The 115343-nt window shown below is 60.7% G+C and carries 87 protein-coding genes, 2 tRNA genes, 1 other RNA gene and 2 pseudogenes (1 of these 92 running past the window's edge); 58 read left to right on the plus strand and 34 right to left on the minus strand.

Annotation, left to right across the window (positions count from 1 at the left end; all coding sequences use genetic code 11):
• The first annotated feature begins 246 nt into the window (after positions 1-246).
• From recC to recD, 3 genes are read left to right on the plus strand one after another with little or no spacing between them, the layout of a single operon-like run.
• The gene (gene recC, locus IFT80_RS19810) at positions 247-3726 is read left to right on the plus strand and encodes an exodeoxyribonuclease V subunit gamma (protein ID WP_192138151.1); all 3480 of its coding nucleotides are present in this window, start codon (positions 247-249) and stop codon (positions 3724-3726) included.
• Positions 3723-7418 carry an exodeoxyribonuclease V subunit beta gene (gene recB, locus IFT80_RS19815; RefSeq protein WP_192138152.1) on the plus strand — a complete coding sequence of 1232 codons (3696 nt, stop codon included), beginning with the start codon at positions 3723-3725 and terminating at the stop codon, positions 7416-7418. Before recC ends, recB begins: the two co-directional genes overlap by 4 nt.
• Positions 7415-9496, plus strand: a complete 2082-nt coding sequence (gene recD / locus IFT80_RS19820; RefSeq protein WP_192138153.1) for an exodeoxyribonuclease V subunit alpha — start codon at positions 7415-7417, stop codon at positions 9494-9496. Before recB ends, recD begins: the two co-directional genes overlap by 4 nt.
• Positions 9497-9524: 28 nt before the next feature.
• Here recD and IFT80_RS19825 read toward each other — a convergent pair whose 3' ends face one another.
• Positions 9525-10460 carry a LysR family transcriptional regulator gene (locus IFT80_RS19825; RefSeq protein ID WP_122480251.1) on the minus strand — a complete coding sequence of 312 codons (936 nt, stop codon included), beginning with the start codon at positions 10458-10460 and terminating at the stop codon, positions 9525-9527.
• A 100-nt stretch (positions 10461-10560) separates the two neighbouring features.
• Here IFT80_RS19825 and IFT80_RS19830 point away from each other — a divergent pair, with 100 nt between their 5' ends.
• The 6 genes from IFT80_RS19830 (at position 10561) to IFT80_RS19855 (ending at position 17605) form a co-directional block, all read left to right on the plus strand.
• Complete coding sequence (locus tag IFT80_RS19830; protein WP_122480250.1) at positions 10561-12087, plus strand: CoA-acylating methylmalonate-semialdehyde dehydrogenase; 1527 nt, start codon at positions 10561-10563, stop codon at positions 12085-12087.
• Between the two features lie 9 nt (positions 12088-12096).
• A complete protein-coding gene (mmsB, locus tag IFT80_RS19835) occupies positions 12097-12987 on the plus strand; it encodes a 3-hydroxyisobutyrate dehydrogenase (protein WP_192104366.1) in 891 nt (296 codons plus the stop codon).
• Positions 12988-13145: 158 nt separating this feature from the next.
• The gene (locus IFT80_RS19840; RefSeq protein ID WP_192138154.1) at positions 13146-14360 is read left to right on the plus strand and encodes an aldose 1-epimerase family protein; all 1215 of its coding nucleotides are present in this window, start codon (positions 13146-13148) and stop codon (positions 14358-14360) included.
• Positions 14361-14562: 202 nt separating this feature from the next.
• Positions 14563-15144, plus strand: a complete 582-nt coding sequence (locus tag IFT80_RS19845; RefSeq protein ID WP_122480247.1) for an NAD(P)H-dependent oxidoreductase — start codon at positions 14563-14565, stop codon at positions 15142-15144.
• Between the two features lie 69 nt (positions 15145-15213).
• Entirely contained in the window at positions 15214-16110 is an 897-nt protein-coding gene (locus IFT80_RS19850; RefSeq protein ID WP_192138155.1) for a LysR family transcriptional regulator, read from the plus strand.
• A 76-nt stretch (positions 16111-16186) separates the two neighbouring features.
• Positions 16187-17605 carry a hypothetical protein gene (locus tag IFT80_RS19855; protein WP_192138156.1) on the plus strand — a complete coding sequence of 473 codons (1419 nt, stop codon included), beginning with the start codon at positions 16187-16189 and terminating at the stop codon, positions 17603-17605.
• Positions 17606-17709: 104 nt separating this feature from the next.
• Here IFT80_RS19855 and IFT80_RS21935 read toward each other — a convergent pair whose 3' ends face one another.
• The 3 genes and pseudogenes from IFT80_RS21935 to IFT80_RS19865 form a co-directional block, all read right to left on the minus strand.
• Complete coding sequence (locus IFT80_RS21935) at positions 17710-18573, minus strand: methyl-accepting chemotaxis protein (protein ID WP_446731006.1); 864 nt, start codon at positions 18571-18573, stop codon at positions 17710-17712.
• A pseudogene (locus tag IFT80_RS21940) lies at positions 18565-19626 on the minus strand (methyl-accepting chemotaxis protein); the annotation flags it as partial. The pseudogene IFT80_RS21940 and the gene IFT80_RS21935, both read right to left, overlap by 9 nt.
• A 193-nt stretch (positions 19627-19819) precedes the next feature.
• Complete coding sequence (locus IFT80_RS19865; protein WP_192056342.1) at positions 19820-21406, minus strand: aldehyde dehydrogenase (NADP(+)); 1587 nt, start codon at positions 21404-21406, stop codon at positions 19820-19822.
• 606 nt (positions 21407-22012) lie between these two features.
• On the opposite strand from IFT80_RS19865, the gene IFT80_RS19870 reads away from it, so the two are divergent.
• Together IFT80_RS19870 and IFT80_RS19875 are read left to right on the plus strand one after the other, a co-directional pair.
• Entirely contained in the window at positions 22013-23011 is a 999-nt protein-coding gene (locus IFT80_RS19870) for a response regulator (RefSeq protein WP_192056344.1), read from the plus strand.
• A 3-nt stretch (positions 23012-23014) separates the two neighbouring features.
• The gene (locus tag IFT80_RS19875; protein WP_192104372.1) at positions 23015-23974 is read left to right on the plus strand and encodes a sensor domain-containing diguanylate cyclase; all 960 of its coding nucleotides are present in this window, start codon (positions 23015-23017) and stop codon (positions 23972-23974) included.
• A 9-nt stretch (positions 23975-23983) separates the two neighbouring features.
• Here IFT80_RS19875 and IFT80_RS19880 read toward each other — a convergent pair whose 3' ends face one another.
• A complete protein-coding gene (locus IFT80_RS19880) occupies positions 23984-25327 on the minus strand; it encodes an MFS transporter (RefSeq protein ID WP_213014977.1) in 1344 nt (447 codons plus the stop codon).
• Between the two features lie 466 nt (positions 25328-25793).
• Between IFT80_RS19880 and IFT80_RS19885 the strand changes: the two genes are divergently transcribed.
• On the plus strand, positions 25794-27095 hold the full coding sequence (locus IFT80_RS19885; RefSeq protein ID WP_192104375.1) for an NAD(P)/FAD-dependent oxidoreductase: 1302 nt from the start codon (positions 25794-25796) through the stop codon (positions 27093-27095).
• An 11-nt stretch (positions 27096-27106) separates the two neighbouring features.
• Here the strand turns inward: IFT80_RS19885 and IFT80_RS19890 are convergent, their stop codons facing one another.
• The gene (locus IFT80_RS19890; RefSeq protein WP_192056350.1) at positions 27107-27910 is read right to left on the minus strand and encodes an IclR family transcriptional regulator; all 804 of its coding nucleotides are present in this window, start codon (positions 27908-27910) and stop codon (positions 27107-27109) included.
• Between the two features lie 138 nt (positions 27911-28048).
• Between IFT80_RS19890 and IFT80_RS19895 the strand changes: the two genes are divergently transcribed.
• The 6 genes from IFT80_RS19895 to IFT80_RS19920 all read left to right on the plus strand — a co-directional run bounded on the left by IFT80_RS19895 (position 28049) and on the right by IFT80_RS19920 (position 35212).
• Positions 28049-29383 carry an NAD(P)/FAD-dependent oxidoreductase gene (locus tag IFT80_RS19895; protein WP_192138157.1) on the plus strand — a complete coding sequence of 445 codons (1335 nt, stop codon included), beginning with the start codon at positions 28049-28051 and terminating at the stop codon, positions 29381-29383.
• Positions 29384-29504: 121 nt separating this feature from the next.
• The gene (locus IFT80_RS19900; RefSeq protein ID WP_192138158.1) at positions 29505-31181 is read left to right on the plus strand and encodes a peptide ABC transporter substrate-binding protein; all 1677 of its coding nucleotides are present in this window, start codon (positions 29505-29507) and stop codon (positions 31179-31181) included.
• 60 nt (positions 31182-31241) lie between these two features.
• Entirely contained in the window at positions 31242-32192 is a 951-nt protein-coding gene (locus IFT80_RS19905) for an ABC transporter permease (protein WP_192138159.1), read from the plus strand.
• 13 nt (positions 32193-32205) lie between these two features.
• The gene (locus IFT80_RS19910; protein WP_192059973.1) at positions 32206-33093 is read left to right on the plus strand and encodes an ABC transporter permease; all 888 of its coding nucleotides are present in this window, start codon (positions 32206-32208) and stop codon (positions 33091-33093) included.
• Positions 33090-34115, plus strand: a complete 1026-nt coding sequence (locus IFT80_RS19915) for an ABC transporter ATP-binding protein (protein WP_192104383.1) — start codon at positions 33090-33092, stop codon at positions 34113-34115. Before IFT80_RS19910 ends, IFT80_RS19915 begins: the two co-directional genes overlap by 4 nt.
• Positions 34115-35212 (plus strand): ABC transporter ATP-binding protein, encoded by a 1098-nt coding sequence (locus tag IFT80_RS19920; protein WP_197975956.1) that lies wholly within the window; start codon positions 34115-34117, stop codon positions 35210-35212. Before IFT80_RS19915 ends, IFT80_RS19920 begins: the two co-directional genes overlap by 1 nt.
• Here IFT80_RS19920 and IFT80_RS19925 read toward each other — a convergent pair.
• The gene (locus tag IFT80_RS19925) at positions 35125-35694 is read right to left on the minus strand and encodes an isochorismatase family protein (protein ID WP_192104388.1); all 570 of its coding nucleotides are present in this window, start codon (positions 35692-35694) and stop codon (positions 35125-35127) included. The two genes, IFT80_RS19920 and IFT80_RS19925, sit on opposite strands and share 88 nt — an antisense overlap.
• 196 nt (positions 35695-35890) lie before the next feature.
• Here IFT80_RS19925 and IFT80_RS19930 point away from each other — a divergent pair, with 196 nt between their 5' ends.
• Entirely contained in the window at positions 35891-36172 is a 282-nt protein-coding gene (locus IFT80_RS19930) for a BrnA antitoxin family protein (protein ID WP_192056360.1), read from the plus strand.
• 42 nt (positions 36173-36214) lie between these two features.
• On the opposite strand, the gene IFT80_RS19935 is transcribed toward IFT80_RS19930, so the two are convergent.
• Complete coding sequence (locus IFT80_RS19935) at positions 36215-37141, minus strand: hypothetical protein (protein WP_192138160.1); 927 nt, start codon at positions 37139-37141, stop codon at positions 36215-36217.
• 248 nt (positions 37142-37389) lie between these two features.
• Between IFT80_RS19935 and IFT80_RS19940 the strand changes: the two genes are divergently transcribed.
• Complete coding sequence (locus IFT80_RS19940; protein ID WP_192138161.1) at positions 37390-38997, plus strand: ATP-binding cassette domain-containing protein; 1608 nt, start codon at positions 37390-37392, stop codon at positions 38995-38997.
• On the opposite strand, the gene IFT80_RS19945 is transcribed toward IFT80_RS19940, so the two are convergent.
• A complete protein-coding gene (locus IFT80_RS19945) occupies positions 38994-41189 on the minus strand; it encodes a TonB-dependent receptor (RefSeq protein ID WP_192104394.1) in 2196 nt (731 codons plus the stop codon). The two genes, IFT80_RS19940 and IFT80_RS19945, sit on opposite strands and share 4 nt — an antisense overlap.
• Positions 41190-42210: 1021 nt before the next feature.
• Complete coding sequence (locus tag IFT80_RS19950) at positions 42211-42414, minus strand: hypothetical protein (RefSeq protein ID WP_192104396.1); 204 nt, start codon at positions 42412-42414, stop codon at positions 42211-42213.
• 450 nt (positions 42415-42864) lie between these two features.
• Here IFT80_RS19950 and IFT80_RS19955 point away from each other — a divergent pair, with 450 nt between their 5' ends.
• The gene (locus tag IFT80_RS19955) at positions 42865-43215 is read left to right on the plus strand and encodes a hypothetical protein (protein ID WP_192138162.1); all 351 of its coding nucleotides are present in this window, start codon (positions 42865-42867) and stop codon (positions 43213-43215) included.
• A gap of 41 nt (positions 43216-43256) precedes the next feature.
• Positions 43257-43916 carry an ATP-binding protein gene (locus IFT80_RS19960; RefSeq protein WP_192138163.1) on the plus strand — a complete coding sequence of 220 codons (660 nt, stop codon included), beginning with the start codon at positions 43257-43259 and terminating at the stop codon, positions 43914-43916.
• Positions 43917-43920: 4 nt separating this feature from the next.
• Here the strand turns inward: IFT80_RS19960 and IFT80_RS19965 are convergent, their stop codons facing one another.
• Positions 43921-44442: a GAF domain-containing protein gene (locus tag IFT80_RS19965; protein ID WP_192138164.1), complete on the minus strand. Its 522-nt coding sequence runs from the start codon at positions 44440-44442 to the stop codon at positions 43921-43923.
• A 692-nt stretch (positions 44443-45134) separates the two neighbouring features.
• On the opposite strand from IFT80_RS19965, the gene IFT80_RS19970 reads away from it, so the two are divergent.
• From IFT80_RS19970 to IFT80_RS20000, 7 genes are all read left to right on the plus strand, one after another.
• On the plus strand, positions 45135-48425 hold the full coding sequence (locus IFT80_RS19970) for a helicase-related protein (RefSeq protein WP_192138165.1): 3291 nt from the start codon (positions 45135-45137) through the stop codon (positions 48423-48425).
• Entirely contained in the window at positions 48422-49114 is a 693-nt protein-coding gene (locus IFT80_RS19975; protein WP_192138166.1) for a DUF4391 domain-containing protein, read from the plus strand. Before IFT80_RS19970 ends, IFT80_RS19975 begins: the two co-directional genes overlap by 4 nt.
• A 42-nt stretch (positions 49115-49156) precedes the next feature.
• On the plus strand, positions 49157-51031 hold the full coding sequence (locus tag IFT80_RS19980; protein ID WP_192138167.1) for a site-specific DNA-methyltransferase: 1875 nt from the start codon (positions 49157-49159) through the stop codon (positions 51029-51031).
• Between the two features lie 9 nt (positions 51032-51040).
• Positions 51041-52699, plus strand: coding sequence for an RNA-binding domain-containing protein (locus tag IFT80_RS19985; RefSeq protein WP_192138168.1), 1659 nt, complete (start codon positions 51041-51043; stop codon positions 52697-52699).
• A gap of 115 nt (positions 52700-52814) precedes the next feature.
• The gene (locus IFT80_RS19990; protein ID WP_192138169.1) at positions 52815-55868 is read left to right on the plus strand and encodes a type III restriction-modification system endonuclease; all 3054 of its coding nucleotides are present in this window, start codon (positions 52815-52817) and stop codon (positions 55866-55868) included.
• Positions 55869-55971: 103 nt separating this feature from the next.
• Positions 55972-56976, plus strand: a complete 1005-nt coding sequence (locus IFT80_RS19995; protein ID WP_197975957.1) for a nucleoid-associated protein — start codon at positions 55972-55974, stop codon at positions 56974-56976.
• The gene (locus IFT80_RS20000; protein ID WP_192138170.1) at positions 56973-58178 is read left to right on the plus strand and encodes a hypothetical protein; all 1206 of its coding nucleotides are present in this window, start codon (positions 56973-56975) and stop codon (positions 58176-58178) included. Before IFT80_RS19995 ends, IFT80_RS20000 begins: the two co-directional genes overlap by 4 nt.
• A 553-nt stretch (positions 58179-58731) precedes the next feature.
• On the opposite strand, the pseudogene IFT80_RS20005 reads toward IFT80_RS20000, so the two are convergent.
• The 4 genes and pseudogenes from IFT80_RS20005 to IFT80_RS20020 form a co-directional block, all read right to left on the minus strand.
• A pseudogene (locus tag IFT80_RS20005) lies at positions 58732-59399 on the minus strand (phage integrase central domain-containing protein); the annotation flags it as partial.
• Positions 59400-59581: 182 nt separating this feature from the next.
• Positions 59582-59974, minus strand: a transfer-messenger RNA (tmRNA) gene (gene ssrA, locus IFT80_RS20010).
• A gap of 78 nt (positions 59975-60052) precedes the next feature.
• The gene (locus IFT80_RS20015; RefSeq protein WP_122480206.1) at positions 60053-60325 is read right to left on the minus strand and encodes a hypothetical protein; all 273 of its coding nucleotides are present in this window, start codon (positions 60323-60325) and stop codon (positions 60053-60055) included.
• A 216-nt stretch (positions 60326-60541) separates the two neighbouring features.
• A complete protein-coding gene (locus IFT80_RS20020; RefSeq protein ID WP_192138171.1) occupies positions 60542-62242 on the minus strand; it encodes a lactate permease LctP family transporter in 1701 nt (566 codons plus the stop codon).
• 179 nt (positions 62243-62421) lie between these two features.
• Here IFT80_RS20020 and IFT80_RS20025 point away from each other — a divergent pair, with 179 nt between their 5' ends.
• Positions 62422-63192, plus strand: a complete 771-nt coding sequence (locus tag IFT80_RS20025) for a GntR family transcriptional regulator (RefSeq protein ID WP_192138172.1) — start codon at positions 62422-62424, stop codon at positions 63190-63192.
• Between the two features lie 45 nt (positions 63193-63237).
• On the opposite strand, the gene smpB is transcribed toward IFT80_RS20025, so the two are convergent.
• Positions 63238-63720 (minus strand): SsrA-binding protein SmpB, encoded by a 483-nt coding sequence (gene smpB / locus IFT80_RS20030; RefSeq protein ID WP_043190812.1) that lies wholly within the window; start codon positions 63718-63720, stop codon positions 63238-63240.
• 258 nt (positions 63721-63978) lie between these two features.
• Here smpB and IFT80_RS20035 point away from each other — a divergent pair, with 258 nt between their 5' ends.
• Complete coding sequence (locus tag IFT80_RS20035; protein WP_122480203.1) at positions 63979-64413, plus strand: type II toxin-antitoxin system RatA family toxin; 435 nt, start codon at positions 63979-63981, stop codon at positions 64411-64413.
• Positions 64406-64717 carry an RnfH family protein gene (locus tag IFT80_RS20040; RefSeq protein WP_192138173.1) on the plus strand — a complete coding sequence of 104 codons (312 nt, stop codon included), beginning with the start codon at positions 64406-64408 and terminating at the stop codon, positions 64715-64717. The genes IFT80_RS20035 and IFT80_RS20040 overlap by 8 nt, the downstream gene beginning before the upstream one ends.
• A 61-nt stretch (positions 64718-64778) precedes the next feature.
• On the opposite strand, the gene IFT80_RS20045 is transcribed toward IFT80_RS20040, so the two are convergent.
• Complete coding sequence (locus tag IFT80_RS20045; RefSeq protein WP_122480201.1) at positions 64779-65300, minus strand: outer membrane protein assembly factor BamE; 522 nt, start codon at positions 65298-65300, stop codon at positions 64779-64781.
• Between the two features lie 98 nt (positions 65301-65398).
• Between IFT80_RS20045 and fur the strand changes: the two genes are divergently transcribed.
• On the plus strand, positions 65399-65803 hold the full coding sequence (gene fur / locus IFT80_RS20050; RefSeq protein ID WP_122480200.1) for a ferric iron uptake transcriptional regulator: 405 nt from the start codon (positions 65399-65401) through the stop codon (positions 65801-65803).
• Positions 65804-65959: 156 nt separating this feature from the next.
• Here the strand turns inward: fur and recN are convergent, their stop codons facing one another.
• On the minus strand, positions 65960-67633 hold the full coding sequence (gene recN, locus IFT80_RS20055) for a DNA repair protein RecN (RefSeq protein WP_122480199.1): 1674 nt from the start codon (positions 67631-67633) through the stop codon (positions 65960-65962).
• A 228-nt stretch (positions 67634-67861) separates the two neighbouring features.
• Between recN and grpE the strand changes: the two genes are divergently transcribed.
• The 7 genes from grpE (at position 67862) to greA (ending at position 77882) form a co-directional block, all read left to right on the plus strand.
• A complete protein-coding gene (gene grpE / locus IFT80_RS20060; protein ID WP_122480198.1) occupies positions 67862-68428 on the plus strand; it encodes a nucleotide exchange factor GrpE in 567 nt (188 codons plus the stop codon).
• Between the two features lie 116 nt (positions 68429-68544).
• Positions 68545-70464, plus strand: a complete 1920-nt coding sequence (dnaK, locus tag IFT80_RS20065) for a molecular chaperone DnaK (RefSeq protein WP_192138174.1) — start codon at positions 68545-68547, stop codon at positions 70462-70464.
• Between the two features lie 187 nt (positions 70465-70651).
• Positions 70652-71779, plus strand: a complete 1128-nt coding sequence (dnaJ, locus tag IFT80_RS20070; RefSeq protein ID WP_122480196.1) for a molecular chaperone DnaJ — start codon at positions 70652-70654, stop codon at positions 71777-71779.
• A gap of 17 nt (positions 71780-71796) precedes the next feature.
• Positions 71797-72600 carry a 4-hydroxy-tetrahydrodipicolinate reductase gene (gene dapB / locus IFT80_RS20075; RefSeq protein WP_122480195.1) on the plus strand — a complete coding sequence of 268 codons (804 nt, stop codon included), beginning with the start codon at positions 71797-71799 and terminating at the stop codon, positions 72598-72600.
• Between the two features lie 325 nt (positions 72601-72925).
• Positions 72926-74062: a glutamine-hydrolyzing carbamoyl-phosphate synthase small subunit gene (gene carA / locus IFT80_RS20080; RefSeq protein ID WP_192138175.1), complete on the plus strand. Its 1137-nt coding sequence runs from the start codon at positions 72926-72928 to the stop codon at positions 74060-74062.
• A 125-nt stretch (positions 74063-74187) separates the two neighbouring features.
• Positions 74188-77409, plus strand: coding sequence for a carbamoyl-phosphate synthase large subunit (gene carB / locus IFT80_RS20085; RefSeq protein WP_192138176.1), 3222 nt, complete (start codon positions 74188-74190; stop codon positions 77407-77409).
• Positions 77406-77882 carry a transcription elongation factor GreA gene (greA, locus tag IFT80_RS20090; RefSeq protein ID WP_192138177.1) on the plus strand — a complete coding sequence of 159 codons (477 nt, stop codon included), beginning with the start codon at positions 77406-77408 and terminating at the stop codon, positions 77880-77882. The genes carB and greA overlap by 4 nt, the downstream gene beginning before the upstream one ends.
• Positions 77883-78021: 139 nt before the next feature.
• Here greA and IFT80_RS20095 read toward each other — a convergent pair whose 3' ends face one another.
• Positions 78022-78330, minus strand: coding sequence for a YhbY family RNA-binding protein (locus IFT80_RS20095; protein ID WP_049858703.1), 309 nt, complete (start codon positions 78328-78330; stop codon positions 78022-78024).
• Positions 78331-78430: 100 nt separating this feature from the next.
• On the opposite strand from IFT80_RS20095, the gene rlmE reads away from it, so the two are divergent.
• The 16 genes from rlmE to IFT80_RS20175 all read left to right on the plus strand — a co-directional run bounded on the left by rlmE (position 78431) and on the right by IFT80_RS20175 (position 94507).
• The gene (gene rlmE, locus IFT80_RS20100; RefSeq protein ID WP_122480191.1) at positions 78431-79075 is read left to right on the plus strand and encodes a 23S rRNA (uridine(2552)-2'-O)-methyltransferase RlmE; all 645 of its coding nucleotides are present in this window, start codon (positions 78431-78433) and stop codon (positions 79073-79075) included.
• Positions 79076-79272: 197 nt separating this feature from the next.
• Entirely contained in the window at positions 79273-81183 is a 1911-nt protein-coding gene (ftsH, locus tag IFT80_RS20105; protein WP_185795388.1) for an ATP-dependent zinc metalloprotease FtsH, read from the plus strand.
• 36 nt (positions 81184-81219) lie between these two features.
• The gene (gene folP, locus IFT80_RS20110) at positions 81220-82071 is read left to right on the plus strand and encodes a dihydropteroate synthase (protein ID WP_192138178.1); all 852 of its coding nucleotides are present in this window, start codon (positions 81220-81222) and stop codon (positions 82069-82071) included.
• A gap of 16 nt (positions 82072-82087) precedes the next feature.
• Positions 82088-83428, plus strand: a complete 1341-nt coding sequence (gene glmM, locus IFT80_RS20115; protein WP_122480188.1) for a phosphoglucosamine mutase — start codon at positions 82088-82090, stop codon at positions 83426-83428.
• A gap of 66 nt (positions 83429-83494) precedes the next feature.
• Positions 83495-84250 carry a triose-phosphate isomerase gene (gene tpiA, locus IFT80_RS20120; RefSeq protein ID WP_122480187.1) on the plus strand — a complete coding sequence of 252 codons (756 nt, stop codon included), beginning with the start codon at positions 83495-83497 and terminating at the stop codon, positions 84248-84250.
• A gap of 4 nt (positions 84251-84254) precedes the next feature.
• The gene (secG, locus tag IFT80_RS20125) at positions 84255-84641 is read left to right on the plus strand and encodes a preprotein translocase subunit SecG (protein ID WP_122480186.1); all 387 of its coding nucleotides are present in this window, start codon (positions 84255-84257) and stop codon (positions 84639-84641) included.
• A gap of 54 nt (positions 84642-84695) precedes the next feature.
• Positions 84696-84781, plus strand: a tRNA-Leu gene (locus IFT80_RS20130).
• 96 nt (positions 84782-84877) lie between these two features.
• A tRNA-Met gene (locus IFT80_RS20135) sits at positions 84878-84954 on the plus strand.
• A gap of 131 nt (positions 84955-85085) precedes the next feature.
• The gene (rimP, locus tag IFT80_RS20140; RefSeq protein ID WP_163007671.1) at positions 85086-85544 is read left to right on the plus strand and encodes a ribosome maturation factor RimP; all 459 of its coding nucleotides are present in this window, start codon (positions 85086-85088) and stop codon (positions 85542-85544) included.
• Positions 85545-85603: 59 nt separating this feature from the next.
• On the plus strand, positions 85604-87085 hold the full coding sequence (gene nusA, locus IFT80_RS20145; RefSeq protein WP_122480184.1) for a transcription termination factor NusA: 1482 nt from the start codon (positions 85604-85606) through the stop codon (positions 87083-87085).
• 26 nt (positions 87086-87111) lie between these two features.
• Entirely contained in the window at positions 87112-89631 is a 2520-nt protein-coding gene (gene infB / locus IFT80_RS20150; protein WP_122480183.1) for a translation initiation factor IF-2, read from the plus strand.
• Between the two features lie 111 nt (positions 89632-89742).
• Entirely contained in the window at positions 89743-90144 is a 402-nt protein-coding gene (gene rbfA, locus IFT80_RS20155; protein WP_122480182.1) for a 30S ribosome-binding factor RbfA, read from the plus strand.
• Between the two features lie 5 nt (positions 90145-90149).
• Complete coding sequence (truB, locus tag IFT80_RS20160; protein ID WP_122480181.1) at positions 90150-91067, plus strand: tRNA pseudouridine(55) synthase TruB; 918 nt, start codon at positions 90150-90152, stop codon at positions 91065-91067.
• Positions 91068-91210: 143 nt separating this feature from the next.
• A complete protein-coding gene (rpsO, locus tag IFT80_RS20165) occupies positions 91211-91480 on the plus strand; it encodes a 30S ribosomal protein S15 (protein ID WP_043190760.1) in 270 nt (89 codons plus the stop codon).
• A gap of 251 nt (positions 91481-91731) precedes the next feature.
• Entirely contained in the window at positions 91732-93837 is a 2106-nt protein-coding gene (gene pnp / locus IFT80_RS20170; protein WP_122714828.1) for a polyribonucleotide nucleotidyltransferase, read from the plus strand.
• A gap of 319 nt (positions 93838-94156) precedes the next feature.
• The gene (locus IFT80_RS20175) at positions 94157-94507 is read left to right on the plus strand and encodes a BON domain-containing protein (protein WP_192104420.1); all 351 of its coding nucleotides are present in this window, start codon (positions 94157-94159) and stop codon (positions 94505-94507) included.
• Positions 94508-94605: 98 nt separating this feature from the next.
• On the opposite strand, the gene IFT80_RS20180 is transcribed toward IFT80_RS20175, so the two are convergent.
• The 13 genes from IFT80_RS20180 to dksA form a co-directional block, all read right to left on the minus strand.
• The gene (locus tag IFT80_RS20180; protein WP_122480178.1) at positions 94606-94911 is read right to left on the minus strand and encodes a DUF2845 domain-containing protein; all 306 of its coding nucleotides are present in this window, start codon (positions 94909-94911) and stop codon (positions 94606-94608) included.
• Positions 94908-97817 carry a DUF748 domain-containing protein gene (locus IFT80_RS20185; protein ID WP_192138179.1) on the minus strand — a complete coding sequence of 970 codons (2910 nt, stop codon included), beginning with the start codon at positions 97815-97817 and terminating at the stop codon, positions 94908-94910. Before IFT80_RS20185 ends, IFT80_RS20180 begins: the two co-directional genes overlap by 4 nt.
• Before the next feature lie 113 nt (positions 97818-97930).
• Positions 97931-98947 (minus strand): class I SAM-dependent rRNA methyltransferase, encoded by a 1017-nt coding sequence (locus IFT80_RS20190; RefSeq protein WP_192138180.1) that lies wholly within the window; start codon positions 98945-98947, stop codon positions 97931-97933.
• 110 nt (positions 98948-99057) lie between these two features.
• Positions 99058-100722, minus strand: coding sequence for a glucose-6-phosphate isomerase (pgi, locus tag IFT80_RS20195; protein ID WP_122480175.1), 1665 nt, complete (start codon positions 100720-100722; stop codon positions 99058-99060).
• A 219-nt stretch (positions 100723-100941) separates the two neighbouring features.
• A complete protein-coding gene (gene panC / locus IFT80_RS20200) occupies positions 100942-101811 on the minus strand; it encodes a pantoate--beta-alanine ligase (RefSeq protein ID WP_122480174.1) in 870 nt (289 codons plus the stop codon).
• Positions 101808-102608: a 3-methyl-2-oxobutanoate hydroxymethyltransferase gene (panB, locus tag IFT80_RS20205; RefSeq protein ID WP_192104424.1), complete on the minus strand. Its 801-nt coding sequence runs from the start codon at positions 102606-102608 to the stop codon at positions 101808-101810. Before panB ends, panC begins: the two co-directional genes overlap by 4 nt.
• Before the next feature lie 200 nt (positions 102609-102808).
• A complete protein-coding gene (gene folK, locus IFT80_RS20210; RefSeq protein ID WP_192138181.1) occupies positions 102809-103285 on the minus strand; it encodes a 2-amino-4-hydroxy-6-hydroxymethyldihydropteridine diphosphokinase in 477 nt (158 codons plus the stop codon).
• 2 nt (positions 103286-103287) lie between these two features.
• The gene (locus IFT80_RS20215; protein WP_192138182.1) at positions 103288-104667 is read right to left on the minus strand and encodes a polynucleotide adenylyltransferase PcnB; all 1380 of its coding nucleotides are present in this window, start codon (positions 104665-104667) and stop codon (positions 103288-103290) included.
• A gap of 707 nt (positions 104668-105374) precedes the next feature.
• Positions 105375-106808, minus strand: a complete 1434-nt coding sequence (locus tag IFT80_RS20220; protein ID WP_192056408.1) for a sigma-54-dependent transcriptional regulator — start codon at positions 106806-106808, stop codon at positions 105375-105377.
• 22 nt (positions 106809-106830) lie between these two features.
• Positions 106831-109785, minus strand: a complete 2955-nt coding sequence (locus IFT80_RS20225; protein ID WP_163007662.1) for a sensor histidine kinase — start codon at positions 109783-109785, stop codon at positions 106831-106833.
• On the minus strand, positions 109769-109945 hold the full coding sequence (locus IFT80_RS20230; RefSeq protein ID WP_003250005.1) for a hypothetical protein: 177 nt from the start codon (positions 109943-109945) through the stop codon (positions 109769-109771). Before IFT80_RS20230 ends, IFT80_RS20225 begins: the two co-directional genes overlap by 17 nt.
• Before the next feature lie 92 nt (positions 109946-110037).
• Positions 110038-110925 carry a tRNA glutamyl-Q(34) synthetase GluQRS gene (gene gluQRS, locus IFT80_RS20235; RefSeq protein ID WP_192138183.1) on the minus strand — a complete coding sequence of 296 codons (888 nt, stop codon included), beginning with the start codon at positions 110923-110925 and terminating at the stop codon, positions 110038-110040.
• Between the two features lie 64 nt (positions 110926-110989).
• Positions 110990-111433 (minus strand): RNA polymerase-binding protein DksA, encoded by a 444-nt coding sequence (gene dksA / locus IFT80_RS20240; protein WP_122480168.1) that lies wholly within the window; start codon positions 111431-111433, stop codon positions 110990-110992.
• 244 nt (positions 111434-111677) lie between these two features.
• Here dksA and IFT80_RS20245 point away from each other — a divergent pair, with 244 nt between their 5' ends.
• Both IFT80_RS20245 and sfsA read left to right on the plus strand, forming a co-directional pair.
• Positions 111678-112853, plus strand: a complete 1176-nt coding sequence (locus IFT80_RS20245) for a pyridoxal phosphate-dependent aminotransferase (RefSeq protein ID WP_192138184.1) — start codon at positions 111678-111680, stop codon at positions 112851-112853.
• Positions 112850-113563, plus strand: coding sequence for a DNA/RNA nuclease SfsA (gene sfsA, locus IFT80_RS20250; protein ID WP_122480166.1), 714 nt, complete (start codon positions 112850-112852; stop codon positions 113561-113563). Before IFT80_RS20245 ends, sfsA begins: the two co-directional genes overlap by 4 nt.
• A gap of 214 nt (positions 113564-113777) precedes the next feature.
• Here sfsA and IFT80_RS20255 read toward each other — a convergent pair whose 3' ends face one another.
• Positions 113778-114050, minus strand: a complete 273-nt coding sequence (locus tag IFT80_RS20255; RefSeq protein WP_192138185.1) for a TfoX/Sxy family protein — start codon at positions 114048-114050, stop codon at positions 113778-113780.
• Between the two features lie 123 nt (positions 114051-114173).
• Positions 114174-115343: the 3' portion of an AAA family ATPase gene (locus IFT80_RS20260; protein ID WP_192138186.1), read on the minus strand. 375 nt of this gene lie beyond the right edge of the window; 1170 of the gene's 1545 nt are visible here — the last part of the coding sequence; the start codon falls outside the window, past its right edge; the stop codon is at positions 114174-114176.

Raw genomic sequence — 115343 nt, forward strand, 5'->3', positions numbered from 1 at the left:
CGATGGTAGTGTGGGGTTTCCCCATGTGAGAGTAGGTCATCGTCAAGATTCAATTCCGAAACCCCTATCTGCGTAAGCAGGTAGGGGTTTTGTCTTTTGCGCGGCTTTTTTTGTAAGACCCCTCCTACTTATCAATTCAACATTCAGCTGTCTCTTACAGGCGGGGCAGATCCGGCTGGCTCAACTCGCAAAGCCACATCTGATAAGGTTGAACCTTGATTCACGCTCACCTCAAGGACTTCGCCCATGTCGGCTGTGTCACCCCTTACCCCCGGTTTCATGGTCGTACACGGCAATCGTCTGGACGAACTGCGCAGCCTTGTCGTGAGCTGGATGCGCCTGTACCCACTGCGTCCTCTGGAAAATGAAATCATCCTGGTGCAGAGCAACGGTATCGCCCAGTGGCTCAAACTCGCGCTTGCTGCGGACGAAGGCCCGGATGACGAGGGCGGCGTAGGCATTTCTGCGGCGGTAGACGTGCAGTTACCGGGTAGTTTCATGTGGCAGTTGTATCGAAGCGTACTGGGGCAGGACCAGATCCCGTCGTCCTCGCTGCTCGACAAGGCGCCGCTCACCTGGCGCTTGATGCGTCTTCTGCCGCAACTGATTGACCAGCCCCATTTCGAACCCCTGCAGCGCTTCCTGCTCGACGACAACGACCTGCGCAAGCGCTACCAGCTGTCCGAGCGTCTGGCGGACCTGTTCGACCAATACCAGGTCTACCGCGCGGATTGGCTGCAGGACTGGGCGGAAGGCAAGCATCAGCTGCGCAATGGCAGGGGGCTGAGCAAGCCTCTGCCGACGGGCAATTGTTGGCAGGCGGAGTTATGGCGGGCACTGCTGCAGGATGTAGGCTCCGAAGGCATGGCGCAAAGCCGTGCAGGGGTGCATCAACGTTTCATGGAAGCTGCGGCGGCGCTCGACAAGCCGCCGGCAGCGCTACCCTCGCGGGTCATCGTGTTCGGTATCTCTTCGTTGCCTGCACAGGGTCTGGAGGCACTGGCGGCGCTGGGCAGATTCAGCCAGGTGTTGTTGTGCGTGCACAACCCCTGCAGGCACCACTGGGCAGATATCGTGGCGGACAAAGACCTTCTGCGTCATCAATACAAACGTCAGGCTCGCAAGCAGGGCATGCCAGCGGTGCTGGACACCGACAGCCTTCATCAGCATGCACACCCATTGCTAGCTGCCTGGGGCAAGCAGGGCCGTGACTACATCAACCTGCTCGACAGCTATGATGATCCCGCCAGCTATCAGTCGGCGTTTCGGGATGGTCGCATCGACCTCTTCAGCGACAGCGAGCCACAGCATTTACTGGGTCAGTTGCAAGACGACATTCTGGAGCTGCGCCCTTTGGGTGAAACTCAGTCCACCTGGCCAAGCGTGGATATCAAGACCGACAAGAGCATCCGCTTCCACATCGCTCATGGTGCACAGCGCGAAGTGGAAATCCTTCACGACCAGTTGTTGGCACGGTTCAGTGCCGATGCGGGACTGCGTCCACGCGACGTGATCGTGATGGTGCCCGACATCGACAGCTATGCGCCGCACATTCGCGCAGTGTTTGGCCAACTGGACCGGGAAGACCGCCGATTCATTCCCTTTACGCTGACCGACCAGGGGCAGCGCGGGCGAGATCCTCTGCTCATAGCGGTCGAGCACCTGCTCAAGCTGCCGGACAGCCGCTTCCCCGTGAGCGAGATCCTCGACCTTCTGGACGTACCTGCCCTGCGGCGTCGGTTCGCGATTCAGGAGCGTGATCTGCCGACCTTGCGTCGCTGGATCGAAGGCGCAGGCATTCGCTGGGGCCTTCACGCGGCGCACCGCCAGCACCTGGGCTTACCGATCGAGCTGGAACAGAACACCTGGCGCTTTGGGCTGCGGCGAATGTTGCTCGGCTATGCCGTCGGAACCGGTGTGGGCTGTAGCGATATCGAGCCCTACGACGAGATCGGCGGCTTGGACGCAGCGCTCATTGGCCCGCTGGCAGCGCTGCTGGATGCTCTGGAAGTAGCCTGTCAGCAACTTGATCGCGCGGTCAGCCCGGCCGAGTGGGGTGTGCGTCTGCATCAGATGCTGCAGTTGTTCTTCACTGCCGACACCGAGCATGACGAGTACCTGCTCAACCAGCTCGAAGAGCTGCGTGAAGAGTGGCTGCAAACCTGCGAAGCCGTGGGACTGGTCGAAGCATTGCCGCTGACGGTGGTGCGTGAAGCCTGGCTTGCGGGCCTGGATCAGGGACGCTTGAGCCAGCGTTTTCTGGCTGGCTCCGTCAACTTCTGCACCTTGATGCCGATGCGTGCAATTCCATTCAAGATCGTGTGCCTGTTGGGCATGAATGATGGCGATTACCCTCGGGCGCAACCACCGCTCGATTTCGACCTGATGGGCAGCGATTATCGCCCCGGTGACCGTTCGCGGCGCGAGGATGATCGCTATCTGTTACTGGAAGCGCTGCTCTCGGCGCGCGAACAGCTATATATCAGTTGGGTTGGGCGCAGTATCAGAGACAACAGCGAACGACCTCCCTCGGTACTGGTCGGGCAACTGCGAGATCATCTGGCCAGTGGCTGGAGGCTGTCGGGCGATGAGGCGCTGGACAATTCGGCCAGCGGGGAGAAGCTGTTGCAGGCGCTCACGCTGGAGCATCCTCTCCAACCTTTCAGCGCTCGGTATTTTCATCAAGGCAACCCGGCTCTTTTCAGCTTTGCCAGGGAGTGGCAGCACTTGCATGCGCAAGTAGTGGCACCCCATGCGCAGTCGCCTCTGCAGGCTCATCGTCAGGACGAGCCGCTGAGCGTGGCTCAGTTGCAGGACTTTCTGCGCAATCCTGTCAGGCATTTCTTCAGCCAGCGGCTGAAAGTCTTCTTCGAGTCGGCGGAAAAGCCTGTGGCCGACATCGAGCCCTTTGTGCTCGATGCGCTGGAGCGTTACACGCTCAGTGACAGCCTGCTCGGTGCCGGCATGGCCAGTGCCGACGCCATTGCCGAGACGCTGGAAAGCCATGCGCGCAAGTTGCAGGGCAGCGGCCTGTTGCCCATGGCCGAATTCGGCACTCGGTTGCGCGAGGAGTTGATCGAGCCACTGCCCGATCTGCTCGAGCGCTACCGTCAGTTGCTCGTCATGTGGCCGTCGCGACTGGACAGTGCCCTGCCGATCACTTTCCAGGCCCAGGGCGTCGTACTGGAGGGATGGCTGGCGGGTGTCTACCAGCGTGAAGACGGCAGCTACCTCAGCGTCTCGACGATTGCCAACGCCATTGGCGGCGTGCGCTCGCGCAAATGGCATCGGTTGGTACGCCCTTGGGTCTTGCACCTGGCATCCTGCGCCGTTGGATTGCCGCTGACCACCGCGGTAGTTGCCAGTGACGATACCCTGCTGCTCGAGCCACTGCCCCTGGACCAGGCTCGGAACGCCCTGAGCGATCTGCTGCTGGCCTGGCAAGCGGGCATGACCCGGCCCCTGCCGGTAGCCGTGAAAACGGCCGTGGCCTGGCTTTCGCACACCGATGAGGAAAAGGCTTTGTTGGCAGCACGCAAAGCGTACGAGGGCGATGGTGTGACGAGTAATGGCGAGCGTCGGGAGGCGATGGCACTGATGCGCCAGTTCGCTGATTTCGATGCCTTGATGGACGGGGAAGAATTCGAAGGCTGGGCGCAAGCCTTGTACCAGCCCATGCTGGAGGCGCCCTGGAGATCGGTCGATGACAAGGAGGCTCGCTCATGACATCGCTCGAACGTCCACTGGCATTGGCTTTTCCACTGCGTGGCAGCCAATTGATTGAAGCCAGTGCCGGCACCGGCAAGACATTCACCATTTCCGCACTCTATCTGCGTTTGATACTTGGGCATGGTGGAGACATCAACGGCTTCGGACGCGAACTGCTGCCCCCGCAGATCCTGGTAGTGACCTTCACCGATGCCGCAACCAAGGAGCTGCGCGAGCGCATTCGGATCCGTCTGGCCGAAGCCGCGCGGTTTTTCCGAAACGAGATAACGGCACCGGATGCGCTCGTCGAGCAGTTGCGCGACGAATTCGAACTTGGCCAGTGGCCGGCCTGTGCCAGCCGACTGGATATCGCTGCCCAGTGGATGGACGAGGCTGCCGTTTCCACGATTCACAGTTGGTGCCAGCGCATGCTGCGCGAACACGCGTTCGACAGCGGCAGCCTGTTCACCCAGAGCCTGGAAACCGATCACAGCGAACTGCTGGGCGAGGTTGTGCGTGACTATTGGCGGCGGTTCTATTACCCGATGCATGGCGCTGCGCTGGATTGGGTACGCGCTCATCTTGGCGGGCCTGCGGCATTGCTTGGCCGGGTGCGGGGGTTGTTCGCACACGTGCAGGGAGATGTCTCGGGCGATGAGCCCGGCGAGCTGATCGAACGCTGCCTGGCCGAGCGTGAGCGAGCCTTGGTCGAACTCAAGGAACCTTGGCCGCAGTGGGCCACCCAGTTGCGTGAAATTTGCCTGCAGGCGGTGGCGGCCAAGGCAGTCGATGGCCGCAAGATGCAGGCACGCTACTTCGAACCCTGGTTTGAAAAGATCACCGCCTGGGCTACGGATCCAAACCAACACGACCTGGATATCGGTACCGGTTTTACCCGCTTGACCCCCGACGGCATGGCCGAAGCCTGGAAAGGCGATGCGCCGGAGCACGCCGGCTTGCACGCGATGGTCGAGCTGCCTGCGGCACTGGCGGCTTTGCCGACGCCTGAGAGCGCGGTTCTGAGGCATGCAGCGCAGTGGATCGGCGCGCGCTTCGAGGAAGAAAAGCGCCGGCGTGCCGAGATGGGCTTCGACGACATGCTGGTGCGGCTGGACCGGGCCTTGCAGAGCGCTGGTGGTGAACAGTTGGCCGAGCTGGTTCGTGAACAGTTTCCCGTGGCCCTGATCGATGAGTTTCAGGATACCGATCCGGTTCAGTACCGCATCTTCGAACGCATCTACCACATCGAACGAAACGAGCAGGAGACCGGCCTGTTCCTGATCGGTGACCCCAAGCAGGCGATCTACGCCTTTCGGGGTGCCGATATCCATACCTATCTGCAGGCGCGTCGGGCGACCGAGGGCAGGCTGCATACGTTGGGTACCAACTTCCGCTCTACCCAGGCCATGGTCGGCGCGGTCAACCATATGTTCATGCAGGCCGAGCAGCGTGCGCAGGGGCGAGGTGCATTCCTGTTCCGCCAAGGCGATGACAACCCTGTGCCATTTCTGGATGTGCGGGCCCAGGGGCGCAAGGAGTCCTTGATCGTGGACGGTCAGGCCGTACCGGCCTTGACGCTCTGGCATCTGCCCAGCGACCAGCCCATTTCCGGCGTCGCCTACCGCAAGGCGCTGGCCAGTGCCTGCGCGGCGGAAATCGTGCGTCTGTTGAATGCGGGGCAGGCTGGGCACGCCGGTTTTAAGGTGCGGGAAGGCAGCGCCAGCGGTGTTCGGCCGGCGGATATCGCCATTCTTGTGCGTGATGGCAAAGAGGCCCAGGCCGTGCGTGCAGAGTTGACCGACCGGGGGGTCCGCAGTGTGTACCTGTCGGACAAGGACTCGGTATTTGCCGCTCAGGAGGCCCATGACTTGCTCGCCTGGCTGAAGGCGTGCGCCGAGCCTGACTCGGAGCGGCAATTGCGCGCCGCCTTGGCGAGCGTCACATTGAACCGCTCTTTGCACGAGTTGGAGCAATTGAACCTGAGTGAGCTGGAATGGGAAGCGCGGGTCATGCAGTTCCGTGGCTATCGAAACATCTGGCGCACCCAGGGCGTGCTGCCGATGCTGCGCCGCCTGCTGCACGATTTCGACCTGCCACTGGCGCTGATCGGCCGTGACGATGGCGAGCGTATCCTGACCAACCTGCTGCACCTGTGCGAACTGTTGCAGCAGGCGTCCAGCGAACTGGACGGCGAGCAGGCGCTGATCCGTCATCTGAGCGAACAGCTGGCACTTTCCGGCAGCGCAGCGGAGGAGCATATCCTGCGTCTGGAAAGCGACGAGCAGTTGGTCAAGGTGGTGACTATCCACAAGTCCAAGGGGCTCGAGTACGCACTGGTCTTCCTGCCTTTCATCTGCAGTTGCAAACCGGTCGACGGCAAGCGATTGCCGTTGGTTTACCACGACGCGGCTCACCGCGTGCAATTGACGCTCAACCCTACATCCGAACAGGTGGCCTTGGCCGACGACGAACGTTTGGCCGAGGACCTGCGCTTGCTTTACGTGGCCCTGACCCGGGCTCAGCACGGCTGCTGGCTCGGCATCGCCGACCTCAAGCGCGGTACGACCAAGGAGTCGGTGTTCCATCGCTCGGCCATCGGGTACCTGCTTGGCGGCGGGCAGCCGCTTGCCGATGCAGGCCAGCTTGCGAGTTGGCTGCAGGCGTCGAGTGCGGGGTGCGCAGACATCGTGAGTGTGCCAGTGCCAGAGGTGGACGATAGCCGTTACGTACCCTTGCGCAGCGACGCCGCGCTGCTCAAGGTGCGCCTGCCAAAGCGCAGTGCGCGGGAGAACTGGTGGATAGCGTCCTACAGCGCGTTGCGCATCAGCGACACCCTGGGCGCGGATGATGACCAGGCGCCCGACAGCGCTCTCGAGCAGAAACTGATGGACGACGAGCGTCTGGACGCGCAGGTGCCGCGCGAGGTGCCGGCCACCAGTGGCGACATTCACCGTTTTCCCCGTGGCCCCGGGCCGGGCACTTTTCTGCACGGCTTGCTGGAATGGGCAGGGCGCGAAGGTTTTGCCAGCGTTGCCGCGGCCCCGGAGCGACTGGCCGACAACGTCGCGCGGCGTTGCAGTCGGCGCGGCTGGAGCGGCTGGATCCCTACCCTGGACGACTGGTTGCGGCGCTTCATCGACGAGCCATTGCAGCTTGGGTCCGAACGAGCCCCGGTACGCATGGCCGATCTCGACCAATACCAGATCGAGATGGAGTTCTGGTTCGCCAGCCACAAGGTCGACGTAAGCCGTCTCGATACCCTGGTGCGCCAGTACACGCATCCCGGCGTGCTTCGAATGCCAGCCGAAGGCGCCATGCTCAACGGCATGTTCAAGGGCTTCATCGACTTGTGTTTCGAGCATCAGGGGCAGTATTACGTTGCCGACTACAAATCCAATTGGCTGGGTCCGGATGATGCCGCCTATACCCACGCTGCGATGACCGAATGCATCCTGGCCAACCGCTACGACCTGCAATACGTGCTGTACCTGCTCGCCCTGCACCGCCAGTTGAAGGCGCGGCTGCCAGGGTACGACTACGACGAACACGTGGGCGGTGCGGCGTTCGTGTTTCTGCGCGGCATTGGGGCGCCCAGCCAGGGCGTGTACTTCACCCGGCCACCCCGTGAGCTCATCGAGGAACTCGATGCGCTGTTCAAAGGCGGACGCCGTGATGTCCAGGCCGACCTGTTCGAGGAAAGTGCGCCATGACCCGCTCGTTTGCCGACCTGCTGCCCACCCCGCTGGATGCACACAGCCTTGCTCAGCTGCAGCCCCGAACACGCACGGCTGACCTGTTGGCGTTGCTCGAGCGCTGGGTGGAGCGCGGTTGGCTGCGTGCGCTGGACAAAGCCTTCGTAGCGTTTCTTGCCGACCTCGACCCGCAGGGCGACCCTCTGGTACTGCTCGCTGCCGCCCTCGCCAGCCACCAGCTGGGGCATGGGCATGTCTGCCTGGATCTGGCGGCGACGCTGCAGGCACCGGATTTTGCCTTGTCCCTGCCACCCGAGGGCGACTTGCAAGGGGGCGTGGCCCTGCTGCCATCGCAGTTGCTTCAGGGCCTGGGTGCCGAGGCCTGGCTGGCCAGCCTGGCGAACAGCTCCTTGGTGGGGAGCGCAGATGACCCTACAGGCAGCTCGCCTCTGGTGCTTTCGAGCCAGCGCCTGTACCTGCGTCGTTACTGGGCGTACGAGCGGCGTATCGGTGATGCGCTGCGTCAGCGGCTGGACGCGCGGGAGCCGGTACCGGAGGACCTGGCACAACGGCTGACGCAATTGTTCGGGGCCACCGACGGGGCTCGGATCGACTGGCAGAAACTGGCTTGCGCGCTTGCCGTGCGGGGTGCTTTCAGTATCGTTACGGGCGGCCCGGGAACGGGCAAGACCACCACGGTGGTGCGCCTGCTGGCACTCCTGCAAGGGCCCGCGGTGGCGCAGGACAAACCGCTGCGTATTCGGCTGGCAGCACCGACCGGCAAGGCGGCGGCGCGACTGACCGAGTCGATCAGCTTGCAGGTGCAGAGCCTGCAGGTGGACGCCGCAATCAAGGCGCGTATTCCGACCGAGGTGACCACGGTTCATCGCCTGTTGGGTAGCCGTCCGGGCACGCGGCATTTTCGTCATGATGCAGCCAACCCTTTGCCCTTGGACGTACTGGTGGTGGACGAAGCCTCGATGATCGATCTCGAGATGATGGCCAACCTGCTCGATGCGCTGCCGGCCCATGCCCGGCTGGTGCTGCTGGGCGACAAGGACCAGTTGGCCTCGGTCGAGGCGGGTGCGGTGCTGGGCGACCTGTGCAGCCAGGCCGAGTCCGGCTACTACAGCCCGGCGACGCGCGCCTGGTTGGAGCAGGTCAGCGGCGAGGACCTCGCACGCAGCGGGCTGCTCGAAGGCAACGAACGTGATCACGCCCTCGCGCAGCAGGTGGTCATGCTGCGGCACTCGCGCCGATTCGGCGAGGACAGCGGCATTGGCCAGCTGGCAGCCAGGGTCAATTTGCAGGACGCCGACGGCGCGCGTGCCTTGCTGCAGGAAGGCCAGTATCCCGATGTTCATTGGCTGCCGCTCAAGGGCGAGCACGATGTGGCGTTGCTGCGCCTGCTGCTGGACGGACACGGTCGCGACGCCGACGGACCACAAGGTTATCGACGTTATCTGGAGCAGATCGGTACCTCTCGGCCGCCGGCCGACACGCGTCTGGAAGATCAAGCCTGGGCCACCTGGGCCCGTGGGTTGCTGAACGCGTTCGATGAGTTCCAGTTGCTGTGCGCCGTGCGCAAGGGGCCTTGGGGTGTGGAAAGCCTGAACGCTCGCGCGACCCAGGCCTTGACCCATGCGCGCCTCATTGAGGGTGGCCAACCCTGGTATGAGGGCAGGCCCGTATTGATGACACGCAACGACTATGGCCTGGGCTTGATGAACGGCGACATCGGCATTGCCCTGATGCTGCCCGAGGGTGGCGAGCGCGATCGAATGGTGCTGCGCGTGGCCTTTCCGCGCAACGACGGGCAGGGCGGCATCCGCTTCGTGCTGCCAAGTCGCTTGAATGACGTCGAGACGGTCTATGCGATGACGGTGCACAAATCCCAAGGGTCGGAGTTCGCGCACACGGCGCTGATCCTGCCTGATGCCTTGAATCCGGTATTGACCAAGGAGCTGATCTACACCGGTATCACGCGGGCCAAGCATTGGTTCACCTTGATCGAAACCCGCAGGGGTGTGTTCGAAGAGGCTGTGCGGCGCAGGGTCAAGAGACTCAGTGGGCTGATGCTCGAGTGGAAGTCGTGAGACGTGCGTGACGCGGCTTGCGCCGCTGCTACAGGGGCTCGGTGGTGCGCGAGTGTCCCATCAGCAGTGCAGCGTTGCGGTCGGTGACGTCGCGGATGTAATCCCACAGCAGGATGATCCGCTTGAGCTTGCGCAGGTCCTCCCGGCAGTACATCCAGAACTGCCGAGTGATATCGACTTCTTCGGGCAGGACTTCCACCAGGCGTTCGTCCTGGGCGGCGAGGAAGCACGGCAATATGACCAGCCCATGCCCCTGGAGCGCTGCGGTGTACTGGGCAATCACGCTGGTGCTGCGCAGCCCGGCGTTGACGTTGGGCAGCAGTTTGTTCAGGTACAGCAGCTCGGAGCTGAAGGCCAGGTCGTCGACGTAGCTGATGAACCGGTGCTCGCTGAGTTGGGCGCTGCTTTCGATGGGGGGATGACGATCCAGATAGGTCCGCGTGGCATACAGCTTGAGCCGATAGTCGCAGAGTTTGCAGCAGACGTAGGGCCCATGTTCGGGACGCTCCAAGGCGATGACGATATCGGCTTCGCGTTTGGACAGGCTGATGAAGTGCGGCAGCGGCAGGATATCGACCGAGATGGCCGGGTATGTGTCGACGAAGTGGCTGAGCTGCGGGGTGATGAAGAAGCTGCCGAAGCCTTCGGTGCAGCCCATGCGGATATGTCCTGACAGCGCCACGCCGGACCCGGAAACCTGCTCGCAGGCCATGTGCAGGGTGCTTTCAATCGACTCGGCCGAAGCGAGCAGGCGCTGCCCTTCGGCAGTGAGGACGAAGCCTGTGGTCCGCGACTTCTCGAACAGCAGGGTACCCAAGGCATTTTCCAGCGAGCCGATGCGCCGCGATACGGTGGTGTAGTCCACGCCCAGGCGCTTGGCCGCGATGCTGGCCTTGCGCGTACGAGCCACTTCGAGAAAAAACTTGAGATCGTCCCAGTTCAGGCTGCTAAGGTCTTTTTGCATGTTGGACCGGCTTTATTGTGAGTTCTTGTTAGATGTTTGCAGCATCTATACTCCATCGCAGAACCGTCTCGCCACAACAATAAATACGCGGAGGTCATCCATGAACGTGTCCGTTCAACCGAATGCCAGCAAGATCGACGATGTAAAACTGCTGATCGATGGGCAGTGGGTCGCCTCGACCACCCAGGAATGGCGCGACATCGTCAACCCGGCCACCCAGCAAGTGCTGGCGCGGGTGCCCTTCGCCACGACCGACGAGGTCGATGCCGCAGTAGCCGCAGCGCAGCGTGCATTCAAGACCTGGCGCCTGACGCCACTGGGTGCGCGCATGCGCATCATGCTCAAGCTGCAGGCATTGATCCGGGAACATTCCAAGCGCATTGCGCAGACCTTGAGTGCCGAGCAGGGCAAGACCATTGCCGATGCCGAGGGCGATATCTTCCGCGGCCTGGAAGTGGTCGAGCATGCCTGCTCCATCGGCAGCCTGCAGATGGGCGAGTTCGCCGAGAACGTCGCCGGTGGCGTCGATACCTACACGTTGCGTCAGCCCATCGGTGTGTGCGCGGGAATCACGCCGTTCAACTTCCCGGCGATGATTCCGCTGTGGATGTTCCCCATGGCGATCGTCTGCGGCAACACCTTCGTGCTCAAGCCTTCGGAGCAGGATCCGCTGTCCACGGTCCAGCTGGTGGAGCTGGCATTGGAGGCGGGCGTGCCGCCGGGTGTATTGAACGTGGTGCACGGTGGCAAGGACGTCGTCGATGCGCTGTGCACCCATGCCGACATCAAGGCGGTGTCGTTCGTCGGTTCGACCGCTGTCGGCACCCATGTGTATGACCTGGCCGGCCGGCATGGGAAGCGCGTGCAGTCGATGATGGGCGCGAAGAATCACGCCGTGATATTGCCGGACGCCAACCGCGAGCAAACGCTCAACGCCTTGGTCGGCGCCGCCTTCGGTGCAGCCGGGCAACGTTGCATGGCCACCTCGGTCGCCGTGCTGGTGGGCAAGTCGCGCGAGTGGATTCCCGATATGAAGGCGCTGGCGCAGAAGCTCAAGGTCAACGCTGGCAATGAACCGGGCACCGACGTCGGCCCGGTGATTTCCCGCCGTGCGCTCGAGCGTGTGACGGCCTTGATCGACAGTGGCGTCGAGGAAGGCGCGACGTTGGAACTCGACGGTCGCGGTGTGCAGGTGCCTGGCTACGAGCAGGGCAACTTCGTTGGCCCGACCTTGTTCAGCGGGGTCACCACGGACATGCAGATCTACACCCAGGAGATTTTCGGGCCGGTGCTGATCACCCTGGAGGTGGATACCCTCGACGAAGCCATCGCTTTGGTCAATGCCAACCCGTTCGGCAACGGCGTGGGTTTGTTCACCCAGAGCGGCGCTGCGGCGCGCAAGTTCCAGAGCGAGATCGACGTAGGCCAGGTAGGTATCAACATCCCGATTCCCGTGCCGGTGCCGTCGTTCAGCTTCACCGGGTCGCGCGGTTCCAAACTTGGCGACCTGGGGCCCTACGGCAAGCAGGTGGTGCAGTTCTACACGCAGACCAAGACGGTCACGGCGCGCTGGTTCGACGATGACAGCGTGAACGACGGCGTCAACACCACCATCAACTTGAAATAGGGCATTGCCATGAACATTGCTTTCATAGGCCTGGGCAACATGGGCGCGCCCATGGCGCGCAACCTGCTCAAGGCAGGCCACACGCTGCATGTGTTCGATCTGAACCAGGACGTACTGGCGGAATTGGCTCAGTTGGGCGGCCACGTCAGTGCTTCGCCCAAGAACGCCGCTGCCCAGGGCGAACTGGTGATCACCATGTTGCCGGCAGCGGCGCACGTGCGCAGCGTCTACCTGGGTGAGGAAGGCGTGCTTGCTGGCATTCGCGCGGGTACGCCAGCAGTGGATTGCAGCACCATCGATCCGCAGACTGCGCGCGATATCGCTGCCGCAGCCTCCAGGCAGGGCGTTGATCTGGCCGATGCGCCTGTGTCGGGCGGCACCGGTGGCGCTCAGGCGGGTACCTTGACCTTCATGGTCGGTGCGTCGGCGCAATTGTTCGGCCAGCTGCAGCCGGTGCTGGCGCAGATGGGCCGCAACATCGTCCACTGTGGCGAGGTCGGCACCGGACAGATCGCCAAGATCTGCAACAATCTGCTGCTGGGCATCTCCATGGTCGGCGTGTCGGAAGCCATGGCATTGGGCAATGCCCTGGGCATCGACACACAGGTACTGGCGGGCATCATCAACAGCTCGACCGGGCGTTGCTGGAGTTCGGACACCTACAACCCCTGGCCGGGGGTCATTGAAACAGCGCCCGCGGGCCGCGGGTACAGTGGGGGGTTCGGCGCCGAGCTGATGTTGAAGGACCTGGGGCTGGCTACCGAAGCGGCGAAGCAGGCACGCCAGCCGGTGATTCTGGGTGCCGTAGCCCAACAGCTGTATCAGGCAATGAGCTTGCGGGGAGAGGGGCAGCTGGATTTTTCTGCGATCGTGAAGGCGTATCAGCGTCCTGCCGAGTAACACGGTCGCATAGCAAACGGGGGAGGGTGCGCGGTGCAGCGGACGCGGCTTGCGCCGCTGCTACACGCGGATTTCCAAATGGGCGGAAGGGGACTAGACTCGGCTGATAGCTGAATCGATTCACCGCATGATCCATAACTCCAAGAAAGGGCCCCCCCATGAAACTGCTTCCCCTCACCTGTGCCATCTCCGCACTCACCCTCAGCGCCCACGCTCTGGCCTGGGACTTCATGTTGCTGGACAGCGACAAGCCTGCGCAGAACCAGCGCATCACCAGCGAACAGTTGGGCGTCAAGGTCGACAAGCCGTTCTCCATCACGATGCGCACCCTGCACGGGGGTCGCCAGGAAGGTGTCAGCCTGATCGACATTGATAACGGCACCATGAAGCTGACGCTGGTGCCCACACGGGGCATGAACGTGCTCCACGCCCAGGTGGGCGACGCGCGCATGGGCTGGGATTCGCCCGTGAAAGAAGTGGTCAATCCGGCCTTCATCGAGCTCAACGGCCGGGGAGGCCTGGGCTGGCTGGAGGGCTTCAACGAACTGGTGACACGCTGCGGCTACGAATGGGTCGGCCATCCGGGCATGGACAACGGTGAGCTGCTGACCCTACACGGTCGCGCCGCGAACATTCCGGCCAGCAAGGTCACGGTGCACATCGACGAGGCGCCGCCGTATGCGATTCATGTGCGTGGCGAGCTGCAGGAGCAGGCTTTCAAGAAGGTCGATTTCACCGCGCAGACCGAGCTGGTGACCGAGCCGGGGACGGCCCGTTTCGTGCTCAACGACACCTTGACCAACAACGGCGACTACCCCAAGGAATACCAGGCGCTGTACCACAGCAACTTCAGCACACCGTTCCTGGAAGAGGGCGCGCGGTTTGCGGCGGCGGTGAAGCAGGTGTCGCCTTTCAACGACAAGGCCAAGGCTGATCTGGGCGATTGGCAGACCTATCGCGCACCCACCAGGGACTATGACGAAACCGTGTACAACGTGGTGCCCTATGCCGATGCCAAGGGCGACACCCTGACCGTGCTGCACAACAAGGCCGGCAGCCTGGGCGTGGCGGTGGGTTTCAACGTCCAGCAGTTGCCGGTGTTTTCATTGTGGAAGAACACCGATACGCAAGGCCAGGGCTATGTGACCGGGCTGGAGCCGGGCACCAGTTTTTCCTATAACCGCCGTTACCAGCGGCCTTTGAATCTGGTCCCGACCATCGAGCCCAAACAGCAGAAGCACTTCAGCATCAGCTACAGCCTGCTGGCGGACAAACCGGCCGTGGACAAGGCGCTGAAAACCATCCAGACGATTCAGGGCGAGCGCCAGACCGAAGTGCGGCAGACGCCGCTGGTGGACCTGACCAAGGAGTAGCAACAGCGTTGGCGGCAACCGAAAAACCATGTTCCGCGACGGCGGGACCAGAACCTGGTCCCGCCAACAACCACGCAACAATGGCCACTCATTCGTGACTCTCAAGCAAGAGAGATTTGCGCACTGCCCGCTTACTCCTCGCGGGCAAGGCCTCTAGACTGCGCCCATCGATATTTCTCGCACAGTCAACGAGGCCACATTCATGAAAAAGATTCTTCTGCTCAACGGCGGCAAGCAGTTCGCCCACTCCGACGGTCGCTACAACCAGACCCTGCATGACGCCGCCGTGGCCTACCTGGACCGCGCCGGCTTCGACGTGAAGCAGACCTTCATCGACGGTGGCTACGACATTGCCGAAGAAGTGCAGAAATACCTTTGGGCCGACGTGGTCATCTACCAGATGCCGGGCTGGTGGATGGGGGCGCCGTGGACCGTGAAAAAATACATCGACGAGGTGTTCACCGAAGGTCATGGCAGCTTGTATGCCAATGACGGCAGGACGCGTTCCGATGCCTCGCAGCGATATGGCAGCGGTGGCTTGCTCAAGGGCAAGCAGTACATGATTTCGGCCACCTGGAACGCGCCGCAGCAGGCGTTCGACGATCCGGCCGACTTCTTCGAGGGCAAAGGCGTGGACGCGGTGTATTTCCCGTTCCACAAGGCCAACGAATTTCTCGACATGACCGCTTTGCCGACCTTCCTCAGCGTCGACGTGATGAAGATGCCGAACATCGACAACGATGTCGCGCGGTATCAGGCACACCTGGCCAAGGTGCTGGGCTGACGGCACGCTCGCCAGGGGCGAGGATTGGTGTATGTTTCGCAGGTCCTGGTAGATCCGATGAGGCCTGCGTTGAAATCTCGATCCGATGAGCTGCAAGTCTTCGTCGCCGTCATTCAGAGCGGCTCCATTTCTGCCGCCGCCGAGCAGTTCGGTCAGACCCCTTCGGCGGTCAGCCGCACCTTGTCCAAGCTCGAGGCCAAGCTGGACACTACCTTGATCAACCGCACCACGCGGCGCATGGACCTGACCGAAGAGGGGCGGTTTTTCTTCGAGCAGGCCAAGGAGATCCTGGCGCGCATGGATGAGTTGGAAGAGCGCTTGGCGCTGCGTCACCAGACGCCGGCCGGGCGCTTGCGCATCAATGCCGCGTCACCGTTCATGCTGCACGCGATCGTGCCGTACGTGGCGGAGTTTCGTCAGCGCTACCCGGACATTCTGCTGGAGCTCAACAGCAATGATCTGATCATCGATCTGATCGAGCACAGCACCGATGTCGCCATCCGTATCGGGGTATTGGCCGACTCTACCCTGCACGCCCGGTCGCTGGGTTGCAGCCCGCTGAACATCCTCGCCAGCCCCGCCTACCTCGAGCGCCACGGCGTGCCGGAAACGGTCGAGGCCTTGAGTCAGCACGTGCTGCTGGGCTTCACCCAGACCGAAACGCTCAACCACTGGCCGTTGCGCCATGCCGAGGGCGATCGACTGCAGATCCAGCCACGCATGGCGGCGTCCAGTGGCGAAACGTTACGGCAACTGGCGCTGGAAGGGCAGGGGATCGTCTGCCTGTCGCACTTCATGACCCACGAAGACATTCGCCAGGGGCGCTTGCAGGTGGTGCTGGCCGATGCCAACAGCGGTTACCGCCAGCCGATCAATGCGGTGTACTACCGCAACTCACAGCTGGCGTTGCGGATTCAGTGCTTTCTGGACTTCATTCAGGACAAGTTGGCGGCCTACGCCTGCTGAAGCGGCGGCGGGTGGATTGCGCCGCTTTCGATACGCCGCTTACCATGACGCCTGATCGCCATTCCCGGGACTCATCATGAAGCGCATCGCATTGCTCGCCGCCCTCGTCACTCTGGCCAGTTGTTCCAGCAAGGGGCCTGACGACGGCAGCCTTGGCAACGAACAGGCGCAGGACATGTTCAAGGAGGCGATGTCGCAGCCGCCCGTGCCGCAGAGTGTGCTGCGCAACGGTGATCGCCTGAGCTTCATGTTGCTGCAGCCCAAGACCGACACGTCGCCGTTCGGCTTTCTGCTGCAAGTCGAGGCGGCGTGTTCCAGCCCCAGCGCCAGCCTGATCTATCTGGACGGGGTAAAACGCATCTATTTCGCCAGCCCCGATGGCAAGTATGCGCCGGCCCGTCCGATCCCGGCTGCGCAGGTAGCGGCGTTGAATGCCAATCCCGCTTTCCAGCGCGCCTGCGCCGCCACTCCCCAGCCCGATTGGCGGGTGCTGTTGGGCAAGGGCGATGAACAATGGGTGCTGATCGACCGTAATAGTTTGGCTACCGTCGAGGGGCAGTTGCAGTTCTGGGCGGCCTACGACTCGCCGACCATCGGCCACGATCAGCCACACAACGCGCCCTATGCACAGAAACGCGAGCGCTATGCCCTGGACTGCGCCAAGCAGACGTTCAGCCTGCTGGCCGGGTATGACCTGGATGAGCACAACACGGTGACCGATGGTGGGGTGTTTTTCGAGCCCAAGACTTACAACGTGAAGGACAGCGACCCGGATTATCGACGGGTGTTCGACGCTGCCTGCGGCAAGCCCGAAGGCCTGGCCGGATTGCCGGCGTTCAAGCCGCGGAGCAAGGCTCCGTTGGTGCTGGCCACCCCGCGCGTGCAGGCGCCGGCGCTGTCGGCGGTCAAGCAGTTGAACCTGCCGAAACCGGCAAAGGTGCTGAAACGGGTAGTGGAAACCGGTACGGCCCATCTCAAAGGGCAGAGCGCACCGTTCACCGAGGAAAAATCGTTCAGCCAGGACAAGGCGTCGGGGTTGCTCTCGGTGCGCACCAAAGGCAGCAATTTCGAGGGGCAGGCGGTGAGCTTTCGCGGCTTGGTCGCGTTGGCCCAGCAAACCGTGTACAGCGGCGAAGCGGCGATGGTGGACAACGTCGGTTTGAATGCCATTGCGTTCAGCGGGGACTGGAAGAACATGCCGGTGGGTGCGCAGCTGGGCTATGTGACCGATGGCAAGATGAGCAACAGCGTGGTCGGCGAGTACGGCAAGCCGCGTCAGGCGTTCGACTGCCGTGTCGAGCAGCAGTTGCCCGCGACCCAGGTCAATGGCCGCTTGAGCGGTCAGGCGAAGAAGCTGCGCTGTGCGCACCTGGAAGACAACCTCAAGCGGGTCGAGACGCTGTATTACCTGGAGGATTACGGGTACTTTTTCCGCGCGGGTGTGGACCCGAACGCGTTCTTTCATGAAGAGCGGGTGTTGAAGGAAGTGGAGTGAGCGGGTTGGGTCGTGTTGCGGCCGGACGCGGCTTGCGCCGCTGCTACAGGGGATCGGTTTCTGTAGCAGCGGCGTGAGCCGCGTCAGGATGTGAGCGTGCTTTCTTAGACGCGGAAATGGCTGACCATCATCTGCAACTGGTTGCCCAGGCGTGCCAACTCGACGCTTGAGGCGGCCGTTTCTTCACTGGCGGCGGCCGTCTGCTCCGATACATCGCGCACGTTGATAATGCTGCGGCTGATTTCCTCGGCAACCGAGCTTTGCTGTTCGGCCGCAGCTGCAATCTGCTGGTTCATCGCCTGGATGCTGGACACCGTGCGGGTAATGTTCGCAAGCGAAGTGCCTGCGCGGCGTGTCAGCTCGACACTGCTGTCAGTCAGGCCACGGCTGCTCAACATCACACTGGCGACCTGTTGCGTACCCATCTGCAGACCGGCCACCAGACCTTCGATTTCCTCGGTGGATTTCTGCGTGCGCTGGGCCAGGCCGCGAACCTCATCGGCCACCACGGCAAAGCCACGTCCGGCCTCGCCTGCGCGGGCCGCCTCGATGGCTGCGTTGAGGGCCAGCAGGTTGGTCTGCTCGGCGACTGCCTTGATCACGTCCATGACGCTGCCGATCTTGTCGCTTTCCTTCTGCAGGGCGTTCATCGCTTCGGTGGAACGGCGGACTTCGTCGGCCAGTTTCTCGATCTGCGCGATGGCTTCGCCCACCACCTTGTCACCTTCACGCGCTTCATCGTCAGCGGTGGTGGCGGCCACCGAGGCCTGTTCGGCGTTGCGCGCCACTTCCTGAACGGTCGCGGTCATCTCGTGCATGGCGGTAGCGACCTGATCGGTCTCGACCTTTTGGTTGTTGACCCCGGCACTGGTCTGTTCGGTGACGGCGGATAATTCCTCGGCAGCGCTGGCGATCTGGGTGACGCTGTCGCGGATGCCGCCGATCAGCTCGCGCAAGGTTGCGCCCATGCGCTGGATGCCTTGTTGCAGCACGCCCAGCTCGTCCTTGCGGGTGACTTGCAGGTTCTGACTCAGGTCGCCGCCGGCAATGCGCTCGACAACTTCCAGGGTCTGCTGCAGCGGGCGGGTGATCTGGCGGGTAATGATCCACGCGGCAAGGATCCCGAAGATCAGGGCCAGCAGCGCGGCGCCGATTTGATAGCTGCGCGCTTCGGCGCTTTCGGCATCGCGTCGCTGAATCTGGATCTTGTACAGCTCGTCGCTCAGGCGGACGATTTCAGCGCCTTCCACGGTCATCTCGGCACGCGCCGTAGCGATGTTGGCGATTGCCGCCTTGAAGCCGGCGACTGCAGTGCGGTAGTTGCCCAGCGCGGCGTTGAGTTGCTGGAAGCGGGACTGCTCGGTGGGCAGGCGGGCGGACAGCTGCTGCAGCTCGGCCACGGCGCGGTCCATCTGGGCGAAGGCGGCCTGTTCGGATTTTTCATTGACGTTGCTGGTATAGGCGAGCACGTCGTAGCGCGTCTGCTGGATCAGTTCACGGACGCGGGTAATGGCCTGGAATTCGTCGAAGCGCAGGTCGCCGTCGGGCACTGCAAGCACCGCCTGATTGATCTGGTTGACCAGCTCGGTGGCAGCCGTCGCCGTGGCGGTCATGTTCTGCCGCGCGACATTGCTGGCCTTGTAGCCGTCGCGCATCTGGTTCAACGACTTCTGATACGCGTCGATCTGCTCGGACTGGGCCTTGAGGCGCTGCAGGTTCTCGGGGCTCTTGAAGCCGTCGATCAGTTTCTTCTGCTGGGTCTCGAAAGCGTCCAGTTGGGTCTGCACGGTTTGCGCAGATGCATCATCGCCGTTGGCGAGCATGTACTGCAGGCGCACGATGCGCAGCTTGGTCAGGCTGTTGTTCAGTTCGGAAATGTCGCTCATCCAGTTGCTGCGCTGGATCAGGCTGCTCAAGCTGGTCCAGCCGGTCAGCGCCAGCAGCGCGGTCAATACCAGCACCAGGCCAAAGCCCAGTGCAAGTTTTCGGGTAACGCTGATATTGCCGAACCAGCCGTTCATAAATGTGCTCCTGACAGTAAAGGATCAGACCTGGACGACCGTCGTTGTGGTTATGGGTGGTCGCCATGAAAAGGTCTTCTTGATCCCCCCATATCGGCACCTCGTCGCAGAGCTGAAACAAAAAGTCGGATCACCGAGGCAAAAAAAAACGGCGCGATCGAGATCGCGCCGTCTGGCTGTTGCGGCCGTTGCATCAAGCGATCGGCTGCGAACTCCACTCACCGTTCACCAGGCGTTGCAGGCCCAGCGGGTTGGCGTTGCGCAGCGCTTCGGGCAGCAGCGCGTCCGGGTAGTTCTGGTAGCAGACCGGACGCAGGAAGCGGTCGATCGCCAGGGTGCCGACAGAGGTGCCGCGCGCATCCGAGGTGGCTGGGTAAGGGCCGCCGTGGACCATGGCGTCGGACACTTCCACACCGGTCGGGTAGCCGTTGACCAGAATGCGGCCGACTTTCTGTTCCAGCACCGGCACCAGCCATTGGTACTTGACCAGGTCGGTGGCCGGTTCGCCGATCAGGGTGGCGGTCAGCTGTCCGCGCAGCGATTGCAGGGCGGTTTTGAGCTCGGCATCGTCGGCGACTTCGATCACCACGGTGGCCGGGCCGAAGACTTCTTCCTGCAGCAGTTCGTCGCCATTGAGCAGCAGGCTTACATCAGCCTTGAACAGTTGCGCCTGAGCCTGTTGGCCTTCCTGCGGGTTACCGGCCAGATGCGTGATGCCTTCATGGGCCAGAAGGTGTTCGACACCTTTGCTGTAGCTGCGCAGACCACCGGCATTGAGCATGGTTTGCGGCGCCTGGGCAGCCATCTGCGTTTGCAGCTGCTCGAGGAAAGCGCTGAAGGCCGGCGAGCGAACGCCGATCACCAAGCCCGGGTTGGTGCAGAACTGACCACCGCCCATCACCACGGACGCCGCCAGTTCCTTGGCCACGGTTTCGCCGCGGGTGGCCAAGGCGTCCGGCAGCAGGACGACCGGGTTGATACTGGACATTTCAGCGAACACCGGGATCGGCTGGGCACGCTCGGCGGCCATTTTGCACAGCGCATTGCCGCCGTTCAGCGAGCCGGTGAAGCCGACCGCTTGAATGGCCGGATGCTTGACCAGCGGCTCGCCGACGCCGGCACCGAAGATCATGTTGAACACGCCCTTGGGCATGCCGGTCTTTTCTGCAGCACGGATGATGGCGGTGCCGACCAGATCGGCTGTCGCCATGTGCCCGCTGTGGGCCTTGAATACAACCGGGCAACCCGAGGCCAGCGCGGCGGCGGTGTCGCCACCGGCCGTGGAGAACGCCAGGGGGAAGTTGCTGGCGCCGAACACGGCAACCGGGCCGACGCCGATGCGGTACTGGCGCAGGTCGACGCGCGGCAGCGGCTTGCGGTCGGGCAGGGCGAGGTCGATCCGGGCACCGAGGAAGTCGCCACGGCGCAGTACTTTGGCGAACAGACGCATCTGGCCGCTGGTGCGACCGCGTTCGCCTTGGATGCGGCCGGCAGGCAGGGCGGTTTCCTGGCAGACGACTGCTACGAAATCATCACCCAGCGCATCGAGTTCGTCAGCGATGGCATCGAGGAATTCAGCGCGGCGAGCAGGGCTCAGCTGGCGATATTCCAGGAACGCGTCGTCGGCGGCCTGGCAGGCGGCGTCGACTTCGGCATCGGTGGCTTGGTAGAAGCTATAAGGAAGCGCCTCGCCAGTGGTGGCGTCGACACTCTTGAGTTTGGGCTCGCCACTGGCGCTGCGGTTGCCGCCGATAAAGTTGTGACCGAGGATGTTAGGCATTGTTGTCTCCGTGTCCTGTGGGCGGGTTGTTAACAGACATCATACAACTTGAGCATATACCGGGCAAGTTGCCCCCCGAACCCCCTACTGTAGCAGCGGCGCGAGCCGCGTCGGTGGTTGATGGGGTGAATCAGGTACAACGCAGCAGGGCCGGACGCGGCTTGCGCCGCTGCTACAGAGGCTGCGCAAGCCGCGTCGGCGGTCGATGCGGTGAATCAGGCAGACCGCGGTGAGCCCGGACGCGGCTTGCACCGCTGCTACAGAGGCCTGTCGTGATCGATTCGCAACCCCTGTAGCAGCGGCGCGAGCCGCGTCGGCGGTCGATGCGGTGAATCAGGCAGACCGCGGTGAGCCCGGACGCGGCTTGCACCGCTGCTACAGAGGCCTGTCGTGATCGATTCGCAACCCCTGTAGCAGCGGCGCAAGCCGCGTCGGCGGTCTATGCGGTGAATCAGGCAGACCGCGGTAAGCCACCTCGGCATTCGCGCCGAAAGAAAGCAAATAGCCAGCACGCAAGGTAGCGGTGAAGAGGGCCTTAGAGGTAAGGTGAGCAATGGTGCATCAATGGCGATCATGCGCGTCGCCCCATGAAGAGAACGAGAGGCCATGCCGCCCATTCCCCTGCTGATCTGCGATGACTCGAACATGGCCCGCAAGCAGCTGCTGCGCGCCCTGCCAGCGGATTGGGACACCACCATCACCCAAGCGGTGAACGGCCGCCAGGCGCTCGAGGCCATTCGCGAGGGCAAGGGCGATGTCATGTTGCTCGACCTGACCATGCCCGACATGGACGGTTATCAAGTCCTGGCAGCACTGCGTGAGCACGGTTTGCGCTGCAAGGTCATCGTCGTCTCCGGCGACGTGCAGGATCAGGCCCTGCGCCGGGTACGCGAACTCGGTGCGCTGGCCTTCATCAAGAAGCCGGCCGAGCCCGACGAGTTGCGCCGAGTCCTGCTCCAGGCCGGCCTGCTGGAAAAGACCAGCGGCGGCCCCTTGCGCGGCGGCAGCGACAGCACCATCCACATCGGCTTCATCGACGCTCTGCGCGAGGCCATCAACGTTGCCATGGGCCAGGCTGCTGCCATGCTGGCCAAGGTGCTCGGCGTGTTCATCCACTTGCCCGTACCCAACGTCAACCTGCTCGAAGCCAGCGAGTTGCACATGGTCCTGGCCGACGTGCAGAGTACACAGCCGATCACGGCAATCTGCCAAGGCTTCATCGGCGGCGGCATCGCCGGTGAAGCGATGCTGATCTTCCACGACTGCGACATCGCCGACCTGGCTCGACTGATGAACCGCAGTGCGCTGGACTACTCCGACCAGGAAATGCTTCTGGACCTCTCGTCGGTCATCATCGGCGCCTGCCTCAGCGGCCTGGCCCAGCAGTTGGACGTGATGTTCTCACAGAGCCATCCGCACCTTCTCGGCGACCACGGCGCGATCGACGACCTGATCGAAGTCGGCAGGCACCGCTGGAAAAAGACCCTGACTGTCGAAATCAGCTACGCGCTGGAAGGCCACTGCATTCATTTCGACTTGCTGTTGCTGTTCACCGAAGACTCGGTGCAGTTGCTGCGCGACAAGCTCGACTACCTGATGAACTGAGCCATGAACAGACCTATCGAACTGGACGAATTTCACTGGCTGCTGGCGATCACGCAGAGCATCGACGTTGGCGTGGTGGTGCTCGACAGCGACTACCAGGTGCAGGTCTGGAACACCTTCATGGAAAACCGCTCCGGCGTGCAACCCAGGGACGCCATCGGCCAGGCCTTCTTCAGCCTGTTCCCGGAGATCGACCGCGAGTGGTTCCGCAAGAAGGTCAGCAGCGTGGTCACCCTCGGCACGCCGGCCTTCACCATCTGGGAACAACGCCCGTACCTGGTGCGCTTCAAGAACTATCAGCCGATCACCGGGCACGAAGCGTTCATGTACCAGAACACCACCATCCTGCCGTTGCGCTCCACCAACAGCGAGATCAAGCACATCTGCGTGGTCATCTACGATGTGACCGACGTGGCCACCAACCGCCGTCAGTTGCAGGCGTCGAACCTGCAACTGCAGAAGCTTTCCAGCACCGATCGCCTGACCGGGTTGTACAACCGTGGTCACTGGGAGGAAGCACTCAAGGTCGAGTACGCACGACACGGGCGCTATGGCCACGCGACCTCGTTGATCATGTTCGACATCGACCACTTCAAACGGGTCAACGACACCTATGGCCACCAGGTGGGCGACCAGGTCATCCAGCGCGTGGCGCAGGTGCTGCGCGCGATGGTCCGTGATTCGGACATCGCCGGACGCTACGGCGGCGAAGAGTTCGCCGTGCTGCTGCCGGACACCGACAAGGCGGGCGGTGCCATATTGGCCGATCGCCTGCGGCTGGCTATCGAAGCCGAAGTGGTCGAGCACGAAAGCGGCCCGGTGCGGTTCACCATCAGCCTGGGCGTCGCCGATCTGGGCTACCCCAGCAACGAGCACCAGCAACTGATCGAATGGGCCGACCAGGCGCTGTATGCCTCCAAGCGCGCCGGCCGCAACCGGGTGACGGTCTACGAGCGGCCCTGACGGTGCCGATCAATCTTTCGAGGCATGCGCCCAGCGATAATCCAGGCGTGGCGCGCGCACCTTGATCCGGCGCTTGGCCTTGCTGAACAAGGGCTCGTGCACCGGCTCCGGATCCTTCAGGAACACCGTCAGCACCGCACTCAACGCGTACAGGCCGGTAAACGCCCATACCACCCCTTCCAGGCCGAAGCTTTCGTTGAAGATCGCCACCACCGCAGGCCCCACCCAGGTGGAAGCACCCGCGCCCAGGCTCAGCACCGACAGCGCCGCTGCCTTGTTGTGCGGCGCCAGTGCCGGAGCCAGTGCCGACAGCGGCACGAAGCACGCCAGTGTCAGGCCATAGAGCGCGCCGAACACCGAGGCCAGCAGGAAGTTATCCGGGAAGGCTTGCGGCATGAAGAAGAACAGCGGCGTGGTGATCGTGCTGCCCACCGCGCCCAGCCAGAGGATGGTATTGCGGTAGCCGATGCGCGTGCTGATGACGCTGGAACCCATGTTGCCGATGATGTTGAACACGAAGACGATGGTCAGCAGCTGCAGCCATTGCTCCAGGGTGAAACCCACCGTGTCCATGAAGAACCCCGGCAGCACCACGAGAAAGCCGAACATCGACGAGGTATTGATGATGCGCACCACACCGGCGAGCGTGACCTTGGGGTGCGACCACATGATGGTGACATTCTTGGCCATCGACACCAGCGGCTTTTCACCTTCGGGTGCCAGGCGCCGCATGCCGTGGGCCTCACGCATGCCGACCAGACCGATCACGCCGCCAACCACCACCAGCGCGAACGACAGCCAGAACGTCTGCAGCGCACCGATCAGTGGAATGCTCACGCTCGCCACCAATGAACCCAAGGTCGGCAGACCGGCTGCATAGGCCACCCAGAACCAGCCCACGGCCAGGCCCATCTTGCGCGACGGCGTTGCCGCGGCGATCCACACCAGAAATCCGTAGGCGAACAGCGGATAGCCAAAGCCGCGCAGGCCATAGGTCAGCAAGATCATCTGGTAGCTCAGGGTTTCCAGGCCGTAGATCAGGAACAGCACTTCGAACACGCTCCAGATCAACAGCCCGAGCATCATCACCCGTTTCGGGCCCCATATATTGGACAGGGCACCGGCCAGCCATGACGAGATACCCACGGTGACGCCATACAGCGTGAACACCATGGCGATTTCACCATCGGGCATGCCGCGGTCGCTGAGAAAAGGGGAGAGGTAGCCGAGTTCGACACCGTCGCCGATCATGAAAATCAACAGGCCGACGAAGCCCCAGAACAGGGGATAGGGAATGCCGATCTTGTCGCACAGGCGAGAGAGGGGGGTGTTCGGAGTGGATTGATTGCTCAATGGTCCGTTCCTTGTGTGCAGCACGGCGCTTGGGCGCGCCGAATGAATGGCCTCGATGAGGTTGAAAGGCAGGCTCGGTCAGGAGCAGGAGAACGCCACGAAGGGGTGGCACAAACGGCGAAGGCGGGCGCATGGGGATCGCCGATGTACGGCGTGCATGGGCCCTTTGATCTGCTTTATTCGAGATTTTCGCGCCGTTTGCCTATTTGTTATCGCATCTGAAACGATTCAGCGCAACCGCATGGCGGCCTGTTGCCTGCGACAACGTGCCCGGTGGTAATGGCCGCAGGCCACGTCTTATGGCGGCCAAGGTGTTGCAAAAAATGACTGAAAAAAAATGCCAGGAATGGCCTCGGGTCATGCCTTCGTCTCAGCATGTGAGAGCATGGCCGCATCCCTGCCAGAAGGGTTGCCGTTGGCCGTGTCGGAGCGTAAACCTTGGGTATCGACATTGGCAGGAAGTCCCATGTACCCGCTCATTTCCCACGTCGACAGCGACACCTCACTGCCCGACAGCGCCGATGTGGTGATCATCGGTGGCGGCATCGTCGGTGTGTGCACCGCGTTCTTCCTGGCCGAACGGGGCGTGTCGGTGGTGCTGGTGGAAAAGAGTGGCATCGCCCATGAGCAGTCGTCGCGCAACTGGGGCTGGGTGCGCACCATGGGTCGCGATGTGGCCGAGGTGCCGTTGGCTATCGCCAGTCTCAAGCTGTGGGACGGTTGGGCGGGGAAGTTGCAGCACGACACCGGCTTCACCCGCTCCGGCATTCTCTACGCCTGCGAGTCCGCCGCGGAGCTGGCGGCCAAGGTCGCCTGGCTGGATCAGGCGAAACCGCTGGGCATCGAGGCGCGGCTGCTCGACACCGCGCAGATTCAAGCCCGCCTCCAGGCCAAGGTGCCGTCCTCCTGGACCGGCGCGCTGTTCACCGAGAGCGACGGCCGCGCCGAGCCGGACATCGCCACTGCGGCCATCGCCGAGGGCGCCCGGGCACGCGGCGCGAAGCTGTTCGTGCGCTGCGCCGCGCGCAGTGTCGAAACCTCGGGCGGCAAGATCAGCTCCGTGGTTACCGAGCTGGGCGAAATCAGATGCAACAGCGTGGTGCTCGCGGCCGGTGCCTGGTCAAGCCTGTTCTGCGGCAACTTGGGTATCCGCCTGCCGCAGCTGCGGGTGCTGGGGTCGGTGATGCGCACCGCACCGTTGCCAGGCGGCCCGGAGTGCGCGGTGGCGACCGAGAAGGTCTCGTTCAGAAAGCGCGCCGATGGCGGCTATACCGTGGCTCTGCGCAACGCCAACGTCGCGGCGCTGGTACCGGACAGCTTTCGCTACCTGCCCGATTTTCTGCCCATGGTCAGGGCTCACCACCATGAATACCGCCTGCGTGTGACCCGCCAGAGCTGGCAGGAGCTCAACACGCCCCGGCGTTGGAGCAATGCCCAGGCTTCACCGTTCGAGACACAGCGCCTGTATGACCCCAAGCCGGTGGATGCCTACCTCGACCAGGCTTTGAGCATGCTTGCCGAGCAGTTTCCGATCTTCGCCCAGGCCCGGATCGAGCAGCGCTGGGCCGGCTTGATCGATGTCACGCCCGATATCGTGCCGGTGATGGACCAGGTGCAGAGCCTGCCCGGTTTCTACCTGGCCACGGGCTTCTCGGGGCACGGTTTCGGTATCGGGCCGGGCGCTGGGCATTTGATGGCGGACCTGATTACCGGCAGCGCGCCTTTAGTCGATCCCGCGCCGTTTCGTTTCGCTCGGTTCGCCCGATGACACGCTCATATTCAAGCCCCGAGCCGTTGCGCGATGCGGTCCGCTTCCTGGCGCATGGCTTGCACCAGCCGCTGCTGATAAAGCGGGGTCATGCGCACACTCGGCAGGGCGCAGCTCAGCGCGCCCACGGGGGCCGCGTCGGCGTCCAGGATCGGCACCGCCACGCCGGTGTGCAGCGGCAGCACGCGATCGGCCAGGCCACAGGCGTAACCCTGTTGGCGCACCTGCTTGAAGGTGGAGCGCAGGGCGCTGTCGCTGATGGCGTATTCGCGCAGCAGGCGCGGTGCGTTGTGTTCCAGAATCTGCGCGCGTGCCGCAGTGGGCAGGTGGCTGAGCAATGCCAGCGAGCCCTGGCCGACGCCGCTGAGCACGCGCGCGCCCACGCAATCGGCAAAGCTCTGGGTAGGGTTGGCTCCTTCGTGCAGTTCCAGGCACAAGGCGTAGTAGCCATCCTGAACGAACAGAAAGAAGCTGTCCTGGAAGGTTTCGCACAGGCGCAGCAGGGCTGGGCGGGCGAGCTCGCGCACGCCACCGGTGTTGCCCGCCTGGGCACCCAGGCTGAGCAACTGGTAACCCAGGAAGTAAGGCCCGCGCAGCCGTGGCAGGCGCACGAAGCCGTAGGATTTCATCGCCTTGAGCAGCCGATACAGGGTCGCGCGGCTAAGCTGGGTATCGGCGCTGAGTTCTTCGATGGTCGCGCCCGGCGCGCCGCGCGCGGCAATCGCCTGAAGAATGTCGAAGGAGCGGTCCAGCGTTTGCGTGCCCTGGGTCGTGCAGCGCGGCAGACGAGCTGGGGATGAGTCGGTTTGGGGCATGTGTAGCTCTCCCTGGAAACGACAATGGCCGAACCCGCACCGAGCACAAGGCTGGGTCTGGCAGGCACGGCAAGTGCAGTGCAATATCCGGGCCCTCACGGCCCTTCTCACCACGATCCATAGGGATGACAGCAACCGATGCCTGGACCTCGCGTAGTACCTGTACAGGGCGATGAACACCTGCCGGACCGAGTCGATGTGGTGGTGATCGGCGGCGGCATCGTCGGTGCATCCACCGCCCTGGAGCTGGCCGAACGCGGCTTGAAAGTGGCCTTGTGCGAAAAAGGCGGCATTGGCCACGAACAGTCGAGCCGCAACTGGGGCTGGGTGCGTATCTCGCGCCGCGATCCGCGCGAGCTGCCCTTGATGGCCCATGCGCTGAGCATCTGGAACGACCTGGCCGCGCGCATCGGCAAGGACGTCGGCTACACCCGCGCCGGCATTCTCTTCGCCTGCGCGGATGATCAAAGCTACGCCGAACACGAGCGCTGGAAGGCCAACCTGGACGAGTACCCGGTGCGTGCGCGGATGGTCTCGGGCACCGACCTGGCCGGCTTGCTGCCCGGTGTCGCGCGGCTAGCGATCAAGGGCGCGCTGTACACCCCCGACGACGGTCGTGCCGAGCCGCAGCAGGCGGCCCCGGCGATTGCCGAAGCGGCCCGAGCCAGGGGCGCGGTGATCCTCACCGAATGCGCGGTGCGCGGCATCGAGCGCGCGGCGGGCCGGGTCAGTGGCGTCATCACCGAGCGTGGCCCGATCGCCTGCACGTCCGTGGTGCTGGCCGGCGGCGCCTGGTCGAGCCTGTTTTGCTCGCCATTGAAGGTGCACCTGCCCCAGCTCAAGGTACTCAATTCAGTGATCCGCACCACACCGCTGCAGGGCGGTCCGGAAGCCGCCATCTGGGCGATGGATTTTGCCGTGCGCAAGCGTCAGGACGGTGGGTACACGGTTGCCTCTGGCCACGAGAACATTGCTGACATCGTGCCCAACTCCTTTCGCTACGCGCGGCAGTTCTGGCCTGCTCTGCAGCAGGAACACAAGTCCCTGTCGTTTCGCCTGGGCCAGCGTTTCTTCCAGGAAGCGGTGTTGCCCAAGCGTTGGGCGCTGGACGAAGCCAGCCCCTTCGAATACCGCCGCGTGCTCGACCCGGTGCCGTCGATCCGCCAATCCAACCGCGCCCTGGCCAGCCTCACCCGCGCCTTTCCGGTGTTCGCCAACGTACGGATTGCGCAGCGCTGGGGCGGCATGATCGATGTCACGCCCGATGCCGTGCCGGTGATCTCGGCCGTGGAGGGCGTACCTGGCTTTTTCATCGCCACCGGATTCTCCGGTCATGGCTTCGGCATCGGCCCGGCGGCCGGGCGGCTGATGGCCAATCTGGTCACCGGCGAAACCCCTATCGTCGACCCGCAAGCGTTCCGTCTCTCGCGCTTCACCGACGGCTCCAACCCACGGCCCATTTCCGGATTCTAGAGCCACCCGTTCACCCGGCAATACCCTTCAGAAGCTCGTCCGAACGAGCCCGGGTCCAGCGTCCCTGACGCTTTCCAGCGCCTGCCACCTGCCCTTTCTTCCTCACAGTGGGAGCTTCAGCATGTCGCAACGCGATGACTCGGATAAAAGCAACGCTCTGTTGAACCCAACCCGCCGCCAGGCGCTGGCCATGGCCATCATCGGTGCTGCGGGGACTCTGCTGCCGTTGGGCCGCAGCAGCCAATCGTTCGCGGCCATGGCCGCGCCGCCGTCCGGGCAGGTGATCATCGGCCTGTCCCAGGAGCCCACGGTGTTCAACCCGCACATGCCGCACATCGAGGTGGATGACGGCATCCACTGGAACGTGTTCGACCCGCTGTTCGGCATTGCGCCCACGGGCGAATTCGTCCCCGCCCTGGCCACTGAAGTGCCAACCGTGGCCAATGGCGGTATCTCTGCCGACGGCCTGCAATGGACGGTGAAGCTGCGCAGCGACGCGAAGTGGCACGACGGTCGGCCTTTCACCGCCGAAGACGTGAAGTACACCCTGGAACTGATCGTCTCGCCGAATTTCCGCAGTGGCCGCCGCGCGGGGCATGACCTGCTGCGCGACATCACCGTGGTGTCGCCCACCGAAATCCACTGGCGCATGGAGAAGTCCTACGCGCCCTACGCCTCGATTCTGTCGTCCACGTTCATGCTGCCCAAGCACATCCTCTCGGCTGCCGCCGACGTCAACACCGCGCCGTTCAACAATGCGCCGATCGGCACCGGCCCGTTCAAGTGGGGCACGCGGGTGGCGGGCGACCATATCCAGCTCAAGGCCAACCCGGACTATTACGGCACCAAACCGCAGCTTGAAAGCGTGATCTTCAAGTACATCCCCGACCTCACCGTGCTCTACACCCAGTTCAAGACCGGCGACATCGACGTCACCGCGATGCAGGGCATCACCCCCGACCATTACGAGGAAGCCAAGGACCTGGCCGGACGCACCGTGGTGATCCTGCCGGTGGCCACCATCGAGTCGGTAACGCTGAACATGGAGCGCCCGCAGTTCAAGGACCCCGTCGTGCGCCAGGCGCTGTACATGGCCATCGACAAGAAGACCATCATCGACGAGCTGTATTTCGGCCTGGTGCTGCCCACCGAAACCTACATGCCGCAGCAGTCGGCCTACTACAACCCCAACCTGCCCAAGCAAAGCTTCAACATCGAAGCGGCCAGCAAACTGCTCGATGACGCGGGCTGGAAACCGGGCTCTGGCGGCATTCGCGAGAAGGGCGGGGTGCGCCTGTCGTTCACCAACTCCACCACCGCTGGCAACCAGATCCGTGAACAGGCGCAGCAGTTCATCCAGCAGACCTGGCTGGCCATCGGCGTGGAAATGAAAATCTCCAACCTGCCACCCGCCGTGATGTGGGGCGAGTACTGGGTGCAGTCCAAATTCGACTCGGTGATCGTCGGCAACAACTTCCTCACCGGGGCCGACCCCGACACCCGCGACTACTTCGGTTCGCAGTCGACCAATGCCAAGGGTGGCGCCGGGCAGAACAACTCGCAGTACGTCAACGCCAAGGTCGACGAACTGCTCGCCCAGGGCGCCTCCATGCAGGATGTCGCCCAGCGCAAGGCGGTGTACGTGCAGGTGCAGGACCTCATCCGCCAGGACCTGCCCATTCTGCCGCTGTTCCAGTACACCTACGTGCGCGGCTACAAATCGGGCCTCAAGGGCTTCACCGGCAACATCAACCTGCGCATCGAACCCTGGAACGTCAACACCTGGTCCTGGACCTGAATGCACGCCTACGCCTGGCCGCACGGCCTGGCGTCGTTCGTACCGCAGAGGATCTGACGCATGCCCAACTACATTCTCAACCGCCTGGGGCAGAGCGCCGTGGTGCTGGTGCTGGTTTCGCTGATCGGCTTCATGGTGCTCAACCTGGCCCCCGGCGGGCCCATGTCGCAATTCGCCCTCAACCCCGGCATGAGCCACGCCGAGCTGGACCGCATCGCCGAGCAACTGGGCCTGAAGCGGCCGCTGCTGGTGCAGTACATCGACTGGTTCAGCCACCTGTTCGTCGGCGACTGGGGCCACTCGTTTCGCGACGGCCGCCCGGTGCTCAGCGTGATTGCCGGACACCTGCCCGCGACGCTGCTGCTGATGGGCACCTCGACCGTGCTGTCGATCGTCATCGGCACCTGGGTCGGCGTGCTCGGTGCGGTGCGTCGCTATTCGGTGTTCGACACCCTGGCGACGGTGGGTGCGATGGTGGCGCTGTCGATTCCCACCTTCTGGTTCGGCCTGGTGGCGATCTTCTTTTTCTCCCTGCACCTGAGCTGGCTGCCGGCCGGCAACATGTACACCATCGGTGACCAATCCCTGGGTGACTACGCCATTCACCTGGTGCTGCCGGTGCTGGTGCTGGCCTTGGTCAACGTGGCGATCTGGAGCCGCTACATGCGCTCCGCCACCCTGGACGTGATCGACCAGGATTTCGTCCGCACCGCCCGCGCCAAGGGCGTGCCCTATCGTCGGGTGCTCACCCACCACGTCATCCGCAACGCGCTGCTGCCGATGATCACCCTGGCCGGGCTGCAGATCCCGACCATTCTCGGTGGCGCGCTGGTCACCGAAACGGTGTTCACCTGGCCCGGCATGGGCCGGCTGTTTCTCGACAGCCTGGGCTACAGCGACTACCCGGTGATCATGGGCATCCTGATGTTTTCGGCGGTGCTGGTGCTGTTGGGCAACCTGCTTGCCGACCTGCTGATAGGCGTAGCCGACCCCCGCGTACGGCTGGCCTGAAGGAGTATTGCCGATGACCACTGCCACTCGTTACCTGCCTGCTTCGCCCCGTTGGGCATGGCTGGCCAACCCGACGTTGCGCCGTTTCATGCGCCACAAACTGGCCGTGCTCGGTGTGGTGATGATCACCGTACTGGTGCTGGCCTGCGTGTTCGGCCCCTACCTGCTGCACTACAACGACCTGACTATCGACATCCGCAACCGCTTCGCGCCACCGTTCACCGGCAATCACTACCTGGGCACCGACGCCCTGGGCCGCGACACCGCCGCGCGCCTGCTCAACGCCGGGCGTATCTCGCTGATGGTGGGTTTCTGCGCCATGCTCATCAGCATCGTCATCGGCACCCTGATCGGCGTCATCGCCGGTTACTACCGCGGCTGGGTCGGCGCCGGCCTGATGCGCTTCGTCGATGCGTTCCTGTCTTTTCCCAGCGTGTTCCTGGTACTGGTTCTGGCAGCCTTCACCAAGCCCAGCCCGATGATGATCACCCTGATCATCGCCGTGACCAGCTGGATGGAAATCTCGCGCATCGTCGAGGCTGAAATCCGTTCGCTGCGCGAGCGCGACTTTACCCTGGCCGCACGCATGATCGGCGCCAGCAACCGCTGGATCATGTTCCGCGAACTGATGCCCAACGCCATCGGCCCGATCATCGTCGCGGCCACCCTGACCATCGCCAACGCCATCCTGCTGGAGGCCTACATCAGCTTCCTCGGCTACGGCATCCAGCCACCGTTGCCCAGTTGGGGCAACATGCTCAACGCCGCCCAACAGTACCTGGGCAAGGCGCCCTGGCTGGCGATCATTCCCGGGCTGGCCATCACCCTGGCGGTGACCAGTTTCAACTTCATCGGCGACGGCCTGCGCGACGCGCTGGACGGCAGGAGCGACCTGAAATGAACGCAGATGAAAAGATCGCCGTGGCGCACCTCAACGTCGCCTTCCGCAAGGGGGCCGGCTACGTCCCTGTGGTGCACGACATCAACTTCACCATCGGCGCCGGCGAAACCCTCGCCTTGGTAGGTGAGAGCGGTTCAGGCAAAAGTGTCACCAGTCTGGCCATCATGAAGCTGCTCGCCGAGGCGCCGAAAACCCGCATCGACGGCAGCGCCATCGTTGCCGACCACCACGGCAAGCCTATCGACCTGGTGGCCATGGGCGAGCAGCAGATGCGCCACGTACGCGGCAACCGCGTGGCGATGATCTTCCAGGAACCGCTCACCTCGCTGAACCCGGTGCACCGCGTGGGCGACCAGATCGCCGAGGCGATCCGCTTCCACCAATCGCTGAGCAAGGCCGACGCCCGTGCGCGTGCGCTGGCACTGCTGGAGCAGGTCGGCATTCCCGAGCCGGTCAAGCGCCTGGACTGTTACCCGCACGAGCTGTCCGGCGGCATGCGCCAGCGGGTGATGATCGCCATCGCCCTGGCCATGGAGCCGGACGTGCTGATCGCCGACGAGCCCACCACGGCGCTGGACGTCACCGTACAGGCGCAGATTCTCGACCTGCTGCGCAGCCTGCAGAAGAAGAACGGCATGGCCATCCTGTTCATCACCCACAACTTCGGCGTGGTGGCGGAAATCGCCGACCGGGTCATGGTGATGTACGCCGGGCGTATCGTCGAACAGGGCAGCGTCAGCCAGGTGCTGTCCTCGCCGCGCATGCCCTACACCCGCGGCCTGCTGGCCGCCGTGCCGCGTTTCGAACAGGCCGGGCTGGCGCAGGGTGAGCTGGGCACCATCGCCGGCTTCGTCCCCGATCCCAGCTCGCCGCCCAGCGGCTGCGCTTTCCACCCGCGCTGCGCCTACAGCATCGCCGGCCGCTGCGACAGCCAGGCGCCCGAACTCGAAGAAATCGAACTGGGCCATGACCTGCGCTGCGTGCGCTGGCGCGAACTGCCCGTCGAACACGGAGGTGCATGATGAAAGAACGTCCCCTGATCGACGTCGTCGGCCTGAAAAAACACTTCCCTGTGCGCAAGACGTTTCTCGCCAGCCGCCGCGACCGCGACGACAACCTGGTCCGCGCCGTGGATGGCGTCGACCTGAGCATCGCCCGTGGCGAAGTGCTCGGCCTGGTGGGCGAAAGTGGCTCGGGCAAGAGCACCCTGGGCCGCAGCCTGATGATGCTCGACCCACCTACCGACGGGCACATCGTCTTCGACAACACCGAGATCACGCCCTTCAACGACCGCCTGCTCAAACCCTATCGCAAGCGCATGCAGATGATCTTCCAGGACCCCTACGGCTCCCTCAACCCGCGCATGAGCGTCGGTGAAATCCTCGCCATGCCCCTGCGTTTCCACAACCCTGAACTCGATGCCGCCGGGCGCCGCGAAAAGGCCGGGCAGGCCCTGGAAACCGTCGGCCTCGCCGCGCAGTACCTGGACCGCTACCCCCACGAATTTTCCGGCGGCCAGCGCCAGCGCATCGGCATCGCCCGCGCCCTGACCCTGGAGCCTGAATTCATCATGGCCGACGAACCGGTGTCCGCCCTCGACGTATCGGTCCAGGCCCAGGTGCTCAACCTGTTCGCGCGCATCCGCCGACAGATGAACCTGACCATGCTGTTCGTCACCCACGACCTGGCCGTGGTTGGCCACATCGCCGACCGCGTCGCCGTGATGTACCTGGGCCGCATCGTCGAAATCGCGCCCACTCGCGAGCTGTTCAGCAACCCGCGCCATCCGTACACCGAAGCACTCATGTCGGCGATCCCCATGCCCGAACCGGGGCAGCGGCGGCAGCGGATCGTGCTGCAGGGCGATATCCCGAGCCCTATTTCACCGCCTTCGGGATGTGCGTTTCGCACCCGCTGCCCGTACGTACTGCCCGCCTGCGCGCAGGATCGGCCGCTGTTGAGGGAGGTGGGGGTGGCGCATGGGGTGGCGTGTATTCGGGATGATTTGGAGTTGGTTTCGCCGCTCACCGATCACGCCAGCCCGAGCGCCTCGACGACATCGCTGGCCAGCACCACCTCGGCGTACTCGCTGCCGAGTATCGCCAACGTCAGATCATGAACGGTGCCCGCATCCCAAACGGTTCCATCCGCCCCCGTCACGGGTACCGCAGTAGTGGCGTCCGAGGGGAGGGTGATGCTGTAACCCAGCGCCTTCCCGGCGCGAACGGTGGCATCCATGCTGTTATGAACGACCACGCCCGTCAGCACGAAGCGCGTCACCTGCATGGCCTTGAGCACGGTATCCAACTCGGTGCCAATGAACGCACAGTTCTGCTGTTTGGTGATCACCGGTTCACCGTCCAAGGGGGCAACTTCCCGCTTGATGCCATTCCACGGCCCGTGAGTGTGGTACGTCGATGTGGGCGTTGGTTCATCGTGCTTCACGTGCATTACCGGCCAACCATTCGTACGCCAAAGCTGCAGCAGCCGCTGAATGGTTTCCAGGTAGCCGGGGTTGCTTTTGCCATTCCACTTCGGCTGGTCGATGGCGTCTTGCACGTCGAGGATGATGAGAGGGATGGGGTTGGGCTGGTCGCTCATGGAAGGCCGTTTGATTGGAAAAGAATGGGGGGCAGTGTGCGGTAAGGGGCAGGGGCGTTCAATGGGGGGTGGGGGTGGGATGCGTGGCAGGCGTACCTGAAACAGCTATGATCTTCAGCGCCGCAGGCCTGTGCACGCGCGAGTGATCCTCGAGGTGTGGATCCCGTGCGCCGCATCATTTCCATGAGGAAAGCCAATGAGCGAGAACAAGACCGCTACCGACATCGACTGGATCGACCCTGACGATGCCCCGGAGCTGACCGACGCCTTTTTCGAGCGCGCCGACGAGTACGAAGGTACTCGAGTGATCCGTCGTGGCCGGCCCAAGGCCGGTGTTGTGCGAGAGCGTATTTCGATCCGCATCGAACCTGCCGTGCTCGCTGAGTTCCGAGCCTCCGGGCCCGGTTGGCAAACGCGCATGAATGCCGCATTGGCGGATTGGCTCAAGACCCATGACCCTTCGGATCTGCAGAGTTAACGGCGGGTTTTCGTCGCGAACATCGCGGCCATGCCCAGCTTCTTACGGATGAACGCGCGGTTCTGTTGCTTCGTTCAGGACGCCTTTCCCCGGCTCTGCCGGAACAGACAACCGCTCAAAAAGCGGCTTCATCACCTGCCCCGGAGAGGGGATGGGATTGGCCAACGGCTGATCATGTGCGCTGTTCTCCTGCGTCCTGACGCCGATCACGATGCTGTGGTCAGGCTGCTCCTGTGCATAGGCCGTGTAACCGTTATCCAACGGGTGAATTCTTTCGCCGGGTCGTACACCGGGGTAATTCGGGGCGGGGTGAAAGTCGGCGATCACGGCAGTCGTTCTGATCGCCGACAGCACCCAAGGCTGATAGCTGTCAGTGAAGAACGAATAGCACGCAACCAGCACCATGCCAGCTGCAATAGCGCCTCCAGAGTGGAACAACGCCATACCCGGATTGAACTGAGGAGAGTAATTAACGCCGAAGATTTTCAGGAATGAGGCACCCATCTGAATAGCAGCAAAAACAACCACCGCAATACCTGTGACTGCAAGCAGCAGCAGTCCACCAAGGAACAGCAAAAGCGCCACCACCACCATCCACGCCGGTATATAGAACAGCAACGCCAGCAGGCCAACCGTCAGATCGAAAGACTGCGGCGGCAAGCCCAACGCTTCGGAAACAGCAAAGCGCGACAACCCGGTTGCGACCAGCAGCGCCAACAAATGCAACAGAACGATAGGCGTCTTGTACAACGGCTTATGCCATTTCTTACGCATCCAGCGGGCCACTGGCAGACACCACATGATGAAGCCCGCAATCATGAAGCCGGCAGCGATCATGCTGGTTACATCCAAAGCGGCAGTGCCCCAGCTTCTGGACAGTAACAAACCCAAGAAGACTAGAACTATCGAAACCATATAAAGCCGATGTGCCACTGAAGTGGCCGCGTACTTGTCCTTCAACCATTGCATATCTGTACCTGGAACCTTACCCGGGGGATCGATGACGATTGAGTCACAGAACATGGCCAGCTGTTGGCCAACCTGTCCGATGCGGCTGGAGGTGTTTTGTCCTGCCAGGCCAGCAAAAGGGGGGGCATCCTAACAGGGCTGTTTTCCAAGAGAAGGCCGGAGCAATAACTCGAAACTGAAATGGTGTGACGTGGTAATTCCCCCAGTTCATGCTGGTGCTATCCGACGGTCATCACACAAGGAGCCCCATGACCCAACGACATCTCCGGCTAGATCATCTTTGCCTCACCCTGCCAGATGGACGCCTGCTGCTGAACAACTTCAACCACGGCTTCCACGCCAAAGCCACCGGCATCGTCGGCGCCAATGGCAGTGGTAAATCCCTGCTCGGCCAGCTGCTGGCCGACGAGCGTGCGCCTAGCAGTGGTTGCGTCCGTTGCGAGGGGCATGTCCATCTCGTCTCGCAGTTGCTCGAGCCCGAGAGCTTCCCCACAGTGGCGGCACTGGCGGGCGTCGAACACATCCTGCGAGCGTTGCAACGGATTGCGGAGGGCAGTCTCGACGATCACGACCATACGCTCGCCATGGGCCACTGGGATTGCGCAGCACGTCTTTCCGCCGAACTGGACCTGAACGGTCTGGGTCACCTGTCCGCCGACACACCGACGCACACCCTTAGCGGGGGCGAGCGCCAGCGCGTGGCACTGCTGGGCGCTTGGCTATCCAACGCCGATTGGCTGATTCTCGACGAGCCCAGCAACCATCTTGACCGTGACCAACAACAGAAACTGGCTCAGCAAATCCAGCGCTGGCCGAATGGACTGGTGATGATCAGCCACGATCGCGCCCTACTCGAACTCATGGACGAAATCGTCGAGCTGTCGCCCATAGGTCTTGCTGTTTACGGCGGCAACTACAGCCATTACGTCGCCGCCCGTGAGCAGGAGCAGCACGCCTTCCAGGCGACCTTGCAAAGCGAACGCACCCAAGCCAAACGCGAGCAGCGGGAAATGGCCGTGCAGATGGAGCGGCAGCAACGCCGCAATGCCCGCGGCGATCGTAACGCCCGTGATGGCAGCCAGACCAAGCTGATCACCAACGCGCAGAAAGAACGCAGCGAGAACAGCCAGGGCAAATTACGCCTCACGCAACAGCTCGCACGCGACCAGCAACAACAACGTATTGCCGATGCGCGTGCGCGCTGCGCCACAGATGTCCAGCGCATCATGCTGCCTCCGGAAACCGTCGTACCCAACGGCAAACTGGTACTCCAGCTTAACGAGCTGATACTGCCGTTCGGGCATGCAGCGCCGATCGATTTGACCCTCACCGGGCCCCTGCGCATCGCAGTCAGGGGCGCGAATGGCAGCGGGAAGTCGACTTTGCTTCAGGTCATCAGCGGCCGTCTGCTCGCACGCGCAGGCAAGGTCATTTGCAATGTGGAGTTAGGTCGGCTGGACCAACACGCCGGGCTCGAACACCCGCAACGCACTGCCGTGCAGTGGCTTTACGAAAGCAACCCGGAGCTGCCCGAAGCCGAAGCCAGGACCCGGCTGGCGCAATTGGGAATCGACGCCGACCGCGTGCAGCTGCAGACCTCACAGCTCAGCGGCGGAGAGCGTCTCAAGATAGCGTTGGCGGCGTTGCTGCACGCGCAACGGCCATCCCAGCTCTTGTTGCTGGACGAGCCCGACAACCACCTAGACCTGCCGAGCAGGCTGGCGCTGGAGCAGATGCTTGGTCAGTACCAAGGTGCGCTGGTGGTTGTATCCCACGACGACGCCTTCATCGATGCGCTGGGCGTGGACCAGGAGTTGCTTCTGCAGCGTCCACACCCGCACTCCATCACCCTTTAGAAATCCACCGTCCCGGAAAACTTCACCAGCCGTGGCTCACCCTGGGTCAGGTAGCCGCCGTTGGCCGAGGCCCAGTAGTTCTTGTCGGTGATGTTCTCCACGTTCATGCGCAAGGTGACGGCCTTGCGCTCGACCTTGAAGGTGTAACGCGCGCCCGCGTCGAAGCGGTTCCAGGTGGGCAGGCTCAGGGTGTTCGCCTGGTCGGCATACTGCCCGCCGGTGCGCAGGGCACGGGCGTTGAGTGCCAGGCCGTTCAGCCCCGGCACGTCCCAGTCCACAGTCGCGTTGAGCTGGAACGTCGGCACGCCGATGGCGTGGTTGCCGTCGTTCAAGCCGCCCGCGGTGTCTTGGAGCTCAGACTGCAGGCGTGTACCGCCGGCCATCAAGCGCAAGCCTTCCACCGGCTCGCCGAACACACTCAACTCGACCCCGCGGTTGACCTGCTTGCCATCGCGTACGTACACATCGACGGTGCCGCCACCGGGCGTTGCAAAGCTCTGCGTGAAACCATCGGTTGGCCGCTCGATGCGAAATGCCGCCAGCGTGGCACCCCACGATTGCTTGTCCAGCTTGATCCCGGCTTCCACCTGCTTGGTGCGCCCCGGCGGAAACGCCTCACCCACGTTGACGACCTGACCCGACGCCGTTGGCCCCGCCGACAACCCCTCGATACGGTTGGCAAACAGCGACACCGACTCTACTGGCTTGTAGACGATGCCATACACCGGCGTGGTGATCGCCTCGTCGTACATGGAAGTGCGCGAGCCGCCGACACCAGTGGTCGACTCATAGGCATAGTTCTGCACCAGCAACTGCTGGCGTCGCAGCCCTGCCGTCACCAGTACCTTGTCGTCAAAGAAACCCAAAGTATCCGACACCGCCAGGCTGCGGTTGCGCGTCTTGCCGGTGATGCCGGGATCGCTCATGTCTCCGGCCGCGAAGCTCACTGCAGTCGGCTTCGCCAGGGGCGCGGTGTTGTAGATATTGGTAGTACCCGTGGATTGATAGAACTCATAGGCATTGCGCTGCTCGGTCCAGATGCTCGACGCGCCCACGCTGATCTGATGGCTGACCGGCCCGGTCTGCAGGTTGCCGTTGATCCCGGTCATGAACGTGGCATTGTCTTCATCGTGCGGAATCTTCGACCCGCCGATGGTCGCCGCACCCGTGCTCGAATCCGTCAGCACCGGCGTGCCGTACACACCGTTCTCACGCGTGTGCTTCGCGCCACCCGCCACGTAGGCCGTCCAGTCCTCGTTGAGATCCCACTCGCCACGCAACATGCCGAAGGTGTCTTCTGTCTGGCTGTAGGTCCAATCCTGACCGTAGTTGTGGCTGGCATCCGGCGCCCGCGGAATGCTCGTGATCGTGCCTAAGCGCACCGAGTTGCGCAGGTTGTTGATGCGCTGCTTCTGATAACCGAAATCGCCGGACAGGCGGAAGTTGTCACCCCGATAATCCAGCCCCAGCGTAAACAGCTTGGTGCGCTGCGATTCGTCGTCGATCGCCGTATCACCCTCGCGCTGCGCCAGGTTCACCCGCGCACCGAAACGGTTGTCCTCGCCGAACCGCTGGCCCAGGTCCAGGTGCTCGCCCACGCGGCCATCGGTACTGATGTCCTGCGTGTAACGCCGGATAGGCTCATCACCTGCCCGCTTGGGCACCAGGTTCACACTGCCGCCCAGCCCGGTCCCCGTCGGGCTCACGCCATTGATGAACGCGTTCGGCCCCTTGAACACCTCGACCCGCTCTACCGCATCGGTGGAAATGATCTGCCGCGGCAATACCCCATACAAACCGTTGTAGGAAATGTCATCGCTCGACAGCGGCAAACCACGAATCACGAACACCTGCGCCTGGTTGCCGAAACCGAACGACTGACGCACCGACGGATCATTGAGCAACACATCGCCCACGTCCTCCGCCTGCTGATCTTCGATCAGCTTCGACGTGTAGCTGGTCAGCGTGAACGGCACATCCATGTTGTCCTGGTTACCCAGTACACCCATCTGCCCACCGCGCGCGACTTGGCCACCGGCAAACACATCGGGTGAAGCGCCCTTGGTGGTTCTGTTGGTTTGCGCGTCGATCGACGTGGCATCGAGCACGAGAGCGTCCGCCGCGTGGGCGCCGATGCTCACAGAGCAGCACAGCGCCAGAAGAGTAGGGCGAGAAGGAAAACGAAGGACCATGGAAGGAATTCCGACGAAGATAGAGGTTAAGGGGCGCCTTCCTGGCAGGTGCGAATGAATCTCAGTCGAATATCCTAGCAAGAGTTTCACGAAGCGTTAACGATTTTTTAAGGGATTTTTCACACGGCACTATGACGGTGCAGCGGAGGGGCAACGTCTAAAGAATGGCAAAGGGCTACCGATAGTTAGTTCAGTGATGGTGTTTCTACCTTTGTCTGGGAAATGGAATTCAAATGAGTCAGCAAGACGACCTGCTCGACGAGCCCATAGCGCCGCGACCACGCGTTCAACAACGTGTGCATCCGGGGTGGTGGTGTTGGCTGTTGGTGCCAGTGGTAGCGGTGGGGATGAACTGGTCGCGGATTGCGGCGTATCTGGAGCCGGCGCGCACGGCTGCGCTACCTCAACCGGTTGAGCGGTTGGAACGGCCAGTTGTTGAGCCTGCGCCTGTATCTGCGCCCGTTGTGCAAGCAGTGGCTCCAGCTGCGCCAAAAAGCTTGCAGGAGTGCATGGGCGGGGACAATGCGATTACTGATCAGACGTTGCGCTGTCGGTATGGCGATGCGCCCAGGCCTGCGCGGGAGGAACGGGCCGTGCAGGGGATGGTGTCGGCGCAGTATCTGGCGGAGTACAAGGCGGGGCAGGGTACTCAGCCGGTTCGGCGTGGTGGTAGCAGCAGTAGCTCTGAGTCGCACCAAATACTCGGTTGGGACAGGAAGAATTCATACACCGCTTCATGGAGTGTCAGCGATAACCGGGTGGATTACGGTAGCGTGTGCAGGGGTTACCGAGGTGGGTCGATTGAATACCGAGAGTGCAGGAAGGGCGCGAAGCAGTGGTTCAAGGAGCAGTGCCGTGTAGAGCGGAATTCGGCACTGCGGGAGCGGTATTGTTCGGCGGGTTCGGGGTTTAGTCCGATGGGGTAGGGAGGCCAGTCCAGTGAGGGGCCGCTTATGTTCAAAGCGGCACCATTCGCGATCGACAGGCACTCAGTTTTGCGTCTGACTGATCAGGCGTGAGGTTAGAACCGCAACTTCATTTCAAGCAGAGAATCCTCCACCAACGTCCTGCTCGTTTCCGTCAGCAAGGCCACAGCCTGGTTAAGCGCGCGACAGAGTTGCTGGTTGGCATCGCTCGTTTCCGCGGCAAGCACAGACGCGGTATCTAGCAATTGGCTAGCGCGTTGAAGCGATTGGTAAGCAGCGAGATTCGTTTGATCTTTCATGGGGGGCGACTTCCGTATGTGAGGGGAGATCTGCCAGCACTCGCCGTCAAACGAGTGGGTGGCAGCTGTGCATGGGTTGACGGACCGGTCACATACGAACCCGGCGCACCCGAAGGTGCCCCACGCACAGCCGCCATAGAGTCCGGAGCGGGTGCAAGAGCGCCCGTGCCGAGTCTTGAGACTGCGCGTTCGTATGTAAGACAGGCCGTCAAACCTGGTCACGCATGTGGCGTAACGAGCGGGAGGATAGGCAGGGTGGGTGGGGAGGTCAACTGTGATGCCTATCTAGCCCAGGCACTAGCGCTGGTTGATTGTTTGCAAGCAGTGTCACGAGCATAAATACAAAGAGGCTCGTGGGTCGTGAAGGAGACTTGCTCGATCTCCCCCAAGCAGTGCCGGCTCTATCCACAATCACTCACACTTTCAGCTCTATCTCCTAGTACGTTCCCCATGCCAGTTGCCTCTCCCAATACGCTGGCTCCTGTCCCGGCCATGATCGGCAGCGGAGAAATGCGGGACGTGGTGCACGACATGGATTGGTCCCGCACCGCCTTGGGCGATTACTGCTCATGGTCCGCATCCCTGCGCACTTCGTTGTCGCTGGTATTGAACACCAAAGGCATCGCAGCCCTTTACTGGGGACCCCAACAATGGCTGCTCTACAACGACGCCTACGGCCTGTCGCTTTTCGAACGGATCCACCCCGACGACCTGGCGCACACCCAGCAGGGCGCCAGTCTCTCCGCTGACGGCCATGCCTACGCCCGGTTCGACAACCGCTACCGCCCATCATCCGAGTAGGCCCAGCGTACCGGGGAGCCGAGTCTGGCGAACAGCCGATAATGCCGGGCAATCAAGTGGTGATTTCGATGACCGATACCGGCAGCGGCATCGCGCCGTTGCACCTAGGCAGGATATTCGAGCCCTTTTTCACCACCAAAGGCGTGGGGCAGGGCACGGGCCTTGGCCTGTCGCAAGTATTCGGGTTCGCCAAGCAATCGGGTGGCGAGATCACCGTGGACAGTGAAGTCGATCAAGGCACCACTTTCACACTCTACCTGCCCCAGGCATCCGAGCCGTGCGAGCCACGGAGTGTAGAGGCGCCCCATGAATTGGTACACGGACACGGCACCGGTGTATTGATCGTCGAAGACAACCCTCAGGTGGGCGCCTTTGCGATGCAATCACCGTCGGATTTGGGCTACCAGCCGGTCCTTGCCATCAATGGACAGGAAGCATTGGCCGAGCTGGCCCGCGACGCCAGCCGATTCAAAGTGGTGTTTTCCGATGTGGTAATGCCGGGCATGACCGGTATCGAACTCGCCCATGAGATTCGTCGGCGATACGAAGGATTACCCGTAGTGCTGACATCGGGATACAGCCATGTGCTGGCAGAGAAGGGAACCGATGGATTCGAGTTGTTGCATAAACCGTATTCAGTGGAGCAGTTGTCGCGCCTGTTGTGTGGGGCGGTGTGTACACATCGCTGGAAGGTGACCTGATCTATCACTCCAACTCAATCCCGGCACTCGCCACCTTCACCGCCAAGCTCGCAAAGAATATACACCCGATCAACCGGGCAAAAATCTCCAGCGTTTCGCACACATCCGGATCTTCAAACAGCACAGGCCGCGAATCGATCGCGCAAAGCGCTCCGTACAATCGGCCATCAGGCAGGAAAATGGGCACGCCTACATAGCTGTCCAGATCATAGGTCTTGACGATTAGTCGTGAGGCGAAGCTCTGGTCATGGCTCACTCTCGGGATCAGCAACGGCGCAGGATTGCGCTGAAACTCGCTGCAGATCGTGTCTTCCAGCGGAAAAGCCTCACCCGCGCCGATTCCCAGGTCGGCTGAATCGTGCACGGAGCAGATGACCAACTCAGCGTCGCCAAATTTGGTGATCGCGGCGAAGCGCATGTTGGTAAGCCGGGTCACCAACCGCAGGATGTTGGTAGTGGCTTCGATTTCAGCAATGGCTGCGCGTTCTTCCTGGGACAGGAGGGTGGGCGGGTAGTCGAGTGCCATGGGGTACCTCTTCGTTTTGGGGAGTTTGCGGCCTGTGATTGGGGTTCTGCAAGGGGGGCGGCTGGAGCGATGTTATGGCACGGGGCGATTAAGCCAAAGCCATCGGTTGAGGCGCAGAAAAAGCATTGGCGGGCTATGCGAAGTGATGGGTTTGTGAGGCGTGCTTGGGCCGGGGTAATCTGAACAGGTTTTGTAACTTGTTGATTCGTTTGATTTTTAATTTCTTTTATTGGTTGGAACACTATTTGGAATACCGATTGGCATCTATAATGCCTTGAGGCGTGATCGGAACGTCCGACGAGATACCCCTTGATCCGAGGGCGTTCGATGCAGATACGGACTTAAACATCCGCATGTCGTCAGTGCAAATACGGCTAAAAAATTCCATCCCGTTCTCGCCATTCGGGTCTTACGTTAGCCCATGTGTAGGCGGCGTTATTGGTTGGCTGCGGCCTTTTTGTGCAGGGGCGCGTGAAGACACCTATTCCTGCCCCCCCCATTTATCACCCCATTGCGCCAATGCGTTCATCCGTTCAGCTCGTGCCTGGTTTCTTCGATGTCTGCGCTCATGCAGTCGAGCTCCCATTGGGCTGTGATTTTTGAATACGTGGCAGTTTGCCGGCTAGTAATACGTGATATTACTTTCTGACTCCATGATAATCCCCTCAGCTCGCATAAAGGGATTCCTCCAAATGGAACTGATCGACAACATCAACATCCTGCTTGGTGAAAACCTGAAAGGTACGCTCAGGCCGGGCTCGAAGCTGAAGATTGCCGCCTCGTGCTTTTCGATCTATGCCTACGTCGCGCTGAAAAAAGAGCTGGAGAGTATCGACTCCCTGGAGTTCATTTTTACCTCGCCGACCTTTGTGCCCAACGAGGTGAGCGATAAACTCAAGAAGGAACAGCGCGAGTTTCATATTCCCAAGGCTGAGCGTGAGCGCAGCACGACCGGCAGCGAGTTTGAAATCCAGCTGAAGAACCAGCTCACCCAGAAGGCGATAGCCAGGGAATGTGCTGACTGGATTCAACGCAAGGCGAAGTTTCGCTCCAATCGAGGCCAGGCGCCTATGCAGCCCTTCGCGGGCGTGCAAGATAAAGTTGGCGACAGCGTCTACATGCCTTTGCAAGGCTTCACGGCCGTGGATCTGGGTTACCAGCAGGGTAACGCCGTATCGAACTTTGTCACCAAAATAGATGAGCCAAGCGTTACCGCGACTTTTCTCAATCTGTTTGATCAGATCTGGAGCGACCCAAGCAAGCTGGAAGACGTGACCTCACGGCTGTGTGAGCACATCGCCTCCGTTTACCAGGAGAACGCCCCTGAGCGCATTTACTTCTTGATGCTCTACAACATTTTCCACGAGTTTCTGGAAGACATTAATGAAGACGTGCTGCCCAACGACCGTACCGGCTATCAAGACAGCCTGATCTGGCAGAAGCTGTTCAACTTCCAGCGTGACGCCGCCACCGGCCTGATCAACAAACTGGAGACCTACAGCGGCTGCATTCTTGCCGACAGTGTTGGCCTGGGTAAAACCTTCACTGCGCTGGCAGTGATTAAGTATTACGAGTTGCGTAACAAGTCGGTGCTGGTGCTCTGCCCGAAGAAGCTGGCTGACAACTGGCTGAACTACAATCGGAACCTCAAGACCAACATCTTTGCCAAGGATCGCTTTAACTACGACGTGCTTTGCCACACTGACCTGACCCGCACCCGTGGCGAGTCGTTGGGCATTCCGCTGGATCGCGTCAACTGGGGCAACTACGACTTGGTGGTGATCGATGAGTCGCACAACTTCCGCAACAACGATATCTATAAAGACAAAGAGACCCGTTACCAGCGGCTGATGAATCAGGTCATTCGTCAAGGCGTGAAGACCAAGGTGCTGATGCTCTCGGCCACTCCGGTCAACAACCGTTTCGGCGACTTGCGCAACCAGTTGGCTTTGGCCTACGAGGGCGACAGCGACAACCTCAGCAAGAAGCTGCGCACTGAAAAGGACATCGACGGTATCTTCCGTCGCGCCCAGGCAGCATTCAATGTATGGACTGGTCTGCCACCGGAAAAACGTACTGCAGCGGCGATTCTTAATAACCTTGATTTCGACTTCTTCGAACTGCTCGACAGCGTCACCATTGCCCGCTCGCGCCGGCATATCGAGACCTTCTACAACACCGTCGACATTGGCAGCTTCCCTGAGCGCCGCAAGCCACTCTCGTTTCATTGCCCGTTGACTCCGCGTGGTGACGTCATCGGCTTCAACGAGATCTTCAACCAGCTGTCGCTGCTTAAGCTCGCCGTGTACGCGCCGGTTAGCTACATCCTGCCCAGCAGGTTGAAAAAGTACGAAGAGATGTACGACACCGAAGTGGAGGGAGGTAAAGGTAAGCTCAAACAGGTCGACCGCGAGAGAAGCCTGCAAGCGTTGATGACCACGAACCTGCTAAAGCGCCTGGAAAGCTCGGTCGAGTCTTTCCGCCTGACCCTGAAAAATCTGCAAAACACGCATCGGAGCGCGCTGGATAAAATCGCCACTTTTAAGAAAACCGGTCTTGCCAGTGACTTTGCCGACGTTACCGCTGCCTTTGAAAATGCCGATTTTGACGACGACAACTTACCATTGTCCGGCGACATTACTATCGGTAAGAAGATTCAGATCAGTTTGGAAGACATGGACGTGACGTCCTGGGAGCAAGACCTGCAAGGCGACCTGATCTTCATTGAAGAGTTGCTGGTTGAAATGGCCAAGGTCACACCAGCCGACGACGCCAAACTGCAGCACCTGAAAACCCAGATCACCAGCAAGCTGGCATCGCCGATCAATCCTGGCAATCGCAAGGTGCTAATTTTTACCGCCTTTGCCGATACCGCCAATTACCTGTACGACAACCTGGCTGAGTACCTGCTGAGCACTCATAAGGTGCATTCCGGTAAGGTCACCGGCAGCGATGCGCCCAAGTCCACCCTCGGCACTATGCTAGGTAGTCGCCAGACTTACGACTTCCAAGGTTTGCTGACGCTGTTCTCGCCGCGCTCGAAAGAAAAAGCGCTGATTTACCCGGAGGAGTCGTGTGAAATCGACATCCTCATCGGCACCGACTGCATTTCCGAAGGCCAGAACCTGCAGGACTGCGACTACTTGATCAACTACGACATTCACTGGAACCCTGTGCGCATCATCCAGCGCTTCGGCCGGGTGGATCGTATCGGCTCGCAGAACGCCAGCATCCAGTTGGTCAACTACTGGCCAGACATCAGCCTCGACGAGTACATAAACCTCAAAGAGCGAGTTGAAAACCGCATGATGATCGCTGACGTTACCGCCACTGGCGACGACAATGTGCTCAGCGCCCAGGCCAACGACGTGGCGTACCGCAAAGAGCAACTCCGACGTTTGCAGGACGAAGTGATCGAGATGGAAGACATCAAGACCGGCGTCTCAATCACCGACCTGGGCCTCAATGATTTCCGCATGGATTTGCTCAGCTACATCAAAGCTAATGGTGACCTCGGCAGCATCCCCAATGGCTTGCATGCCGTGGTGCTGGCACGGCAGGAGCTTGGCCTGGTGCCCGGAGTAATCTTCACCTTGCGCAATCGTAAGCACGGCTCCAGCCTCAATCAACAGAACCGCCTGCATCCCTTCTACTTGATCTATATCAGTCTGGAAGGGCAGATCATCAGCGATCAGACAGAAGCCAAGCGGCTGTTGGACCTGGCTCGCAGCGCCTGTAAGGGCTACAGCCAGCCGATCAGTGATGCCTACCAGCGGTTCAATCAGTCCACCCAGGACGGGCGTAATATGAGCGCCTACTCCAACCTACTCGACCAAGCAATTCGCTCTATGATCGATGCGAAGGAAGAGAAAGACATCGACAGCCTGTTCAGCGGCGGTAAGACCACCGCGCTAGTCGACACCATCTCTGGGCTGGATGATTTCGAGTTGATTACTTTCATCGTCATTCAGGGGGTGGCATGAGCCAGGCCGCAGTCACTCCGACAGCTACGCCAGCGCTATTTAGTTTTCCGCCACAGGCCAAGGTTGGCCGCGTGGTGGCGAAGAAAAAAATCTACGAGCGGGGTTCTGTCGGCTCGAAGCTGCGCGATAAATTTGTTGCCCAGGTCGAGCAAATTACCTGGGCTTACAAGCTGGCCCCGGAAACCATTAACTTGCCGGCGCGGGGCAGTGTCGTAGAAATTCAGATCTTCGACATCGCGCTGAAAACCGCTGAACTGGATGAGGATATACTGCGAGCCATCGACCGCGTTATCCCACTGCCGATCATCTTTCAGTTGCACCATGAGCAGCGCACCTGCATGGTGGCGACCTTTAAACGCCCGAGCGAAGCCGATGCTAGCAAGTGGGTCATCGATGGGTACTTCGCAGGCAACTGGTTGTCAGTCGACAGCCCGCGCGAGCCTATGCCAGTGGCGCTGGATTTGCAGGGGCTTTACGGACAACTGCTACGCTGGCTGCTGCCGAACCAAGCTAGACCGGACGAAAGCCTGCATGAGCAATTGGTACGGCTGGACCGCTTGCGTAGCTTGTACAGTGATTGTGCCAAGCTGGATGCTCGCTTACACAAAGAAAAACAGTTCAACCGCAAGGTGGTGCTAAACGCCCAACTTCGGGAAGTACAGAATGAAATCGCTGAGCTGAGTGCTTAAATCTCAGTTAGCGCCAAGTAGTTAAGAGATACAGGAAGTCCAATGGACAAGCTGAAAATGCACTCCCCCGACCTGATTGAAGCCAATATCGCCAAGCTGGCTGAGCTGTTTCCGAGCTGTGTTACTGAAAAAACTGACGAAAACAGCCTCCAGAAAAAAGTAGCTATCGACTTTGATTTGCTTCGGCAAGAATTGTCATCAATTATAGTTGATGGGCCGCAGGAGCGCTATCAACTGAATTGGCCTGGGAAAAGGGAGGCCTTGTTGGCTGCCAATGCCCCTATTGCCAAAACACTCCGTCCGTATCGGAACGAAAGTGTGGACTTCGACACCACGAAGAATCTGTTTATTGAAGGCGACAATTTAGAAGTATTGAAGTTATTGCAAGAAGCCTATCTTGGGCAGATTAAACTAATTTATATTGATCCCCCCTACAATACAGGTCGTGACTTTATCTATGATGACGACTTTAGTGGCGATGCTGAAACCTATTTAACCCAATCCGGTCAGCGTGATGAGCAAGGTGCCCGGTTAGTGGCAAATACCGAAGCAAATGGACGGTTTCACTCAGATTGGCTGAGCATGATCTACGCGCGCTTGCGACTAGCTCGTAACTTGCTTAAAGACGATGGTGTGATCTTTATCTCAATCGACGACTACGAAGTAGATAATCTTCGCAAAATTTGCAGCGAGATTTTTGGTGAGGAGAATTTTGTAGCTCAGATAATCTGGCAAAAGGTATTTTCCCCCAAGAATAGTGCTCGCTGGTTTTCGGAAGACCATGATTATGTTCTTGTATATGCAAAGTCTGCAGAAAGCTGGACTCCTAGACTGCTTCCTCAAACAGCTGAAATGCTCGCGCGTTACAAGAATCCTGACAGCGACTCCAGAGGTCCATGGGTGTCTGGTGATTTGCAGGCTCGAAATTACTACTCGGCTGGTACTTACTCGATAATTTGCCCATCAGGGCGAACTATTGAAGGACCGGGAAAGGGAATGTACTGGCGTGTGAGCAGAGAGAATTTTGAGAAGCTCAATGAGGATAATAGAATTTGGTGGGGGGCAGACGGAGACAATATGCCGCGTCTGAAACGATTCCTCTCTGAGGTCAAACAGGGGCGAACACCTCAAACCTTATGGCCTTATAAAGAAGTCGGCCACACGCAAGATGCAAAAAAAACACTGTTAAAATACGTTCACTTCGAGCATACAGAAAATGTACTGAACTCGGTCAAACCTATTGAGCTGCTCCAGCGGGTGCTTCAACTAGCAGGGAGTCCAAGCGATGGAGACATCGTGCTGGATTTTTTCAGTGGCAGTGCTTCCACCGCTCACGCTGTACTGAAACAGAATGCTGAAGATGGTGGGAATCGTCGTTTTATCGGAGTGCAAATTCACGAACCACTGCCAGCACCAGAGCCGAAAATGAGTTCGATTTTCGAGATGGGGCTACAGCGCGTGCGTAATGTCGCTGCTGAGTTGCGTGAGCAGCCGGGTAACGAGTCCTGGGATTTAGGCTTCCGCGTCTTGAAAGTAGATACCTCCAACATGCAGGACGTTTTCTACACCCCTGATGCAGTGACCCAGGACCTACTTTCCGATCAGATTGATAATATTCGTAAAGACCGCAATCCCGAAGACTTGCTTTTTCAAGTGTTGTTGGATTGGGGCGTTGATCTGGCGTTGCCGATTAATCAGAAAAACATTGCTGGTAAGACAGTGTTCTTCGCTGACGGCAATGCACTGGCCGCCTGCTTCGATACTGGCATCGACGAAGACTTCGTCAAACAGCTCGCCGGACATAAGCCGCTACGTGTGGTGTTCCGCGACGCCGGCTTCGCCAACGACAGCGTGAAAATCAACGTCGGACAGGTATTCAAACTGCTGTCGCCAGCGACTGAAATCAAGACGCTTTAAGGGGCCGATATGGATGCTCAAGCCTTGCAGGCACTGCTGGACTCTCTGATTGAGTGCTGGGAAAACGAGGTCGTGGAGTTCAAGCGCGCCGGTAACGATTATTCGACCGACGCCATAGGCAAGTACTTCTCTGCCCTGGCCAACGAAGCCAATTTGCGTAATCAAGACCGTGCCTGGCTGGTATTCGGCGTGGATAACCACAGTCGTAAGGCCGTGGGCAGCGATTACCGGCCTAAGGCGGAGAATCTGCACAGCCTGAAAATGCAGATATCCAATGCCACCGAGCCGAGCATCACCCTGCGTAACATTCACGAACTGCTACTTACCGAAGGGCGCGTATTGCTGTTCGAGATTCCGGCTGCTCCATTGGGGATGCCGATTGCGTGGAAGGGGCATTACTACGCACGTGCCGGTGAAAGCCTAACCCATCTAGGTTTAGACAAGCTTGATGAGATTCGCCGCCAGGTGGGCGCAGCCGACTGGTCAGCGCAAGTAGTCGCTGGTGCTACGTTGGCGCATCTAGACGTTGCGGCGCTGTTTAGGGCGCGCGAGTCTTTCGCGAAAAAGTACGCTAACCGCTTTGCGGCAGATGAAGTCATGAACTGGTCAGTTGCCACTTTTCTCGACCGCGCGAAACTGACCCGCGACGGTCAGATCACCCGTACAACGCTTCTGCTGCTTGGCAAGCTTGAGTCGGCGCACTTGTTGTCGCCGCATCCTGCCCAGATGACCTGGAAGCTGGAGGGTCCAGAGCGTGCCTATGAGCACTTCGGCTTACCGTTTCTGCTCAATAGCAGCGGTCTGTACCAGAAGATTCGCAACATCCAGATTCGCATCCTGCCGGAAGACCAGTTGCTGGCTATTGAGTTGGCCAAGTACGACCAGAAAATCGTGCTGGAAGCGCTGCACAACTGCATCGCGCACCAAGACTACAATCCTAATGGCCGCATCATCGTGACGGAGTTTCCTGATCGGCTGGTGTTGGAAAATGACGGATCGTTCTTTGAGGGGCTGCCGGCGGATTACATTGCCGGCACCAAAACCCCAAGACGCTACCGTAACCCATTCTTAGCTCAAGCCATGGCCGAACTGAACATGATCGACACCATGGGTTATGGCATTTATGAGATGCACCTTGGTCAGGCCCGGCGTTTCTTCCCCATGCCTGACTACGACTTATCCGAGCCACAGGCGGTAAGGATGACCATCCATGGTCGTGTTGTAGATCCTGCCTACAGTCGGCTGCTGATCCAGAAGACTGACCTTGCCCTTGTCGACATCCTAGCGTTAGACCGCGTGCAGAAAAGACTGCCGCTGGATGCCGCGATGGTGAAGCACTTGCGCAAGGCTGGGCTTATTGAGGGCAAGCGGCCCAATCTGTACGTTTCCGCTACGGTCGCCAAAGCAACAGCCAATAAAGCGGACTACATCCGTACCCGTGGACAGGATGACGCTTTCTACAAGCAGATGATTATCGATTTGTTGACCCAGTTTGGTTCGGCTACCCGCAAGGACATCGACCAGTTGCTCAGCAACAAACTCAGCGATGCTCTGGATGATGCGCAGAAGGAAACCAAGATCGGTCGTTTGCTCACCAGCTTGCGACGTGCCGAGCGCATAAAGAATGACGGCTCGCGCAAGGCGCCGGTCTGGGTGCTTGCAGAATAAATGCAGAATAAATCGCTCTGATTTGCAGAATAAATTCACGGTAAGTAGCTGATCCTAAAGGACTCGATGCCTTGATTCTTACTTGCAATATCTTTGGGTCAGCCAGGAATTACGCATGAAACTGAAGTTTAAAGTCCAGCCCTACCAGACCCACGCGGTAGATGCCTTTGCCGACTGCTTTGCCGGCCAGCCAAAATCCTCGGGCGTGAGTTATCGCGTTGACCCTGGCGCTCAGCCCGTTGCGCCGGTGGCTCCGCAGCAGATCGACCTGCTCGGTGCCAAGACGCCCGAGCCGCCTGCAGCTGGCTTCAAGAATGCCGAGCTAGCTTTGAGCGCGGCGCAGTTGCTGGGAAACATTCAAAGCGTGCAACGCCGTCAGAACCTGCCGTTATCGGCGGCGCTGGCTAGCGACAAATATACGGGTTGCACCATCAACCTCGATGTTGAGATGGAGACGGGCACTGGTAAGACCTATTGCTACATCAAGAGCATGTTCGAGCTGAACAGACGCTTTGGCTGGAGCAAGTTTATCGTTGTGGTGCCGAGCATTGCCATTCGCGAGGGCGTCTACAAGTCACTGCAGATCACTGCTGAGCACTTTCTGGAGGGCTACGGCAAGAAGGCGCGCTTCTTCATTTACAACTCCAAGCAATTGCACAACTTGGCGAGCTTTTCTTCGGATGCCGGCATTAACGTCATGGTTATCAACGTGCAGGCGTTCGCCGCCCGTGGTGCCGATCAGCGCCGTATCTACGACGAGCTGGATGACTTTCAGTCGCGCCGTCCTATCGACGTGATCAAGGCTAACCGACCGATTCTCTTTCTCGATGAACCGCAGAAGATGGAGGGGGCCAAGACGCTGGCGTCCTTTAGCGAGTTCAATCCGCTGATGATTGTGCGCTACTCGGCTACGCACAAAACCGAGTACAACAAAATCCATCGCCTCGACGCGCTGGACGCTTACAACCAGAAACTGGTGAAAAAGATCAGCGTGCGAGGTATCACGGTCAAAGGCCTGACCGGCACCAATGCTTATCTATTTTTACAGGATATCGAAATCTCGACCAAATCGCCCGTGGCGCGGGTCGAGATGGAGATCAAGCAGAGCAGTGGTATCAAGCGGGCGATGCGCAAGCTCGGCCGCAACGACAATTTGTACGACCTGTCCGGTGGGCTGGATCAGTACAAAGACTACGTGGTTGCCGACATCGACGCCCGTATCGACACGCTTAGCTTTACCAACGGTGTGGAGCTGGTTGCCGGGGAGGCCGTGGGCAACGTGGATGAGGCCGCCATGCGCCGCATCCAAATCCGCGAGGCGGTAAAGGCGCACTTTCAAAAAGAAATGATGCTGTTCAGCAAGGGCATCAAGGTACTGTCGCTGTTCTTCATCGACGAGGTGGCCAAATACCGCCAGTACGACGCAACCGGCGAGCTGCCCGGCGAATACGCGCAGATCTTCGAGGAGGAGTACAACGCCTACCTCACTGACGTGATAACACTGGAAGACACACCCTACAATCGCTACCTCAAGGGCATTCAGGCACGCCAGACTCACAATGGCTATTTCTCTATCGATAAGAAGAGCAAGCGCCTAGTCGATCCCACCGTCGGTAAAAAAACCACCGAGACCGACGACGTGGATGCCTACGACCTGATCCTCAAGGATAAAGAGCGTTTGCTGTCATTCGACGAGCCGGTGCGATTTATCTTCTCGCACTCGGCTTTGCGCGAAGGCTGGGATAACCCCAACGTCTTCGTTATTTGCACCTTAAAGCACAGCGATAACAGCATCTCCCGGCGCCAAGAGGTGGGGCGTGGCATGCGCCTGGCCGTCAACCAACTCGGTGACCGTATGGATGACCCTGCCACTGTGCACCAAATCAACGAGCTGACGGTGGTAGCCAGCGAAAGCTACAAAGATTTTGTTGGCGCACTGCAGAGGGACATCAGCGACTCGTTGTCGGCCCGGCCGCGTGAGGCCAACGAGAGTTACTTCAAAGATAAGATTTTACAAACCCCAACTGGCGACGTTGAGGTCTCTGCGCAACTGGCCAAGCAGATTTACAAATACCTGCTGAAAAACGACTACACCGACGACAACGATCAGATCACCTTGACCTACCACGAGGCCAAAAGACAAGAACAACTGGCAGAGCTGCCGGTTGAGCTACAGCCCTATGCCGCCCAGGTGTTCCAGTTGATCGATAGCGTATTCAGTGCGGCGCAAACGCCGGAGATTGGCGATGACCGCAAGGCCAAGATCAACCCCCTGAACTCGAACTTCGAGAAGAAGGAGTTTCAGGCGCTGTGGAACAAGATCAACCGTAAGGCTGCTTACACCGTTCACTTTGAAACCGATGAGCTGGTGGGCAAGTGCGTGGCGGCCCTGAATACTGAGTTGCGGGTTAAACCGATGCAGTACATTATTGAGCGCGGCAGCCAGCTGGAGAACGCCAGCTTCGACGATATGAAGAGCGGCACGGCCTTTAAGATCGCCGAAAGCGCGACCGAAAAGTACAACCACTCCGTTCATTCGGCGGTGAAATACGATCTGATCGGCAATCTAGCCGAGGATACCCAGCTAACACGCAGCACCATTGCCAGCATCCTAAAAGACATCAATGTTGCGGTGTTCAGCCAGTACAAAACCAACCCGGAAGACTTCATCGCCAAGGCCGCTACGCTGATCAATGAGCAGAAGGCTACGGCCATTGTCGAGCACATCGCCTACGATCCGGTAGATGAAATCCATAGCTCGGACATCTTCACTGTAGAAAAGCCCCGGGAGGATTTTAGCAAGGCCTTCGAAGCCAGGCACCATGTCTACGACTATGTGTTCACCGATTCCAGCATCGAGCGAAAATTTGTCGAAGAACTGGACGTCAGCACTGAAGTGGTGGTGTACGCCAAACTTCCGAAGAGTTTCTTCATCCCCACTCCGGTGGGCAACTACAACCCCGACTGGGCAATCGCCTTCCAAGAGGACAAGGTGAGACATGTTTACTTTGTCGCTGAGACGAAGGGCTCTATGTCCTCACTTGAGCTTCGCGACATTGAAAAGTCAAAAATTGCCTGTGCCCGCAAGTTCTTCGCCAAAATCACCTCGGGTCAAGTGAAGTACCAAGTGGTGGATAGCTATGGCAAATTGATGGAGTTGGTGAAGTAGGAGGTGATTTTGGCCTTTGTGAAAACCGGTGCGTTGAGCGACAACGCATCATGGGGGGCGCGATCCTAGATGTAGCGTTCATTACGATCCAAGGGAACTGGTTATGCCTCAAATTACTAACTGTATTGTCCATAAGCTGATTAAAGAAGCCCACTACCGAGAGGCTTACCTCGAACTTCGCCCCACGGAACTGCCGGTTAACCCCTCAGTGCAAAGGCTTATAGACCACCTGCACAAGCTTTATTCGGAGCGCGCCGGGAAAGGCTATGGACGTTTCGAGGCGAACGAAGACGAATACCCCGTGCAGCGATTTATTCGTCAGCACATCGTTGAAAGGGAAAGTAACTTCCTAGTTCTGTCCAATAGGCTAATGACACATCTCCAATCCCGAGCCAGTGTCGAGCAGTTGGCTACGGGGGGCTTTGTCTTAATCGCCAAGATCGGCAATGAAGGCACAGAGTACCTGCTCGTCGCTATCGTGACAGAGGTAGTAGGCACGGCAATTACTGAAGGTCTGGAGGTTATCGACAGTGTTCACCTAGACATGAGCCAGCTGCGCGTGGCGGGTCGAGTAGATTTGACGGCATGGCAGGGAGGTGCAGAGCGATATATCAGCTTTCTGAAAGGTCGAGGCGATATCGCGAATTACTTCAAGCTTTTTCTAGGGTGCAACGATCTGATCCTAGCCTTGGAGGAAAGTAAGAAACTGGTAATTGGGCTGGAACAATTTGCCTCCGAACAAGAGCTGGAGCCAGCACGGCGCGATGAGTTTCTAGAGCAGGCACACCAATACCTTACTGGTTTGGGCAAAGACACCCCGGTAAGCTTGGAGGCGCTCTCCAATCATTTGTGGCCTGAAGCCCCTGAAACGCTTCAAACCAAGCTCGCAAGCGAAGAGCTTGCTCTGTCGGATGGCTTTGTTCCAGATCGCCGAGCTATCAAAGGTCTCGTCAAGTTCGAGGGCAAATCGGACTATTGGAAGCTGACATTTGACCGAAGAGCAGTGCGTTCAGGTCATCTACGCTACAATCGAGATACTGACTCCATTGTGCTGACCCACATTCCACCCCTGCTACGCCAGGAACTGATCGAAGAAATCGACGAATGAGCCAGGAAAGCTTCAATCGGCTGGTAGCACTGTATCGCGCTATAACCTTCGTTCCAGGTACCCGCGAAGGTAGCCTCACTATAGCGGACACAAATCAGCTAAATGAGTTACAAAATTTGCTGACCGAACCTCGCCAGTACGGGATCTCATTACTTGATGAAAGGCTACCGGCGTCGCTCAATGTTGGCGAAACCATCCGATTGCATGCAGACGATCCACGTATTGGTGTCGGTCTTCTCGCAGAGCGATTCGAGGATGTACTCGCATTTCCATCCAGTCGTATCAAAGAGCCACGTTTCTACCTGCTGCCCCTGGCGTGGGCATGTACCGACAATACCCCACCTGAACAAATTCAGCGATATCGCCATGTTCTGTGCTTTATAAAGCTTCTGGAAGAAAGCGCAGCCTATCTCGACAAGGAAAATCAAGATTTGGTTTACATTGATGACGGTAAGTTCACAGTGCCGCTTCAGTACTCCGTGCAGGACCTCGCCGAGGTTGATATCGCAAGTTTGGAAGCCTTGATCGCTCGCTGCAATCAGGATACCCATCGTGAGCAGAAGCTCACTATAATGGCCAAGGCCGTGCAAAAACTCTGTGATGCAAACAGCGCACAAGAACGATTCTCAGCCTTGCTCAAGCGGTTACCCGAGCTACTTAAGCAGTTCGATGAGGGATATCGGCTGTTTGTGGCGGATTTTTCCTATGAAAAAGTCCTAGACCAAATGGAGACTGCTAAGCTCGAAGAACTCGCGAAAATCCACAAAACATTTGCAGATGTCCAAAATCAAATATTAGGCATACCTGTAGCGACCATCATCGTAGCTACGCAGCTGAAAGAGACATCTACCGTCGATGCGATCTTCTGGGTGAACTCTGCGATTTTGGTTGGCGTCTGGGTTTTCGTGGTACTAACTTGGCTCGTTATGCGAAACCAACTTCATACGCTGGATGCGCTAGATGATGAGATAAAGCGAAAAAAAGAAAAAATCGAAAAAGATTATGCTCCCGTTAAAGATGTCGTCAGTGGGATTTTTCCTAAGCTTGAAGCTAGGCTAGAAACTCAGCGCTGGGCTTTTCGTGCAGTCTATGGTGTGGTGACTTTAGGGTTTGTCATGGCTCATGTAATGTATTTGGTGCTGACTCACCCTGTGGGCATTTATCTTGGCAGAGCGTGGAGGTTTTTATCGTCGTTCTGTTGAACTTGTCTTTAGTATAGCCGGTAAAAATCGATGTTTCATTTTGATAAAGTGTTTTTTCGGCATGAGCCCCTTCACCCAGGCTCATGCATTGGTGCGCAACCTGCGAAGTTGTGATTGCTAGTCCGTTTGATTTTATTAATAATTGAACGCTATTTTTTCCAGAGATGGTAGTCAGTGTTGAGGCCAGTTACGTCTTGTTTGGAATTATAGCAGAACTCCATAGTGCAATTGCTTGTGTCGGAAGCCATCGGGACATACATAGGCAACCTGGCGCGACTGACTTGATCGCTCCCTCCGTCAATCGTCAGGTCGCAGCTATCGCCTTGTGGATCGCACCAGATGTCATAAGTACCGTTAGCTGTAGGAGTTGCTTTAACCGAGGAGGTAGCGGGTGCTACCACGGCGTTGCCTGCTGGAGCTCCTCCGAATAGAGGTCCCGTACCATTTTTGTACGCCCAATCCTTGCCGTCACCGCCCGGATAGATATAAAAATCTTTGAATACCACATATTTAATATCGCGACCCGTTATCGATTTTCCTCGGTAGTTGCGATAATTATCAGCTCTTTCAGTTCATCGGGAGCGATTGCCGCCATATTTTTCTTTTCGGCTTCTCGAAGACCGAGCGGGTCCCGCTGAGTGGATTTGAGTGAATCAACCCGGAGTTGACGCCGTAGGCCACGATCTCGTTAAGACGCTGGCTTAGTCGCTTCACGGTCTCGAGACTGCCCTTGGTCTCGAGCGGTCCAAGCAATTTTATGACGGCCGGAGCCGTAATGATTGAGATCGGTATAGCACCCAAGTCGGGAAAAACATGCAGTGTCAGGGAGCGCCAGATGTCTTCAGCATAAGCAGTAGTAACAGAGTCTTTCTTGAGCTCGAACCACGCGGTGGCCACATTTTAAATGTGTGTTCCGTAGTCGCTCTTAAATTTTGCCGATCGCGCCACGCTTCTCTTTCGGATCTAACCCTTGCGCTACCTGCTCCCTGGCTTCTACTGTCCGTTTCCGAGCTTGAGCCAGGCTCACCTCTGGAAAGGTACCGAGCCCCATGTTGATCCGTTTTTTGGTTGCTGGGTGAATGTAATTAAAATTCCACAGCTTTAAGTCGTTGGCCCGCACCCTCATCTGAAGGCCGTCGCCGTCAGTGAGGATGTAGTCTTTTCCTTTGGTTTCGCTGCTTTAACTTTGACGTCTGAAAGCCGCGTGGCTTGGGCACCCATGGTGAACCCCGATGCTGCGTGTATTCCAAAAAACACCAGTCGTGTGCTTGGAATACCACGTGGAATACACGAATTGTAGGATGAGCTCAGATACCATCGGACCGCTTTGGACCTTAAATCCCTGTATTTGTTGGATTTTAGGCACAAAAAAAGACGTCCGTGGACATCTTTAGATGATGAAGTGGTGGAGCCGGGGGGATTTGAACCCCCGTCCGCCAGTACTCCGCTGTCGGTACTACATGCTTAGCCGTGTCTACTGAGTTAATCCGCAGCCGCCCGACTGGCAGGGTGCATTGGACGAGCTGTGTAAGTTTTAGTCGCTTTGCCCACAGCGTGCTACACGACGATCCTGTTCTGCGTGACGATCACTTTGGGTTTACAGGCATCCCCTGATGATCGCTGGCACCGAAGTAGCCAGAAGAGCGGCTCAGCTACCGTTAGGCAGCGAGAGCTTGGCCCTCGTAGGTTTCGTCATTGGCAACTATAGAAAGTTGCAACAGTTGATTTACGACTTCTGTTACCAAGTCGGCATGCACCTAGAGTTTCGCAACCGGCGTCGAATCCTAATCGGCCCCAGCCCCTGCGGTTAGGCAGGGGAGACGTAGTCTACGTCATTTTGCGGCGTCAGGCCAACCCCATGGTTGGCTTGGCGATCAGCCTTTGCTTTTCTGAGCATCCATCAGGATGTTCATGGCGTCGGTGGAGTGCGAGATGCAGGCTTTTTCGTCCTTGGCAGCGTGGGCGGCCATGGCGGCTTTGTACGCATCGTCGTACTGGCTCTTGGCAGGGTCGCCGAGCTGCATCGAGGTGGTCTTGGCGTCGTTCAGCTTCTGCATGTTCACTTCGCACAGGTCGTCAGCGGCGAACACAGGGGATGCGATCAGGGCGGAGGCTACGATCAGGCCGGACAGATAGGTACGCTTCATAAGAATCTCCTTACTCAAGGTGGACTCGGCGCTCCTCGGTAGGATCGGCGTCCGCAGTCAGAAATAGCCCAATTGCTTGCGGGCCTGATGAATGGACTTCGCCCTTTTGCAGGGGTTCTGTCGAAAACGTGTGCGGATGTAAATAAATTCAGTTAGCACCAAAAGAGGGCGACATCGCCCCCAGGTTGGGTGTGTTGGACGCATATCTGCCAGGAATCAGTGCACCAGCATGCCGGTGAACCAGTAGGCCTGCGCCAGGGTGATCAAGCCGATGATGGTCGCGAACAACAAGCTGTGCTTGAGCGTGAAGCGCAGCAGGTCGGACTCGCGGCCCACCAGGCCGGTGGCGGCGCAGGCGACGGCGATGGACTGCGGCGAGATCATCTTGCCGGTCACGCCGCCGCTGGAGTTGGCGGCCACCATCAGTACGTCGCTGACGCCCAGTTGGTGCGCGGTGGTGGCTTGCAGCGAGCCGAACAGGGCGTTGGACGAGGTGTCCGAGCCGGTCAGGAACACGCCCAGCCAGCCCAGGAACGGCGAGAAGAACGGGAACGCGGAGCCGGTGCCCGCCAGAATCAGCGCCATCGTCGATGACATGCCGGAGAAGTTGGTGACGAAGGCGAAGGCCAGCACCATGCCGATGGACAGGATCGGCCAGCGCAGCTCGAACAGGGTTTCACCGAAGGTCTTCAAGGCGGTCTTGATGTCGATGCGCAGCACCATCATCGAGATGATCGCGGCGAACAAAATCGCCGTGCCGGTGGCCGAGATCGGGTCGAACTTGAACACGGCGGGCATTGGCGTTGCGGTGGCGACGATGGGCGCGGTCTTGAGCACCATTTGGTCCAGGTGCGGGATGGCGAAGTTGAACACGAAGTTGTACATGGCGCCGCCCGGCGCGAACATGGCTTTGAATGGCTTTAAGGTCCAGATGGTGACCAGCACGGTCAGGATCAGGAACGGCGACCACGCCTTGAGGATCTCTCCCAGGCTGTAGGGCGTTGGTGTGGAGCCGCCCACCGCGGAGGTTTTGCCCGCAGGTCCGCCACCCATTACGGACGCACCACCGCTTACCGCTACTTGATCAGTGCTGGCGCTGCGCTTGGGCTGCCATACTTTCAGGAACAGCGTCAGGCAGACGATGCTGGTCAGCGCCGAGGTGATGTCGGGCAGTTCCGGGCCGATGAAGTTGGAGGTCAGGTACTGCACGATGGCGAAGCTCAGGCCTGCAACCAATGCTGCCGGCCAGGTCTCCCGGACGCCGCGCAGGCCATCCATGATGAACACCAGCCAGAACGGTACGATCAACGACAGCAACGGCAGTTGGCGGCCGGTCATGGCGCCGATCTTGAACGGGTCGATGCCGGTCACCTGGCCTGCGACGATGATCGGGATGCCCAATGCGCCGAAGGCCACGGGTGCGGTGTTGGCGATCAGGCACAGGCCTGCCGCGTACAGCGGGTTGAAGCCCAGGCCTACCAGCAAGGCGGCGGTGATGGCGACCGGTGCACCGAAGCCTGCAGCGCCTTCCAGGAAGGCGCCGAAGCAGAAGCCGATCAGCAATACCTGCAAGCGTTGGTCGTCAGTGATCGACAGCACCGAGCTTCGGATGATCTCGAACTGGCCGCTCTTGACCGTGAGTTTGTACAGGAACACCGCGGCGACGATGATCCAGGCAATCGGCCACAGCCCGTACATGAAGCCGTAGCCAGCGGCAGCCAGTGCCATGTCGGCCGGCATGCCGTAGGCGAAGATCGCCAGCACGATGGACAGCGCCAGGGTGATGCTGCCGGCGACGTGCCCCTTCATGCGGAATACGGCCAGCGCCAGGAAGAAGAACACGATGGGTATGACGGCTACCAGGGCGGATAGCCCGAGGCTGCCGAGCGGGTTGTAGATCTGCTGCCAGGTTTGCATAGATTGAGGCCCCTTGTTTTTTTTGGAAGGCTTGGCACTACGGCGCTGTATTGCAGGAATTGGTAATACCAATTTACAATAAGTTCCGGTCAGGTTAGGACGCAGCCGTGGGGCTGTCAATTTCCTTGTCTATGACTTTGGTCGAGTGCGGCCTGGGCAATCGTGTGTTGGAGCCACCCATGGGTATTGAGCAAGTCCGTCAGCGGCGTTTGTCCGATGGCATCGTCGAGCGTCTGGAGGCAATGATTCTCGAGGGCACGCTAAGGGCGGGCGAGCGTTTGCCGGCCGAGCGGGCGCTGGCCGAGCAGTTTGGTGTGTCGCGGCCTTCCTTGCGTGAAGCCATCCAGAAGCTGGTGGCCAAGGGCATGTTGGTCAGTCGTCAGGGTGGGGGCAACTACGTCTGCCACACGCTTGGCTCAACCTTCAGCGATCCGCTGTTGGCGTTGCTGGAAAGCAATCCGGAAAGCCAACGCGACCTGCTCGAGTTTCGCCATACCCTGGAAGCGTCGTGCGCCTTCTATGCAGCGCAGCGCGCCACCGAGATCGACCGCGATCGACTGAGGCAGGCGATGGATGTCTTGGAAGATTGTTATCGCCGAGTCGAGGACGCCACGCGGGAAGAGGAGGGCGTCGCCGATGCCAACTTCCACCTGGCGATTGCCGAAGCCAGTCACAACGCGGTGTTGCTGCACACCGTGCGCGGGCTGTTCGACATGCTCAAGCGCAACATGGTGGTGAACATCGGTGGCATGCACCGGCACAGCGGGGAAACCCGAGACAAGTTGATCGCGCAGCATCGCCAGCTGTTTCAGGCCATCGTGAGCGGTCAGGCAGAGCAGGCACGTGAATTGGCCAGCCTGCATATCACCTATGTGCAGGGCGTGCTTGACGAGGCACGGCAGACGGTGCAACGAACCGCTCGCGCACAGCGTCGCAGCAGCTTGCAGTAATCAAGCCGGTAAATGCGGCAAAGCTGGCGCTGCAAGGGGAAGGAATCAGTCTTCCTTGCCCTTGTTGCGCACGGCACGCTGCAGCTCGCGGTTGGAATCGCGCTCGCGCTCGGTATCGCGCTTGTCGTATTCCTTCTTGCCCTTGCCCAGAGCGATTTCGCACTTGATCAAGTGCTTGCTCCAGTAGATCGACAAGGCCACGCAGGCATAGCCCTTCTGCTGAACCTGGGCGAACAGCTTTTCCAGCTCGCGGCGGTTGAGCAGCAGTTTGCGGGTACGCGTGGGGTCGGCGATCACATGGGTGCTGGCCGTGGTCAGGGGGGTGAAGTGGCTACCCATCAGCCAGGCTTCGCCGTCCTTGAGCAGCACGTAGCTGTCCACCAATTGCGCCTTGCCGGCACGCAGGCTTTTTACTTCCCAACCGGCCAGGACCAAGCCAGCCTCGAAACGGTGTTCGATGAAGTAATCGTGTCGCGCTTTCTTGTTCTGCGCGATGGTCCCTGTAGGGTGTTTCTTTAATTTGGCCATAGGGCGCGCATTATAGGCAGTCGTTGCGCTCTCGGCTACGGTATTGCTATGTGCTTGAGCGCTTGCAATGAATACCGGACAATACCTGATCTTTATGGATAGCCTGCGCTTTGCCGCTGTCGACAAAGAAGCCCCGTGATTTCGTTGGCGTGCCCCCTGTCTGCTGGCATGCCTACTTTATTTTCAAGGCGCCGTTGGCGTCGTTCGGCCGGCGCGGGGTTCTCGCGTCCGCCGCCCAGCTTTGGAAGTGACGCCCGCATGACTACCCATATTCAACGCTCGGCCCTGCTGCCTTATCCTGCTCAGGCCCTGTATGACTTGGTCAACGACGTGTCCCGCTACCCCGAGTTTCTGCCTTGGTGTTCGTCCACCACCATCCTCGAAGAAACCGACACCTTGATGCGCGCCAACCTGGACATTGCCAAGGGTGGGCTGAGTCAGCATTTCGTGACTCGCAATACCTTGGTGCCTGGCAGCTCCATTGAAATGAACCTGGAAGAAGGTCCGTTCAACCAGCTGCACGGAGTGTGGGTGTTCAAGCCGCTGGGCGAGAAGGCCTGCAAGATCAGCCTGGATCTGTCCTTCGACTATGCCGGCCCGATCATTCGCGCCACCTTGGGCCCGCTGTTCAACCAGGCCGCCAACACCTTGGTGGATGCCTTCTGCCAGCGCGCCAAGCAATTGCATGGCTGAGCATCCGATCGACATCGAAGTTGCGTATGCCGCGGTCGACGAGCAGGCATTGCTCGGGCTGAAAGTGCCTGAGGGCACAACCGTCGCCCAGGCGATCGAGATGTCGGGCATTGCCCAGCGCTTCCCAGGTGTGAATTTCAGTCAGTGCCCGGTAGGCATCTTCGCCAGGCTGCTGGATTCTCCAGATGAGCACGTCCTGCAATCCGGTGACCGTATCGAACTCTACCGGCCGTTGCTCGCGGACCCGAAAGAGGTGCGACGATTGCGCGCGGCCAAGGCGGCGCAAGCGCGCAGGCCTCGTTGAGATAACTTTCCTTCGCCCATGAAAAAGCCCGGCATGACCGGGCTTTTTTCGTACCGCCTGCTTACTGCGGCGAAACGTCCAGCGGCTGGGGTGCCGGGACGGGTACGGTCTTCACGCCGTCCACGTCGCGCTGGATGTCGTCGAGCATCGAGCCAGGCTTGGGTGGCTCTTCGGCCTTCTGTGGCTCGCCCTGCTGGGGCGTAGCGGTGGTGTCGGTGTCGCTGCCCAGAATGGCCTGGTCCCTGCTGACGCCCGGCATGAAATCACCAGAGAGGCCGACCAATTGGTCGTTGCCGTTGAACATGACACTCATGCGTTCCTGCTGGCGTTCGCCGCCGCCTGGCTGCAGGCTGTACAGGTAATCCCAGCGATTGGCGTGAAACGTGTCGACCAACAGGGGGTTGCCCATGATAAACCTTACTTGCCGACGGGTCATTCCGGGCCGTAACTGGTCTATCATGTCCTGTGTGACGACATTGCCCTGCTGGATGTCGATTTTGTAAACCCCGGGGAATGAACAACCGGCGAGTGCGAGCAGTCCCACGAAGGTGAGGCTGGTTAGCAAGTGCTTGGTGTTTTGCATCGGTGGGCGACTTCCACTATCTTGGCTGGGACAACGTAAACCCCGATCATACCCGTATTAAGAGATGCTGCGAAGCCGCATCGTTGAGAAAGCTGACCATGGTTGATAATAGCGAACTGCGTAAAGCCGGCCTCAAGGTGACCCTTCCACGGGTCAAGATTCTGCAAATGCTGGAGTCGGCACAGCAACGCCACATGAGCGCCGAGGAAGTCTACAAGGCGCTGATGGAAGCGGGCGAAGATGTGGGCCTGGCCACGGTTTACCGTGTTCTGACCCAATTCGAAGCGGCGGGTCTGGTAGCACGTCATAACTTCGATGGCGGCCATGCCGTGTTCGAATTGGCAGACGGCGAGCACCACGACCACATGGTCGATGTCGACTCGGGTGATGTGATCGAGTTTACCGACCACGAGATCGAGCGCCGCCAGAAGGAAATCGTCAGCGAGCATGGTTACGAGCTGGTGGATCACAACCTGGTGCTGTACGTGCGCAAGCCAAAGTAACTTCAGGAGTGATGCAAAAAGGCGACCCTGGGGTCGCCTTTTTTGTTGGGGTGGATCAGTTGGGGCCTCTTCGCGGGCAGAGCCCGCTCCCACAGGTCAGTGCCACACCTCCTGTAGGAGGGGGCAGTGCCCCCGAAGAGGCCCCCCCAGCCACCATCACCCCTTAGCCGTCACCACCATCTTCTTCGCATGCGCCAGCGATTCCTTGGTCAGGTCAATCCCACCCAGCATCCGCGCCACCTCTTCCACGCGCTCACCTTTGCCCAGGTTCGACACTGCCGTGCGCGTCTCGTCACTGCCGCGCACCTTGTGCACGAACAAATGATGGTGCCCCTGCGCCGCCACCTGCGGTAGGTGGGTCACAGTGAGCACTTGCCCACGCTCACCCAGGCGTCGCAGCAACTGCCCGACGATCTCGGCTGTCGGCCCACCGATGCCCACGTCCACTTCGTCGAACACCAGCGTCGGAACCCGCGAGGTCTGCGCCGTGATTACCTGGATTGCCAGGCTGATCCGCGACAGCTCGCCGCCCGACGCCACCTTGGCCAAGGGTTTCATCGGCTGGCCCGGGTTGGCGCTGACCAACAGCTCGACCTGCTCCAGACCATTGGGGTGCAAGTCCTCGTGGGCATTGGCGCGCAGCTCGATGGTGAAACGCCCACCGGGCATGCCCAGGCGCTGGATTTCCACCTCCACTGCGGCGGCCAGTTGCGCGGCGGCGTGGGTGCGCAGTCCGGTCAGCTCACCGGCTTTTTCCTGGTAGTGGCGTGCATAGGCCGCCAGCTCTTCACCCAGTTGCTCGATTGACTCGTCGCTGGCGTTCAACCCTTCCAGCTCTTCGAGCAAGCGGTGTTGCAGCGCCACCACTTCGGTCGGGTGAACGCGGTGTTTGCGCGCCAGGGTATAGATGGTGTCGAGGCGCTCCTCGATATGCTGCAAGCGCGCCGGATCGGCTTCGAAGTGGTCGAGGAAGCGATTGAGTTCGCCCACGGCTTCTTCGACCTGGATCTGCGCCGTTGCCAGCATCGAGGCCGCTTCGCCCAGCGCGTTCGGAGCATTGCTGACGCCGCCCAGGCGATTAAGGCTGGCGGTCAGCGCGCTGAGCACGTTGCCCGAATCGTTTTCGCTGCAATGGTCGATGACTTGGCGGCAGATACCGAACAGGGCTTCGGCGTTGGTCAGGTTCTTGTGTTCCTGTTCCAGCTGCTCCAGCTCGTTCTCGCCCAGCCCGAGGTTCTCCAGCTCTTCCAGCTGGTAGCTGAGCAACTGGTGACGTGCGCGCTGTTCGTCACCGGAGTCCGACAGGCGTTCGAGTTCCTGGCGGGTCTGGCGCCATTTCTGCGCAGCCAGGTGCACCTGCCGGGCCAGATCGCTGGCACCGGCGTATTCATCCAGCAGGCGGCGATGGGTATCGGTCTTGAGCAGCGACTGGTGCTCGTGCTGGCTATGAATATCGATCAGCAGCTCACCCAGCGACTTGAGGTCGCCGAGCGGGCAGGGGGTGCCGTTGATATAGCCGCGCGAACCGCCCTTGGCCGTGATCACCCGGCGCAGGATGCAGGGGCCGTCGGTTTCCAGGTCGCGCTCGGCAAGCCACGTGCTGGCCTCGGGGATATCGACCAGATCGAAAGTGGCAAGGATGTCGGCCTTGTCTGCTCCGGGCCGGACCACGCCACTGTCGGCGCGGTCGCCCAGGGCCAAGCCCAGCGCGTCGAGCATGATCGATTTGCCGGCGCCGGTTTCGCCCGTGATCACGCTCATCCCGCGCTCGAGTTCGAGGTCGAGATGTTCGACGATGGCATAGTTGTGTACGGACAGGTGCACCAGCATAAGACCGCCCCCAGGCATGAATGTCTGGTTATTTATACAGTGTTTTATACAGGGCTGACAATATTGGTCCTTAGCTCGTTTTCGCCTGATGCCTGGGTTTTTTATCGCTTCATTCGAAAGCCCACACTCAGCCGCTGGTCGTCAGCCCTTGAAGCGCGAATTTGCGACCCCATATACCGGTCAGAAGCGCGAGTCGACCTCGCGGACGTTATCGAGAGGAGAGAACCAATGGCTGATGAACAGAATCTGGACGATCAGAATCTAGACGCTAATCAGGCTGCCAGCGCTGGCGCCGAAGACCTCACCGCGCGCGTGCAGTTGCTCGAAGAGCAGCTCGCCACCGCTCAGGACCAGTCGCTGCGTGTAGCGGCCGACCTGCAGAATGTTCGCCGCCGCGCCGATCAGGACGTGGAAAAGGCGCACAAGTTCGCCCTCGAGAAGTTCGCCGGCGACCTGCTGCCCGTGCTCGACAGCCTCGAGCGCGGTATCGAGCTGTCCAGCGCCGACGACGAAAGCATTCGTCCGATGCGCGAAGGCATGGAGCTGACCCTGAAGATGTTTCAGGACACCCTCAAGCGCTACAACCTGGAAGCCATCGACCCGCACGGCCAGCCATTCAACGCCGAGCATCACCAGGCCATGGCGATGCAGGAAAGCGCGGATGTCGAGCCCAACAGTGTCTTGAAGGTTTTCCAGAAGGGCTATCAGCTCAATGGACGCCTGCTGCGCCCGGCCATGGTCGTGGTCAGCAAGGCCGCCGCACCGGTTTCGCCTTCGATCGACGAGCAGGCTTGAAATCGGCCAAGTGGCCCCCATCTTAGTGTCAAGCGTTTAAGTGCTACCGCAGACAGCCACCACTGCTGCGGCAACCAAATCCAAAATTTTCGGGCCTTAGTGCCAGGAGAAGAAACATGGGCAAGATTATCGGTATCGACCTGGGGACCACCAACTCCTGCGTCTCCATTCTGGAAAACGGCAAGGCCAAGGTCATCGAGAACGCCGAAGGCGCTCGGACCACACCTTCGATCATCGCTTACGCCAACGACGGCGAAATTCTCGTCGGTCAGTCGGCCAAGCGTCAGGCCGTCACCAACCCGCATAACACGCTGTATGCAGTGAAGCGCCTGATCGGCCGCCGTTTCGCCGAAGAGGTCGTGCAGAAAGACATCCAGATGGTCCCGTACAAAATTGTCGAAGCCGACAACAAGGACGCCTGGGTCGAAGTCAACGGCCAGAAAATGGCACCGCCGCAGATTTCGGCTGAAATCTTGAAAAAGATGAAGAAGACCGCCGAAGACTACCTCGGCGAAGCAGTCACCGAAGCGGTCATCACCGTGCCGGCCTACTTCAACGACAGCCAGCGTCAGGCCACCAAGGACGCCGGTCGTATCGCCGGTCTGGACGTCAAACGCATCATCAACGAGCCGACTGCCGCTGCACTGGCATACGGCATGGACAAGGCCAAGGGCGACCACACCGTCATCGTTTATGACCTGGGTGGCGGTACCTTCGACGTGTCCGTGATCGAAATCGCCGAAGTAGACGGCGAGCACCAGTTCGAAGTGTTGGCCACCAACGGCGACACCTTCCTGGGTGGCGAAGACTTCGACATCCGCTTGATCGACTACCTCGTAGACGAATTCAAGAAAGAAAGCGGCATGAACCTCAAGGGTGACCCACTGGCGATGCAGCGCTTGAAAGAAGCCGCTGAGAAAGCCAAGATCGAGCTGTCCTCGAGCCAGTCGACCGACGTCAACCTGCCGTACATCACTGCAGACGCGACTGGTCCGAAGCACTTGAACGTGAAGATCTCCCGCGCCAAGCTGGAATCGCTGGTCGAAGACCTGGTTCAGCGCACCATCGAGCCTTGCCGCATCGCCATGAAAGACGCCGGTATCGACGTTGGCGCGATCAACGACGTGATCCTGGTCGGTGGTCAGACCCGCATGCCGCTGGTTCAGAAGCTGGTCACCGACTTCTTCGGCAAAGAAGCCCGCAAGGACGTCAACCCCGACGAAGCCGTTGCCATGGGTGCTGCCATCCAGGGCGCCGTACTGGCCGGTGACGTGAAAGACGTGCTGCTGCTCGACGTCAGCCCGCTGACCCTGGGTATCGAAACCATGGGCGGCGTGATGACCGCGCTGATCGAGAAGAACACCACGATTCCTACCAAGAAATCGCAGGTATTCTCGACTGCCGATGACAACCAGGGCGCCGTGACCATTCATGTTCTGCAGGGCGAGCGCAAGCAAGCCGCGCAGAACAAGTCGCTGGGCAAGTTCGACCTGGCCGAGATCCCGCCAGCGCCACGTGGCGTGCCGCAGATCGAAGTGACCTTCGACATCGACGCCAACGGCATCCTGCACGTCGGCGCGAAGGACAAGGCTACCGGCAAGACCCAGTCGATCGTGATCAAGGCCAACTCCGGTCTGTCCGAGGACGAGATTCAGCAGATGGTGCGTGACGCTGAAGTCAACGCCGAGGAAGACCGCAAGTTCGAAGAGCTGGCTGCTGCCCGCAACCAGGGTGATGCACTGGTGCACTCGACGCGCAAGATGGTCGCCGACGCCGGTGACAAGGTCACTGCCGACGAGAAGACTGCCATCGAAGCGGCCGTCGTGGCGCTGGAAGCTGCGGTCAAGGGCGACGACAAGGCTGCCATCGATGCCAAGGTCGAAGAGCTGTCCAAGGTCTCCGCTCCAGTGGCGCAGAAGATGTACGCCGACCAGGCCGAGAAGCCTGAAGGTGCTGCTGCCCAGCCAGCGGAAGAAGCCGGCAAGCACGACGACGTTGTCGATGCCGAGTTCGAAGAAGTCAAAGACAACAAGTAAACACTTGTTGGTCGGCCGGTTGACTGTGCTTGCACGGTGACTGGTAGGATGTCGCCGCGCGGGGGCTTGCTCCCGCGTTGGCGTGTCTGGAATACACGAATTTTAACAACATGCGACAGCGATCGGATGTTGGCGGCGCGGTCAGCGGCGCCCCTGCGTGCTGGCTCCCAAAAGAGTAAAAAGACTTATGGCAAAGCGTGACTATTACGAGGTTCTGGGGGTGGAGCGCGGCTCCAGCGAAGCAGATCTGAAGAAGGCCTATCGCCGCCTCGCGATGAAGCATCACCCGGATCGCAACCCCGACAGCAAGGAATCGGAAGAAGCATTCAAAGAGGCCAACGAGGCCTATGAAGTGCTGTCCGATGCGAGCAAGCGCGCGGCGTACGACCAATATGGTCATGCCGGCGTCGACCCGAGCATGGGGGGTGGTGGCCAGGGATTCGGCGGCCAGAATTTCTCCGATATCTTCGGCGATGTGTTCAGCGATTTCTTCGGTGGCGGTCGCGGCGGCAATGGCCGCGGTGGCGCCCAGCGTGGCAGCGACCTGCGCTACACCCTAGAGCTGAACCTTGAAGAAGCCGTGCGCGGCACCACGGTCAGCATCCGTGTGCCGACGCTGGTCAACTGCAAGCCCTGCGACGGCAGCGGCGCCAAGAAAGGCTCGGCGCCGATCACCTGCCCGACCTGTGGCGGTATCGGCCAGGTGCGCATGCAGCAGGGCTTCTTCTCGGTGCAGCAGACCTGCCCACGTTGCCATGGCCAGGGCAAGATCATCTCCGACCCTTGCGATTCGTGCCATGGCGAAGGCCGTGTCGAAGAATACAAGACCCTCTCGGTCAAGGTGCCTTCGGGCGTCGACACCGGTGATCGCATTCGCCTGTCGGGTGAAGGCGAGGCGGGCATGCAGGGTGGCCCGACCGGCGACCTTTACGTGGTGATCAACGTGCGCGAGCACGCGATCTTCCAGCGCGACGGCAAGCACCTGTATTGCGAAGTGCCGATCAGCTTCACCGACGCGGCGTTGGGCGGCGAGCTGGAAGTGCCGACCCTCGACGGTCGGGTCAAGCTGAAGATCCCGGAAGGCACCCAGACCGGCAAGCAGTTCCGTCTGCGCGGCAAGGGCGTTGCGCCCGTGCGCGGCGGCGGTGCCGGCGACCTGATGTGCCGGGTGGCGGTGGAAACGCCGGTCAACCTCGATCGTCGTCAGCGTGAGTTGCTGGAAGAGTTCCGCACTTCGCTTGAGGGCAACGAATCCCATTCGCCGAAGGCCAATGGCTGGTTCGAGGGTGTGAAGCGTTTCTTCGGCGACCTGTAAGGCATAAGGATTCGAGCATGCGACGTATAGCTGTGATGGGCGCCGCCGGGCGCATGGGCAAGACCTTGATCGAAGCGGTCCAACTGGCGCCCGGCGCCGGTCTGACGGCGGCGGTCGATCGGCCGGACAGCACGCTGGTGGGCGCCGATGCCGGCGAGCTGGCTGCGCTGGGGCGGATCGGCGTACCGCTGTCGGGCGACGTGGCCAAGGTGGCGGAGGAGTTCGATGTGTTGATCGACTTTACCCACCCAACGGTAACGCTGAAGAACCTGGCGTTCTGCCGCAAGGCGGGCAAGGCCATGGTCATCGGCACCACCGGTTTCAGTGCCGAAGAAAAGGCGTTGCTGGCCGAGGCGGGCAAGGATATCCCCATCGTCTTCGCCGCCAACTTCAGTGTCGGCGTCAATCTGTGCCTGAAGTTGCTCGACACCGCTGCGCGCGTGTTGGGCGACGACGTCGATATCGAGATCATGGAAGCCCATCACCGGCACAAGGTCGATGCGCCCTCGGGCACGGCCGTGCGCATGGGCGAAGTGATTGCCAGCGCGTTGGGTCGCGATCTGAAAAAGGTGGCGGTGTACGGCCGTGAAGGTCAGACCGGCGCGCGCGAGCGCCAGACCATTGGTTTCGCAACCGTGCGCGCGGGCGACGTGGTGGGTGACCATACCGTGCTGTTCGCCGCTGACGGCGAGCGCGTCGAGATCACCCACAAGGCGTCCAGCCGCATGACGTTCGCCAAGGGAGCGGTACGCGCCGCCCTCTGGCTCGACGGCCGCGCCCCAGGCTTCTACGACATGCAGGACGTGCTGGATCTGCATTGACCCAGCTGCGCCAGGCTCGCTCCTCCCGTAGGAGCGGTCATCGGCCGCGAACCAGACGCCGCGGTCTTGCTGACACACTGCGATGCCTATTCGCGGCCGATGACCGCTCCTACAGGGGGAGGCGCGCCAAAGTCGCATTCTCTCAAGTCCGCACCGCATTCGCGGTAGACCAAAACCCCTCTTTTCTGTAAGCTACAGCTTTAGTGTGTCCACTAAAAGCGCGCAGATAATTCGATGAAAAGAAGCGGGGTGACGTATCCATACGGCATTCCGCTTTTTTACAACCTGCGATCGCCCTTTCAGGCTTTATTTACGGGAGGTCTTCTTGACTAAGCCAGCCATACTCGCCCTTGCCGATGGCAGCATCTTTCGCGGCGAAGCCATTGGAGCCGACGGGCAAACCGTTGGAGAGGTGGTGTTCAACACCGCCATGACCGGCTATCAGGAAATCCTTACCGATCCTTCCTATGCCCAGCAAATCGTTACCCTGACCTACCCCCACATCGGCAACACCGGCACCACGCCCGAAGACGCCGAGTCCGATCGCGTCTGGGCCGCTGGCCTGGTGATTCGCGACCTGCCATTGGTGGCCAGCAACTGGCGTAACACCATGGCCCTGGACGACTACCTGAAAGCCAACAACGTGGTTGCCATCGCCGGCATCGACACCCGCCGCCTGACCCGCATCCTGCGAGAGAAAGGCGCGCAGAACGGCTGCATCATGGCCGGTGACGACATCAGCGAAGAGGCCGCCATCGCCGCCGCGCGCGCCTTCCCCGGCCTCAAGGGCATGGACCTGGCCAAGGAAGTCAGCACCAAGGACACCTACCAGTGGCGCTCCAGCGTCTGGGAACTGAGATCCGACAGCCACCCCGATAGGCCCAACAGCGAGCTGCCTTACCATGTGGTCGCCTACGACTACGGCGTCAAGGTCAACATCCTGCGCATGCTGGTCGAGCGCGGCTGCCACCTCACCGTGGTACCTGCGCAAACCCCGGCCGCCGACGTGCTGGCGCTCAACCCCGATGGCGTCTTCCTGTCCAACGGCCCTGGCGATCCAGAGCCTTGCGACTACGCTATCCAGGCGATCAAGGAAGTGCTGCAGACCGAAATTCCGGTCTTCGGCATCTGCCTGGGCCACCAGTTGCTGGCTTTGGCCGCCGGCGCCAAGACCGTCAAGATGGGTCATGGTCACCACGGTGCCAACCACCCGGTGCAGGATATCGACAGCGGCGTGGTGATGATCACCAGCCAGAACCACGGCTTCGCAGTGGACGAAGCGACGTTGCCGAGCAATGTCCGCGCGATCCACAAATCGCTGTTCGACGGCACCCTGCAGGGTATCGAGCTGACCGACAAGGCCGCGTTCAGCTTCCAGGGTCACCCTGAAGCCAGCCCCGGTCCGAACGACGTCTCGCCGCTGTTCGACCGCTTCATCGAATCGATGGCCAAGCGCCGCTGATCACTGTCGGACCCGTGTGTAACGCGCGCCCCGGCCGGCCCCGTCGAAGACGGACAGGCCGCCAGGGCGCCGCCCAATAAAGTTTAGGCGGGCAGCCGGCTGAACTGCGCAATTGAGTGAGAACCATGCCAAAACGTACAGACTTGAAAAGCATCCTGATTCTTGGCGCCGGCCCGATCGTCATCGGCCAGGCCTGCGAATTCGACTACTCCGGCGCCCAGGCCTGCAAGGCCCTGCGCGAAGAGGGTTACCGCGTCATTCTGGTCAACTCCAACCCGGCCACCATCATGACCGACCCGGACATGGCCGACGCTACCTACATCGAACCGATCAAGTGGCAGACCGTGGCCAAGATCATCGAGAAAGAGCGTCCGGACGCCGTGTTGCCGACCATGGGTGGCCAGACTGCCCTGAACTGCGCCCTGGACCTGGAGCGCGAAGGCGTTCTGGCCAAGTTCGGCGTGGAAATGATCGGTGCCAATGCCGACACCATCGACAAGGCCGAAGACCGTTCGCGTTTCGACAAGGCCATGAAGTCCATCGGCCTGGCCTGCCCGCGCTCGGGTATCGCCCACAGCATGGAAGAAGCCAATGCCGTGCTGGAGAAGCTCGGCTTCCCGTGCATCATTCGTCCATCGTTCACCATGGGCGGTACCGGCGGCGGCATCGCCTACAACCGTGAAGAGTTCGAAGAGATCTGCGCCCGCGGCCTGGACCTGTCGCCAACCAAGGAACTGCTGATCGACGAATCGCTGATCGGTTGGAAAGAATACGAGATGGAAGTGGTCCGCGACAAAAAGGACAACTGCATCATCGTCTGTTCCATCGAGAACTTCGACCCGATGGGCGTGCACACCGGTGACTCGATCACCGTTGCACCGGCGCAGACCCTGACCGACAAGGAATACCAGATCCTGCGCAACGCCTCGCTGGCAGTGCTGCGCGAGATCGGCGTGGAAACCGGTGGCTCCAACGTGCAGTTCGGTATCTGCCCTGATACCGGCCGCATGGTCGTGATCGAGATGAACCCGCGCGTGTCGCGTTCCTCGGCACTGGCTTCCAAGGCCACCGGCTTCCCGATCGCCAAGGTCGCGGCCAAGCTGGCCGTCGGCTACACCCTCGACGAACTGCAGAACGACATCACCGGCGGCAAGACCCCGGCGTCGTTCGAGCCGTCCATCGACTACGTCGTCACCAAGCTGCCACGCTTCGCCTTCGAGAAATTCCCGAAAGCGGACGCGCGCCTGACCACCCAGATGAAATCCGTGGGTGAAGTCATGGCCATCGGCCGGACCTTCCAGGAATCCCTGCAGAAAGCCCTGCGCGGCCTGGAAGTGGGCGTCATTGGCCTGGACCCGAAAGTCGACCTGAGCAGCCCCGAAGCCAACGGCATCCTCAAGCGCGAACTGACCGTGCCGGGCGCCGAGCGCATCTGGTACGTCGCCGACGCCATGCGCGCCGGCATGAGCGTGGACGACATCTTCGCCCTGACCATGATCGACCGTTGGTTCCTGGTGCAGATGGAAGACCTGATCAAGGAAGAAGAGAAGGTCAAGACCCTGGGTCTGGCCGATATCGACAAGGCCTTGATGTTCCGCCTCAAGCGCAAGGGTTTCTCCGACCAGCGCCTGGCCAAGCTGCTGGGCATCACCGACAAGAATCTGCGTCGTCACCGCCACAAGCTGGACGTGTTCCCGGTCTACAAGCGCGTCGACACCTGCGCCGCCGAGTTCGCCACCGATACCGCCTACCTGTACTCCACGTACGAGGAAGAGTGCGAGGCGAACCCGACCGACCGCGACAAGATCATGATCCTGGGCGGTGGCCCGAACCGTATCGGCCAAGGCATCGAGTTCGACTACTGCTGCGTTCACGCGGCCCTGGCCCTGCGCGCCGACGGGTACGAGACCATCATGGTCAACTGCAACCCGGAAACCGTGTCCACCGACTACGACACCTCCGATCGCCTGTACTTCGAGCCGTTGACGCTCGAAGACGTGCTGGAAATCGTGCGCGTCGAGAAGCCCAAGGGCGTCATCGTCCAGTACGGCGGCCAGACCCCGCTGAAACTGGCCCGCGCCCTGGAAGAAGCCGGCGTGCCGATCATCGGCACCAGCCCCGATTCCATCGACCGCGCCGAAGACCGCGAGCGTTTCCAGCAGATGGTCCAGCGCCTGAACCTGCTGCAGCCGCCGAACGCGACCGTGCGCAGCGAAGAAGAAGCCATTCGCGCCGCTGGCGTGATCGGTTACCCGCTGGTCGTGCGCCCGTCGTACGTGCTGGGCGGCCGCGCCATGGAGATCGTCTACGAACTCGACGAGCTCAAGCGCTACCTGCGTGAAGCCGTACAGGTGTCCAACGACAGCCCGGTACTGCTCGACCACTTCCTCAACTGCGCCATCGAGATGGACGTGGATGCGGTGTGCGACGGCACCGACGTGGTCATCGGCGCGATCATGCAGCACATCGAGCAGGCCGGTGTTCACTCCGGTGACTCGGCCTGCTCGCTGCCGCCGTACTCGCTGCCGGCCCATGTGCAGGACGAAGTGCGCGAGCAGGTCAAGAAGATGGCCCTGGAACTGGGTGTCATCGGCTTGATGAACGTGCAGCTGGCGCTGCAGGGCGACAAGATCTACGTGATCGAAGTCAACCCGCGTGCCTCGCGTACCGTGCCGTTCGTGTCCAAGTGCATCGGCACCTCGCTGGCAATGATTGCCGCGCGCGTCATGGCCGGCAAGACCCTGAAGGAAATCGGCTTCACCAAGGAAATCATTCCCAACTTCTACAGCGTCAAGGAAGCGGTGTTTCCGTTCGCCAAGTTCCCTGGCGTCGACCCGATCCTTGGCCCGGAAATGAAATCCACGGGTGAAGTGATGGGTGTCGGCGACACCTTCGGCGAAGCCTTCGCCAAGGCGCAGATGGGCGCCAGCGAAGTGCTGCCGACCGGCGGCACCGCCTTCATCAGCGTGCGTGACGACGACAAGCCGCTGGTGGCTGGCGTGGCCCGCGACCTGATCGCTTTGGGCTTCGAAGTGGTCGCCACCGCAGGCACCGCCCGCGTCATCGAAGCAGCCGGTTTGAATGTACGTCGCGTCAACAAGGTGACCGAAGGTCGCCCGCACGTGGTCGACATGATCAAGAACGACGAAGTCACCTTGATCATCAACACCACCGAAGGCCGTCAGTCGATCGCCGATTCTTACTCGATCCGTCGCAACGCCTTGCAGCACAAGATCTACTGCACCACGACCATTGCCGCTGGCGAAGCGATCTGTGAAGCGCTCAAGTTCGGTCCTGAAAAGACCGTGCGCCGTTTGCAGGATCTCCACGCAGGACTCAACGCATGATCAAGTACCCAATGACCGTCCAGGGCCATCGTGCCCTGGAGGAAGAACACGAAAAACTCAGCAAGGTCGAGCGTCCGCGCCTGAGCCAGGCCATCGGTGAGGCGCGCGAGCTGGGCGACCTCAAGGAAAACGCCGAATACCATGCGGCCCGCGAAGAGCAGGGCATGGTCGAGGCGCGTATCCGTGACATCGAGGGGCGTTTGCAGAACGCCGTGGTAATCGACGTCACCACGATTCCGAAAACCGGCAAGGTGATTTTCGGCACGACCGTGGAAATCGCCAATGTCGAAACCGACGAGCGCGTGAGGTACAAGATCGTCGGTGAGGACGAAGCCGATATCAAGGGTGGCAAGCTGTCCCATGGCTCGCCCATCGCACGTGCCCTCATCGCCAAGGAAGAAGGCGACGTGGTCACGGTGAAAACCCCCGGCGGCGTGATCGAGTACGAGATCGTCGAAGTCGCCCACGTTTGATCGACTGCCGTGGCGGCGCGTGAGCGCCGCCATCTGGCAGCTGTGGTGCTACCAGCTGTTGGGCGTTAGCCTGGTGTTGGTAGGGCAGCCGGGCCCCTCGGCGGCGCGCAGGGCGCGACCTCGAGGGTCGGCCCGGGCATCAGCGAAAGCGATGCACGTTCGACAGTTGCTTGTTCACTTGCGGGTTCTTGCGGTAAACCAGGGCCATCTTGCCGATGACCTGGACCAGATCGGCACGGCCGACCTTGCACAATTCGGCAACGGCTTGCAGGCGCTGTTCGCGGTCGAGGATGTTGAGTTTGATCTTGATCAGCTCGTGATCGCTCAAGGCGCGTTCGAATTCTGCTAAAACACCTTCAGTCAAACCATTGTCGGCAACCATCAAAACCGGCTTCAGATGGTGACCAATCGATTTGTACTGTTTCTTCTGCTCTTGAGTGAGCGGCATAATCTGACCCTTCATCTGATCTTGTAAAAAGCGGCGGCCAGTTTACCCGAGCGCCCTCGGCTCCGCCCAGTTAATCACGACCCGTTATTCGAGGTGCCCCGTGGCCCGTTCCAAGACAAGCCTCAATTGGCTGAAAGAACACTTCAACGATCCCTACGTCAAGATGGCGCAGAAAGACGGGTATCGTTCGCGTGCAAGCTACAAGCTGCTGGAAATACAGGAGCGCGACCGCCTGATCCGCCCCGGCATGAGTGTCATCGACCTGGGCGCCGCGCCTGGTGGATGGTCCCAGGTGACCAGTCGTCTGATTGGTGGCCAGGGTCGACTCATCGCGTCCGATATCCTGGAAATGGACAGCATCCCCGATGTCACCTTCATTCAGGGCGACTTCACCGAGGATGCAGTGCTGGCGCAGATCCTCGAGGCCGTCGGTAATTCGCAGGTCGACCTTGTGATTTCCGATATGGCCCCCAATATGAGTGGACTGGCCGCAGTCGACATGCCGCGTGCAATGTTCCTCTGCGAGCTGGCGCTCGACCTGGCCAGCCGGGTCCTGCGTCCGGGCGGTGATTTCCTGATCAAGGTCTTCCAGGGTGAAGGCTTCGACGTGTATCACAAGACCGTTCGGCAGATGTTCGAGAAGGTGCAGATGCGCAAGCCTTCCTCGTCCCGTGACCGCTCACGCGAGCAGTACTTGCTGGGCCGTGGTTTCAAGGGCGCGGAAAAGCCGGACCATGAGGTCTGAGGCTGTCGATAGCTTTTATTAAATGGCGCGGCATGCTGAGCATAAACGAAGATTACGCAGTCAAAGTTTCACAAAAGGTTACAGACGCCGCCTGCGGAGCCGTAGGCAATGTAGTAAGTTTGGCCGGTGAACATCATGCGAAGCACGCCTGCGCGGGTTGCGGGTAGCAGGCTTCAGAGGGTAGCGAATTGAACGATATGGCAAAGAATCTGATCCTGTGGTTGATCATCGCCGCCGTCCTGGTGACGGTCATGAACAACTTCTCCAGCCCCAATGAGCCGCAGACCCTCAACTATTCCGACTTCATCCAGCAGGTGAAGGACGGCAAGGTCGAGCGCGTTGCCGTGGATGGCTACGTCATCACCGGCAAGCGTACCGATGGCGATGCCTTCAAGACCATCCGGCCTGCCATTCAGGACAACGGCCTGATCGGCGACCTGGTGGACAACAAGGTCGTGGTCGAGGGCAAGCAGCCTGAACAGCAAAGCATCTGGACCCAGCTTCTGGTGGCCAGCTTCCCGATCCTGGTGATCATCGCGGTATTCATGTTCTTCATGCGCCAGATGCAGGGCGGGGCGGGTGGCAAGGGCGGCCCGATGAGCTTCGGCAAGAGCAAGGCGCGCCTGCTCTCCGAAGACCAGGTCAAGACCACCCTGGCCGACGTGGCCGGTTGCGACGAAGCGAAGGAGGAAGTCGGCGAGCTGGTCGAGTTCCTGCGCGATCCAGGCAAGTTCCAGCGCCTGGGCGGTCGCATCCCCCGCGGCGTGCTGATGGTCGGCCCGCCCGGTACGGGCAAGACGCTGCTGGCCAAGGCCATTGCCGGCGAAGCCAAGGTACCGTTCTTCACCATTTCCGGTTCGGACTTCGTCGAGATGTTCGTCGGTGTCGGTGCGAGCCGTGTACGTGACATGTTCGAACAGGCGAAGAAGCACGCGCCTTGCATCATCTTCATCGACGAAATCGATGCCGTGGGTCGCCATCGTGGCGGCGGCATGGGCGGTGGTCACGACGAGCGCGAGCAGACGCTCAACCAGTTGCTGGTCGAAATGGACGGCTTCGAAATGAATGACGGCATCATCGTCATTGCCGCGACCAACCGTCCGGACGTGCTCGACGCTGCGCTGCTGCGCCCTGGCCGTTTCGACCGTCAGGTCGTGGTGGGCCTGCCGGACATCCGCGGTCGCGAGCAGATCCTCAAGGTTCACATGAAGAAAGCGCCCTTGGGCGACGACGTAAACCCTGCGGTCATCGCTCGCGGTACACCGGGTTTCTCCGGTGCCGATCTGGCCAACCTGGTCAACGAAGCGTCGCTGTTCGCTGCCCGCAATGGCAAGCGCCTTGTCGAGATGAAGGAATTCGAGCTCGCCAAGGACAAGATCATGATGGGCGCCGAGCGCAAAAACATGGTCATGTCCGAGAAAGAGAAGCAGAACACGGCTTACCATGAAGCGGGCCATGCCATCGTCGGTCGCGTCGTGCCCGAGCACGACCCGGTCTACAAGGTCTCGATCATCCCGCGCGGTCGCGCGCTGGGTGTGACCATGTTCCTGCCTGAGGAAGATCGCTACAGCCTTTCCAAGCGCGCTCTGATCAGTCAGATCTGCTCGCTGTACGGGGGGCGCATTGCCGAGGAAATGACGCTGGGCTTCGATGGCGTTACCACCGGTGCGTCCAACGACATCATGCGTGCCAGCCAGATCGCTCGAAACATGGTCACCAAGTGGGGCCTGTCCGAGAAGCTCGGGCCGCTGCTCTATGCGGAAGACGAAGACCAGGGTTACCTGGGTCGTGGCGGCGGCGGTGGTGCGGCAGCAGTGTCGGGCGAGACTGCCAAGGTGATCGACTCCGAAGTACGCAGCATCATCGACCAGTGCTACGGCACGGCCAGGCAGATCCTCACGGACAACCGTGACAAGCTGGATGCAATGGCGGACGCGCTGATGAAGTACGAGACGATCGATGCCGATCAGATCGATGACATCATGGCAGGCCGCACACCACGTGAGCCTCGCGATTGGTCCGGCGGTGGGTCGGGTTCGTCGGGCACGACCATCGCCCCGGATCCACGTCCTGAAACACCCATCGGTGGGCCAGCGGCCGAGGTCTGATACAGACGCCTCAACGCTCGATACCTAAGGTTTGACATGACCCCTTCGCAATACCCCACTCGGTTGCCTTGCGGCAACCGAGTTCTCGATCTGGCCCAGACGCATGTCATGGGCATTCTCAATATCACTCCCGACTCCTTTTCCGACGGTGGCCGCTTCAACCAGCGCGATCTGGCCTTGCGCCATGCGCAGGCGATGGTCGATGCCGGCGCAACCCTGATCGACATCGGTGGCGAATCGACACGCCCCGGCGCTCGTGCGGTGTCTGCGGTGGAAGAGCTTGAGCGTGTCGCCCCTCTGGTGGAGGCGATCAACCGCGAGCTGGATGTGATCATTTCGGTGGACACCTCCACGCCGGCAGTCATGCGCGAAAGTGCACGGCTCGGCGCCGGTTTGATCAACGACGTGCGCGCGCTGCGCCGCGACGGCGCACTGGACGCCGCTGCGGCCACCGGTCTTCCGGTGTGTCTGATGCACATGGTGGGCGAGCCAGGCACCATGCAGGACCATCCCAACTACGAAGACCTGCTGGGCGAGGTGGGGGGCTTTCTGTCCGAACGCATGCACGCCTGTGCTTCGGTCGGCATCCCTGCAGAGCGTATACTGCTCGACCCAGGCTTCGGTTTCGCCAAGTCGCATGCGCACAACCTCAGCCTGTTCAAGCATATGCAGGCGCTGCATGCGCTTGGGCGGCCCTTGCTGGTAGGTGTTTCGCGCAAGAGTATGGTCGGGTTGGCCCTGAACAAGCCAGTGGCTGAGCGCCTCAATGGCAGCTTGGCCCTGGCGGCCTTGGCGATGACCAAGGGTGCGAAGATCTTGCGCGTCCACGATGTGGCCGAAACGATTGATGTCGTTCGGATGATCGCCGCCGTTGAAGCGGCCGAATAAGAATTACGGAGTACTTATGAGCAGGAAATATTTTGGCACCGACGGCATTCGTGGTCGTGTCGGCGAGTACCCGATTACCCCTGATTTCATGCTCAAGCTGGGCTGGGCGGCCGGCATGGCGTTCCGCAAGATGGGTGCTTGCCGCGTGCTGGTCGGCAAGGACACGCGGATCTCTGGCTACATGTTCGAATCCGCGCTGGAGGCCGGCCTGTCCGCGGCCGGCGCCGACGTCCTGTTGCTCGGCCCGATGCCCACGCCCGCCATTGCCTACCTGACGCGTACGTTCCATGCCGAAGCCGGGATCGTCATCAGTGCATCGCACAATCCGCACGATGACAACGGCATCAAGTTCTTCTCCGGCCAGGGCACCAAGCTGCCCGACGAAGTCGAGTCCATGATCGAAGAGCTCATGGATGCGCCGATGACGGTGGCCGAGTCCAGCAAGCTGGGCAAGGTTTCGCGCATCAACGACGCCGCTGGCCGCTACATCGAGTTCTGCAAGAGCAGCGTGCCCACCACCACCGATTTCGCTGGCCTCAAGCTGGTGATCGATTGTGCCCATGGCGCCACCTACAAGGTCGCACCCAATGTCTTTCGCGAGCTGGGTGCGCAGGTCACCGTGCTGTCTGCCGCGCCCGATGGCCTGAACATCAACGACAACTGCGGCTCGACCCACATGGAAGCGTTGCAGGCTGCCGTGCTGATAGGCCATGCCGACCTGGGCATCGCCTTCGACGGGGACGGTGACCGCGTATTGATGGTCGACCATACGGGCGCCATCGTTGATGGCGACGACTTGCTGTTCATCATCGCCCGCGATCTCCACGAGCGCGGCAAGCTGCACGGCGGCGTGGTCGGTACCCTGATGAGCAACCTGGGCCTGGAACTGGCCTTCCAGGACCTGTCCATCCCGTTCGTTCGCGCCAGCGTCGGCGACCGCTACGTGATGGCCGAGCTCAAGGAGCGTGACTGGCAATTGGGTGGCGAGAATTCGGGCCACATCGTCTGCTGCCATCACACCACCACGGGCGATGCGATCATCGCTGCGCTGCAGGTGCTGCTGGCCCTCAAGCGCCGTGACGAAACCCTTGCACACGCCCGTCAGGGGCTGCGCAAGTGTCCTCAGGTCTTGGTCAACGTGCGCTTTGCCGGCGGCGACGTCAATCCGGTCGAGCACCCCTCGGTCAAGGAAGCCTGCGCGCGGGTAACCGAGGCCATGGGTGGTCGCGGGCGCGTGCTGTTGCGCAAGTCCGGAACCGAGCCGCTGGTGCGGGTAATGGTCGAGGGCGACGACGAAAAAGTCGTGCGTGGCTACGCCGATGAGCTTGCCAGGCTGGTGAGTGAAGTTTGCGCCTGAATACGGCTTGCCAGTGAACGTTGCGTTGGGTAACATCTGCGCCCACTTTGATCGACGAGGTACAGCATGCGTCGCCCCATGGTAGCTGGTAACTGGAAAATGCACGGTACCCGCGCCAGCGTCGCCGAGCTGATCAAGGGTCTGTCCGAACAGTCCTTGCCCGACTCTGTCGAGGTTGCGGTGTTCCCGCCCCTGTTGTTCGTCGACCGTGTGGTCGAGGGTCTGCAGGGCAGCCATATCGCTGTCGGTGCGCAGAACTGCGCGGTTCAGGCCGAGCAAGGTGCATTGACTGGCGAAACCGCCTCGAGCCAATTGGTTGATGCCGGTTGTTCGCTGGTTCTGATCGGTCACTCCGAGCGTCGCCAGGTCATCGGCGAAGGCGAGCAGCAACTGATCGAGAAATTCCGCGCCGCGCAAGCGGCCGGCCTGACGCCAGTGCTTTGCATGGGGGAAACCCTTGAAGAGCGCGAAGCCGGTCAGACTTTGGAAATTGTAGGTCGTCAGCTGGGCAGCGTCATTGCAGCCTTGGGTATCGAAGCTTTCACCCATGCGGTGATTGCCTACGAGCCGGTCTGGGCCATTGGCACCGGGCTGACTGCCACGCCGCAACAGGCTCAGGATGTGCACGCCGCCATCCGGGCTCAGTTGACGGCAGAAGATGCCAAGGTCGCACAAGCTGTGCGGCTGTTGTACGGCGGTAGCGTCAAAGCGGCCAATGCGGCCGAACTGTTCGGCATGCCGGATATCGATGGGGGCCTCATTGGTGGTGCTTCCCTGAATGCAGATGATTTCGGTGCGATCTGTCGCGCCGCGGGAAACTGAGAAAATGCTGGAAACAGTCGTAGTCGTTCTTCATCTGTTGGGTGCACTGAGCGTTGTCGCTCTGGTTTTGCTGCAGCAGGGTAAAGGTGCGGACGCTGGCGCGTCATTCGGGGCAGGTGCATCAAATACTGTCTTCGGAAGCCAAGGTTCCTCTACCTTTCTTAGTAAGTTTACTGCTATACTTGCCGCCTGTTTCTTCATAACCAGCTTGGGTTTAGGTTACTTTGCTAAAGAGAAAGCTCAACAGCTGACTCAAGTAGGTCTGCCAGATCCAGCGGTCATCGAAGCACCTAGGCAGAAGCCGGCAGCAGATGATGTTCCGGTGCTCCAAGAGCAAAAGACCGACGTAGCTCCTGCTACCGACGTTCCTCAGGCTCAAGGGCAAAAGTGATACTCGCAAGAGTGTCAGGGTTACAAAAGCGGTAAGTGTTTCACACGTTGTATTGCCGAGGTGGTGGAATTGGTAGACACGCAACCTTGAGGTGGTTGTGCCCATAGGGTGTAGGGGTTCGAGTCCCCTTCTCGGTACCAATTATCAGGAGAGCCCGCTGTTGCGGGCTTTCTTGTCGGTGGAAGCTTGGATTGACCCAAAACGGGTTCGGTCGTATACTTTCGCCCCAGCTTTGTCGCGGGATGGAGCAGTCTGGTAGCTCGTCGGGCTCATAACCCGAAGGTCGTTGGTTCAAATCCAGCTCCCGCAACCAGTTTTAGCAAAGCCCCTTTTCAAAGGGGCTTTTTGTTAGCTGGACAGTTCTTAGCGCCGGTATTCAACGGCGTATCCGGGATGGGCGCTTCGCCCATTTTTTATTTGCACAGCATGCACGAGGGGGTTCAGGTGTCGAGCAAGCTAGAACAGTTGCAGGCCTTGTTGGCCCCGGTGGTCGTGGCCCTTGGCTATGAATGCTGGGGTATTGAGTTTTCGGCTCAAGGCCGCCATTCACTTTTGCGTGTCTATATCGATAAAGAGGGCGGAGTGCTGGTGGACGATTGCGCCATTGTCAGCCGCCAGCTCAGTGGTGTACTGGACGTTGAAGATCCAATCACCGTCGAATACACCCTTGAAGTTTCTTCTCCAGGCATGGAACGCCCGCTGTTCAACATCGAACAGTTTGCCGCGTACGCCGGAGCACAAGTAAAGATAAAGCTGCGCGCCCCTTTCGAAGGACGACGCAACTTTCAGGGCCTTCTCCATGGTGTGGAGGACCAGGATGTCGTGATTCGAGTAGACGAACACGAATTCCTGCTGCCGATCGATTCGATCGACAAGGCCAATATCATTCCCAGTTTTGACTGAGACGTGCCAGATACTGCGGGTCCCGCGGATCCAATGGCTTGCGAAAGGCGAGGCGTACGATGAGCAAAGAAGTACTGCTGGTTGTTGAGTCGGTATCCAATGAAAAGGGTGTACCGGCAGGCGTAATATTCGAAGCGCTGGAGATTGCTCTGGCGACCGCGACCAAGAAACGCTTCGAAGACGAAGTGGATCTTCGTGTGGAAATCAATCGCCACACCGGCTCCTACGAAACCTTCCGTCGCTGGACGGTCGTCGAAGAAGACGACCTGGACGATCCGGCCATCGAAACCTGGCCGAGCAAGGTTGTACTGACACACCCCGAAGCCAAGGTGGGTGATGTCATCGAAGAGAAGATCGACTCCATCGAGTTCGGTCGCATCGCTGCCCAGACCGCCAAGCAGGTGATCGTGCAGAAAGTTCGCGAGGCCGAGCGCGCCCAGGTGGTGGATGCTTACCGTGAACGACTGGGCGAGATCATCTCTGGCACGGTCAAGAAGGTGACCCGCGACAACGTCATCGTCGATCTGGGCAACAACGCCGAGGCCTTGCTGGCTCGGGAAGATATCATTTCGCGAGAAACCTTCCGTGTCGGTGTGCGCCTGCGCGCGCTGCTCAAGGAAATTCGTACCGAAAACCGGGGTCCTCAACTGATCCTTTCGCGTACCGCGCCGGAAATGCTCATCGAGCTTTTCCGCATCGAGGTGCCGGAAATCGCTGAAGGCCTCATTGAAGTCATGGCCGCATCCCGTGATCCGGGTTCGCGCGCCAAGATCGCCGTTCGCTCCAAGGACAAGCGCATCGACCCGCAAGGTGCCTGTATCGGCATGCGCGGTTCGCGTGTGCAGGCTGTGTCCGGCGAGTTGGGCGGCGAGCGCGTCGACATCGTCCTCTGGGACGATAACCCGGCACAGTTCGTCATCAATGCCATGTCCCCGGCGGAAGTCGCGGCCATCATCGTCGACGAAGACGCCCATGCCATGGACATCGCCGTGGGTGCCGACAACCTGGCCCAGGCAATTGGCCGTGGCGGGCAGAACGTGCGTCTGGCCAGCCAGTTGACTGGCTGGACACTGAACGTGATGACCGAGTCGGACATTCAGGCCAAGCAGCAAGCGGAAACCGGTGACATCCTGCGCAACTTCATCGACGAGCTGGAAGTCGATGAAGAGCTGGCCCAGGTACTGGTCGACGAAGGCTTCACAAGCCTGGAAGAAATTGCCTACGTACCGTTGGAAGAGATGCTCAACATCGACGGCTTTGACGAAGACATCGTCAACGAGCTTCGCGCTCGGGCCAAGGATCGTTTGTTGACCAAAGCCATCGCTACAGAGGAAAAGCTGGCAGACGCCCATCCGGCCGAAGACCTGCTCTCGCTTGAGGGTATGGACAAGGATTTGGCGATGGAACTGGCGGTGCGCGGCGTAGTTACCCGCGAAGACCTGGCCGAGCAGTCGATTGACGACCTGCTCGACATCGACGGCATTGACCAAGATCGTGCCGGCAAGTTGATCATGGCCGCCCGAGCCCATTGGTTCGAGTAATTGGCGCGGCCTGAGGAGAGAAGTGCATGACGCAAGTCACGGTGAAAGAATTGGCCCAAGAGGTCGCCGCACCGGTAGAGCGCCTGCTTCAGCAGATGCGTGAGGCAGGTCTGCCGCACACCGACGCCGGACAAGTTGTGACCGACAATGAGAAGCAGGCTCTGCTGGCTCATTTGAAAAGCAGCCACAAGGCGAAAGCGGAAGAACCGCGCAAGATTACCTTGCAGCGCAAGACCCAAAGCACCCTGCGTGTGGCCGGTAGCAAGAGCATCAGCGTAGAAGTACGCAAGAAGAAGGTATTCGTTCAGCGCAGCCCGGAAGAGATCCAGGCCGAGCAGAAGCGCGAGCTCGACGAGCGTCGCGCAGCGAATGATGCTGCCCGCCAGAAGGTCGAGCAGGACACGCGTTCGCGTACCGACGAAGAAACGCGCAAGCAGCCTGGCAGCACCGCTCAGGCCGACGCCCCTGCCGCCGCAACCCAAGCTCCTTCGGCGCCAAGCGTCGATGTGGCTGCGGTCGCCCCGGCACCTGCACCGGCTCCTGAGCGCAAGAAGGAAGAGCCTCGGCGTCCCGACAAGCCGCGCAACGACGACCGTCGCAGCGGCAGTGGCAACAGTGATGGCGAGCGCAAGAACCAGCCTCACCGTGCCACCGTCAAGGAAAAGGCTCCGACGCCGCGTGCGGCACCGCGTACCACCGACGAAGAGAGCGATGGCTTCCGTCGTGGCGGTCGTGGCAAGGGCAAGCTGAAGAAGCGCAACGCTCACGGTTTCCAGAGCCCTACCGGCCCGCTGGTGCGTGACGTGAAAATTGGCGAGACCATCTCTGTTGGCGATCTGGCCGCACAGATGTCGGTCAAGGCTGCCGAGATCATCAAGTTCATGTTCAAGCTGGGCACGCCAGCCACCATCAACCAGGTGCTGGATCAGGAAACTGCCCAGCTGGTTGCCGAGGAGCTGGGTCACAAGGTGACCCTGGTCAGCGACACCGCCCTGGAAGATTCCCTGGCCGAATCGCTGAAGTTCGAGGGTGAGGCGTTCGCTCGTGCACCGGTCGTGACCGTCATGGGCCACGTCGACCACGGCAAGACTTCGCTGCTCGACTACATTCGTCGTGCCAAGGTTGCTGCAGGCGAAGCCGGCGGTATCACCCAGCACATCGGTGCCTACCACGTCGAAACCGAACGCGGCATGGTCACCTTCCTCGACACCCCGGGCCACGCCGCGTTTACCGCGATGCGTGCCCGTGGTGCCAAGGCGACGGACATCGTGATCCTGGTGGTCGCGGCGGACGACGGCGTGATGCCGCAAACCATCGAAGCCGTTCAGCATGCGAAAGCCGCTGGCGTGCCGCTGGTGGTTGCAGTGAACAAGATCGACAAGCCGGGCGCCGACCTGGACCGTATCCGCAGCGAGCTGTCGGTTCACGGTGTGACTTCGGAAGAGTGGGGCGGCGACACCCCGTTCGTACCGGTTTCGGCCAAGCAGGGTACTGGCGTCGACGAATTGCTCGAAGCCGTGTTGCTGCAGGCTGAAGTACTGGAACTGACCGCAACGCCATCGGCTCCTGGCCGTGGTGTGGTCGTCGAATCGCGCCTGGACAAGGGCCGTGGCCCGGTGGCCACCGTGCTGGTTCAGGACGGTACGCTGCGTCAGGGCGACATGGTGCTGGTCGGTTCGAACTACGGCCGTGTACGTGCCATGCTCGACGAGAACGGCAAGCCGATCAAGGAAGCCGGTCCGGCCATTCCGGTCGAGATCCTGGGCCTTGATGGTACCCCGGATGCCGGCGACGAGATGAGCGTGGTTGCTGACGAGAAGAAAGCCCGTGAAGTGGCTCTGTTCCGTCAAGGCAAGTTCCGCGAAGTCAAGCTGGCCCGTGCTCACGCCGGCAAGCTGGAAAACATCTTCGAAAACATGGGCCAGGAAGAGAAGAAGACGCTCAACATCGTCCTCAAATCCGACGTCCGTGGATCGCTGGAAGCGTTGCAGGGTGCCTTGAATGGCCTGGGCAACGACGAAGTGCAAGTGCGTGTGGTCGGTGGCGGCGTCGGTGGTATCACCGAATCCGATGCCAACCTGGCGCTGGCTTCGACAGCGGTACTGTTCGGCTTCAACGTGCGGGCCGATGCCGGCGCGCGCAAGATCGTCGAGCAGGAAGGTCTGGATATGCGTTACTACAACGTGATCTACGACATCATCGAAGACGTCAAGAAAGCCCTGACCGGTATGCTGGGCAGCGATGTTCGCGAGAACATCCTGGGTATCGCCGAAGTGCGTGACGTGTTCCGTTCGCCGAAGTTCGGTGCAATCGCCGGCTGCATGGTCATCGAGGGTGTGGTCTTCCGCAACCGTCCGATCCGTGTACTGCGCGAAGACATCGTGATCTTCGAAGGCGAGCTGGAATCGCTGCGTCGCTTCAAGGACGATGCGTCCGAAGTGCGTGCCGGCATGGAATGCGGTATCGGCGTCAAGAGCTACAACGACGTCAAGGTCGGTGACAAGATCGAAGTCTTCGAGAAAGTCCAAGTGGCTCGTACTCTCTAAGCTGCGACCTCCAGGAACCTGTCCGGCCAGCGCCGGGCCGGTTCTAAACGCAACGCCCGATCCGGCCCAGCCTGATCGGGCGTTTGCCGCTCTAGTTACAGGTAATGAAACATGGCAAAAGAATACAGCCGTACCCAGCGTATCGGCGATCAGATGCAGCGCGAGCTGGCGCAACTGATCCGTCGCGAGGTCAAGGATCCACGCGTTGGCCTGGTCACCATCACAGCGGTCGAAGTCAGCCGCGATGTCGGTCATGCCAAGATCTTCATCACCGTCATGGGCCAGGACAGCGCTGCCGACATCGCCCAGAGCATCAAGGTGTTGAACTCGGCCGCCGGTTTCCTGCGCATGCAGTTGGCCAAGGAAATGAAGCTGCGCAGCGTGCCGCAGTTGCACTTCCACTACGACGAAAGCGTGAGCCGTGGCGCTCATCTGTCGGCGTTGATCGAGCGTGCCGTGGCCGAGGACAGCCAGCATCACGCGGACGAGTCGGCCAAAGAGACCAAGGAGTAATCCCGGTGGCTCAGGTCAAGCGTATCCGTCGCAATGTCAGTGGCATCATCCTGCTGGACAAGCCACTGGGGTTCACTTCCAACGCCGCGCTGCAGAAAGTGCGCTGGCTGCTCAATGCCGAGAAGGCCGGTCATACCGGCAGTCTCGATCCCTTGGCCACCGGTGTGCTGCCGCTGTGTTTCGGCGAGGCGACCAAGTTTTCCCAGTACCTGCTCGAATCCGACAAAGGCTACGAGACCCTGGCGCAACTGGGTAAGACCACGACCACGGCCGATGCCGAGGGCGAGGTTCTGCAGACCCGCGAGGTGACCGTCGGTCACTCCGACATCGAGGCGGTATTGCCTCGTTTCCGTGGCCAGATCAGCCAGATACCGCCGATGTACTCGGCGCTCAAGCGCGATGGGCAGCCACTGTACAAGCTGGCGCGTGCCGGTGAAGTAGTGGAGCGCGAGCCGCGTTCTGTTACTATTGCGCGGCTGCAATTGCTTGGCTGCGAGCAGACCACTGCAAGGTTCGCCGTGGACTGCAGCAAAGGCACCTACATTCGGACCCTGGTCGAAGACATCGGCGAGGCGTTGGGGTGTGGTGCGTACGTTGCAGAACTGCGTCGCACGCAAGCGGGCCCGTTCAGCCTGGCGCAGACGGTCACGCTCGAAGAGCTCGAAGCCGTGCATGCCGAAGGCGGCAACGAGGCAGTGGACAGGTTCCTGCTGCCATCGGACAGCGGCCTGCAGGATTGGCCGCTGCTGCAGTTTTCGGAGCACAGCGCGTTCTACTGGCTCCACGGCCAGCCGGTGAGGGCTCCCGAAGCCCCCAAGTTCGGCATGGTGCGGGTGCAGGATCACAATGGTCGCTTCATCGGAATCGGTGAAGTGAGCGAAGACGGGCGCATTGCGCCACGTCGCTTGATTCGGTCGGAATGACCGATCCCGGTCGTCACGGTATTCGTGGCGGCTGGTCGAGGACGGCTGTCAACAGGCACGGTCGCGCCTCTTCTCATGAAAACAGGGTTTTGCCCTGGCCTGTTGGACACTGCATGCAGTGCCCTTGATAGTGGAGATGCCTCATGGCTCTTAGCGTTGAAGACAAAGCTCAAATCGTTGCCGACTACCAGCAAGCCGTTGGTGATACCGGTTCGCCAGAAGTGCAGGTTGCACTGCTGACGCACAACATCAACAAGTTGCAGGGTCACTTCAAGGCCAACGGCAAGGACCACCACTCGCGTCGTGGCCTGATCCGTATGGTCAACCAGCGCCGCAAGCTGCTGGATTACCTGAAGGGCAAGGACGTCACCCGTTACAGCGCCCTGATCGGTCGTCTGGGTCTGCGTCGCTAATAGCGGCTCGACACGCGGTGACAAGCGTGGTTTGCCATGTTCGCAGGCCCGGGCTCAAGCCCGGGCCTGCGAGGGCGCCACGCGCAATCCTGAGGTTGGTTGTCTGTCGTACCCCAGCGGGTTTTCCGCGGGGGCGGGCAGGTTTCCAGCCTCAAGTTGTATCTGGACGGTCAACGGGGCCGATTCCCCGCTCTGCCCAAGAATTTCGCAAGAAACCAGTTCCCCCAAGAGCCAACAGAAGGTAGGAAACCGTGAACCCGGTAATCAAGACGTTTCAATTCGGTCAATCGACCGTAACCCTCGAAACGGGCCGTATTGCCCGTCAAGCCTCCGGCGCCGTGCTGGTCACCGTCGATAACGACGTGACCGTACTGGTGACCGTGGTAGGTGCCAAGCAAGCCGATCCAGGCAAAGGCTTTTTCCCGCTGTCCGTGCACTACCAGGAAAAGACCTACGCTGCCGGCAAGATTCCCGGTGGTTTCTTCAAGCGTGAAGGCCGTCCTTCCGAGAAAGAAACCCTGACCTCGCGTTTGATCGATCGCCCGATCCGTCCGCTGTTCCCCGAAGGCTTCATGAACGAAGTGCAGGTCGTCTGCACCGTCGTTTCCACCAGCAAGAAAACCGACCCGGACATCGCTGCGATGATCGGTACCTCGGCGGCCCTGGCCATTTCCGGCATTCCGTTCGACGGCCCGATCGGCGCTGCGCGCGTGGCCTTCCACGAGAGCACTGGCTACCTGCTGAACCCGACCTACGAGCAGCAGCAGGCTTCGAGCCTGGACATGGTCGTGGCCGGTACCAAAGACGCCGTGCTGATGGTTGAATCCGAAGCCAAAGAGCTGACCGAAGACCAGATGTTGGGCGCCGTGCTGTTTGCCCACGATGAGTTCCAGTCGGTCATCAAGGCCGTCGGCGAGCTGGCTGCAGAAGCCGCCAAGCCTACCTGGAGCTGGACCCCGAAAGCCTGGAACACCGAGCTGCTGGGCGCGATCCGTGGCGAATTCGGCGATGCCGTTTCCCAGGCCTACACCATCACCGTCAAGGCCGATCGCTACGCCAAGCTGGGCGAGTTGCGTGACCAGGTGATCGCCAAGTTCTCCGGCGAAGAAGGCAAGCCGACCGCAGCCGAAGTGAAGGAAATCTTCGGCGAGATCGAATACCGCACCGTTCGTGAAAACATCGTCAACGGCAAGCCGCGTATCGACGGTCGCGACACCAAGACCGTGCGCCCGCTGAACATCGAAGTCGGTGTTCTGCCGAAAACCCACGGTTCGGCCCTGTTCACCCGCGGTGAAACCCAGGCGTTGGTCGTGGCGACTCTGGGCACTGCCCGCGACGCTCAGTTGCTGGACACCCTGGAAGGCGAGAAGAAAGACCCCTTCATGCTGCACTACAACTTCCCTCCGTTCTCGGTGGGCGAGTGTGGTCGCATGGGCGGCGCGGGTCGTCGTGAAATCGGCCACGGCCGTCTGGCCCGTCGTTCGGTACAGGCCATGCTGCCGGCCGCCGACGTGTTCCCGTACACCATCCGCGTGGTATCGGAAATCACCGAGTCGAACGGTTCCAGCTCCATGGCGTCGGTCTGCGGTGCTTCCCTGGCACTGATGGACGCCGGTGTGCCGATGAAGGCGCCGGTTGCCGGTATCGCCATGGGCCTGGTCAAGGAAGGCGACAAGTTCGCCATCCTCACCGACATCCTCGGTGACGAAGACCACCTCGGCGACATGGACTTTAAGGTAGCCGGTACCGCCAAGGGCGTTACCGCGCTGCAGATGGACATCAAGATCAACGGTATCACCGAAGAGATCATGGAAATCGCCCTGGGCCAGGCGCTGGAAGCGCGCCTGAACATCCTCGGTCAGATGAACCAGATCATCGGCACTTCGCGTACCGAGCTGTCGGAAAACGCGCCGACCATGATCGCGATGAAGATCGACACCGACAAGATCCGCGACGTGATCGGCAAGGGTGGCGCCACCATCCGCGCCATCTGCGAGGAAACCAAGGCTTCGATCGACATCGAAGACGACGGCTCGATCAAGATCTTCGGCGAATCCAAGGAAGCGGCTGAAGCAGCACGTCAGCGCGTTCTGGGTATCACCGCAGAAGCCGAGATCGGCAAGATCTATCTGGGCAAGGTCGAGCGCATCGTTGACTTCGGTGCCTTCGTCAACATCCTGCCTGGCAAGGACGGTCTGGTTCACATCTCGATGCTCAGCGATGCGCGCGTAGAGAAAGTGACCGATATCCTCAAGGAAGGCGAGGAAGTGGAAGTACTGGTACTGGACGTGGACAACCGCGGCCGTATCAAGCTGTCCATCAAGGACGTTGCTGCTGCAAAGGCTTCGGGCGCGTAAACCCGCTGGCTTGAGAAAAGGAGCCCTGCGGGGCTCTTTTTTTTCGTCTAGAGTTTGCTCAGTAGCCTACGTTTTGTTCAAAGTGCCAAGCCGAGGCGCTCGAAAACATCAGGGAACTTTTGTGAACTTGCAACTTGCACGCAAAATTACCCGCAGGCGTGCAACTTGCACGAAAGGCTTCTTTTGGTAGAATCTCAAGTCGTTGATAATAAAGGATTTTATCGATGTTGGCCGGTTGGCACGAGGTCTGCAATATCCTTGTCACCTGCCACCAAGACATTAAATGGTGCAGACCTTTCAAAAAACAGGAGTGACTCGTATGAAGAAGTTCGCTATTGCTGCCGCTGCTGCTACCGCGCTGACCTTGACCATGGCCAACGCTGCTTTCGCTCAACAGTCCACCCAGGCTCCAATGGTTGTTGCTGCAAGTGACATGACTAAAGCCAAAGAAGCAACATCTGACACTTGGATCACCACCAAGGTCAAATCCGATCTGGTTACCGAGAAAGGCATTCCAGGCACCGACATCAAGGTAGAAACCAACAAAGGCGTGGTATCCCTGTCGTCGACCGTTGCTGTGACCGATGCTCAGAAAGCAACTGCCGTGCGTATCACCAAGGCAATCAAAGGCGTGGTAGCAGTTTCCGCCGATGGCCTGAAAGCCGAGTAAGTTTCATGCGAAGGCCACAGGGATGTGGCCACTGAGAGCCCCGGCGCCATGCGCTGGGGCTTTTTTTATGGGCGTTGTTCATGCGCTCGAATAATGCGTCAGTTGCGGCTGCTTTCGATCTGCACCAGTTTGCTGCCGACGAACTTCAGGTATTGGCTCATGCCATTGGAAGGTCCGTACACCCATTCTTCTATCGGCAGTTCGACGCGTCGATTGATCGGCCCCGAGCGTTCGTAGCCTGTCTGCGCCTTGCTGGCAGGCGCACCACACTTCTGCTCTACCTGAACCGTGCGATCGTTCAGCGACACCAGGGTGTTGCCACAGCGCATCGTCGAGGCAGCGCTGGCTGTATTGCACAGTGCCAGCAGCAATGGCACGCAGGTCATCCAAGTCAATTTGTTCATTCGGCATCCAGATGCAGGGGGGTGATGATGCGCCCATCTTTTTCGGCCTGGCCCAGGGCTGCATCGATAAAGTACACACGCTCGTCCGCCAACTGGCCCTTATCGACCAGAAAGTCCTTGATGCTGCCTGCACGGGCCTGCCCAAGCTGACGCAGCAATACATTGTTCGAGGCCCAGGATTTGAGCACCGCTTCACGTAGCTTGTCGGTGCGAACCTTGCTTTCCAGCTGTTGCCATTCCACCGGTGGCTGACCTTTGAGCCGGGTACGGTAGATGGCTTCGAGCATCGCCGGCTTGTCGTCATCAGGCACTTGCATCTCGGCTGCGGTGGCGGGGACTTTGTCGCCACGGCGCTGGGCCATTTTATAGTAGGTGCTTTGGTATTCGCGCTCCAGGCGTTGCTGCGCAATGAGCGGGCCGTCGCTGGCCTGGGCGCTGGTGCCTTCGATTTCCAGGCGCAGGGTCGGGCGCTCCTTCAAGGCCGCCGCCAGCTTCACCAGGGCCGCCTGGGCCTCTGGGCTCAATTCGTCCGAACCTGGGCGGAACGACACGGTGCTCAGGTCTTCCGAGCCGCCGCCATTGACCAGCCCACCGATGAACTTGAACGGCGCCTGAGCGGCACGAACCATCAGGTTGCGCAGGGTCTGCCAGACGATCGGCATGACGCTGAACTGCGGGCTGTTCAGATCGCCGCTCACCGGCAGTTCGATGGCTATCCTGCCTTGGGAATCCTTGAGCAGCGCGATGGCCAGGCGCAGCGGCAGATCGACCGCATCCGGGCTGTCTACCTTGTCGCCCAGTTGCAGCTGTTCCACCAGCAGCTTGTTCTCTGCCTTGAGCTGGCCTTTGGTGATCAGGTAGTGCAAGTCGAGGTTCAGGCGGCCCTTGCGGATGCGATACCCGGCGAACTTGCCCGAATAGGGCGTCAGGGTGGTCAGCTCCACGCGTTTGAAGCTGGTCGTGATGTCCAGGCTGGCCATCGGGTCGAACGGATTCAGCGCACCGGCGATGGTCACCGGCGCATAGCGGTCGACCTTGCCCTGGATGTCGATGCGTGCCGGCTTGGCCTGACGGTTGTCGATCGTACCTATGTGCCCGTTGAGTTGCTGAACGGCCGTGGCAAAGTTCGGGGTGAGGCTGAAGTCGGCAAAGTTGGCCGAGCCATTGTCGATGTCCACGGCGCCGATGCGAATTCCGAGAGGTTTTTCGGCACCTGCGGGTTTCCCCGCGTTGGCCGGGTTGGCGGGCTGCGCCGGCTGCGGAATCAGCAGGTCGTCGATATTGGTGGTACGGTCTTCGTTGATCATGAAGCGCGCGTAGGGCTGTTGCAGCTGCACCCGCTCGATCTGCAGGCGATCGCCGTGGCGGTAGTCGAGACCGTCGAGAGTCAGGTGCTGCCATTTGACGAAATCGCGCTCCTTGAGCGTATCGAGCGTGTGCAGTTGATCGATTTCGGCGCGGCCGGACACCGTCATCGCCAGGGGTTCAGTGCTGGTCAGTTGCACAGCGAGATCGCTGTCGAGCATGCCGCTGCGCAGCTCCAGGCGAATCAGCGGGCTGATGTAGGCCTGCGCGACACGCAGGTCGATGTCCTGGGTGCTGACCTTCAGGCGTGCGCCAACCGGGGCCAGGCTGACCTCGCCGCTGGCCTGCAAGTGACCTTGCTTGCCCAGCCCGGTGTCCAGCTTGAGGGTGAAGGGAGCGCCGTTGAGGCTGTCGAAATCACGCAGATCCAGGTTGAGGGGCCCGAGCTCTACTGCCACGTTGTCGGTCGGCACACGGTCCGCCAGATGCACCCGGTAGTCGCGCAACTGCACATCCTTGAGCAACACCTGCCAAGGCTTGGCTGGCGCGGCTGCCGGCTTGCTGGCTGCCGGCGTCTGTGCCTGCATCTGTGCCGTCGTTGGGCTGGCGAACAGCTTCTGCCAGTCGAGCTGTCCATCCGCCTCGCGGGCGGCCCAGGTTTCCAGGCCGTGACTGCGTATCTGACCAACCCTGACCAACTGCTTGACCAGGTCCACCGACGTATCGCTGACCTCAAGGCGTTCGAGCCGTACCAAGGGACGGCCATCGGGAGCGGCGATCGCGAAGGGCGCAACGGTGAGGGCCACCTTGTCCAAGGTGAGTTCGGTCTGCTTGGCCAGGTTCAGGTTGTACTCGGCACTGAGGGTGAACACGCCCTTCTCCAGGGCCAAGGGCACGCTGTCACGCACGTACGGCCACCAGACGCTCATCTGCGCATCGGTCACCTTCAGTGAGCCTTGGGAAGACACCGGGCTCAGGCCAATACGTCCGCGCCAGTCGATACGACCGCCTTGAGGGCTGTTGGCCACCAGGGTCATGTCGGCGTGATCGTCCGGCAGCGTGCTGAGGTTCTGCAGCTCCAGATTCATCGAGTCGTAGAGAAACTCGATCGGCTGGCTGGGACGCAAGTCCTTGAAATGCAGATAGCCGTCAACCAGTTTGATACTGCCGATGCGCAACGCGAAAGGTTCGGACGGTGCGTCCTGCGCAGCAGGGTCGCTGGCGGGAAGCTTGAACAAGCCGCTCAAGTTGAGCTTGCCGGTCTTGTCGAACAGCACTTCGGTCCGGGGCTTTTCCAGCTCCACCGCAACCAGATGCAGCGCGCCGGTCCACAGGCTGTCCAATTGCAGATTGGCGTACAACCGCTCGAAACCGATCTGCTCCGCGCCGGGTTCACCGATCTTCAGCCCCCACAGGGTCAGCTCGAGGCTGAACGGATTGAATTCCAGGCGCTGCAGCTGGGCGGGAACAGTGGAATAGTCTGCCAGCTGTTGATTGGCAACCCGCAGGGCGATGCCAGGCAGGATCAGGAAGCCGAGCAGAGCGTACAGCGCTACCAGCGCCACAAGGGTGGCGGCGGTGCGTTTCAATCCTTTGGACATGGAAAAGAGGCCATCTGACGTGATCGGAGGTGCTTGGAGTATGGCACGTCAATGCGGTTCCTATGACTCAGGCCGCGTAAGTCATGGAATTTTCACCAGTTGCTGTAGGAAAACTAGAAATTCAGGATCAGCGTCTTCAACGGCGGCTGGCCGTCGCTGGAAGGAAAATCGGCCGCCGGGCCCATTACCGAGCATTCACGCACGGGCCGCCCGGCTTTCTCGGCGCAGCGCAACACCTGATCACGCCAGTCGTCGAGGCTGACCTTGGCCAAATTGTTACAGCAGACCAGTACACCGCTGTCGGCCGTGGCCAGGATCGCGGGCTTGAGCAGGCTCTGGTAGTCGCGCAGCAGATCGACCGTGCCGAACGCACTCTTTGCCCAGGCGGGCGGGTCCAGAAAGACCAGATCGTACTGGCGTTCTTGCAGGCGCGGGTAGGCTGGCAGCCTCTGCCCGCGACGCGGGGTGATGGGCAAGCCAGCCAGTTGGCGGATGGCGGGAAAGTAATCCGACTGGATGAACTGCATGGGCGCAAGGTCGGGGTTCAGTGCACCGTTCTCGGCGCCGACTGCCAGGTTGCCTTCGGCAAAATCCAGGTTGCACACCTCGCGGGCGCCGCCTGCTGCTGCGCTCAGGCCCACGCCGCAGGTGTAGGCGAACAGGTTCAATACGCTTTTGCCAGCACTGTGTCGCTTGACCCACCCGCGCGCGTTGCGCAGGTCGAGAAACAGCAACGGGTCCTGCCCGGGATGCCGTCCGCGCACGCGATAATTCAAGCCCCATTCGTGTCCGATCATGTCGGCCAGCGCCGCGTCTTCGGCACGATACACCGTGTCTTCCCGATCGATCCGCGAGTTGCCCCGCGAACGGTCGTTGTACACCAGCAGCAGCGGCGTCTGCAGGTGTTGCTCGACGGCGCCGTACAGGGCCAGCAGATCTTCGCGTGTCAGCGTCTGATGGAAGCTTTGGATCAGCAATTGCGGACCGTAGCGGTCGACGGTCAAGCCACCGGCGCCTTCCTGGCTGCCATGGAACAGGCGATAGCAATCAGTGCCCTGTTCATGCAGTTGCTCGAGCAGCGAGGAGCGGACGTCGAGGGCGGCGCGCAGCGCCTGGATCAAAGCGGACATGCACGGAGCCTGACGCAAAAAGAAGGGAGGCAATTCTACATCAATTGCCCGGCGCAACGGGGTATCGAACCACCGCGACGCTGGCTTGCAGCGCCGCGGGGTATCCAGGGTCAGCCGCGATGACGACCGCGGAAATAGTTGATCAGGCCCTGGGTAGAGGCATCTTCGGCCAGCGATTCGTTTTCACCGATCAGGCGCTGGTAGACACCCTTGCCCAGCTCCTTGCCCAGTTCCACGCCCCACTGATCGAAAGCATTGATGCCCCACAGCACGCTCTGCACGAACACCTTGTGCTCATACATGGCTACCAGGGCGCCGAGGCGACGTGGGCTGATGCGCTCGACCACCAAGGTGTTGCTCGGACGGTTGCCGGGAATGACCTTGTGCGGGGCCAGCTTCTGCACCTCGTCTTCAGCCATGCCGCGCTCGCGCAGTTCGGCTTCGGACTCGCTGCGGCTCTTGCCCAGCATCAGCGCCTGGCTCTGCGACAGGCAGTTGGCGAACAGCCACTGGTGATGATCGGCGACCGGATTGAAACTCACCACCGGGACGATGAAGTCGGCCGGGATCATGTGGGTGCCCTGGTGCAGCAACTGGTGATAGGCATGCTGGCCGTTGCAGCCCACGCCACCCCAGATGACCGGGCCGGTGTCGATATTCACCGGCGTGCCGTCCTGGCGCACGCTCTTGCCGTTGGACTCCATGTCCAATTGCTGCAGGTGTTTGGTGATGTTGCGCAGGTAGTGGTCGTACGGCAGGATCGCGTGGCTCTTGGCATCCCAGAAATTGCCGTACCAGACCCCCAGCAAGGCCAGCAGCACCGGCATGTTCTGTTCGAACGGCGCCGATTGGAAGTGCTGGTCCATGGTGTAGGCGCCCGACAGCAGCTCCTTGAAGTTGGCCATGCCGATCGACATGGCAATCGGCAAGCCGATGGCCGACCACAGCGAATAACGCCCGCCGACCCAGTCCCACATCGGGAAGATGTTTTCTTCGCGGATCCCGAATTCGACGGCTGCGGCATTGTTGCTCGACACCGCGATGAAGTGGCGGTAAAGCTCGGCTTCCGAACCGCCCTGGGCCAGGTACCAGCCACGCGCAGCCTGGGCGTTCTTCAGCGTTTCCAGGGTGCTGAACGATTTCGAGGAAACGATGAACAGAGTGGTCTCGGCACGCAGCTTGGCCGACAGCTCGTGGAATTCGCTGCCATCGATGTTGGCCAGGTAGTGGCAGCGCACGCCTTTCTGGGCATACGGCAGCAAAGCTTCGGACACCAGTTCCGGGCCGAGGAAGGAGCCACCGATACCGATGTTCACCACGTCGGTGATCGGCTTCTCGGTGTAGCCACGCCACAGGCCGTCATGGATGCGCGTGACCAACTCGGTGATCTGGTTGAGCACCTTGTGCACGTCCGGCATCACGTTGACACCGTTGACATTGAGCTTGTCGCCCACCGGGCGGCGCAATGCGGTGTGCAACGCCGGACGGCCTTCGGAAGCGTTCAGCAGTTCGCCGGCAAACATCGCCTTGATCGCGCCTTGCAGGTCCACTTCGTTGGCCAGTTGCACCAGCAGATCGCGGGTTTGGGTGTCGATCAGGTTTTTCGAATAGTCGAGGAACAGCCCGCAGGCGCTCAGGGAGAAATGCTCGAAGCGCTGAGGGTCGGCATTGAAGGCATCGCGCATGCTGAAGTCTTGCATGGCAGCGCGGTGCTGGGTTAGCGCCTGCCAAGCGGGCAGGGTGGTCACGTCATGCGGGGTTCGGTAGTACGCCATCGCTGCAAATTTCCTTTTTCTTGAACTGCCTTTGGACATTGGAACGCTCGGCCGGTTGCGTGCCTGCTGCATCGAAAGATCCAGCAGGCGGCCAGGGTGGTTGCGGGCCGCTGATCGGCTGCCAATGCACGGTTCGGACGCTGCACCACCTTAAACCGCCGCGCGCGTTCTGTCTGCGCCTAGTGAACGATGCGCGAGGGACTTTCAGGCTGTCGCGGTTCAGCTGTGTTGAGTGTCGTGATCGAGGTCCAGGTGCAGGTTGTCGATCAGTCGTGTGGTACCCAGATTCGCCGCGAGCAGAATCACCAGGTCGCGGTCTTCGGCAGTGGCCGGACGCAGGGTCACCGCATGCCGGATTTCCAGGTATTCAGGAGCGAAGCCGGCTTGGGCAATGACCTGCTTGGCATGGTCCAGCAGCAGCGGGTAATCGCGACGGCCCTGGCTTATCTGCGCCGCGACCTGGCTGAGCACCTGATACAGCAGAGGTGCCTGGGCACGCTGCTCCTGGCTCAGATACCCATTGCGCGAAGACAGCGCCAGGCCGTCTTCGGCACGCACGGTCGGCTCGCCGATGATCTGGATAGGCATATTGAGGTCGCGTACCAGCGCGCGAATCACGGCCAGTTGCTGGTAGTCCTTCTGGCCAAACACGGCAAGGTCCGGCTGGACCATGTTGAACAGCTTGCTGACCACCGTCGCCACGCCTTCGAAATGGCCTGGACGACTGCTGCCGCACAAGCCCTCGGACAATTGCGGAACGCTCACTCGGGTCTGCCCGGCCATGCCGTCGGGGTACATTTCCGCTGCCGATGGTGCGAACAGCAGGCTGCAGCCTGCCTGCACCAGCCGTTCCTGATCGGCCGCCAGGGTGCGCGGATACTTGTCCAGGTCTTCGCCGGCGCCGAATTGCAACGGGTTGACGAAGATACTCGCCACGACGAAATCGACACGCTGGGTAGCCTTGGCGACCAGCGCGGCATGACCGCTGTGCAGGTTGCCCATGGTCGGCACCAGGCCGATACGCTTGCCTTCGCCACGGGCACGGGCCACGGCGGCGCGCAGTTCTCGTACGGTCTTGACGGTGTTCATGAGGCGAATCCATGTTCAGGTGCGGGGAAATCCACCGCCTTGACGGCGGCTACGTAGGCGCGCATTGCGCCTTGAATATCGCTCTGCCCGGCCATGAAGTTTTTCACGAACCGCGGCACGCGGCCGCTCAGGGAGAGCCCGAGCATGTCGTGCAGAACCAGCACCTGGCCGTCGACCGCACTGCCGGCGCCAATGCCGATCACCGGCACTTTCACTGCCTGGGCAATATCGGCAGCCAACTCGACGGGCACGCATTCGAGCAGCAGCATGGCCGCTCCGGCCTGCTCCAGGGCGATGGCGTCGGCACGCATCTGGCGTGCCTGGATGTCCTGGCGCCCTTGCACCTTGTAGCCGCCCAGCAAGTTCACCGATTGCGGGGTCAGCCCCAGGTGGACGCAGGCTGGAATACCGCGCTCGGCCAGCAGGCGCACCGATTCGGCGAGCCAGGCGGCGCCTTCGAGCTTGACCATGTGCGCCCCGGCCTGCATCAACAGTGCACTGTTGGCCAGGGTTTGCTCGCAGGTGGAATAAGCCATGAACGGCAGGTCGGCAACGATGAAGGCCCCCTGGTTGCCACGTTTCACACAGCCGACATGGTAGGCCATGTCCGCCACGGTCACCGGCAAGGTACTGTCATGCCCCTGCAGCACCATGCCCAGCGAATCCCCCACCAACAATACTTCGACGCCGGCCGCGCAGGCGGCGTGGGCGAACGTCGCGTCGTAGCAGGTCAGCATGGTGATCTTTTCGCCCTTGAGCTTGAGGCTCTGCAGGGCGGTCAGGGTGAGTTCGGGCATGAAAAGTATCCTCGGGCTGGCGCTGTGTCGACACAACATCATCTGTCGTGATGTTTGGAAACCCACTCATAAAGGTTGGTTTCGCGCCGTTTGGCACCTCGGGGGTGCAACGGGCCGCCTATAGTCGTGAGCACGACCGGGGAAGTCAATTGGGTTGACGGCTTCTGCGCGAACAGAGCCTGCGAAGAGGCCTGCCTGCGCTACAGCCTCTCAAGCCCTGCGAACGGGCAGGCAGCCAGCAACTCGCGCAGGCTGCGGCCGTCCGCCAGCATGAAGCCCTCTTCAACCACTTCGGCCAGCGGATACAGCACGAATGCACGGACTTGAAGGTGGTAGTGCGGCACTTGCAAACGAGGCTCGTCGATCACCCGGTCGGCATAGGTGATGATATCCAGGTCCAGGGTGCGCGGCCCCCAGCGCTCGGCACGCTCGCGGCCCTGCTCGTTCTCGATCGCCTGCAGCGCATCGAGCAGTGGCAGCGGCGCCAGCCCGGTGTCCAGGGCTGCTACGGCATTGCTGTAGCGCGGCTGGCCGGGCAGCAGTGAATCGCTGGTGTAGAACGAAGAAACCGCTGCCAGCGTGGTGTCCGGCAGTGCGGCCAGGGCCTGCAGGGCCTCATGCAATTGCCGTTGCGGGCTATCCAGATTGCTGCCCAGCCCGATGTGCACGCGCACCATGCTTATTCGTCGCCCTCGCCGCGCTTGCGCTTGGTGCCGGTACGACGACGCTTGCGTGGCGCACCTGATTCATCCTTGCCGCCCAGGTCCGCGATCATCTCGCGGCGCTGACTGTCGTTGCAGTCCTGATAGTCGGTCCACCACTCACCCAGGCCTTCGGTCTCTTCGCCGGCTTTTTCGCGAAGCAGCAGGAAGTCGTAGCCGGCGCGGAAGCGCGGATTGTCGAGCAACAGGTCGGCACGCTTGCCGCTGCGGCGCGGCAGGCGCTCCTGCATGTCCCAGATCTCGCGAATAGGGATGGTGAAACGCTTGGGAATGGCGACGCGCTGACATTGCTCGGCAACCAGCTCATGGGCCGCCTCCTGCATTGCCGGGATCGGTGGCATGCCACGGCTCTGCAGGCGCAGTACGCGTGCCGGCAACGCCGGCCAGAGCAGGGCGGCGAACAGAAAGGCCGGCGTCACCGGTTTGCCCTGCTTGATGCGCAGGTCAGTGTTGCGCAGCGCCTCGCTGATCAACGTATGGGTGTAGGTCGGCGTGTCTTCCAGCGCCTGCGTGGTCGCCGGAAACAGCGAATCGAACAGGTGAAGGTCGACCAGCATCTCGAACGTGTCGGCGGCATGGCCGGACAGGAACAGCTTGAGCACTTCCTCGAACAGGCGTGCCGACGGTATCTCGCGCAGCATCGGCGCCAGCTCGCGAATCGGCGCAGCCGTGTGCTTCTCGATGCCGAAATCCAGCTTGGCGGCAAAGCGTACGGCCCGCAGCATGCGCACCGGATCTTCCTGATAGCGCTGAGTTGGATCACCGATCAGGCGAATCAGGCGGTTGCGCACGTCGTGTACGCCATTGGCGTAGTCCAGGATGCGTTCGCTGACCGGATCGTAGTACAGGGCATTGATGGTGAGGTCGCGGCGTTGGGCGTCGTCTTCCAGGGTGCCGTAGACGTTATCGCGCAGGATGCGTCCGCTCTCGCTGCTCGAGGAGCGATGCACGTCCTGTTCGTCGTCTTCTTCCGGGTGATTGGCGCGGAAAGTCGCGACCTCGATGATCTCGCGGCCGAAATGGATGTGCACGAGCTTGAAGCGTCGGCCAATCACTCGCGCATTGCGAAACTCGGCACGTACCTGTTCGGGCGTGGCGCTGGTAGCGACGTCGAAATCCTTGGGCACGATGCCCAGCATGAGGTCACGTACGCAACCGCCTACAAGATAGGCTTGGTAGCCAGCAGTCTGCAGGCGTTCGACGATGCCCACGGCGTGGCGGCTGAACTGGCTGCGCTGCAGCGAGTGTTGGCCAGCATTGAGCACTTCGGGCGTGGTACGCCGGTGCTGCGGATGACGCGCGGGAGTATTCAAAGACTTGAACAGCTTCTTCAGCATGGGATGCACTGTTTGAAGGGATTTTCGGCCATATACGAAGAACGACCGCATGATGGGCGGGGATTCTAGCATTTAGTCGAGGGATGGTGTAGGAGGCTGCGCCGGTCGGCACAAGCGGCAGGACAAAAGCCGGAAACTACAAGGGGAGCCGAAGCTCCCCAAGAAGTAGTTGCGTGCTCTGTTTTTGTTTTTTGTCGGGCTTTTTGTTTTTGTTGAGTGCCCTGCCCACCGAACCTGGGTTCGGGGGTGTCTCCCTATTCGGGAGCAAGAGCAAACGGATTGCTTTGGTCGCTGTGCTGTGATGATCGATGTGATCCAACCAGTTCTGGCATCTGCTTCAAAGCAGTTGTTGTAGTTCTCTGCCTGGCTGCGGGTTTCCCCAAAAACAACGCCTCTCCAAAAGAATCAGTTAGCTGCGCCTCCGCCGTGTTGTTCTTGTTATGCGTGAGTCGATTCGTCTTGTTCTTGTTATGAGTTTGCTTGCTTGTTGTTGTTCTTGTACCAGAGATATAGCAGGTCCCATGCCAACTTTTGCAAACCCCTCAAGAACGGGGCTTTGCGAGGAGGAGGGCGGTGATCGAGGGCTGAAATTGACCCTGTATTCGTTACCGATGGAACCGTGTCTTGTTACGTCGCAGGCCTAGGGTAACAGTTTGTCACGGCTACCCGTCAACCCGCGCAAACCCGCGGGCTAGAGCTGAAACGTATCAGCTTTCGCTGGCCACGCTCGACTTGCGCCGTGGAATCCCCAGGCGCTGACGACGCTCCCACAGGCACTTGCGACTGACGCCCAATTTGCGCGCCAATTCGGTCTCGGTCATGTGGTCTTGATGCTCCAGCACGAAGTGCTGGAAATAGTCTTCCAGGGAAAGATCTTCGGTGGGATCGTGGGCCGTGTTGTTCGCCCCGTTCTGCTGGGATGGCAGGCCGACGAAGTCATCGGTGTCCTGCAGGTCGGCAAGTTCGATGTCGATGCCCAGCAGTTCGGCCGATATCTCGGTGCTCTCGGTCAGGATCACCGAGCGCTCGACGGCGTTCTCCAGTTCCCGCACATTGCCGGGCCAGGAATACTGGCGGATGGCCTGTTCGGCATCGGCGGCAAAGCGCAGGTCGGTCCGCCCGATCCGTGAGCTCTGGCGAATCAGGAACGCCTTGGCAATTTCGCCGACATCGGCGCCGCGCTCGCGCAGGGGCGGCAACTTCAAGGCAATCACGTGCAGCCGGTAGTAGAGGTCTTCGCGGAACTGCCCCAGCTTGGCCAGGCTTTTCAGGTCCCGGTGGGTTGCGGCAATCAGGCGAACGTCGACTTTCTGCGACTGCACCGAGCCTACGCGGCGAATCTCGCCTTCCTGCAGAACCCTGAGCAAGCGCGCCTGGGCCTCGAGAGGCAACTCGCCGATCTCGTCGAGAAACAGTGTTCCGCCATCGGCAGCCTCGACCAGCCCGGCGCGACCGGCGCTGGCGCCGGTGAAAGCACCTTTCTCGTGACCGAACAGTTCGGATTCGATCAGGGTTTCCGGGATCGCCGCACAGTTCACCGAGATCATCGGTGCCTTCGCGCGCCGGGACAGGTTGTGCAGTGCCCGCGCGACCAGCTCCTTGCCGGTGCCGGACTCACCCTGGATCAGTACGTTGGAATCGGTCGGGGCGACCTTGCGGATCTTGCTGTAGAGGTCCTGCATGGGCGGGCAGGAACCAATGATACCGATATCGCCATTGGCATTCTGCGCGGCGGGTTTTTCCGCACCGGCCTTGTTCGCCGGGCGCTCCACCGCTGCCGCGGGTGCGTTGTGGCGATCGCGCAGGATACGCGCGGCGGCCTGGAGCATTTCATCGTGGTCGAAGGGCTTGGCGATATAGTCGACCGCGCCCATTTTCATCGAGTCCACAGCCGAGCGCAGGCTGGCATAGCTGGTCATGATGAGCACCGGGGTGCCCTCGCCCAGCTTGATCAATTCGGTGCCCGGTGCACCCGGCAGGCGCAGGTCGCTGATGATCAGGTCGAACGATGCGATGCTGAACCGCTCCTGCGCTTCCTGCACGGAGCCGGCCTCACTGACCTGATACTGGTTGCGTTCGAGCAGGCGACGCAGGGCAGATCGAATGATGGTTTCGTCTTCGACGATCAAAATATGCGGCATTGATTCAATTCTCTCGACGGTCTCAGTTCACAGCGGACGTCGCTTCGACATGACGCGGCAATGTCACCCGAATTCGGGTACCGCGCTGGCTCAGGGGATCGGCCGGGCTGTCGATGGTGATCTGTCCATAATGCTCTTCAACGATGGAATAGACCAGAGCGAGCCCCAGTCCGGTTCCTTCGCCCGGGTCCTTGGTAGTGAAGAACGGTTCGAATAACCGATCCATGATGTTCTTGGGAATACCGCTGCCTTCGTCCTCGACGATGAGGTCGACGGTGTGTTCGCACGCTTCGGTCTTGACCCGCACCGCGCCTCCGGCCACAGAGGCATCCCGGGCGTTGGACAGCAGGTTGATCAGCACCTGGGCCAGGCGTTGTGGATCACCCACGGCCCAGTGCTCCGGATCGCACAGGTTGTAGAACTGGATCTCGAAGTTGCGCCTGTTCAGCGCCAACAGGCCGATGGCATCCTGCGCTACCTGAGCCAGGTTGACCGGCTCGTCACTGTGCTGGTGGCCGCCGGCATGGGCAAAGCTCATCAGCGACTGGACGATGCGCGACACGCGCTTGGTCTGCTCGAGAATCTGGCTGCTCAGTTCGGTGATCTCGCTGTCTTCCTCGCGCTCCTCGCGCAGGTTCTGCGCCAGGCAGGCGATGCCGGTGATCGGGTTGCCGATCTCGTGGGCGACCCCGGCCGCCAGCCTGCCGATGCTCGCCAGCCGCTCGGAATGCACCAGCTTGTCTTCGAGCATCTGCGTTTCGGTCAGGTCCTCGACCAACACCACCAGCCCGCTGTTGCCGGGCGCGAGCGGCTCGTCGATGGCGGCCTTGTGCAGGTTCAGCCAGCGTGTCTGCCCATCCAGGGCCAGGCGTTGCTTGTGCAGGTGCTCGTCGGGCACGTTGATGAAGTCGATCAGCAGGCTGCGCCATGGCTGGCTGATGGTTACCAGGCGCGAGCCGACCACATGCTGCGCGGGCACGCCGGTCAGGTCTTCCATGGCCTTGTTCCACATCAGGATCTCCTGGTCCTTGGCCAGCGAGCAAACGCCCATGGGCAGCTCCTGCAGGGTCTGTCGATGATAGCGGCGCAAGGCATCGAGCTCGGCGGCAAGGCCGGTCAGGCGCGAGTGATAATCTTCCAGCCGGCTTTCGATGAAGTGGATGTCCTCGGTGACATAGTTCTCGCTGCCTGATTTATAGGGCAGGAACGTTTCCACCATGTCCTGCGCCACGCTGGGGCCCATCAGCCCGGACAGATTGGCTTCGATCCGGTCCCGCAGGCGCCGCAATGCGTAGGGCCTGCGCTCGTCGAAGGGCAGGTAGAGGTCGCGCAGGGCCTGTTCCACCTCGCGCTGGGCGGCCTTGGCGCCCAACGGTTTGGCCAGTTGCGTGGCGAACTCCTGGGGGGATGCGGCATGCAGTTCGCGCCGCTGCGGGCGGCGCACGTTATCCACTGCACAAGCTTCGGCAGCACTGACTTCTTCGCTGCTGGCAGCGGTGAACAGCGAGATCAGCGTGAACAGCAATACGTTGGCAGCCAGGGAAGCGATGGCTGCCATGTGCCAGCTGGTATCGTCGAGCACGTAGATCATGTTCAGGCGCGGGATGTAGAAGCCTTGCAGGTTGCCGATCAGCGGCAGCAGCATGGTCACCAGCCAGACGGCCATGCCGGCCAGCAGGCCGGCGATGAATCCGCGTCGATTGGCGGTGGGCCAGTACAGCACCGACAGCACGCCCGGCAGAAACTGCAGCGTGGCGACAAAGGCGACGATCCCCAGGTGTGCAAGGTCCTGCTTGGCGCCCAGCAGCAGGTAGAAGGCATAGCCGGCCATGATGATGGCGACGATCAGCGCCCGCCGTGTCCACTTCAGCCAGCGGTAGATGTTGCCTTCGGCCGGCGGCTGGTACAGCGGCAACACCAGATGGTTGAGCATCATGCCCGACAGCGCCAGGGTGGTGACGATGATCAGCCCGCAGGACGCGGAAAGTCCGCCTACATAAGCCAGCAGCGCCAGTGACTTGCTGTTGGCGGCAATACCGATGCCCAGGGTGAAGAACTCGGGGCTGGTCGTCGCGCCCAGGCGCAGGCCGGCCCACAGGATCAGCGGCACCGCCAGGCTCATCAGCAGCAGGAACAGCGGCAGCCCCCAACTGGCACTGACCAGCGCACGCGGATTGAGGTTTTCGGTGAAGACCATGTGGTACATGTGCGGCATGACGATCGCCGAGGCGAAGAACACCAGCAGCAGCGTGCGCCAGGGTCCCTCTTGCAGCGGCGCATGCAGCGAAGCGAGGGCCGTCTGGTTCTGCAGCAGCCATTGCTCCAGATCGTGCGGGCCGTCGAACACCCCGTACAGGGCATACAGGCCAATACCGCCCAAGGCGATCAGTTTGATCACGGATTCGAAGGCGATGGCAAATACCAGGCCTTCATGCTTCTCGCGGGTGGCGATGTGGCGTGAGCCGAAGAAGATCGTGAACAGCGTGATCAGCACGCAAAAACTCAACGCCACGTGGTTCTGCACCGGTTCGCGAGTCATGATGCCAATGGAGTCGGCCACCGCCTGGATCTGCAACGCGAGCAGGGGCAGTACGCCGACCAGCATGAACACCGTGGTCAGCGCGCCGGCCCAGGTGCTGCGAAAACGAAACGCGAAAAGGTCTGCCAACGACGACAATTGGTAGGTACGGGTGACCTTGAGTATCGGATACAGCAACACCGGCGCCAGCAGGAATGCGCCGGAAACCCCCAGGTAGCAAGCCAGGAAACCATAGCCGTATTGATAGGCCAGGCCCACGGTGCCGTAGAACGCCCAGGCGCTGGCATAGACACCCAGCGACAAGGTGTAGGTCAGCGGATGGCGGATGATCGCCCGCGCGATCATGCCGCGCTCGCTGACCCAGGCCACGGCGAACAGCACCAGCAGGTACGCGGCGCTGACCAGCAGCATCTGGGTAAGGCTAAAGCTCATCGGCATCACGCTGGCTCTGCAGGATAAAGGTCACCACGATCAGAATCAGCCACAGCAGGTAAGGTCGATACCACGCGCCCGTGGGCTCGATCCACCAGTCCATGATGGCGGGGGAGAACAGGTATATCCCCACCACCAGAAGCAGGACCAAACGATAGATATACATGCTGGCCTCGGGGTAGGGTAAGTGTGCGAAAACAGTGCGGCGATGGTAGCGGATCGGCGTGTCGCTGCGAAGAGCCGGGCACCAGCCGATCGCTACTCCAGCTGCGCTTCCGCCACCGTGCGCACCGGGGGAATCGCACCACTGTCCCAATGCTCCACACCCCAGCGCAACACATCGTCCACACTGCCGTGCGCCAGGTCCGCCTCGGGCCGCTGGCCCAGCGCCCGCAGGGCACGCACCAGCAGTGGCGCAGCCTGGTCCGCATCCAGGGGCGGCGATCGGTAGCTTTTGCCCAGCTTGTTGCCGTCTGGCTGGGTGATCAAGGGAACATGAAGGTATCGCGGCTGCGGCAACCCGAGCAGCTCCTGCAGATACAGATGGCGCGGCGTCGAATCGAGCAGGTCGGCACCGCGCACGATGTCGGTCACTCCCTGCCACGCATCGTCCAGCACCACCGCCAGTTGATAGGCATACAGACCGTCGCGACGACGAATGACGAAATCCCCCGACTCGCTGCCCAAATGTTGTGCATACGTTCCCTGGACACGGTCCTCGAAGCGATACCGCAGTTCCGGGACGCGCAGGCGGATGGCTGCATCCTGCGTGGAATGTCCGGCATTGCGGCAAGTGCCGGGATAGATCCCTCGGTAGGGTTCCAACTGCTTGCGTGAGCAGGTGCACGCATAGGCCAGCCCCTGCGCCAACAGGCGGTCGATCACCTGTTGATAGGCCGCATGCCGCTGGCTCTGGTAGACCACCTCGCCATCCCACTGCAATCCGTAGCGCTCAAGGGTCTTGAGGATCGCTGCCGGTGCGCCGGCGACTTCTCTGGGCGGGTCCAGGTCTTCCATGCGCAGCAACCAGCGGCCACCTGCGGCGCGCGCGTCCAGCCATGAGGCCAGGGCGGCCACCAGGGAGCCGAAATGCAGGTAGCCGCTCGGGGTCGGAGCAAAGCGACCTATATAAGGAAGGGTAGTCATGGGTGCGGGATTCTACGGGCAATACAGAAACAAAAGGGCGCCGTGGCGCCCCTTTGTCGACAGGTCACTTGCCGACCTGTTTTTCCTTGATTTCCGCCAAGGTCTTGCAGTCGATGCACAGATCGGCGGTCGGACGTGCCTCGAGACGGCGAATGCCGATCTCGATGCCGCAGGATTCGCACCAGCCGTACTCTTCGTCTTCGATCAACTGCAGCGTCTTGTCGATCTTCTTGATCAACTTGCGCTCGCGATCGCGCGCGCGCAGTTCGAGGCTGAATTCCTCTTCCTGGCTGGCCCGATCGGCCGGGTCTGGAAAGTTGGCGGCTTCATCCTTCATGTGGTCGACGGTGCGATCCACTTCCTGCATCAAGTCTTGTTTCCACTTGTTCAGGATCTTGGTGAAGTGAGCACGCATCGGCGCGCCCATGTATTCCTCGCCCTTCGTCGCAACGTAGGGAGCGAAGCCGGAAAAGTTGCCAGTACTTTGTTGCTTTTCATTGGTGGGCATGAATCAACCGCCTCTCGCTCTACTAATCCATTGCGCAGGATGATCCCTCTCCGACACCCGCCGGCCCTGCGACTGCAAGCCGGCGAACTTACCAGATCGAACCAGCACGCGCTACTCCCGGTTGTCGTGCCCGGAACGCCTGCGTCGCAGGCACGATGTGGTGGGTTTCGATCGCACGTTCGGCGAAACGTTCGATGCAAAGGTTGGGTAGAATCGGCTTTTTTCCTCGTCCCAAGGAATACCCATGGCTTCGCTCTACAGCGCACGCAGTCGCGCCATCGAACCTTTTCACGTGATGGCGCTGTTGGCCCGTGCCAATGAACTGCAGAGCCAGGGTCACGACGTGATCCACCTGGAAATCGGCGAACCAGACTTCACCACGGCGGCCCCCATCGTTGCCGCCGGGCAGGCCGCATTGGCCGCTGGCCATACCCGCTACACCGCAGCGCGAGGCCTGCCGGCGCTGCGCGAGGCGATCGCCGGTTTCTATCAGCAGCGCTACGGCCTGGACATCGACCCGCAGCGCATCATGATCACGCCGGGCGGCTCGGGAGCCTTGCTGCTGGCCGCCAGCCTGCTGGTCGATCCGGGCAAGCACTGGCTCCTGGCAGACCCCGGCTACCCGTGCAATAGGCACTTTCTGCGCCTGGTCGAGGGCGCCGCGCATCTGGTGCCGGTAGGCCCCGAACAGCGCTACCAGCTCAACGCCCAACTGGTGGAGCAGCACTGGGACGAGCACAGCGTCGGCGCCTTGGTGGCATCGCCTGCCAACCCTACCGGCACACTGTTGAACAAGGACGAACTGAGCGCATTGAGCCAGGCCGTCAAGGCGCGCCAGGGGCATCTGGTGGTCGACGAGATCTACCACGGCTTGACCTATGGCACGACGGCCGCCAGCGTACTTGAAGTGGACGACGACGCATTCGTCCTGAATAGTTTTTCCAAGTATTTCGGAATGACCGGATGGCGACTTGGCTGGCTGGCCGCGCCGCCCCAAGCCATTCCTGAGCTGGAAAAACTGGCGCAGAATCTGTACATCAGTGCGCCGAGCATGGCGCAACATGCAGCATTGGCCTGCTTCGAACCGGCCACGCTGGAGATCTTCGAGCAACGCCGCGAAGCCTTCGGTCACCGCCGTGACTATCTGCTGCCCGCCTTGCGTGCCTTGGGCTTTGCGATTGCGGTCGAGCCTGAGGGTGCGTTCTACCTGTATGCCGATATCAGTGCATTCAGCGACGATGCCTTCGCGTTCTGCCAGCATTTCCTGGAAACCGAGCACGTTGCTTTCACGCCCGGCCTGGATTTCGGCCGCTACAAGGCCAGCCACCATGTGCGCTTCGCCTATACCCAAAGCCTTCCCAGGTTGGAGCAGGCTGTGGCGCGCATTACCCGTGGCCTGCAGAGCTGGCGGGCGCGATGATTTTTTCGCCGGCCCTGGAGCAGGGGCGCCTGATCCAGCGCTACAAGCGGTTTCTGGCCGACATCGAACTTGAAAGCGGTGAGCGGATGACCATTCACTGCCCCAACACCGGCTCGATGCTCAACTGCATGATGCCCGGTGGCCGCGTGTGGTTCACCCGCTCCAGCGACCCCAAGCGCAAGCTTCCCGGCACGTGGGAGATCAGCGAAACACCGCAAGGTCGGCTGGCATGCATCAATACCGCGCGGGCCAACGCCTTGGTCGAGGAGGCATTGCACGCAGGTCGCATACCGGAGCTTGCCGGCTTCGTTGCGCTCAAGCGCGAAGTGCCCTATGGCCAGGAGCGCAGCCGTATCGACTTCAGGCTGGACTATCCCGGCGCGTCTGCATGGGTCGAAGTAAAGAGTGTGACCCTGGGCTTTGCCGGCAGTCGCATTGCAGCGTTTCCCGACGCTGTCACCCAGCGCGGCGCGAAGCACTTGCGCGAGCTGGCCGTACTGGCGCGCAGCGGAGTGCGGGCCGTGCAGTTGTACTGTGTCAACCTCGACGGTGTGGATGCTGTACGCCCCGCCACCGAGATAGACGCAGGCTACGCATTGGCATTGCGCCAGGCGGTGGAGGCTGGTGTTGAAGTACTGGCTTATGGGGTGCATCTGGATACGCACGAGATTGTCATCGACCATCGATTGCCGGTGATCCTGCAAGGCTGAGTGGGCGAGGTGCTGCAAAAGTCGAGGCAAAAAAAGACCCGGCAAAGTGCCGGGTCAATAACCGTGATTAGCCTGATGAGGAGACATCTGAAAGTCCGAACCAAGGGCCTTCCAGAGATCACCAGTCTCGCGACTGGATGTGATAATCATAACGATTCTCATTTAAGAGTCAAGTGCTACGTGCAATTATTTAATCCACCTGCGGACCCTCGGTCTAGAGCCTGCGAGCGGGCGACAGGGCTTCGACCTGGCTATTGAGACTGTTTTTCCGTTCGCACGACAGCTCACTCCAATGCACATTGCGCAACGCCCCTTCGATGGCATAGAGAAGCACTTTCGAGGCGCGGAAGCCGCGCTGCCTCACCGCGCAGTACGCCTGCACGGCACCTGCCCGGCGCAAGTCGGAAGCACTGTGGATGCCGACGGCATGCAGCCACTGCGCGGATGTCTTGCCCAGATTCTTCAGGGCCAGAAGTTCATCGGTCATCAAACCTCCTGGCCTCGGCCAAGGAATGAGCGGGGGGCGATGAAGCAGTTGCCAATCTGGCAGTGTAGCGGTGGCAGAGCGGCCTGCCGAATGGCCGATCTGCCTTCCGGGTCTGGCTGTATGTTACAGCCCTGGCAGGCGTTGCCGGATCTGCTTGACCAGCTTGTCCAGGCTGCCGCTCTCGTTGGTTTCCACGCGGCGAGTCTGCAGCAGCTCGGCTTCGCTCAACGGCTCGCGGCCGGCCTGCTGAGCGTCGATCACGGCCTGGGTAGCATCCGAAGGATCCTCGGCCTGTGCCTGGCGCTGCTGCAGCCAGCTGGATATCACGGCTGCGGGCGCGTTGCAGTCCAGGATCAGGAACGGCACTCCGGTGGATTCGGCGATTCGAGCCGCTGCCGCCCGTTGGTCAGCCTTGAGATAGGTCGCGTCGATCACCACCGGCAGGCCGGCGCGCAGTACGTGCTCGGCCAATGCGTGCAGGTGCAGGTAGGTCGCTTCGCTGGTGCTGGCGTCATACAGGCCCGTTTCGGCGCTCTGGGCACCGAACAGGCGTTTGCGCTCCACGTCCGAGCGCAGGCGGATGGCACCCAGCGCTTCGACCAGGCGCAGCGCGACGTGGCTCTTGCCTACGGCTGACACACCGCTGGTAACGGCCAGAAAGCGCGAAGGAATGGCGCTGTAGCTTTCCGCCAGGTTCGCGTAATTGCGGTACTGGCGCAGCGTCGTTGCACGCTGCACTCCACTGGCGTCGGGCGACATGCTGAACAGGGCCACCTTGGCCCGTACCAATGCGCGGTAGGCCTTGTAGAAGTTGAGCAGCTCCAGCCCTTGGTAATCCCCGGTCAGCTCCAGATACTGGCTGACGAAGCGCCGCGCCAGGCTTTTCAGCCCGCGGTCTTCGAGGTCCATGGCGAGGAAGGCGATATCGGCATACACATCGGTGAAACGGAAAGGCTCGTTGAACTCGATGCAGTCGAAGATCACCACTTCGCCATCGATGACGGTGGCGTTGCCCAGGTGTATGTCGCCATGGCACTCGCGGATGAACCCTTCCTGCTTGCGCAGCGCCAGCAGCGGCTCCAGGCGCACGTAGCTGCTTTGGGCCCAGGCTTGCAAGGCATCCAGCTGGGCCAGATCATCCTTTTCGGTAAGGAACGGGCGAATCTGTTCGAAGTTCTGCTCGACCGGGGCCATCGCCGCCTTCGGCGTGCCGGCCTCGTGCGCCTCCGGCACCACTGGCGCGGCCCGGTGGAAATCGGCAATCTGCCGCGCCAGCGAATCCACGTGCTCCTG

Origin of the sequence: Pseudomonas sp. CFBP 8771 (assembly GCF_014841695.1) — a bacterium.
GTDB lineage: Bacteria > Pseudomonadota > Gammaproteobacteria > Pseudomonadales > Pseudomonadaceae > Aquipseudomonas > Aquipseudomonas baltica.

What these genes read in the sequence shown, in the direction of transcription:
- recC (WP_192138151.1), top strand. Translation starts at nt 247, where the DNA reads ATGTCGGCTGTGTCACCCCTTACCCCCGGTTTCATGGTCGTACACGGC.
- recB (WP_192138152.1), top strand. Translation starts at nt 3,723, where the DNA reads ATGACATCGCTCGAACGTCCACTGGCATTGGCTTTTCCACTGCGTGGC.
- recD (WP_192138153.1), top strand. Translation starts at nt 7,415, where the DNA reads ATGACCCGCTCGTTTGCCGACCTGCTGCCCACCCCGCTGGATGCACAC.
- IFT80_RS19825 (WP_122480251.1), bottom strand. Translation starts at nt 10,460, where the DNA reads ATGCAAAAAGACCTTAGCAGCCTGAACTGGGACGATCTCAAGTTTTTT.
- IFT80_RS19830 (WP_122480250.1), top strand. Translation starts at nt 10,561, where the DNA reads ATGAACGTGTCCGTTCAACCGAATGCCAGCAAGATCGACGATGTAAAA.
- mmsB (WP_192104366.1), top strand. Translation starts at nt 12,097, where the DNA reads ATGAACATTGCTTTCATAGGCCTGGGCAACATGGGCGCGCCCATGGCG.
- IFT80_RS19840 (WP_192138154.1), top strand. Translation starts at nt 13,146, where the DNA reads ATGAAACTGCTTCCCCTCACCTGTGCCATCTCCGCACTCACCCTCAGC.
- IFT80_RS19845 (WP_122480247.1), top strand. Translation starts at nt 14,563, where the DNA reads ATGAAAAAGATTCTTCTGCTCAACGGCGGCAAGCAGTTCGCCCACTCC.
- IFT80_RS19855 (WP_192138156.1), top strand. Translation starts at nt 16,187, where the DNA reads ATGAAGCGCATCGCATTGCTCGCCGCCCTCGTCACTCTGGCCAGTTGT.
- IFT80_RS21935 (WP_446731006.1), bottom strand. Translation starts at nt 18,573, where the DNA reads ATGGGCGCAACCTTGCGCGAGCTGATCGGCGGCATCCGCGACAGCGTC.
- IFT80_RS19865 (WP_192056342.1), bottom strand. Translation starts at nt 21,406, where the DNA reads ATGCCTAACATCCTCGGTCACAACTTTATCGGCGGCAACCGCAGCGCC.
- IFT80_RS19870 (WP_192056344.1), top strand. Translation starts at nt 22,013, where the DNA reads ATGCCGCCCATTCCCCTGCTGATCTGCGATGACTCGAACATGGCCCGC.
- IFT80_RS19875 (WP_192104372.1), top strand. Translation starts at nt 23,015, where the DNA reads ATGAACAGACCTATCGAACTGGACGAATTTCACTGGCTGCTGGCGATC.
- IFT80_RS19885 (WP_192104375.1), top strand. Translation starts at nt 25,794, where the DNA reads ATGTACCCGCTCATTTCCCACGTCGACAGCGACACCTCACTGCCCGAC.
- IFT80_RS19890 (WP_192056350.1), bottom strand. Translation starts at nt 27,910, where the DNA reads ATGCCCCAAACCGACTCATCCCCAGCTCGTCTGCCGCGCTGCACGACC.
- IFT80_RS19895 (WP_192138157.1), top strand. Translation starts at nt 28,049, where the DNA reads ATGCCTGGACCTCGCGTAGTACCTGTACAGGGCGATGAACACCTGCCG.
- IFT80_RS19900 (WP_192138158.1), top strand. Translation starts at nt 29,505, where the DNA reads ATGTCGCAACGCGATGACTCGGATAAAAGCAACGCTCTGTTGAACCCA.
- IFT80_RS19905 (WP_192138159.1), top strand. Translation starts at nt 31,242, where the DNA reads ATGCCCAACTACATTCTCAACCGCCTGGGGCAGAGCGCCGTGGTGCTG.
- IFT80_RS19910 (WP_192059973.1), top strand. Translation starts at nt 32,206, where the DNA reads ATGACCACTGCCACTCGTTACCTGCCTGCTTCGCCCCGTTGGGCATGG.
- IFT80_RS19915 (WP_192104383.1), top strand. Translation starts at nt 33,090, where the DNA reads ATGAACGCAGATGAAAAGATCGCCGTGGCGCACCTCAACGTCGCCTTC.
- IFT80_RS19920 (WP_197975956.1), top strand. Translation starts at nt 34,115, where the DNA reads ATGAAAGAACGTCCCCTGATCGACGTCGTCGGCCTGAAAAAACACTTC.
- IFT80_RS19925 (WP_192104388.1), bottom strand. Translation starts at nt 35,694, where the DNA reads ATGAGCGACCAGCCCAACCCCATCCCTCTCATCATCCTCGACGTGCAA.
- IFT80_RS19930 (WP_192056360.1), top strand. Translation starts at nt 35,891, where the DNA reads ATGAGCGAGAACAAGACCGCTACCGACATCGACTGGATCGACCCTGAC.
- IFT80_RS19935 (WP_192138160.1), bottom strand. Translation starts at nt 37,141, where the DNA reads ATGCAATGGTTGAAGGACAAGTACGCGGCCACTTCAGTGGCACATCGG.
- IFT80_RS19940 (WP_192138161.1), top strand. Translation starts at nt 37,390, where the DNA reads ATGACCCAACGACATCTCCGGCTAGATCATCTTTGCCTCACCCTGCCA.
- IFT80_RS19945 (WP_192104394.1), bottom strand. Translation starts at nt 41,189, where the DNA reads ATGGTCCTTCGTTTTCCTTCTCGCCCTACTCTTCTGGCGCTGTGCTGC.
- IFT80_RS19950 (WP_192104396.1), bottom strand. Translation starts at nt 42,414, where the DNA reads ATGAAAGATCAAACGAATCTCGCTGCTTACCAATCGCTTCAACGCGCT.
- IFT80_RS19955 (WP_192138162.1), top strand. Translation starts at nt 42,865, where the DNA reads ATGCCAGTTGCCTCTCCCAATACGCTGGCTCCTGTCCCGGCCATGATC.
- IFT80_RS19960 (WP_192138163.1), top strand. Translation starts at nt 43,257, where the DNA reads ATGCCGGGCAATCAAGTGGTGATTTCGATGACCGATACCGGCAGCGGC.
- IFT80_RS19965 (WP_192138164.1), bottom strand. Translation starts at nt 44,442, where the DNA reads ATGGCACTCGACTACCCGCCCACCCTCCTGTCCCAGGAAGAACGCGCA.
- IFT80_RS19970 (WP_192138165.1), top strand. Translation starts at nt 45,135, where the DNA reads ATGGAACTGATCGACAACATCAACATCCTGCTTGGTGAAAACCTGAAA.
- IFT80_RS19975 (WP_192138166.1), top strand. Translation starts at nt 48,422, where the DNA reads ATGAGCCAGGCCGCAGTCACTCCGACAGCTACGCCAGCGCTATTTAGT.
- IFT80_RS19980 (WP_192138167.1), top strand. Translation starts at nt 49,157, where the DNA reads ATGGACAAGCTGAAAATGCACTCCCCCGACCTGATTGAAGCCAATATC.
- IFT80_RS19985 (WP_192138168.1), top strand. Translation starts at nt 51,041, where the DNA reads ATGGATGCTCAAGCCTTGCAGGCACTGCTGGACTCTCTGATTGAGTGC.
- IFT80_RS19990 (WP_192138169.1), top strand. Translation starts at nt 52,815, where the DNA reads ATGAAACTGAAGTTTAAAGTCCAGCCCTACCAGACCCACGCGGTAGAT.
- IFT80_RS19995 (WP_197975957.1), top strand. Translation starts at nt 55,972, where the DNA reads ATGCCTCAAATTACTAACTGTATTGTCCATAAGCTGATTAAAGAAGCC.
- IFT80_RS20000 (WP_192138170.1), top strand. Translation starts at nt 56,973, where the DNA reads ATGAGCCAGGAAAGCTTCAATCGGCTGGTAGCACTGTATCGCGCTATA.
- IFT80_RS20015 (WP_122480206.1), bottom strand. Translation starts at nt 60,325, where the DNA reads ATGAAGCGTACCTATCTGTCCGGCCTGATCGTAGCCTCCGCCCTGATC.
- IFT80_RS20020 (WP_192138171.1), bottom strand. Translation starts at nt 62,242, where the DNA reads ATGCAAACCTGGCAGCAGATCTACAACCCGCTCGGCAGCCTCGGGCTA.
- IFT80_RS20025 (WP_192138172.1), top strand. Translation starts at nt 62,422, where the DNA reads ATGGGTATTGAGCAAGTCCGTCAGCGGCGTTTGTCCGATGGCATCGTC.
- smpB (WP_043190812.1), bottom strand. Translation starts at nt 63,720, where the DNA reads ATGGCCAAATTAAAGAAACACCCTACAGGGACCATCGCGCAGAACAAG.
- IFT80_RS20035 (WP_122480203.1), top strand. Translation starts at nt 63,979, where the DNA reads ATGACTACCCATATTCAACGCTCGGCCCTGCTGCCTTATCCTGCTCAG.
- IFT80_RS20040 (WP_192138173.1), top strand. Translation starts at nt 64,406, where the DNA reads ATGGCTGAGCATCCGATCGACATCGAAGTTGCGTATGCCGCGGTCGAC.
- IFT80_RS20045 (WP_122480201.1), bottom strand. Translation starts at nt 65,300, where the DNA reads ATGCAAAACACCAAGCACTTGCTAACCAGCCTCACCTTCGTGGGACTG.
- fur (WP_122480200.1), top strand. Translation starts at nt 65,399, where the DNA reads ATGGTTGATAATAGCGAACTGCGTAAAGCCGGCCTCAAGGTGACCCTT.
- recN (WP_122480199.1), bottom strand. Translation starts at nt 67,633, where the DNA reads ATGCTGGTGCACCTGTCCGTACACAACTATGCCATCGTCGAACATCTC.
- grpE (WP_122480198.1), top strand. Translation starts at nt 67,862, where the DNA reads ATGGCTGATGAACAGAATCTGGACGATCAGAATCTAGACGCTAATCAG.
- dnaK (WP_192138174.1), top strand. Translation starts at nt 68,545, where the DNA reads ATGGGCAAGATTATCGGTATCGACCTGGGGACCACCAACTCCTGCGTC.
- dnaJ (WP_122480196.1), top strand. Translation starts at nt 70,652, where the DNA reads ATGGCAAAGCGTGACTATTACGAGGTTCTGGGGGTGGAGCGCGGCTCC.
- dapB (WP_122480195.1), top strand. Translation starts at nt 71,797, where the DNA reads ATGCGACGTATAGCTGTGATGGGCGCCGCCGGGCGCATGGGCAAGACC.
- carB (WP_192138176.1), top strand. Translation starts at nt 74,188, where the DNA reads ATGCCAAAACGTACAGACTTGAAAAGCATCCTGATTCTTGGCGCCGGC.
- greA (WP_192138177.1), top strand. Translation starts at nt 77,406, where the DNA reads ATGATCAAGTACCCAATGACCGTCCAGGGCCATCGTGCCCTGGAGGAA.
- IFT80_RS20095 (WP_049858703.1), bottom strand. Translation starts at nt 78,330, where the DNA reads ATGCCGCTCACTCAAGAGCAGAAGAAACAGTACAAATCGATTGGTCAC.
- ftsH (WP_185795388.1), top strand. Translation starts at nt 79,273, where the DNA reads ATGGCAAAGAATCTGATCCTGTGGTTGATCATCGCCGCCGTCCTGGTG.
- folP (WP_192138178.1), top strand. Translation starts at nt 81,220, where the DNA reads ATGACCCCTTCGCAATACCCCACTCGGTTGCCTTGCGGCAACCGAGTT.
- glmM (WP_122480188.1), top strand. Translation starts at nt 82,088, where the DNA reads ATGAGCAGGAAATATTTTGGCACCGACGGCATTCGTGGTCGTGTCGGC.
- tpiA (WP_122480187.1), top strand. Translation starts at nt 83,495, where the DNA reads ATGCGTCGCCCCATGGTAGCTGGTAACTGGAAAATGCACGGTACCCGC.
- secG (WP_122480186.1), top strand. Translation starts at nt 84,255, where the DNA reads ATGCTGGAAACAGTCGTAGTCGTTCTTCATCTGTTGGGTGCACTGAGC.
- nusA (WP_122480184.1), top strand. Translation starts at nt 85,604, where the DNA reads ATGAGCAAAGAAGTACTGCTGGTTGTTGAGTCGGTATCCAATGAAAAG.
- infB (WP_122480183.1), top strand. Translation starts at nt 87,112, where the DNA reads ATGACGCAAGTCACGGTGAAAGAATTGGCCCAAGAGGTCGCCGCACCG.
- rbfA (WP_122480182.1), top strand. Translation starts at nt 89,743, where the DNA reads ATGGCAAAAGAATACAGCCGTACCCAGCGTATCGGCGATCAGATGCAG.
- rpsO (WP_043190760.1), top strand. Translation starts at nt 91,211, where the DNA reads ATGGCTCTTAGCGTTGAAGACAAAGCTCAAATCGTTGCCGACTACCAG.
- IFT80_RS20175 (WP_192104420.1), top strand. Translation starts at nt 94,157, where the DNA reads ATGAAGAAGTTCGCTATTGCTGCCGCTGCTGCTACCGCGCTGACCTTG.
- IFT80_RS20180 (WP_122480178.1), bottom strand. Translation starts at nt 94,911, where the DNA reads ATGAACAAATTGACTTGGATGACCTGCGTGCCATTGCTGCTGGCACTG.
- IFT80_RS20185 (WP_192138179.1), bottom strand. Translation starts at nt 97,817, where the DNA reads ATGTCCAAAGGATTGAAACGCACCGCCGCCACCCTTGTGGCGCTGGTA.
- IFT80_RS20190 (WP_192138180.1), bottom strand. Translation starts at nt 98,947, where the DNA reads ATGTCCGCTTTGATCCAGGCGCTGCGCGCCGCCCTCGACGTCCGCTCC.
- pgi (WP_122480175.1), bottom strand. Translation starts at nt 100,722, where the DNA reads ATGGCGTACTACCGAACCCCGCATGACGTGACCACCCTGCCCGCTTGG.
- panC (WP_122480174.1), bottom strand. Translation starts at nt 101,811, where the DNA reads ATGAACACCGTCAAGACCGTACGAGAACTGCGCGCCGCCGTGGCCCGT.
- panB (WP_192104424.1), bottom strand. Translation starts at nt 102,608, where the DNA reads ATGCCCGAACTCACCCTGACCGCCCTGCAGAGCCTCAAGCTCAAGGGC.
- folK (WP_192138181.1), bottom strand. Translation starts at nt 103,285, where the DNA reads ATGGTGCGCGTGCACATCGGGCTGGGCAGCAATCTGGATAGCCCGCAA.
- IFT80_RS20215 (WP_192138182.1), bottom strand. Translation starts at nt 104,667, where the DNA reads ATGCTGAAGAAGCTGTTCAAGTCTTTGAATACTCCCGCGCGTCATCCG.
- IFT80_RS20220 (WP_192056408.1), bottom strand. Translation starts at nt 106,808, where the DNA reads ATGCCGCATATTTTGATCGTCGAAGACGAAACCATCATTCGATCTGCC.
- IFT80_RS20225 (WP_163007662.1), bottom strand. Translation starts at nt 109,785, where the DNA reads ATGCCGATGAGCTTTAGCCTTACCCAGATGCTGCTGGTCAGCGCCGCG.
- IFT80_RS20230 (WP_003250005.1), bottom strand. Translation starts at nt 109,945, where the DNA reads ATGTATATCTATCGTTTGGTCCTGCTTCTGGTGGTGGGGATATACCTG.
- gluQRS (WP_192138183.1), bottom strand. Translation starts at nt 110,925, where the DNA reads ATGACTACCCTTCCTTATATAGGTCGCTTTGCTCCGACCCCGAGCGGC.
- dksA (WP_122480168.1), bottom strand. Translation starts at nt 111,433, where the DNA reads ATGCCCACCAATGAAAAGCAACAAAGTACTGGCAACTTTTCCGGCTTC.
- IFT80_RS20245 (WP_192138184.1), top strand. Translation starts at nt 111,678, where the DNA reads ATGGCTTCGCTCTACAGCGCACGCAGTCGCGCCATCGAACCTTTTCAC.
- sfsA (WP_122480166.1), top strand. Translation starts at nt 112,850, where the DNA reads ATGATTTTTTCGCCGGCCCTGGAGCAGGGGCGCCTGATCCAGCGCTAC.
- IFT80_RS20255 (WP_192138185.1), bottom strand. Translation starts at nt 114,050, where the DNA reads ATGACCGATGAACTTCTGGCCCTGAAGAATCTGGGCAAGACATCCGCG.